The sequence below is a fragment of the Streptomyces sp. YKOK-I1 genome (assembly GCF_054660435.1).
Map to the genome: position 1 here is coordinate 285,319 of NZ_BAAGDR010000001.1, position 114,093 is coordinate 399,411.

A 114,093-nucleotide genomic window follows, 5' to 3' on the forward strand; every position below is an offset into this window, starting at 1 on the left:
ACCGTGATCGAAGGGCGTTACTGGCTGGCCCGTTGGTCCCCATGGCCGAGGTCGTGTGGCGTCGATGTGGGTCGCGGGGATGGGAAAGCGACGGGGGCTCCGTCACAGTGGGCGTGGATGGTCGCGGGGGAGGCCAACGGCGGGGAGGAAGACCGATGACGGAGCCGGACCTGTTCGAGTGGTCGGCCGTCGTGGTCCGACAGCCGCAGCGTTCGTGGTGGCGCCTGTACAAAGGCCCCGTGCTGGCCGTGTCCACCGTGGAGGGGACACCGCTCGCCGAGGTGATCAGCGCCGACGACACGGACTTCCTGCTGGCCGACAGGTCAGGCGAGTTCATCGTCCGCATCGAGAGGCAGGCCGGGTTCGGCCCCTGGAGCCCGGTGGATTTCCGGTTCACCGACGCGGAGGGCCGGGAAGTCGGCTGCGCCCGTGCCTCCGGGCCGGCCAAGACGCGGCAGCTGAGCTTCCGGACGGAAGGGTGCCGCCCGCTCTTCCTCACGCGCCTGGCCCACCTCGCGATCGAATGGCGGCTCACGGAGACCGATCCGCTGCGGGCCGGGGCCCCGGAGCCGGAGAGCCTCGGTCGTGTCACGGTGAGCACCGTCGACTTGTGGCGGGGGTGGCAGCAGTACGTCGTCGAGACGACCCCACGCCTGGACACCTCCGAGCGGCAGACCTTCATCGCCCTGGTCGTCTGTCTGCATGTGCTCCGTCGGCCCCCGGGCGACAGCTCCGCTCCCGGATGAGAGGCCCCTGCCCACGTGCGGTTGTTCCGTTGAGCGGACCCTTGAGCGACAGCCGCGTGACACAGCCGACGCGTGGCTACCTGGTCGCGGGCCTGCGGAGGCGAGCAGCCCGTGTGGCGGGTTCGCCCAGGGCAGTGGTGCCGGTCGTGGCGGCACCGGTGGCCGCCACTTTCGCCGTGCCGCCCGCCTACGCGGACGATCCCGGGCCGCGTACAGCAGGAACCTGGCCTCCGTCTCGGCGGCGCGGGCACCGTACTGCTCCCGGGATCGCCCGTCTCGATCACCCTCGGAACGAAGCCCACGCCGCCTGCCCAGTGCAGGTGATCCCCCGGCCGGATCCGCTTTGAGCAACGCCTGCTCATGTTCCGTCGCGCGGCCCGAGGCATCCTCGCAGGGATGTGTCGGATGTGTCGGATGCGCCGGGGGGACGGTGACGGGCTGAACGGACGGGCGGAGTGTGGTGGAGGGCGCCTTCAGGCTGCTGGAAGTGGTGGAGCGCCAGGAGGAGGCCGGTCTGAGCACGCCGGCCTCGGAGTGCGGACTTCCGAGGACGACCGCGTATCTGGTTGCTGGATCAGTTTGTGGGCCCGCGCGCGGTCGAGCGGCACGGGCGGGCGCGGCTACCGGTTGGGGCCGCGCCTGTTCCGTCTCGGGCAGGGTTGGCAGCCCCTCTGCGACGACGCGGTGTGGCCGTGGTGCACCGCGGCGGACAAGGTTGCCTCGTGGCGGGCCGAAGCGGCGGTGATCCGGGAGGTGAGCTGGGCGGCCTCGCCCGAGGACGACGTCGAGCGCTGCACGGCCTGGACCGGTGCCCGCCAGGCCGACGGCACGGTCAAGTGGCTCGGCTCCGCCTCCTGCCGGGAGGGCACCAGCGATCCGCTCGCCGTCCTGTGCGGCGACCTGCCGGACGGCGAGACGTATGTGAACGCGGTCGTCGCCAGGGACCGCTGGGGCAACGCCCTGCACCCGAGCGACCCGAAGGTCACGCTCGTCGAGGCCACCGAGCTGGACGTCCGGCCCGAGGTGACGGTCACCCGGGACTGGGAGCTCGGCAGCATGGGGTACGGCACCGTGATCGGCGGGCCCGAGGAGGACGGGCCGTCCATCAGCTGGCGGTGCGACAGGACCACCGAGTGCGACGGCGTCACGGGCTACCGGGTCAGCCGGCGGAACGCGGTCACGAAGGCGTACGAACCGCTGCACGCGGGACTGCTGCCGGCCGCGACCCGTGCCTGCACGGACACCACCGCCGCGCGGGGACCACGCACTTCTACACGCTTGAGGCGGTGCGCGCCGACGGCGGTGTCGCGGGCACCCATGTGTGGAACTGCGTCTTCCAGGACCGCAGCGTGAGAACAGCCCGACCGAGCCCGCTCGGTGCGCGGGCGTTAACCTGTTCGCCGCCTTTTGGGCCATTCCTCCACCATCGCCGTGCGCACCTGGCTGACCTGTGCACATGCCCGCCCGACGGCGGCCCGTACGCCTGCCTGGGCGATACTCCGGCCGACCCTCCGGTTGCGGATCTGACGCACCGTCGGTTGCCTCGTCAGTGGCGTGCGCACAGGCGCCGCACAGACAGGCCGGAAGCTGAGCAGTTGGAGGGTTCTCGTGGGCATCACACGCATTGGTATCGGTATCGGCCTGACGGCCGGTGCCCTGGCTCTACAGATTCCGGTCGCCGCCGCTGCCGATGACTCCGGTCTCGACATCCGGCAGGGCGCCCACGGCTCCACCGTCACCGTCACCGTCAGCACCACCGCCTGCGGTACGGAGACCTACGGCAAGGGCGAGTCGGAGCTGGCCGGGTCGTTCCATCTCTTCCCGGGCGCGAGCAAGGGGGTGCTCACCGGCGAGTTCACCCTGCCGGAGGGAACGTCGGCCGACACCGACACCGTCACCGTCAAGTGCCCGCCACGGATCAAGATCACGGACTCGTACGAGCTCGCCGCACGCGAGCCCGACGGTGCCGTCGAGGCCGGCTTCGGGCCGGCCGGGAACACGGCCCCGCAGCTCGCCCTCGGCGCGGCGCTGGTCGCCGCGGCCGCGGCCGGGGGGCTGGTGAGGATGCGTCACCGCTCCGGCGCCCACCGGAACTGACCGCCCGTGTTCCCGCCGGCTCCCGGAGCTCCTTTCCCCGTTCCGGGAGCCGGCGGGAATCCGATCGCCCCGTCCTCTCCCCCGCCCCCGCACTCCCCCACTCCCCCACTCCCCCACTTCAGGCAAAGACCCGACCGCGATGGCCTCAAGGCGCACCACCCGTTCTTCCTCCTCCTCGTTCGTCCCGTCAGCCGGACTTCTCCTCTGGACCCTTGTGGCAGGGGCCGTGCTGGTGACCGGCGCGCTGCACTTCGAGCAGCCGCCCCAGCCTTCGGCGGGCCAGGGATTCGCACCGCTGCCCGGCCCCGCCGCCCACCGCACCGTCCCCCCGGCAGACCCCGCGATCCCCGACGTCCCCGCGCTGCCGCCCGCGGAACCGCTCCGGCTCCGGATCCCCGCCATCAACGTGAACGTCCCCCTCGCCAGGTTGCACCTCGACCCGACGGGGGCGCTCAGGCCGCCGCCCGCCGACGATCCCCACCTCGCCGGCTGGTACAGCGAGGGCACGGCTCCCGGATCCGTGGGGACAGCCGTCACCGCGGGACACGTGGACGTGCGCACCGGCAAACCGGGCGTCTTCTTCGGACTGGGCGCCCTGGCCAAGGGCAACATCATCGAGATCGACCGGGTGGACCAGCGCACGGCGGTATTCACCGTCGAGGCCGTCGAGGTCTACGACAAGGAGCACTTCCCGAGCAGGATGGTGTATGGCAGCTCCGGGCGGGCCGACCTACGGGTGATCACCTGCGGTGGTGCCTACTCCAAGCGGACGGGATACCAGGGCAATGTCGTCGTGTACGCGACACTGACTGCGGTCGGTTGAGTCCTTCGTACGCCCTGACGCGGGCGCGCGCACCTCGCCGTCAGGCGCCCGTGAAGAAGCACGGGGCCCAGCAGAGCGGGTGCTGGAGGTCCGGGAGGGTGTCGATGACCTCCCCGGGGAGCGGTTCGCCCGTGACGTCGCAGACCCATTGGGCGATGTCGGCCGGGTCCGCCGTGGCGAACCAGACCTGGGCCGCCGTCAGGGCGGCCGCCGGGTCGGCCGGGCGACGGGACCACTCCTCGAAGAAGCGGGGGATCAGAACGCGGCTGACACCGTCTTCGACGGGCCACAGCGTGCTCACCACCCCGGCCGTGCCGAGGCGGAGGAAACCCGAGGCGAGGGACATGAACTCATTGGCGTTGTCCGCGCTCGGGGTGCCGCTCTCGCAGGCGGAGAGGACCGTGAGCCGGACCTCCCCGAGCCCGATGCGCAGGAGGTCACGGAGGCGCAGCAGTCCGTCGTCGCCCGCCTGTCCAGGGGCGAGCGCGAAGGAACTGTCCAAGGGGTCCTCGTTGTTCACCGCGGCATGGCTGGCGATGTGGACGACGGCCGGTGCCGGGTCCTCGGCCATGGTGCGGGTCAGCGCCCGTTCGACCGCGGCGGGCGTCGCCGCGTCGCCCAGCAGCGTCTCCGTGTCACCGAAGTGCCGTACGACGGCCTTCATCTCGCTCTGCACGCCGTCCTGGATCTCGTCGTCCCAGGCGGCGACCCCCAGGTAGCGCCGGGGAAGCGCGTGCGGCGCGGTCGAGGAGAGGGCGGTCGCCCTCGCCCGGCACTCGCCGAGGAGGCCGGCTGTGGGGGCGTAGGACACGACGGTCTCGTGCACCAGCGAGCGGCGTGCGGAGCCGTCCCGCCCGTGCACCGACGCGGCGTGCAGCGGCAGCAGACCGAGATGTCCGTCGGGCAGCAGGACCAGCCGGGCCGGCCATCCCGCGCTCCTCATGACGGGCTCCATCACGGCCGTGCCGATCTCCTCCAGCACCCGCCACGCGTCTTCCTCGCCCTCCTCGTCCGTCGCGAACGTCGCTTCGTGCCATCGCCGGCACCAGTCGACGACCGCGGAGCCGCGCAGCCCCGGCAGGAGGATCACCTCCGCGTCGACCCCGCCCGCGCCGTCCGACCGGACGACCACCGCGCATCCGGGGAGGTCGGGTCCGTAGCCGTCCTCCGGAGGGGCCGGATGGGAGAGGTAGCACAGCGGCCCCTCGCCGACCGCGTTCGCCAAGGGATCCCCGGCGGCGGGTTCCGCGTCGCCGATCGCGGCGATCCGCGCGCGCAGCGCCCGCAGATCCGCCCGGGCGCGCAGCAGGCGGTCCCGGAAGAGGTCCTGACCACCGATCCGGTACGAGCGGATGTTCACCGGTGACGGCGACGGCGATGTCGGGTCGGCCGGCGTCCACGGGCCGTCGTCGCGCACGGCGAGCTGGAAGTCCTCCAGCTCTGCCAGTCGCTGGGCCAACTCGGCGACATCGGCGGAGAGTTCATGGTGCCCGGTGGCCTTCAAGGCCCTCGCCTGTTCCTCCATGTGGGACAGGCCGAGCGCCTCCCGGAGCAGAACCGCGCGTCCCCAGTCGAACAGCCCCGCCAGATAGCGGCCGGCTCCCGGTTCGTGTGCGGCTCCCCGGGCGACGGCGAGGGCAACCCTGTCGTGCAGGCCCTGCCAGGCCCACAGGGCCTCCTCCCGGTCGGAGCGGAAGAGGGTGCCGTCGTAGACGGCTCGCGAGGCGTCCAGAGCGCGGCGTCCCAGGTCGAACGCCGTGGCCCAGTCGTCCCGTTCGAGCGCCACGTCGGCGCAGTGGCCAGCCGCCACGATCGCCAGCGTCAGGGCCATCGGCATCGGCTCGATCGAGGAGCGGTGCCGAAGGCTCTCGGCGGCGAAGGAGGCACGGACGAGGTCCACCGCGGCGGCGTGGTCGTCGGATGCCGTTCCCCGCGGAAGGCCTTCGCCGTCGGCGGTGCGGTGGCGCAGGGCCAGGGCGTGGGCCAGGGTGGCGCGGCTGCGATCGGCGAGCGCGCCGGGCCTGAAGAGGGTGAGGGCCAGCTCCAGAGCCCGGATGGCCTCGGCGAGGTGGGCGAGGCGTCTCTCGACGGCCTGCCGGTGCTCCTCCTCGACGGAGCCCGGGCCGGTGTCGGCCGACAGGTGCGGACCGAGGAACAGGTGGTAGTGGGCGAGACCGTCACAGGCCTCCGCCCTCAGCCGGTCGGGCAAGGACTCCGTGCCGGCCAGCCGTTCCAGCCGCCGGACCTCCGTCGTCGCCTCCTCGGCTCGCGTCCTGAACAGCTCCACGTCCCCCTCTCGTCGGCGCCGCAGCCCGAGGGCTCGGGCCAACACCAGGGTCGCCAGCTCCAGTTCGGTGAGCGCAACCTCGAACTCCGAGAGCAGGTCACCCCCTTCACGCAGCAGACCGCGGTGCAGGGTGATCGCGTAGTCGAGGTCCTCGACACGCGACTCCGCGATGCCGCGGCGCCGGTGCGCCTCGGTGAGGTCGTGGAAGAGGGCGATGTCGTCCGACAGCGGGACGCTGTCCGGTCCCCGTACGTCCTCGGGTCCGCGTGCCTCGACGAACAGCCCCACCGCCTCGTGGAGATCGGCCAGTGTGCCTCCGTCACGCCGGTCGAACCGGAGGAGGAGGGTGTGCCCGAGAGATCGCCGCACCGCCCGGCGCCGCCGTGCGCTCAGCAGGTGTCCGTGGTCCAGGAGCCGTCGCATGGCTGCGGCCCGGCGGTCGAGCCAGGCCCGTGTCTCCTGGGCCGTTCCGTCGGGTACGGGGAAGCGGAGGCTCACGACGATGCGGTTGCCCTGCTCCACGGTCCAGAAGAGCAGCACGGGCATCGACGCCGTCAGCACCGGACGCTCGGCCGGGAACGTCCACAGGAGTGAGGGCCAGGGATACAGCCGCAGCCCGAGGTGGACCATCAGCTCGGCCGGTACGCACAGCACGGCCACCGCGATCCATCTGCGCGGGCCCAGACACGGCAGGCCGCTCCTGTAGAACAGCGCCAGGGCAGCGCCGAGGGCGATTCCGGGGAGCCCCAGTGACAGCAGGACATAGGTGCCCACGGCCTCGGCCCGGCCGGTCCCGAACAGGGCGAGCGGGCCGCCCCCGATGACCGCCAGGACGGGGAACGTCAGCGCGCGGCCCAGGAGCTCGCCGAGCTTCTCGCCCTCCAGCGGCGGCATCAGCCAGCCGAGCAGGGGCTCCCGCTCATCCGCCATCGGAGTGGCTCTCGCCCGATGGGGCTGCCGGGTCGGTGACTGCGGTGGCCGGTGATTCCGGTGCCTCCGGTGATTCCGGTAGTCCCGCGCCGGGTGGCGTGGGCGTGGCGCCGGGCCCGGTGACGGAGGCCGGTGGGGGCGGCAGTCGGTCCGCGGTGGGACCGGTCGGCCGGTAGCCGCCGCGGAATCGGCGGCCCTTCCGGGTCCGCGCTGCTCCCCGGTTCTCCGGGCCCCGCTCCGCGGACGCTGCCTCGTTTGCCTCGTTCGGTTCGTCGGTGGAGTCCGTGGCGCTCATGGTCGTATCACCTCGATGTAACGGATCTCGTCCCACCTGATCAGCACGCCCACTCCTCGTAGCACCGGCCGCCCGTCGGTGCCGAGGACGAAGTGGCCGGTCTCCGGGTCTGCTTCGGCCGTGTCGGCGAGATAGAGGTCCTCGCCGTGTCCGTATCCGGCGGCGTACGAGCCGACGCCGTCCCGGGCGGGGGCGTAGGCGCCCAGCAGCCAGCATCCCTCGCCCTCTGTGTCGGACTCCTTGAGCCGGATCCGCAGCCAGGCGCTCTCGGGGCGGCTGAAGACATGGTCCCAGGCGCGCGGCTGGGGCGCCGGTCCCGTCACGAAGCGGGCCCAGCGCCGCCCCCGGCCTGTCGCGACACCGACGGCGACCCCGGTGCCCAGCGGAAGCAGCACATAGGCGAGTGCAGCCGACCAGACCAGCCACCAGGAGGGCTGCCCCGGGGCCCGCCACACGGTGCCGAACTGCCGGTAGACCCACAGGTCCACGGGAGCGGCGAGGGCATGGAAGAGGGCCGAGCTGCCGGTGAAGCGCAGCACACGGTCCGCCATGCCGCTGCCCCAGGAGCCGACCTCGCGTTCGAAGCCCCAGGTGTAGAGGGCGCCGGGCAGCACGGCCGCGACCAGGACGGCGAGGGCCTGGACCGAGTCCATCACGGGCTACTGCTCGAACTTCGGCTCGTGGCCGAGCAGGAACTTCCTCAAGGACGGGGCTTCGCAGACCGACGGGTCCCAGGCCTGCGTCCAGGGATTCGGCTCGGCTCGCCCGAAGAAGACCTGGAGGCCTTCTGTCGGTGCTTCCGTCTGGAACCATCCCGCACAGGCGATCACCTCGTCGGTCTCGCCCTGGACGAACACCTCCACCTTGTCGGATCTGATGAAGGGGCTGATGGTGCACAGGGTTCTGCCGTCGGCCTCGACGGCGATGTGCCGGGTCGCCGCCTCGTGCGTCGTCTCCGCCATCAGCAGCACGGTCCGCTCCGGCCGTTCCCCCTGGATCGCCGTCGCCAGTTCCTCGAGAGTGATCAGCCTCCGCTTGGCTCGGTCCTCGGGGAAGGGGACGACCACGCGCACCGTCAGCTCGGCCGGTTCGCCCGCCGTCGCCTGTTCCGGGGGCAACGCGCCCGCGGGCTCCTGCGGCGGCGGTTGCACGGGCTGCGGCACCACCATGAACACCCGTTGTCTCACATAGATCTTGCCGTCGGCCGCGTAGCCGGGCATCGTCACGAAGGCCGCGACTCCCTCTCCGTCGCGGCCGCCGTGTGGTTGCTGGCGTTCCGGGTCCAGCGGTGTGCCGGGGTCGAGGGTGAAGTCCCAGTCGATCGTGTGGCCGGTCGCGTCGGCGGCAGCGCGGATCTCGCCGGCCAGTTCGCAGGCCCGGCCCAGTTGGTCGGCACCGATCGTCAGCCCCGACGCCTGGAGTTGCCGGGCCAGGGTGCCCGCGTCGGGGACCGGGCCCCGCGCGGGGAAGAGCAGCTGCGCCATGCGGCCGATGACCTCGGCCTCCTGCTGTGCGCCCTGGCTGCCCGAGTTGACGGCCACGTTCACGAGTACCTGGTCGGCGAGGTTGTCCAGCCGTCCGCGGATGTCCTGGTGAGCGAGGTACGACGCCGACGGCAGCCCCCGTTCCTGGGTCTTGGCCTGGCTCAGGACGTTCAGACGGACGTCCAGTTCGTCGAACCTGCGGTCCTGCGCCGCGAACCGTTCCTCGATGTACCCACGGAGCAGCCGGTTCTCCTCGGCCAGCTCCTGGACCCGCTCCCAGACGGGTCCGACCACGATCTTCCTCACGGAGGACAACTCTTCCTCGGCCCGTGCCCGATCCGTCCGGGACTGCCGGGCCGCCTTTCGTCCGTCGTCGCTCTGATGCGCCGTCATGTCCTGTGTCCCGCCCCCTAGTAGCTGCTGTCGAACCGCAGCGTCGTGTCGAGTTCCGCTCCGGTGTGGGTGTTCACCGCGCGGGCGCTGATCTCCGATCCGCCGAAGCCCAGCCGTACTTCCACCAGGCGTTGGGCGACCGGGAGCGACATCGCCGTTCCCAACTCCACGTTCAGGGTGCCGATCTGCTCGCAGCCCTCGTCGTCGATGTACCGCGGGTCGTCGGCGAGGGTGCGGAAGAACCTGAACGTGACGCTGTCCTGGGTGGGTTGGAGCGGGATGAACGGTGAGGGCCCGCTCGTGCCACCGGTGTCGACGGTGTCACCGATCCGCACGAAGCGGTGGAACCTGTCGGTGCACAGCGTCCGGCCCTGGCCCTCGACCCGTTTGGCCACCGGGTCGCGGCCCGGCTCGAACGGAAGGGCCACGTTGCAGCCGTAGGTGTAGCGACTGCGCCGGGAGATGATGAGTTCGGGGTCGTAGCCGAGCAGGACCGCGCCGCGCAGGACCGCTCCCACCGGATTGGTGGTCCGGACGAGGGTCACCGTGTCACCGAAGTGGGACAGCAGGCGCTGGCGCAGATACTGGGCTCCCGAGAGTCCGCCGACCAGCAGGACCTGTTCGGGGCCGTCCGGCGCCCCGTCGCGCTGCCGCATCGCGGCGAGTTGCACGTCGACGAGTTCGACGAGGTCGCGCAGCACATTGTCGAAGAGCCTGCGGACCTCCTCGGTGGTGACGACGATGCGTGACTCGGAGCCGCCGGGCCGGGCGGCGAGGGACGTGCGGATGTCGTCGGTGAGGAGTTCGTCCAGGTCGCGGGGCAGGGTCACGTACACCGGCTGGTCGATGGCGAGTTCGTCGTCGGGGCCCCGGGTGGCGCTCACGGAGAGTTTTCCGCTCTCCCAGATCTGCATGATCTCCAGGAGGGCGTCGGGGCGTTCACGGCGGATGCGCTCCACGACCTGCCGGCCGCCGAGCCGATCGGTGAGGATGTCGTCGACGAAGGCCTGGTTGATGTACTCGGACCCGAGTTTGCCGCCGGAGACCTTGCCGATCTCGACCAGTCGGCGGCGGTCCGCGTGCGCGGTGGCCACCACCCGGTACGCGGTGATGTCCACGGTGCCGCCGCCGCAGTCGACCACCATGAAGCGGCTGCCGGCCCGGGTCACCTCGGCGGTGGTGGATTCGCCCCGGGCGGCGATGACCCGGGCCAGATGGATCTGGCAGTACAGCGCCGCGGCCTCGGGTTCCCTGGCGAGGATCAGCCGGTCGTGGTCGGCGGGCATGCCGGCCTCCACGGCCGCGTCCCGCATGAGCTGCTTCTCGGCCTCGTCCCAGATGGCGGGGATGGTGACGCACCACCGGATCTGGCGCTCCAGATAACCGCTGCCCTCGACCTCCTCGCGCACGATCTCGTACATGCGGCGCAGTGATCCGACGACGAGGGGATAGGCCTTGGCCGGGGTGTCGATGGTGGTGCCGGCGATGCCGAGGACTGGTGCTCCCGCGGTGCCGCCGGGCTTCAGCGCCATCTTGAAGCCGTGGACGTAGGTGTGGTTCGCGTGCCGTCCGGCGCGTGCCAGGGCCGTCCATTCCAGCATGGCCCGGTGGCCCCAGGCCGTGGGTTCGCCGGTGGGGCCGAGGAGCACCGTGCTGAGGTCCTTGACGTAGTAGTCGCTCCTGCTGCCGTCCCACTGCTCGCGGATCTGTGTGTTGCGGTCCAGACCCCGTGGGCCGGGGCCGCTTTCGTCTCCCACTTCGGCCCAGGCGTAGCCCGTGCCGTGGGTCCCGAAGTCGATGGCAGCCACGATCGGATACGGACTGATCATCGTCTCCCCCCTCCGGTGTTCCGATGGTGCGATGGTCGAGATGCGGTGCCCGGGCGGGGCAGGTCGTGTCGGCCTAGGGCTGTGGGGTCACCACGGCCACGGTGCGGTCCTCGGGCAGTTCCAGCCGGAAGCGGCCGGTGCGGCGGCCGGTGGCCACCACGCAGTCGATGAGCGGGGCCCGCACCGAGCGGTCGAGGATGTTGCGGATCTCCCGGCCGCCGAGCGCCAGCGACCGGGGATCGCGCATGGCCTGTGCCACCCCGGCGGTGATGGACTCCTGCTCCAGGTCCAGTTCGATGCCGGCGCGTGCCGCGGAGGCGGTGATCTGGCGGAGGAACTTCGCCGTGATGGCGGGGATGTTCTCCGGTCTGAGGATGTCGAAGGCGAGGACGCCGTTGCCGATCCGCCCGAGCAGTTCGGGGCGTTTGAGCGTGGTGGCGAAGTGCTCCGACACCTCGTGCTGGAACAGCTCGGACACCTCGTCGTAGGAGGGGAGTTCGCCCTTCTGGAGCAGGGCGTACAGCGGTGTGGCCCCGAGGTTGGAGGTGAAGATGATCAGCGACTGGGAGAAGTACGCCGTTCTGCCGAGGCCGTCGGTGAGCCGCCCGTCCTCGAGGATCTGCAGGAACTTGTCGAAGACGCTCCCGTGGCTCTTCTCGATCTCGTCGAAGAGCAGCACGCTGAAGGGTTTGCTCATGACCCGGTTGGTGAGTTCGCCACCACGTTCGTGTCCGACATAGCCCGGGGGTGCCCCGGTGAAGCGTTCGGCGGCATGCTCCATGGCGAACGTGGACATGTCGAAGCGGGTGAGTGCCGTCTCGTCGTCGAAGATCATGTCGGAGAGGGAGCGGGCGAGTTCGGTCTTGCCGACGCCGGTGGGGCCGGCGAAGAAGAACACGCCCTTGGGCCGGGCCTCGACGCTGTGCGGATCGGAGACGAAGTCGACGTTGAGGGTGCCCGCTGCGAGTGCCCGGCTGACCGCGCGGACGGCGACGGGCTGACCGATCACCCGTTCGCCCAACTGCTGTTCGGCCCGGGGAATCCGGTCGACGAGTCGTACCCAGGGGTCGTCCTGCTGACCGAACAGGGCGCGTTTGACGAGTTCCCTGGGTTCGGAGAGGGGCACCTTCTCCACCCGGCTGGTCTGGGCGAGTCCGTCGAGTTCGGCCAGGGCCATGCCGTCGGTGAGGTTGGCCAGGGTACGGATGGCCGCGGCGGTGTCGTCCTGCTGTTCCGGGGACCGGCCGTGGAAGCGGCCGGCGATGGTGCCGAGGTAACCGAGGCGTTCCCGGTAGGAGGGCTGCGGTACCTCGACGGCTCGTACGAAGGGTTCGTCGCGGTGCAGCCAGGGCGGTACGGACGCCAGGTCCGGTACGACGATGACGAGCAGGTTGTGCACCTGGGCCCCGGCCGCGTGCCCCGACTCCAGCATCATCTTCTTGGTGAGCAGCAGCAGGTCCCGGTCCTGCCGGTCGTGGTGGTCGGGGTCGAGGAGGAGGAGTTCGGCGAAGTCGAGGATGAAGGCGACCGGCCGTGACTGCTGGGCCAGTCCCCGGCGCACCGCGGCGAGGGCCTCGCTGGGCTGGCGGTACCGGGGGGCCTCGGCGGCTCCCTCCCGGATGCTGCTGCGCATTCTGCGGTGCAGTTCCTCGGCGCGTGCGCTGCGGGAGGCGCCCGCGGTCCCGGGGGCCCGCTCGTGTTCGCGCTGCTCGTCCCGCTCCTGGGGCAGCGGCCGGGAGCGGTCGTCCGGGGTGCTCGACCGGCTGCGGTCCTGCGCGTCGCCGTCTCCTTCCCCGGTGCCGGTCGCGGCGGGCGGGCGGGCCTCGATCAGCCGGGCGAACCTGCGGTGTCCGTCCTCGCCGTCGAAGACCAGGCCGTCGATCTGGTCGTAGCGTCCGACCAGGTCGTAGGAGAGGGTGTCGAGGACGGCGCCGAGCGCCCGGCCGAGCGGTACGAAGCCGCCCTGCCAGCGGACCACGTCATGGATGTTGCCGTGCAGGATGACATGGCGGCTGCGGGCGATCTCCGCGACGAACTGCCGCACCCAGGGGGAGACGGTCCGCCGTGCCCCGGGCCGGTTGTCGCCGGGAGGGGTGCTCATCAACGCTCCCGGGAGCGGTCGCCGGGCAGCCGCTTGGCCTCGAAGGCCGGCGGGCGTCCGGGTGTGCCCTTCCCTTTCCAGGTCAGCTCACCGGCCCGGACCCCTTCGGGTTCGAGTGCCTCCTGGAAGCGTTCGAGGACCTCGGCGGTCAGATCGCAGCTCTGCTCCTCACCGTTGGCCGTCAGCCGGGTGACGAAGTCATGGCCCTCGGCCTCGTAGACGAGCTGGGCGCCGCCGTCGCCGTCCGGGACGACGGCCATCACGATGCGGTCGCCCGAGGCGCGGTGTGCGGTGAGCATACTGCTGGTGCCGTCGGACCGCACACTGTCCGGGTCCAGCCGCAGCCCGGCGGCCGGCAGGGCGCGGCGTACGGCGTCCAGGACGATCCGGGTGCAGGCCAGTTCGTCGAGCCAGGCGTCGAAGTCGGCGGCGAGCGCGGCGAGTTGCTCTTGTGTCTGCCGGGTCAGCCGGGTGATCTCGGAGGTGTCCCCGCGGTCCGAGGCCGCGGTGAGCCTGCGCAGCAGGCCCGGCACCGTGTCGAGGCCGTCGAGGCCGGCGCCCGCCTGTTCCGCCTCGGCGACGAGCAGGGTGAGTTCCTGATGTGCCTGTTCGGCCTGACGCCGGACCCTGGCGAGTTCCTCGCGCCGCTCGTGAGCCCGGCGCAGATGCCGTTCCGCGGTGTTCGCGGCGGTGGCCCGGGCCGCCGGGAAGCGGTCGGGAGAGCCGACCTGGCGTCGGGCGTCGTCGAGTGCGGTGGTGACGTCCTGTGCTCCCTGGGGGTCGAGTTCGGCCCGGTCGGGGAAGGCGGCGAGCCCCGTCTCCAGGGCCGCGAGCGCGGCCGACCTCTCCTGGCGGGCCAGCGCGGCGCTCACGGCGACGTCCAGGGCGGTGGCGTTCTGTTCGGCGGTCGCCAGGGCGGACCGGGCGGCTTCGAGGGACGGCTCGTCGGAGACGGCGGCGATGGCTCCCGCCAACGAGGTCAGTGTCGTGGTGAGGTGGGTGTGGCGGGCGCCCTCGCCTGCCGCGTGGGCGCCGTCGCGCTGTCCGGCGATCCTCGCGGACAGGGCCGAGTGGCGGGCGGACAGCTTCTCGCGCTCGCTCCGCACACGGCGGGCCAGCTCCCGCAGCCGCTTCTGCCGCTCCTTCTCCTCACGCCTGCGGCGCTCTTCGGCCAGCTGCTGCTGCCTCATACGGTCGAGTTCGGCGTGGGAGTACTTGGGGCTACCGGACATCGGTCCTCCGGGGGATGGTCAGATGGATTCCGTCACGGTCCAGGGCACGTTCGAAGTTCTCGCGGAAGCCGGGCACCGGGGGGACGCCGTTCCAGACGAGGCTCCCGGAGGCGATCTCGACCTCCAGACCCGCGCTGTCGTCGTGTCCGGGCGGTTCATGACGGTCGGTCAGACAGTGGATGCGCTGGTTGTCGGAACCGCGCCACAGCAGCGGACGCTGGCGCTCGGCCAGGAACGGGCCGTCCACGAGGATGTCCAGCCGGGCGAGCAACTCCCGCCGGTCCGCGTCCCCACGGCGCAGCCGCTCCAGGGTGAAGCCGGAGTACGACATCACCGACCAGTCGCGTGCGGCGCGCAGACGGTCCACCAGCGCGGCCAACGCCGCCGCCTGCGCCATCGGTTCCCCTCCGGAGAAGGTCACTCCGGTCACCTCCGCGGGCAGCGCGTGGAGCCGGGCGGCCAGCGCGTCGACCGCCCAGGGCTCGCCTCCCTCGAAGGGCAGGCCCTCCGGTGAGAGACAGCCGGGGCAGCGCAGCGGGCAGCCCTGCACCCACACCACGGCCCGGGTGCCGGGGCCGAGCACCCGGACCCTCTCGGAGATCCGGCCGACGAGGAGCACGGGAGGTCCGCCGGACGCGGGCATGTCCTCGGGAGGGCGGTCGGGAGGGTTCATGGCGTGGTGCCTTTCGGGCGAGCGGGCGGCGCGGGGAGGCGGTGGACGTCAGCTGAGGGGGAAGGGGTCGTGCCCGGTGCGGGCCAGGAGTTCGCACCACGGGCAGTCGGCCGCGTCGGCAAGGTGGACGTGCAGTCGGCCGGTGGTGCAGGGGCGGATCCCGTACTGGGCCTCGGTGAGCGCGTCGATCCACTCCTGCGGGCGGGGGCGGGCCTCCGGGTCGTCGTAGCCCTCGCGCAGGCACCGTCGCAGCAGGTGTCCCAGCCGGCCCGCCAGGGCCAGGTCGGCGCGGGGCGCACGGGGTGGCAGCCGCAGCCGGGCGCCGAGGACCACCGTGCGCCGGGCCTCGACGTTGGCCCGTACGTCATGGGGCGGCGGCACGCCCGGCGGGATGCCCGCGAAGGGGTGGGTGCCCAGCCGGAGGATGGCCGCGACGAGCACGGACAGGGCCCACCAGTCGGCGGAGAACCGGCGCTCCGTGCGGGAGGCCGGGTCCGCCAGGTGTTCCGGCGGGGTGTACTCGTCCCGGGAGAACGGTGAGGGCAGCGGCGTACGGCCGCGGGGGTCATGGATCTGCCAGCCGTCGACGTCCACGAAGGCGACCGTGGCGGCGGCCGTGGCGAAGAGGTTCTCCGGTGACAGGTCGGCCACCACGTGGCCGGCGTGATGGACGGCCCGCACGGTGCGGGCCAGGTCCAGGGCGAGTTCCAGGTACCAGCGCCAGGTGGCCTGCGCCGGCACGAGGGTGCCGCGGCCGCCGAACGCCTGGTCGAGGGAGGCGAACTCCGGCCGCAACAGGGCGGGTTGGACATAGCCGAGCAGGCGTCCGCCCCGGGCGTCGCGGACCCGGCCGAGCGGCCAGGCCACTCTGATGATGCCGTCCCGCGCCGTCAGGTGCTCCGGACGCGAACGGAGCATCACCTCGAGCTTCTCCGGGAACCGGTCGGCATCGGGTCTGCGCTCCAGCTTGACCACGAGCCGCGGCCACTCCACGACGCGCCACACTCCGCCCTGGGACCCCGGTGGCCCGGCCCTCTCCCCGAGCGTCACCCGCCGCCTCCTGCCGTCCGCGGTCTCGAGCACGACCTCCTTCGGCGGCCGCGTCATACCCGTTCCACCGCCACGACGAGGGTCTTGTCGTCGTGCGTGCGCGCGGCCATCCGTTCGCCCGCCAGCAGCCGTGCGAGATAGGTGTCGTCCTCGGCGGCGTTGTCGGCGTGGGCGAAGAGGGGGGTGAAGAACCGTCCGTGGGGCCGCACCGCCTGAGCCCGCTCGTGGACGAGCCCGACCTCGCGCAGTCCGTCGCTGGCGACCACCACCCCGGTGAGGTCGGGCAGTCTCGCGACCACGCGGCGGGCCCGGACCTCGGCGCCGCGGGAGGTCACGAACAGCGTGCGCCCCGGTTCGTCGAACCGGCTCGCCAGCCGCTGTGCCGTACGCGACACCGGTCCGGGTCGGTGGGCCGGTGTCGCGTACGGGGCCAGCAGCAGGTCGAACTGTTCGGCTCCGCAGCGGGTCACCACGAAGCCGTCACCGATCGCGACGACCCCGAGCCAGGGGCGGCGCACCACGACGAGAGTGAGGGTGGTGCCCCACTCCGCCGGTCCCCAGCCGTGCCGGTCGGGCAGGGAGGAGGCCATCGCCGCCGCGGCGGCCCGGAATCCGCGCACCACGTCCCCGGTGACCCGGTCGAGGTGGCGCGCCCAGTGCTCGGCGACCTCCGCGACACGGGCCCGGTCATGGCCGTCACGGACGTCCGGCGGCATCCGCCGGGCCTCGTCGGCCGCACGGTTCACCGTCAGGGTGACGGCGAGCGAGGAGGCGGTGCGGGCCAGCCGGGCCCGGCTGCCGCCGTCGGCGCAGGCGAGGACGAGTGTGTCGGCGTCCTGGTGGGTGGCGAAGCTGTCCTGGCAGTCGGTGACGGACCGGGCGTGCCTGCTGCCCATCACGGACGCGGCCGAGACCAGCCAGGGCGTCGGTCTCATGGCCTGCTCCCCCACGGCTCTCCGCCGTCCCGCTCGGCGAGGCTCCCTTGGGTGTCCTCGTCGGCGTCCTCCCCGGCGTCCCAGTCGGCCTGTTCCCATACGGCGGTGTAGGGGTCGTCCGCCGAGGTCGCCACCAGCACCAGGTCGAGCAGGGCGGCGAAGTCCAGGTCGGTCAGGGGGATGTAGCCCCGGTCGGTGGCGAGGGTGCGCAGGATCTCCTCGTCGGCACCGGGGGCGCCGAAGGCGAGGAAGAGCAGACGGCGCTGGCGGCGACGGGTGGCGATCAGATCCGCGACGGAGCGCCAGGCGTCGGCGGGGAGTTCGTCGTTCGGCGCCCCGTCGCTGAAGAGGATGAGGCGCACCTGTCCGGTCTGCAGCCCGTGCCGGTCGGCGAGATGCTCGACCCTGCGGTCGCCCAGTCGCAGGGCGAACTCCAGGGCCTCGACCATCGGTGTGGTGCCGGACGCGGTCAGATCGGCGAGATCCAGCTCGGCCGCGGGCACGAACACGCCCCCGTCCGCGGCGAGTTCGGCCTCCGGACGGCCGGCGTCGCCGGTCACCGCGCGGACGCCGTCGCCGCCGAACGTCACCACCGCGAACTCGACGGCCCGCAAGGGGCCTTCGCCCTGCCGGCGGATGTCCGGCAGCCAGGCGCGCAGACTGCGGTTGAGTTCGTCGATGGGGCGGGTGCCCTTCTCGGCGAACCGCATCGATCCGGACACGTCGATCAGCAGGATCACGACCCGCCGGTGATAGGTGCCCGAGTGAAGGTCGATGTCGTCGGTCGGGTCCGCGGAGCCGTCGAACATCTCGTCGAAGTCGTCGAAGACGCTCATGCCGCCCCGTCTCCGTCCCGGGCGTCGCGGGGCGGTCCGGCGTCCCACATCGCGGTGTGCCGTCCCCTGGTGAGCCGAACGACGCCGCCCCGTCCGGGGGGTTCGCCCGGGCCCAGCCACCGCGCCGGCTCGACGAGTCCGTCCACCGTCACCAGTCCGCGCGGGCCGAGGAGTGCGTGGACGGTTCCGTGGATGTCCCCCGGCAGGGCGGGGGCGGGGTTCACGGTTTCCCGGCGCCCGCACCGCCGTAACAGCAGGGCCACCGCGCCCAGAACCGCCGCGGCGACCGACCACGCGCCGATGCGCGGCTTCCGGACGATAACGCCACAAGCACTCCTCATCCTGCTTCCCCCGAGTATTGTGTGGCATATCCATCAACAGTAGGTAAATGAGCTTACCTACCTATGATTCACTCTAATCCCGTTTCACTGCGGGAAGTTGAGGAACTTATTTCCCTGTCTGAACCGCTTTGCGAAGCGATCCGGTATGACAGACTGACCCGTTCGTCACCGCCCGGTGTGCACGAAGGCCGCCCAGGACGTGAGGTCGGACTCGTCCCGCGTACGGAAGTGCTCGCGCAGCCTCTTCGGCATCTCCGCGGGCGGCCTGCGCCGGCCCACCATGCACAGCTGCGCCGCCCGCAGGGCGTCCACCGGAGGCAGGCCCTCCTCCCGCAGGAAGTGGTGGAACATGAACATCAGGACGGAGGTCGCCGCGTCGGGCACACTCCAGTTGGCACTCACCACCGAGCGCACCCGTCCCGCCAGCAGCGTGGTGCTCAGACTGAACGCCTCGTCGAGCCCGCGGCCGGAGCGGCCGGAGCTGCACGCCGCGAGGACGGCGAGCGCGATCCCCCGGTCCTCGCCCTCGCCCAGCACCCTCACCAGCCGTTCCGCCGCGAGATGCGCTCCCCCGTCGAGCAGCAGATAGGCGCTGTCTCCGGCGGCGGTGGACTCCTCGACGATGCCGTGGCAGGCCAGATGGAGCACCGGACCGCCGTCGGGGTCCGCGAGCCAGCGCAGCACCTCCTCGCGGGTCCCGGCGCCCTCCGGGCTCGGCTCGCCGTCGGGCATCCGGCCGACGTAGCGGGCGTCCGGGTAGAAGCAGTCCTTGACGGCCAGCGCCTCGAGCCGGGCGGCGGGCAGGTCCCGTGCCGCACCGGCCGGGTCGGGGTCCCCGACGACCAGTCCGCCACCGGTGAGCGCGACCGGGCCGCGCCACGCCGACTCGCACAGCAGACGGGCGGAGGGCGCGTACGAGAAGACGGCGTCCTCCATCGCGTACCGCCAGGCGCCGTCCGGGGAGCGGGTGCGCGCGGCGTGCCACGGCACGCGCGCCAGCTCCCGCACGGGGATGAGCACCAGCCGCGCGGGACGGCCCGCGGGCAGCGCCAGATGGCGTTCCAGCAGGGGTCCGACGGCCGCGTCCCAGGCCCACTCGCAGATCCCGTCCAGCGCTCCCGGCGCTTCCATCCGGGCGTCGCGCAAACCGCTGTCGCGGGCCGGTGCGTCGCGGCCCACGGCGCCCTGGGCGGCGTCCGAGAGAAAGGTCTCGAAGTCGGCGATTCCCGCGTCGTTGAGCCGGGGCAGCAGCGTCCAGCTCGCGGGGGCGTCGGCCGGGACCACCACGGCGGCCCCGTTGCGTTCGTCGCCGGGCACCAGGTAGATCAACGCGTCGGCGCCGAGCGCGCGCAGCGCGGCACGGGTCTCCGCGAGTTGCGGCGGGTCGAGCAACCGGGTGCCGCCCTCGCCCGGCGCGGCCGCCGGTGAGCCGTCCTCCGCCAGGGGCACGCCCGCGAGCGCGCCGACGACCCGTCGCCGGAGTTCACCGGGTTCCTCACCGGCGGCGTGGTTCCGCCGGGCCTGCTGCCACTCCCGGGCGAGGGCGGCCTCGCCCGAGGCGGTGAGGCGGGCCGCGATGTCCCGGGTCTCGGTGGTGGCGTAGAGGATGAGCCCGCGTCCGGCGTCCAGGGCGGTGGCGGCGCCCTCCGGGTCGTTGTCCGTCAGGCACCAGCGGGCGGTGTCCAGGGCGTCGCCGGCCGCGTACCGGGCGGTGGCCTGCATCTCGTCGGGGGAGGACTCGAGCAGGACGTTCCACGCGTGGCCGCGCAGTCCGCGCAGCGCCGTCGCACGGCCCAGTTCCCGGCGGTCGGCCAGCCGGTAGGCGTGGGCGAGCGGCATGGCGACGGTGGTCCACAGTCCGTGCGTGGTGGAGGCCGCCGACGTCTGTGCCTGTTCCAGCAGTTCGGTGGCGGTCCTCAGACCGCGTCGGCCGCCCGACATCTCCACCCGGCGCAGCCGGGCGGTGCCGGCGTGGAGCAGATAGTAGGGGCGTCGCGGATCGTGCTCGGGGGCGAGGGCGAGCACCTCGGTCATATGGGCGACCGCGTCGTCCACCGACTGCGGGGTGTCCACGGCGAGTTCCGCCAGGGCGAGCTGGGTCAGTCGCAGGGCGCGTTCGGTGTCCGGGAGCCCGGGCTGGTTCACCATCTTCTCGAAAACGCCGAACTGGGCCTCGGTGGGCTGCTGTACGTACTCCGCCCGGCGCTGCCTCGCGCCCCCTGTGCCGGGACGGAGCATCTCCAGCAGCGGAGCGGTCGATTCCATCGCCTGCTCGAGGCTCTCGCGCAGCGGGTCGCCCGGGGGCATCAGGTGCGCGATGTCGCGGAGCCGGCCGAGGATCTCCATGGCGCCTTCGATGTCGTGCCGCATGACCTTGGTGCTGAGTTCCTGCATGAGGGCGAGGACCGTGCCCTGGTCGAGCAAGGGCGATCCGGGGCCGAGGTCGTCGAGCAGTTCGTGGGCCTCGTCCGTCACCTTCTCGTTCTCTCGGACGTTGCGGGTGTCCGCGGCGACCAGATGCCGCAGTCCGAGCCGGGCCGAGCGGACCATGGTGGCCTGGGGCTGGGTGTCCCCGACGATCTCCGCGTACCGTTCCAGGTCTTTGAGCGCGGTGCGCGCGGAGAACCCGGGACGGCTCTCCTGCCAGGCCACGAGCAGGTCGTTCGCGCGGAGCGCCGCGGAGGTCGCCGGCCAGTCCGGCAGCGGGGAGGGGTCGGTGTCCGCGGCGTCGGTGAGGGCCATCGCCCTGGCCAGGCGCGGGGAGCCGAGCAGCGTCCTGGATCTGACCAGGGAGGTCACCAGGACAGACGCGAGCTTGGCACGGCCGGGGAAGTCCTGGGGCAGCGCGTCGAAGTCCGCGAGGGCGCTGTCGATGTCGGCCGGGTCCCGGCCCGAGGCCTCGTAACGGCAGGCCCGCATCCAGCAGCGTGCGAACAGCCAGGGTGCGCTGTCGTCCGCGCCAACCACGTGGATGGCCTGTCCGGTACGGGAGATGACGGTGTTCAGTTCGTCCATGGAGGTCGTGTCGGTCATGGCGGTGGTCCTTGTCGCTGGGAGCAGCAGTCCTCGCCGCCGGGGCAAGGGAGGACGGGGCGGCGGGGGGCGGAGCGGGCGGGAGGCCGGATCGGGGCGGGAGGTGGAGTCGGTGTCAGCCGCCGGTGGCGGCCGCGGGCCGTACGGCGCGGATCCAGGCCACGCCGGTGAAGTTCTTGGCGGCGATCTCGATCTCGACGCGCCGGAAGCCGTCGGCCGCGAGGCCGTCGTAGCCGACGCCCACGATGTCCCGGTAGAGCGGGTCGGAGAAGGCGACCACGAGCGGGGCGTCGGGAGACTCGTCCAGGGCCCGGTGCACGGGGCCGGAGTCGAGTACGCGGAACAGGTCGACCACGGCCGAGCCCGCGTAGCCGCTGTCCGCGTCGTGCACGATGCCCTGGTGGAGGCCGGCCCGCATCCGGATGGTCCGTGTGTCGCGTGGCGCCGGGTGGCCGTCGGCCGCCGCCAGGCCTTCGGCCAGTCCGTCCAGGAGACGGGGTACGGCCCTGGTCTCGTCGGTGCCGGGCTCCAGGACGAGCAGATATCCGTCGCCCTGTGCCTGGCGTCCGCAGCGGTCCCAGACGACGTCCGCCCGCTCGCACGCGCGGCGCAGGGTGCGCAGCAGCACCCGCTGGAGACGGACCATACCGGCGTTGTCACGCGTGCTGTACTTCTCGATGTCGACGGCCAGGCACAGCCTTCTCAGCCCTGGCGGCAACCGCTCGCCGCCCAGGTCGTCGGTGCCGGCCTTGTGGTCCTCGTACGCGGGCAGGGCCCAGGCTCCGGGCAGGGCCGCCAGGTCCGTCCGGGGTGCCGGCGTCGCCGCGGTCGGCCACGCCTCGGCGACCGGGATACGGAAGTCCGTGTCGTGCGGGGTCTCGGCATGACGGCGTCGGAGGGTTCCGCCGAGCACCCGCTGTACGGTCGTGGCCCTCAGGCTCACCTGCCCGCGCACCTCGGTCCCGTCGGCCGGTGTCCGCACCACCGCCTGCGCCCAGTGCCCGTCCGGGCGCAGACCGCCGCGTCGCCCGTCGGCCCGGAAGGCCCAGCGCAGCCGCGATCCCCCGAGCCCGAAGGCCGCGATCCGGGTGCCGTCGTCGGTGGTCGTGCCGGGGGACGGATCGAGACTCAGGGCGTACAGGTCGTCGTCGAGCCGGACGGTGAGGGTGACCTCCTCGTAGCGGCGCCCGCCGGGCAGTTCCTCCAGATCGAACGGGAAACACACGAGGAGGGCGCGCTCCTGGCCGTCCTTCAGCAAGTACAGGAGCGGCCGGCCGAGAAGGGCTCCGCCGATCCGCTCGGAGACGGCTTCCCCGTCTCCTCTGGTGACCGCGCCGTCGAGGGCGAGGAGGTCCGGGGCGGCCAGCACATCGTCCGGCTCCGCGGCGTGGTCGTGGTGTTCGGTCCGCATCCGTTCCCGTTCCTGTTCCCGTTTCCGTGGTGCGTGCATGGTGCGTGCGTGGTGCGTGCGTGCTTGGTGCGTGCGTGCCGGCGTGGTCGCCGCGCCGGGTCTGCCCGATTGCGCAGGTGACGTGCCGTGCGGGGTCCGGTCAGCCGCCGGTCGGCCGGGCGGCCTCGCGCAACCGGTCCGGAGCGAGCACCGTCGTACGGCCGTACCCCACCTGGATCAGTCCTTCCGCGGCGAGTTCCCCGAGTACGTGGTGCACCCGGCGTTCCTTGGCACCGACCAGGCCGGCCAGTTCGGACTGGGTGAGCCGGGGCCCTGTCGACACGCCGCCCGCACACGGCTCGCCGTAGTCCTCCATCAGGTCGACGAGGACCCTGGCCACCCGGGTGGCCACCGGGCTGCCGCTGAAGTCGATGCGGCGCCGTACCGACCAGCGGTTCTTGCGCACCAGCATCCGGCTGACCGCGAGCGCGACGGCGGGGGTGGAGTCGAGGCAGTCGAGGAAGTCGCGCCGGCCGATGCGGCGGGCGGTCACCGGTCCGGCGGCGGTCACCGTGGCCGACCTGGGCCGGTTGTCGAAGGCCGCGAACTCCCCCACCAGATCCTGGCCGAGGCGGATGGCCAGCAGGGCGGTGCCCCCGTCCTCCGCGGTCGCGGTGACCTTGGTGACGCCGCTGAGCAGCAGCAGGACGAAGGTCTCCCGAAGTCCCTCGATCAGCAGATGCTCCCCTGCCTCGTACGTGCGTGCCGTACCGAGGGAGAGCAAGGCCCTGACGGCGTCCGGGAAGTCGCGCAGTTCGGCCAGGAGCGTGCCCTTCGCCGGGCGGTCGGGTCCGGCGTCCTCGCTGTGCACCCCCGACATCATGCCTCCCTCGCACATGTCGACCTTCTCCGGTATCAGAGACTTGTGGCATTCTATCCACTGTGCGGTGCCCAAGTTCCTTTATTTGCACATAAGTTGTGCGGTGACGGTCCTGGCGGAGGGCCGCTAGGGAAGCACGGCGGCGGAGCGGTCGGCCGACGGCTCCCGGGTTCATCCGCCGGCTGCCTCCGCAGACCCCGACCCTGCGGGGGACCCGATCACTTCGGCGTGGGGCAGGGCCTCGGCGTCCATGGTCCACACGCGGTAGCGGAACTCGTTCCCCGCGCTCATCCGTGCGTCCCGCACCCCGTCCCGGACTTCCCGCAACAGCTGGGCGAGCACGGGTACGGACCGCGCCTCGGTGGGGGTGCGGGTCCCGCGCGAGGTCAGACCGCCGAGGTCCATCGCACGGTCCCCCACGATCACCAGCACGGTCTCGGCCCGGGACCCGCCCTCCCGCGGAACGTCCGACGGCCAGTAGAGCGAGATCGGCTGGGTGGTGCCGTCGCCGTACGGTTCGACCGGGCAACCGCTGGGCTGATGGTTCGTCACCAGTGTCGTACGGCCGCTCAGTCCGACCCCGACGACCCAGAAGTACACCCTTGCCCCGCCGGAGTTGGTGACCCGGACCCGGTAGCGGTCACCGTCGTACAACCGCTCCCCCACCGGCCGCAGCGGGCGCCATACGGGCGGCCGTCCGGCGGCGGGCGGTTCGGGCGCCTCGATCCGTACGTCGACGGCCGCGTCGAGCCGGGCCGCTCCCTCCGGATCGCCCATCCGACGCAGTCGGTCCCCGCGGGCGAGCTCCTCCAGGAGTTCTGCCACCCGGGCGGCGTCGGCGAGGGACGGGGCTCCGGGCCTGCGCAGCACCTGCCCGCCGGGGCCGAGCACCTCCGGTGCGCCGGCCCGCACACGTACGACGGCGAAGGCGTCGACCGCCGTGGTGGTCTCGGTGAGCCGGGGTGAGCGGACGAGTTCCCCGCGCAGGTCGTCCGCGAACGGCCCGTGAGCCGCGATGAGCACATGACGGCGGTCGTGCACCTCGACCGCGAGCGCATGCGAGCCCGGCGGCAGCGAAGCGGTCCTCAACTCCTCGGCCAGGGCGGCCGAGTCACCGGAATCGGTGACCCGCAGCAGAGCGTCTCCGCCTCTCATCTCCGTCACGGTCGCCGGCAGTGAGATCTCCCCGCCCTCCCCTTCGGGAGCATCCACGGGGAACACCAGGGCGACGGTGTCCGGGGGGTGGAGCCCGAACAGGGCGCCGCCCGGGACGCGGAACCGGCCCTGGGAGCGCAGCAGCGGCAGCCGATCGGGTTCGGCGGGCTCCTCCAGCGAGAACGGCAGGCGGCCCGAGGGCCCGCCGGCGTCCGGCCGTTGCCTCATCCGTTGCTGTGCGATGCGGTCCCGGGCTCGCGCCACCAGCACCGACCACGGGACACGACAGCCCGCGGTGGCGTCCAGCAGGTCGGCCAGCGCTGCCGTGAACACCCCCTGCAGACCGGCTCCGGGCTCGGGTTCCCACTCCCACGCCGCACCGTGCTGCGCGCACGCCGCGAGCCGTACGACGTGCGGCACCAGCGGTTCGTCACGGCGGGTGAGCGCCTCCGCACGGGCCAGCGCGGCATCCAGGGGGACCCGCGGCAGCAGCACGGACTTCAGTGTCCAGCGCCCCGCTGTGCACGCCGCCTCGCGCACCGCTCCCCCGGAATGGCAACAGTCCAGGACGCAGGTGACATTGGGCGTGCGCTCGACCAACGCCGAGAGTTCGGCGGTGAGTTCTTCGGCGAGGTAGCCACGGAAGTCGGCGGCGGTGCCCTCGGCCATGTCGAAGGGCACCAGATACTGGAGGTCGTCGGTGAGCCCGCCGTGCCCCGAAAAGTGGACGACGACACCGTCGCCGGACACGGTCCGGGCCCGGAGCCGGGCGAAGCCCTCCTTGATCCCCTCGTAGGAGGCGTCCGGTCCGGTGCGGATGTCCAGGTCGGTGAAACCGCGGCCGGTCAGGACCTGCCGCATCCGCTCGACGTCGGCGTGCACTCCCTGCAGGCCGAAGGTCTGCGCACCGATCAACAGGGCTCTCAAGGTCATCTCATACCCCCACATGGATGAAGGGCGCCCAGTGGTACGGGTGCCGGTCGTCGAGGACGGGTCCGGGCCGGGCCGGGGAGCTGTCGCGCGGGCTCGCCGCCCATGACCGGCGTCCGTCGGCCGTCCCGGTTCCCGCACTGGTGCGGTGGGCGAGGGAGGCGTACTCCGCCGCGCGGGCCGCATGGCCCAGGGCCCGGACCTCCTGCTGGGCGAGGTGCAGCGCGGTCCCGACGTCCACGGTCCCGTCCTCGGTGAGCCGCCCGTCACCGGTGAGCCGACGGTACATACGGGCCATCACCAGGGCGCCGAGACCGTCGTCCACCGGCCACAGCGAGACGACCGCGTTCCGGGCGCCGGTGACGAGGGCGGCCCGGGTCAGTCCGAGCACGTCCCCGCCCGAGGTGGCCCGGCCGCGTCCGGTGTCGCAGGCGGAGAGGACGAGCAGGCGTGGCGCGTGGGCGGCGGTCAGCAGATCGGCCAGGTCGAGCGCGTCGTCTCCCGCCAGCGGCAACCGGCTCCGGTTCGGGGCGAGTTCGTCGATCACTCCGTGCGTGGCGAGGTGCAGTACCTCGTGGCGGGGGGCGGTCTGGAGTACCTCGGCACGGGTGGCACGGGCGCCGGTCAGCACGGTGGTGCGGGGCAGCAGCCGGGCGATCTCGGTGATCTCGGCCGCCGTGCCGGGCAGTTCGGGCAGTCGGTGGCGTGGATGGGTCGCGGGCGCGCCGACGAGCAGGGCGTGGAGATCCCTCCACGGCCTTGGATCCTCTCGATCCCGGAGCCTCGGCAGCAGTCCCACTGCGGGCAGATACGACACGGGACGGCGGGCGCCCAGGACGTCGCCGTCCCAGGGCAGGGCGTGGAACGGCAGCGGGGCGAGGGCCGCGGGCGGCACCACGACCAGGCGCCGTGCGGTGTCCAGCACGTCGGCGAAGGGTTCCAGCAGGCAGGTGGCGAGCAGGGTCGCGTCGCCCTGCCCGTGACCGTCGTGGAGGGGGTCGGCGCACCCGTCCCGGAAGCGCCGGGCGGCGCCCACGATCTGGTAGGTGAGCGTGCGCCCTCCCGGTCGGCCCCGCAGCGGTTCGCAGCGCAGCGTGTCACGCGTCATGGCCCAGCCGACGAGGGCGTCGTCGAAGAGGTGGTACGCGAGCAGCACGGTGCCGACGGGCAGGGCGGCGGCCACGGCTGCCGCATCCGGCACGACATCCCCCTGTGCTGCGGCGAGCGCCCCGGGCGCACGGCACTGCACGACCGCCTCCGCCTCACCCAGCCGACGCGCGGCCACGTCGACCCGCCGACGGCGAAGGACCGTTGCGGCGAACGGGATCGGGGCCGGAGTCGGGATCGGGGCCGGAGCCGGAGCCGCAGTCGGGACCGGAGCCGGGGCCGCGGTCGGAGTCGGGACCGGAGCCGGGGCCGCAGTCGGAGCCGGGGCCGCAGTCGGAGTCGCAGTCGGAGCCGGAGTCGGAGTCGGAGTCGGAGTCGCTGAAGGGTTCCAGGGCCAGGACGAGGAAGGGCGCGGATCCGAGGCGGCGGCAGCGGCACGCGAGGTCGGCACGACGGTGACGGCACTCGTGTCGAGGGCGGCCGTGGCGGCATCCGCGTCCGGAACGACGGTGGCGGTACCCGGGTCCGTGGCAGCAGTGACGGCGCCCGCGTCCGGAACGACGGTGGCGACACCCGGGGCCGTGGCGGCCGTGACGGCCGTGGTGGCGCGCGGGTCCGGCAAGGCCGTGGCGGCACCCAGGTCCGGCACGGCGGCAGGACCCAGGTCCGTGGCAGGAGTGACAGCGCGCGGCTCCGGCACGGCGCCCGCACCCGGACCTGTGCCAGCAGTGAAGGCACGCTGATCGGGTACGGCCGTGGCGGCACACCGTTCCGCGGCGGCCATGGCGGCCGGCGGGGTGCCCTCGGGCTCGGCGCGCAACGCGGCGACATGGTCCTCGAACTCCGCTGCCCAGCGGACCTCGGTGGCCAGCCAGTGCCGGACCGCCGCGCGGGCCTCCGGGTCGGTGCCCGCGGCGTCCAGGGCCCGTACGGCGCCGAGCAGGCCGGTGCGGACACGGTCGGCCTGGCCGAACGCGAGGGCCGGCGCGTCCTCTTCCCCGGAGGCCAGCCGGGCGAGCACGGCGACATGGTGCAGCCGGGCCGCCACCGGATCGTCGGCGAACGAGGCACGCAAGGTGTCCCGGGCGAGCCTCCTCCGGTGCTCCTCATAGACGGTGAGCCCGCGCAAGGCGTACTCACCGGCCTCCCGCGTGTGCGCCCCTTCGCCGTCGGCCCATGCCACCTCTGCCCGCAGCGAGAGGAACTGCCAGGAGTTCTCGACTGCGTCATCGACACGCGGCAGACAGCGCCGCGCACGCTCGGGATCGCCGAGCCGCACCCACAGCGCGGCGGCCTGGAGGGCGGGCAACCGGGACTCCATCCGGTCCGCCTCGGCGCGGGCCCGCGCCCTCTCCCCCAGGTCGGCGAGAGCGGTGCAGCGCACATGGCAGCGCAGCGCGTCGTCCGGGATCGAACGAGCTCTGTCGAGGGCCTGGTGCGCCAGCCGGTCGGCCTCGTCCCCGAGCCCCGCCTCACGCGCCTTGCGGGAGCGGAACAGTGACTCCTGGGCGGGGCACGCGGCGAGGTCCGACCTGAGTCCGGCCAGGGCCTCCCGCATCGGACCGGCGATCCAGTCCTCGGTCTCCCGTACGACGATTTCGCCCACGTGGACGGCGAGTTGGAGCCGTACGCGCGCCGCGGCCGCCACGTCCGGGTCCCCCAGTTCGGTGGCCTGGGTGTGGAAGGCCTGGGCGGCCTGGACGACGCCGAGGCAACGGGTGAGGTCGAGTGCGCTCCGCGGGTCGTCGTCGTGCCGGATGCGGGCGAGATGTTCGCGCTGTTCCAGGTCGAGGAGGACGAGGGCGGCCAAGTGGTGCCGGGCATGGACGGCGGTGTCCGTGGTGGGCACCGCCACCGCGCGCTCACCGCCGCCCGCTCCGAGGCCTTCGGAGGATCGCGCCCGGCCTTCCGAGAGGAGACGGGCGAGCGCCTCGGCCCGGTCCCCGCGCCGGGCGTGGCCGCGGGTGTGCCAGCAGGCCGCGCGGTTGCGGACGAGCCAGGACAGCCCCTGCACCCAGGAGGCGCTGCCGACGGTCCGCCCCCATGCGGCCACGGTCTTCGCGACCTCGGCCTCCGCCCCTTCCCCCGAGTCGGCGTCGATCAGGTCCAGGACCTGATGGACCTTCAACAGCGCGACGTACGCCCCGTCGTTCGCCTCGTACGCCGCGTCGAGCGCCGCCGCCAGCCGTGCACGGCATGAGTCGCCCCGGCCCTGGATCCGGTGCACATGGGCCAGTCTCAGCAGCGCCGCGGCCCGTCCGTGGGGTGAGCGCGCCGTGGTGCAGGCGGCGAGGGCCGACTCGTACCGCCTCTCGGCCGCCCTCAGGTTTCCGCCGGAACCGGTGCCCCCCGGAGCAGCGGGGTCGAGGACGCACTCCTCCGCCGTCCCGGGCGGCCCCAGCTCCCGGTCCCCTTGCAGGAGTTCGTACAGTGCCGCCGATCCCGTCCGAGTGTGCCGGGGTTCCCCCGGCGCCGTCGGCAGGGTGGCGACGGCGAGGCCTCCGGCCTTGAACCGCAGATCCGCGGCGAGCAGAAGATGACAGGCGGCGGCATCCGTGTGCCCGGACTCGGCGATCGCCGCGTGCAGTTGGTCGAACCATCGCAGTGCCTCGTCGACGTCCTCCCGAAGATCCTGGTCCCGTTCGCCCGCGACGCCGCCGTCCGACGGGTGAGGAGCCGCACGCTCCCTGGCGTCGCGGGCCCGGACCGCGTGTCCCACGATCATCCGCGCGGAGAGCAGGACCGGGACGACCTGGCCGGCCAGGTGCGCGGCGAGCCGAAGACGTCCCTCGGGCAGATCGCCCGCCCTCTGGGCCATCGCCTGCGCCAGGCCCTCGACCGGGGCGAGGCAGGCTCCGGGCTGCCAGTTGGCGTCCATGTGCAGCGCGGCGGTCCGTAACGCCCGTGGGAAAGGGCGTTGTTGATCCGCCGGCAAGGCATCCAGGGCGGCAAGTGCCCTTCTGGGCTCACCCGCGGCGAGGGCCGCCGCAGCCGCCTCGCAGTCGGTGCCCCGCGACTCGGCCGACACCAACGCGGTCAGCGTTCCCACGTCCACCCCGTCCCCCCGTCCCCGGTTGTTCCCGGGCCACCCCGACGTAAAAACGCTAACGGCCGCCAGGGACATGAACCACGGTTCTTTTCGCAGAGACAAAAACAGTCTCCGAGCAAGTCAAAACAAGTCGGCCGCGAACAGATCCGTAAGAGAAACAACGCAACAAACAAATACATCCGGATCTCTCCGCCACCGCCGGGCCTCCCCGCATGAAATCACGGGCTCCGCTCACCCATTCCGCACCAGAACTGGTTTCCGAAAAAGCTGAATAATGACCATAATCATGACCTTAAAGCGACTGTTCCGTTTTGCGCCCTATCCGCCAAACTCGCCATCGGGGCCGCCGTCGGCGGCGCGAAGAATGGGGGAATCACGCATGGAAATCGCAGAGGCCAAGCAGGCGGTCAACGACCTGGCCACAGCACAGCCGTCGTTCACCGGGCCGGACAGGGCGCGAGCCGAGACGCTCCTCGGCAACCCGGACGCCGTCAACCAGTACCAGTACGGCACCTGCGGCATGGCCGCCGTGCTCCGCAGCTTCCTCCAGCACGACCGGGCCCGGTTCGTGGAACTCCTGCGTGCCGTCTACGCGGGCACGGACTTCAACGGAATCGCCACCGGGCCTGACGTACTCCTCAAGCGGCGTCTGGATCAGCGTGACGCCAAAGCGGCCCACACGACCCAGGCGTACGAGCCTCTGTTCGACCTGGACTTCGTGCTGGCGCGGAGCCTGGGCAAACTGCTGAAGCTCCGCTCACCGGAGATGTACGAGGCCCAGACGCTGTTCTCGCAGGAGATCGCCGCACTGTTCAACGCGAAGGACCCCTTCCTGGACGCCTTCACGCTCGACCCCGAGCACATCGCCACCCTGAACGCGGGCGTGCTCGACGCCGAGCTGAGCTTCGACCTGAGGATCAAGGGCTGGCGGCTGGGCTCGGTCGCCGGTTTCACCATCGACCTGCCCACCGCGAAGATCGAGACCAAGGTGCCGGGCGACCACTGGGAACTGAGCTTCAAGGCCGCGGGCGGTGACCGGCGCCTGCGCATCCTCCGTACCGCCGCGGGCCCCCTCCAGGTGGCCGTCGACGTGCACGCCAGCGAATCGTCCCTCCGCGACCAGGGCGACCTCGGACTCGATTCCGACGGGCTGCGCGCGCTCCTGCTGAACGTCGCCGGGGCGCCCACCGCCACCATCACGCCGATCGCCGCCTCCGCTCCGCAGCGGGCGGTCGACGTCGCGAACGCGCAACTGGCCGGTACCAAGCCGTACGTCTACGCGCTCATCCGCAGCTTCGGCGACTGGGCCAAGGCCTACGGTAGCGCGTCGGAGCGCACCTTCTCCGCCCCGCCGACCGCGCCCGCCCCGCTCTGGGGCCGCCCGGAACCCGAAGGCGAGCACATCGTCGCCGTCAACGGCGCCATCAGGAAGGAGGGGGACCACTACGTCGTGCCGGTGTGGACCTGGAAGAGCACCTTCGAGGTACGCATCCCCAGCGCCCGGCTCGGCGGCTACGTTCCGGTCCTCGTCCACGGCCGGATCAGCGCCTGAGACGCCTCCTCGCCAGGACGCGAGAAGCCTCGTCCCTCCGCCGCGCCCAAGCCCGCACGGCGTGGAAATTGCCGTCGGGGGCCCCACGACCTTCCCGATGCGGTACGTCCAGCGCCGGCTGCCGGTACGGGCGTTCACGACGTACAGGGTGCCGTCGGGACTGCCGGCGTGGACGACGCCGTCGGCGGCGGCCGAGTTCGACGCAGGTCGCGACCGCCCGGTCCGACGCCGGCATCGCCGACACACCGTTGTCCACACCTCTCAGTGCCTGCGCCACGCGCGCGCGTGGACGTCTGCGGCCCGGGCCCGCATCCCAGAGTGCCTCGACGGCCTGTTCCGGCTCACGGCGGCGAGGACGACCGGGCTGCGGCCGGTGTCGCGGGCGATGGACCAACCCCTCGCGCATCGCCGCCCGTCGGGCGCACACCCTGCCCTAAGGTGACGCCATGAGCGACAACCCCGAAGCACCTGTCACGCCCGTCGAGGCTTTCGAACCCCCTTACTACGTGGCCGTGTTCACCACGGTGCGTACCCAGGAACAGGGCGGCTACCCCGAGACCAACGCACGTATGGAGGACCTCGTGAAGGAGGTTCCCGGGTTCCTGGGGATGGACCACGCCCAGACTCCCGGCGGGCTGGGCATCACCGTCGGGTACTTCCGAGACGCCGACGCCCTCACGGAGTGGCGGAGCAACGCCGAGCACCGCGCGGCGCAGAAGCGCGGGCGAGCCGAGTGGTACGAGAGCTACACCCTGCATGTGGCGAAGGTGGAGCGGAGCCACGGGTTCACCCGCGCCGCAGCCCCGCAGAACCCGTGACCCACTTTTGATGTACCGCCCGGTCGGGGAGCGTCCGTCCTGCCGATGCCCCGGTGGGACTGACGTGAATACGGCGCGCGACGGGATACGGCCGTACCGTCTCCGCCACATGATCGAGTGACCCTGCGCACAGCCGCCCCAGGGGCCGTGGTCCGGCGTGTTAGCGTCCGGCCCGTGAATTCCCCGGCTCTGGACAGCAGCGCAGTCGGCGGCGCGATCGCCTGGGCCGACCCGGGGTCCCGCCGCGGGGCGACCGGCCCCGGTGACCCGCTCGGTCTGCTCGACCTGTTCGGCGACGGGTTCGTCCGGGACCCGTACCCCTGGCTGGACGCCCTGCGTTCCGAGTCCCCCGTGCACCACGACCCGGCCACCGGGTTGTGGCTGGTCAGCCGCTACGACGACATCCGCCGGGTGCTGCTCGACCCGGCCGGGTTCCACCCGGACAACGCCCTCCACGCGGTCACCCCGCTACCGGTCGGGGCGCTGCGCGCACTCGCCCGGGCCGGCTTCGCGCTCCCGCCCGCGCTCGCCAACAACGGCGGTCCGAGCCATACGGGACTACGACGCCTGGTGACCCGGTTCTTCCACGCGGAACGCGTCGCCGCGGCCGTCCCGACCATCGAGCGCCTCGCCGACGAACTGCTGGACTCCGCACGGTCCGAACTCGACGCCACCGGCGGCTGCGACCTGTTCACCTCCTTCGCGCAGGTTCTGCCCTGCCGGGTGCTCATGGAGCTCCTCGGCATCCAGGGGATCGCCCCGGCGACGCTGATCCGCTGGAGCGACGCCTCGCTGGAACTGTTCTGGGGCCGTCCCACGCCCGAGCGGCAGCGCGAACTGGCTGAGCTCGTCGGCGAGTTCCACCGGTGGCTGAGCGCCACGGTGGGCGACGGCGGTCATCCGCCCGACTCGCTCGTCGGGGCGCTGGCCCGCCACCGCCTGCCCGACGGCGAGCCACTGGACGCCCGTACCGCCGTGGCCGCGTGCTTCTTCGTGTTCATCGCGGGCCAGTCCACGACCGGCCAGCTCATCGCCACGGTGCTGCGGAGGGGGCTCACCGAGGCAGGCCTCTGGCGGCTCCTGCCCCACGAGACGGGGCTGGCCGAGGCGTGGACGGAGGAGGTGCTGCGCCGTGAACCGCCCGTCACCACCTGGCGCCGGGTCACCGCCCGACCGGTCGAACTGGGCGGAGTGAGCCTCCCCGAGGGAGCGCAACTCCTGCTGATGCTCCTGGGCAGCGGATCCGACCCGGAGGTCTTCGCCGACCCGGCGCGGATGTGCCCACACCGGCCGAACATCCGTCACCATCTCGCGTTCGGCGCCGGCCGCCATCGCTGCCCTGGGGCGTCCCTGGCCCGCACGGAGGCGGCCATCGCCCTGCGTGTGGCGGCCCGTCGACTCCCCGAAGCGGGGCGGCACGAAGGGCAAGGAGGGACGAGAGAGGCCGGAAGCACCGGCGAGGCAGGAACCGACGAGCCCCCGATGCTCGACCTGCTGTCCTTCCGGGCGCCCCTGCGCGTCACCGTACGGCGATGACACGGGCGGAGCCTCGCGGGGCGCCGCCACCTGGAAGTCCGCTCCACGGTCACATGAACGAAGACCAAGGGCGCGGCCCCGTCGGTCTCGGCCTCCACGGCAGACCGACCGAGTCGATGTCGTCCTGATCCAGGAAAGGCACTCCGGCCCTCAGATCGGTGTCGTCCGCAAACGCAGGTACAAGCCCCGTCCGCTCCCCTCATCGCCGCCCCCCCGCCCCCCTGCACCACCAGATCGCGCGCGGTGTGCGCCACGGCGCGGGAGGGACGAACATGCCGATCCTGCTACGACTCCTGCCCTCCCGCATCACGACCTCTCCCTGCGGCCGAACCACTGCTCGGCGCCGTACTCCTCGAACCGTTCGGCCTCCGTGAACCCCAGCTTCGCCGCAAGGCGCATCGCGCGGGCGTTGGCGGTCTGGGTGCAGAGCACCACCGGCTCGCCGGGAAGAACGTCGGCGAACCAGTCGAGTATCCGGGCGCACGCCTCGGCGGCGTACCCGCGTCCCCACGCTTCCGGCAGGAACAGGTAGCCGAGTTCGGCCTCCCCGCCCTCCGGACGGACGTGCCCCGGACGCTCCGCACCGCGCCGATCGAGCGTGACCATCCCGACCATCGCCCCGTCGAGATCGATCACAAAACACCCAGGGCGCCGCCCGGGCACCCCGGGCATCGCGCGTTCGAGTTCGTCACGAGGCCGGGGGCCGCCGACGTAGGTGCCCACCTCCGGAGAAGCGAAGAGCTCGATGAACGCCGTACGGTCGCGAGCCTCGGACGCACGGAGCACAAGCCGTTCGGTCCGCATCGGGGCAGGTGGCCAGTCGACGGGTCCCAGTCCGATCACGGCGGGCAACCTACCGCACGCCCGATCCGCTGCATGTACGGCAGGAAGTGTGATGCACTGGTCGCGCTCGGTGATTTGTCCGCGGGTTCGAACTGCCGGCGCCCCGCGCCACGTTCCGTCTCATCGGGAGAGACTGTGGATGTGCCCACGCTGATCCTGCTCGGTGCGGCAGGAGGCGCACTCCGTACGCTTCTCGATGTCTACGCCCGGTTTCTGGACTGGCAGGCCGCCCGCCGTGGCCACCGGCAGACACCGAACGGCAACACGGCCGAACTGCCGGTCTTCCGGGACTACTTCGACCCCGTCGCCGACCCTGTCGCCGCGGTCGTCCACAGCGCGATGGGCGCCGGCGCAGCGGTGTTGTTCGGCACTACGGGCCAGGTCAGCGGCGCCTACGCGGCGGTCGTCGTCGGTATCTCCGCCCCCGTCATCCTGACGCAACTCGGACGCGTCCAGTCGGTGAGCGACGCGGTCACCGGCGGTCCTGGCGGTTCTCAGCCCGGACCGGGACCGGCCGCAGCCACCGCCGACATTCCTGCGCACCTCGGGGTGCCGACGCAGGTGACCACCTCGACAGGCCCCGAGCCACCGGCGAACGGCCGGCCGGTGGACCCCTCACGCGAGCGGGGCAGCGGGTTCGGCAGCAGTCACCGGGCACGCCGGCAACCGCAGGGGCCCGCTGTCGGCGAGGAGGGCATGACATGATGCGCCCCTCCATGAGTCGACGGATCGCCGCCGCCGTCCTCGGCGCCGGCCGTCGAACCGAGTCCGTCGAGCGGGCTTCGGCCATCGCGCGCCAGCGTCACCTTCCCCTCGGGCGTCGTCTGCTGACCTCGATCCTCGGTGTCCGAGCGGCCCCGGCGGCCTACCCGCAGGGCGACGAGGACGCCGCGGCCCCCTCATCCCCGAGGCCGGATCTCGCAGGATCGCCCGAGGCCACCCTTCCCCCGCCGCGCACAGCGTTCCCGCCTGCTCGGGGTGAGAAGCCGGGCCCCCGCGCCCGCGGAGACAGCACCCACGAGGACGGCTCCGCACACGGGTCGCGCTCGACCGTCACGGTTGCGCGGCACCTGCTCGGCGAGGACCGCCAGGAGTACGAGCGGATCCTCGACGAGGCGCTGCGCTCCGCCGCCCACCGCTCCGAGTCCGCCCCCGTGGGGCAGCGACTCGATCCGGAACAGCTGCGCACCATGGCGCTCCACGCCTCCGCACTCATCACGGCGGCCGCGGCCACCGAGTACCAGCACTATGTACGGGTCCGCAAGGAACCGCGCCGCCCCGCGCCGGTCGCCACCACGGCACCGAGCGGCTCCGCCTCGGGGGAGCCGGGCGCGGGCGGGGTGGGGCTGGCCACGGCCACCCAGGATGCCGCCGAAGCCACCGGAGCGGGCGCCATGGCCGTCGCTGCCGTGCTCACCCCCGTCCTCGCGGGCACCGCCTCGGTGATCTTCCTGCTGACCGGCTACCTCCTGCGGGCGGCCGAGCCCGGCCATGCCGCGGCCCGTGCCCTCGTCTCGGCCGGATGGCTGTTCGCGGGCGTCGCCGCAGCCGCGGTCCTCGTCTCCGCCGTCGGGCTGCTGCTCACCGCCCTGCGCAACCGGCCCGGACCTGAGGCAGGACCGTCCGTCGAACCGGGGGACGAGGTCGACCGCGCGCGGGACGCCTGGCGGGAAGCCTTGCTGGAGCGGGGCATCCTGCCGTTCTTGCGGGAAGCCCAGGCCGACCCCGACATCGCGGTCACGCCGAACCCGAAATCGCCCCCGCCGACACCCCACAGCCGCCTCCCGGACCACCAACCGGAATAGGTTCGGCTTCACTTGTCGGATCAGATCGCCCGGGGACACCTGAGAAAATCGGTTCGCTTTCTCGCCGTCAAGCAGTTGCCGGCCTCCGTCGGGGAGGACGCGGACTTCACCACGCCGCTGCTCGCCGACGACCGCACCGCCCGGCCACCGCGGCTGCCCACGGCCTACGTGCCCGCCCACGCCGCCTGCGGCCGACCGCCCTTCGGTGACGAGGCGGGCCACGGTGTGCTCTACCGCATCGTCCACGAGGCGCCCGACCCGCAGCCGTTGCGGGAGCTGGAGCCGGACCTCGCCGAGGGCGTCGCGGCCTGTCTCGACAGGGATCCGCAGGCGCGTCCCAGCGCCGCCGAACTCGTCGGACTCGCCGCGGGGCACAGGCCGTTCGGCAGCGCCGAGTGACCTCCCGCCGTCAGCGGGCGGCTGGTGGAACGGGCTGCCTTCGCGGCAGCGGCGTACGCCACGCGTCCTGCTCGCCGCCCTCCCCCTGGCCGTCCTGGTGGGCGGGGCCGTCCTCGCCCTGCAGAACGTGCCGGACGGGTCCGGATCCGGGTCCGCTCCCGAGGGTGCACCGTCCGGAGCGCGTCGGACGGGACCTTCCGGCTCGTCAACCGGCAGAGCGGGCAGTGCCTGCACTCCTGCGGCCTCGGTCTCCACGTCTCCGTCGGCGACTGCGCGCAGGACATCGGCCGCCGGTGGAGTACGGGACCGGGTGGCAGCCTGCGCGGCGCACACGGCTGTCTCGATCCGGGCACGGCAAGAGCAGCGGTGCGCGGCCTCGCCGTGTCACGCGGAAGGGGTGAGCTGTTCGCGTACCCACGCGGGATCGGGGTTGGTGTGGGGGCGGCCCGCGACGACGACGGTCGGTACGGTCTCGTTCCCGTCGTTGGCCGCCCGCACCTCCGCCGCTCCGGCCGGGTCGCGCCAGATGTCGACCCAGTGCAACCGGCGGGCCCTGCGGCCCAGTCGGAGGCGCAGGCGCAGGCAGTACGGGCAGCCCGGCCGCCAGTAGACGACGGGACGGTGGTCGACGGCGCTGCGCTGCCGCGCCTCCGCCGCACCGATCGATCGGGGAAAGACCAGCGGCGAGTTCAGGCCGGCGAACAGCGCGAACACCAGCAGGAAGACCGCGGCAGGGACGGGACTCCCGCCGAGGAGCAGTCCGGTCGCACCGGCTGAGCCGCAGGCCATCAGCAGGATCGGCAGGATCCAGGCGCGCATCATGACCACGCAGGCTACCGGTGGGGCGCCCTGGCCTGCCCGAGCGGGCTGCCCGGAGCGCCGGTTGGGCGGGCGGGCGGTGGCTTCCTACGCTGGCTGGACGGGGTATTCACGCGTGTCATGTCGTTCCGGGGGGAGCCGTGGTGCGGTATCGGGTCGGACGTTGGCCGTTGGTGGGGCGCGAGCGGGAGCTGGCGGAGTTCGCCGCGGCGTCGCAGGACAGGAAGTGCCGGGGCTTCCTCGTGTACGGCGCGGCGGGGGTCGGGAAGTCGCGGCTGGCCGAGGAGTGTCTGGAGCGGGCCGCGGGCGACGGGTCCCGGGTGGGCCGGGCCACCGCGACCGCCGCGGCCGGTGCCGTGCCGCTGGGGGCGATCGCGCATCTGCTGCCCGCCGGGGTGGATCTGGGCGACCCGGTCGCGGGGTTCGCCGCGGTCGCCGCTCAGCTCGCCACGGGCCGGGGGCAGCCGCAGCGGGTGCTGCTCGTCGACGACCTGCATCTGCTGGACCCGGCCTCGGCGGTGCTGCTGCGGCAGCTGATGGACGCCGGTGCGGTCCGGTTGATCGGCACGGTCCGCACCGGTGAGCCGTACGGCGAGGCCGTCGCGGCGCTCACCGGCGGGGACGCGGTGCGCCGGGTCGATCTGGCCGTGCTGGACCCCCGGCGGGTCGGCGCACTGCTGGCGGCCGCGCTCGGCAGGCCCGTCGCCCGGCACACGGTGCACGAGCTGTCGGCCGCCAGCGGCGGCAATGTGCTGTATCTGCGCGAACTCGTCCTCGGCGCGCTGGCCGCCGGGGAGCTCTCCGAGGACGGGGAGATCTGGCAGCTGCGCGAGGGCCGGCTGCCCGGCACCCCACGGCCGGCCGAGTCGACCGGCACCCCACGGCCGCCCCAGGTGATCGGCACCGCCCGACTGGCCGAGGTGATCGGCGCGCGGCTGGCGGGCGCCGGCCCCGCCGGGCGGCCCGTCCTGGAGCTGCTGGCGCTGTGCGAGCCGCTGCCGCTCGCCGATGCCGAGGCCGTCGCCGCGCCGCACGCGGTGGCGGCCCTGGAACGGGCCGGGCTGATCCGTGTCGCGCAGGAGCGCAGGCGCACCTCCGTGTCCCTGGCCCACCCGCTGTACGGCGAGGTCCTGCGCGCGGAACTGCCGGTGCTGCGCCGTCGGGCCCTGCTGCTGGAGCAGGCGGCCCGTACCGAGGCCCGGGGCGCGCGGCGCCGCGGCGACCCCTTGCGGATCGCCACCTGGCGGCTGGCCGCCACCGGCACCGCCGATCCCGCCCTGCTCACCCAGGCCGCGGTGCTCGCCCGCCACGCCCACGACTACGCCCGGGCGGTGGCGCTCCTTCAGGCCGTGCCCGAGGACCGCCACACCACCGCCACCCGCTCGATGCTCGGCGACGCGTTCTTCGAGATGGGCCGCTGGGCGGAGGCCGAGGCCGTGCTCGCCCGCGCGGACCGGCTCGCCGAGGGCGAGCGGGAGACGCTGGCGGTCGCCCTGGTCCGTACGACGAACCTGTTGTGGAGCAACGCCCCCGTGGCGGAGGCGCTCGCGGCCAACGACGCCGCGCTGGCGCGGATCACGCGTCCCGTGGACCGCCGCAAACTCAAGATCAACGAGGGGTTCATCCGGATCGCCGCCGGGCTGCCCGCGCAGGGGCTGGCCCTGCTGGAGGACCTGGAGACGGACGTGGCCGACGCCTCCGACATCGACGCCTGGCTGCGCGGCGCCTGGATGAAGCCCGCCGGGCTGGCCCTGGTGGGCCGCACCCATGAGGCCGTGGTCTGGGCGGAGCGCGCCCACGCCGGGCACCGCCGGGTCGACGAGCGCGCCCTGGCCTCGCATCCCGCCTTCCAGCGCATCCCGCTCGTCTTGGCGCTCACCGAGGCGGGCCGCCCGGCCGAGGCGCGCCGGGCGGGTGAATCGGCGTACGCCGAACTCGTCGCCGCCGACTCGGTGGTGCGGGTGTGGCTGGCGGTCCTGCTCGGCCGTACGGAGTGGCTGGCGGGCCGGCCGGCGACCGCGCGCCGCTGGTGGGCCGAGGCGGCGGCGCTGGCCCGCACCTTCGACCACGCCATGGCCCTGCGCCTGGTCCTGGCCGGTGTCGCCGCCTGCGCGGCCGTACAGGGCGAGCCCGAGGCGGCGAAGGCGGCGCTGGCGGAGCACCGTGCGCTGCCGACGCCCGAGCCGGGCCTGCTGTCGGCCGGCGAGGAGTGCCTCGGCAAGGCATGGCTGCTGGCGGCCGCGGGACGGCTGGGCGAGGCCCGTTCGGTGCTCCTCGCCGCCGCCCGCACCGCGCGGTCCACCGGCCATGTGACCGGGGAGGCGCTGCTGCTGACGGATGTGGCCCGGCTCGGCGGCGCTCGCCGGGTCGCGGACCGGCTCGGTGAGCTGGCGCGCGTCTGCGACGGGGAACTCGCACCCGCCCGGGCGCAGTTGGCCCAGGCGCTCGTGGCCGACCGGCCCGAACGGCTGCTGGGGGCCGCCGACGCGTGCGAGGCCGTCGGCTCCGATCTGCTCGCCGCCGAGGCGGCCACCGCCGCCGCTGCCGCCTGGCACCGGGCCGGTGAGCCCCGCCGGGCCGCGGCGGCCGCGCGCCGGGCCGCCACGGCAGGGGCGCGCTGCGAAGGCGCGCGTACCCCGCTGCTGACCACCGCCGGTGCCGCCGCGCCGCTCACCGCCCGGGAGCGGGAGGTGGCCCTGCTGGCGGCCGTCGGCAACGCGAGCGTCGACATCGCCCGCGCCCTCACTCTCTCGGTGCGCACGGTCGACAACCACCTCCACCGCGCCTACGCCAAGCTCGGCGTCACGACCCGCCGTGAACTGGCCAGGACGCTGGGGTCGGAGCCGCTGACCGCCCGTCCGCAGGGCTGAGTAACGGTTACTCAAGCCGTGCGCCGACGGGACCGGCACGCTCGTTCGTGACCGCAAGGACCACGACCACGGGAGACACGGGGATGGAAGAGTCAAGGATGGACGAGACGGGGACGCAAGAGACGGGGACGAGGGGGCCGCGACGGGGGAACCGCGGGCGCAGACTCCTGCGCGGTGCCGCCCTGACGTCGGCGCTGGCCGCCACCGCGCTGCTGGCCCCGGCCGGCCTCGCCGAGGCCGCGCCCGCCGCCGCGCCGACGATCGTGTCCCAGCGCGTCGTCACCATCACCCAGGCGGACACGAACCGGTTCCTGGACGCGCACGAGATCGAGAGCCTGGACTTCCGGGTCGTCACCCGGCCGTTCCAGAACAACAGCACCCAGCACTGGATCCTGACCGACCTGAGCAACGGTCTGTCGACGATCCAGCAGCAGAGCAACGGCCGCTACCTCGACGCGTACCAGGGGTCCGGCGACGACTTCCGGGTCGTCACGCGCACCGCCGAGAACGACGCGACCCAGGCCTGGATCATCCTGCCGTCCACCAACGGCACCTACACGATCCAGGAGGCCAGCAACAGCCGGTTCCTCGACGCCTACGAGCTGCCTTCGCAGGACTACCAGGTCGTCACCCGGCAGTGGAAGAACGCGGACGAGGAGCGGTGGCGGATCGTCGACGTCTGACGGACGCGGACGCAAGGTAGGCGCCTACCGTTTCAGCGCCACCGCGATGCGGTCCAGCACCGGGTACGGGAGCAGCCCGTAGTGGTAGAAGTCCACGGCGTCGGCGCGGCCCGGGCCGGTGGCCGCCGTGGTCCGCTCTCTCAGGTGCTCGGCGGTGACGGTGTCGGGCGCGCCCGGGCGCAGCACCGCGCGCAGGGTGCACGGCTGCGGCAGTACGGCCCGGTAGGCGGCGGTGTCGGCGGCGACCCGCTCGGCGTCGCGGGCGTAGGCGAGGAGCGCGTACCCGGGGACCACCTTGCCGACGGCCGCCGGGTCGACGCCGATGCGCCAGGCCTCGTCGGCGGCGAGCGGGCCCGTCGGCAGGCCGTCCGCGTAGCCCTTCACCGCGCCCATGAGGTCGAGGAACACCAGGTGGGAGCCCTCGGCGGCGACCGCCTCGGCCACCTCGGCCGCCAGGGAGGTGACCACATCGGTCCGGGTGCGGGCGTAGGCCGCCACGGAGTCCGGTAGCTCTCCGGGCTCCGGCCGGCCGCCGTCCAGGACCCGGGCCACCAGCCGGGCCGCCTCCTCGCGTGCCGCGTCCGCGTGCGCGCCCGCCCCGGTGGCGTGCCGCCCGCAGTGCTCGCAGAAACACAGCCCCAGCAGGAACTCCTCCAGCGGCTCCAGCGGCACGAAGCTGCGCTCGTGGTGGTAGCCGTGGCCGAAGGTGCCGTAGTGCAGGGACTCGGCGACCACCGCGTCCACGCCCAGCCGGGCCACCGAGCGGGCCAGGGCCACGGCGTAGGCGCGGACGTCGGGGTGGGCGGGGCAGAGGTCGGCGGGGGCGGCCCGGTCGCCGAAGCAGTTCTGCTGGGTGACGCCGGGGTGGGCGAGGCCCAGGGTGGTGTTGTGCAGGAAGACCGCCCAGCCGTGCAGCGCGGCGCCGCGTTCGGCCGTCAGCCGCCGGGCCTCGCGCAGCGGCTCGTCCTCGGCGCCGGTCTGCACGGGCGGGGTGAGGCGCAGCCCGTCGAAGAGTTCGGCGGGCGGGACGAAGTGGACACCGTCCCGGCGCAGCGTGACCCGGGCCGGACCGTGCGGGGTGACGTCGCGGGCGCGGTGGTAGGCGGCGGCGACGGTGAGGGTGTCGCAGCCGTAGGTGCCGAGGACGCGGTCGAGGACGTCGGCGGTGCCTTCCGCACGCAGGTCCTCCACGAAGGCGTACGTCGACGCCGTGGACGTTTCCATGCTCGTACTCCTGGATGTCGGTGTCAGTGGCCGTTTCCGTTGCCGTTGCCGTCCCGCACGCGCGGCGAGCCGAGGACGTGGGAGATGTCCAGGCCGGTCCGGACGACCATCGGGCCGACCTCGCGGACCCGCGCCGGGGTCATCCGGGTGGTGAGGCCGGAGACGCTGACGGCGCCGACCGCCGCGTCGGTGTGGTCGAAGACCGGCGCGGCGACGCACCGCACCTCCGGCTCGTTCTCGCGGTCGTCGATGGCGTAGCCCTGCCGCCGGACCCGGTCGAGTTCGGCGCGCAGCCGCTGCGGGTCGGTGGTGGTGTGCTGGGTGACCGGAGGCATCCCGGCGGCGACCACGGCCTGGACCTCCTCCTCGCCCAGCCAGGCGAGGATGGCCTTGCCGACGGCGGTGCGGTAGGCGGGGACCCGGCTGCCGACCCGGGAGGCCATCCGGACGTTGGTCTCGTTCTCCACCTTGTCGATGTAGACGACGTCCGGCGTGTCGTACACCACGAGGTGGCAGGTCTCCCCGACCGCGTGCTGGAGCAGCCGGAGCGGCTCGGTCGCCACGGTCCTCAGGTCCAGCGAGGAGAGGTAGGCCTGCCCGAGCCGGAGGGTGCCGTGGCCGAGGCGGAACCAGCCCGTCTCCCGGTCGCGCACCAGCAGGTCGGCCTCCATGAGCGGCGCGGCGAGCCGGAGCACGGTGCTCTTGTTGATGCCGAGTTCGTCGGCGAGCCGGGTGAGGGAGATGCCCCGGCCGCTGCCCGCGTGGTCGCGGATGTGTTCCAGGACGGTGAGGGCGCGGCGCAGCGAGGAGGACTGGTTGCGGCGGGCCGCCGGTGTGGTCGTCATGTCGTGCTCCTCGGCAGCAGTCCGCGGGCGACGGTGTCGCGGGCGGCGGCCAGATGGCGCCCGGCGCGGGCGAGTGAGATCTCGTGGTGGCCCGGGAACAGCGCGTCGACGTCGAGCGCGGCCAGGGTGGTCAGACTGGCCGCGTACTCGGGCACCCGGCTGTCGTGCAGATTCTGCAGGGAGATCCGGCCCCCGGTGAAGACGCAGTCGCCGGAGAACAGCGCTCGGTGGCCGGGGGTGCGCAGGTGGTAGCAGACATGGCCGTCGGCGTGGCCGGGGGTCGCGACCGCGCGCAGTACGACGCCGCCGCCCAGGTCGAACTCCTCGCCGTCGGTGACGGCTTCGGCCGACGGACAGGGCGCGAAGCTGTAGTCGTCGGGGTAGACCCCGGCGGCCCTGCCCCGGTCGACGCTGAGGCCGGCCTCGTCGCCTGCCGCGATCCATGGCACGGCCGCCGCCCCGGCCAGCACCCGCAGCGCCGGCCACGTGGCGGTGAGCGTGGCCGCTCCGCCCGCGTGGTCGGCGTGGCCGTGGGTGAGGAGGAGCAGGTCCGGTGGTGCGGGGAGGGCTAGCGGGGTGCGCCCGGCTCCCGCGTCGATCAGCGCGCTGCGCCGACCGCCCCGTACGAGGTAGGCATGGCAGTCCAGCGGATCGGTGAGGTCGAACCCGGCCGCACCGCTCGCGACGAGCGTGACGTGCTCGGTCAGCCGTACGCCGGCCCCTCCTGTCCGCGCCGTCCGCCCTGTCCGCGCGGTCACGACGGCCCTCCCGCCAGCGCGGTCACGACCACCCGCGCCGCCAGCGCCACCTCCGCGAGGTCCACCGACTCCGCGGCCGCGTGCGCGTCCGCGACCGAGCCGGGTCCGAAGACCACCGACGGGATCCCGGCGCGGGCGAGTTTGCTGGCGTCCGTCCCGAACGGCATGCCCCGCGCCCCGGCCGGGCGGCCGTGCCGGTCGAGGGCGTGGCACAGCGCGGTGACGACCTCCGCGTCGGCCGGGGTGTCCAGGGCCGGATCCACGGTGAACGGCGGGTCCACCTCCGCGCCGAGCGCGGCCAGTTCGGCCCGGTCGGCGCGCCATACGGTGTCCGGGTCCTCGCCGGGCAGGGTGCGCCGGTCGACGTCCGCCTCGCAGACTCCGGGAATGGTGTTGGGTCCGGTGCCGCCCCGGATCCGGGTGACCGACCGGGTGGCGGGGCCGAGCAGCGGATGCGGGGCGACGGCCGGCGCGGTCGCGGCGAGATGGGCGACGACCGGCGCCATCAGCGCGATGGCGTTCACGGTCTCCTCGGGCCGGGAACTGTGTCCGGCCCGGCCGGTGGTCCGTACGGTGTAGCGGACGACCCCCTTGTGCGCGATCGCCGGGACCAGTCCGGTCGGCTCGCCGACGACCGCGCCCACGACCGTTCGGTCCGCGAGTGTGTCCAGCAGGCCCAGCACGCCCCGGTAGGCGTGTTCCTCGTCGCACACCCCGGCGAGCACCACCGTGCGCGGTGGCGGCTCACCGGCGGCGAGTTCGGCGAGGGCGAGCAGGAACGCCGTCAGCGGTCCCTTGGCGTCGCACGCGCCCCGCCCGTACAGCCGTCCGTCCCGGATCCCGCCGGCGTGGGGTTCGACGGTCATTCCGTCCGTCTCGACCGTGTCCAGATGCGACACCAGGACGACGGCCTCGGGGCGCTGTCCCGGGACGACGGCCACGACGTTGTGCCGCCCGGGCAGCACCTCGTGCAGTCGCGCCTCGATGCCGTGCCGCCCCAGCCAGTGCCGTACGTACCGCGCGACGGCCGTCTCTCCCCCGTCGCCCGCCCCGCCGCGGGGGTTGACGGACGGGATCCGCACCAGGTCGCGGAGCAGTGCCACTCCCGTGCTCATGTACGGCGCTCCCTCGCGTAGACCAGCAGCAGACCGATGATCAGCACACCGAGCACGACCTGCCGTACGCCCTCCGAGAGGTTCCAGGAGGTCAGCAGGGCCGTCAGCAGGGTGAGCAGCAGGGCGCCGCCGACCGTGCCGAGGAGGTGGCCGCGTCCGCCGAGGATGGAGGTGCCGCCGAGCACGACCGAGGCGATGGACAGCAGCTGGTAGGGGTTGCCCATGGTGAGCGAGCTGGTGCCGGTGAAGCCGAGCAGCACCAGACCGGCCACCCCGGCCAGCAGCGCGCACACCGTGTAGGCGGTGAAGGCGGTGGAGACCAGCGGTACCCCGGAGGCCCGGGCGGCGTCCTCGCCGGCGCCGAGCGCGAAGGCGTACCGGCCGGTGCGGGAGAGGTGCAGCAGCCAGCACGCCGCGGCCGCGATCGCCAGCCACAGCACGAAGGCCCAGGGCACGCCCAGGACCCGGCCGCCTGCGAGCGAGTCCAGCAGCGGCACCCGGGCCGAGCTCGGGGAGCCGTCCGTGTAGACGAGCAGGGCGCCGGAGAGGATCGTGCCGGTGGCGAGGGTCATCACCATCGGCGGGACGCGCAGCCAGACCACGCCGGCCGCGTTGACGACACCGACCAGCGCGCTGAGCGCCAGCGCGGCGGCGATGCCGGTGGCCCCGCCCCCGCCGGAGGCGACCTTGGCGCACACCACCGCCGACAGCGCGACCACGCCCGACACCGACAGGTCGATGCCGCTCATCATCACGACCAGCGTCTGGCCGACCGCGACGATGCCCAGGAAGGACGCCGTCTGCACCAGGTAGCGGAAGCTGGAGACGGTGTCGAAGCCGTCCGCGAACAGCACCGCCGCGATCCAGGTCAGGGCCAGTACGCCGAACGCCCAGGCCGCACGGTTGGCGCGCAGCGCGGCCACCGGTACAGGGCTGCTCATACGGCGGCCTCCCTCGTGAGGTACGTCTTCAGGGTGAGCGCGACGACGAGGATCACGCCTTGCAGGATGAGCTGGTAGAACGGCGAGATCCCGGTGAACAGGAGCAGGTTGGTGAGCAGTCCGATGACGAGGGCGCCCAGGACCGTGCCGCGCATCCGGCCGACCCCGCCGAAGAAGCTGATGCCGCCGAGGACGGAGGCGGCGATGGAGTTGAGGGTGTAGGGGGCGCCGATGGTCGGGTCCGCCGAGCCGGTCTGGACCGCCAGGCCGATCCCGGCGAGTCCGGTGAACGCCCCGGCGAGGGCGTAGCCCGAGATCTTCACGCCCCGGGTGTGCAGTCCGCCGGCGTAGGCGCCGTGCTCGTTCCCGCCGACGGCGTAGAGCGCGAGTCCGCGCCGGGTGGTGCGCAGCAGCTTCCACCCGGCGAGGACGACCCCGAGGGCGACGGCCGGCAGGGCGATCCCGTACCAGCCGTTGTTGTACGCGTTCACCAGCCCGGCGGGTACTTCGCCGCCCGGCTGGGGCAGGACGACCAGGGTGACCCCGCCCCAGAGGAAGGAGGCGGCGAGGGTCACCACGATCGGGGGCAGTCCGGCGTACGCGACGAGTGTGCCGTTGGCTGCTCCGGCGGCGACGGCCACGGCCAGCGCGAGCAGTGCCGCCGCGATCACTCCGCCGGTGCCCCGGGCGTCGTGGGTGGCGAACACGGCCATGGCGAGCCCGAGCACGGCGCCCAGCGAGAGGTCGATCCCGCCGAGCAGCATCACGGTCGTCTGCCCGGCGGCGGCGAGGATCAGCGGCAGGAACTGCGCGGAGAGGATGGTGACGGAGGCGGGGGTGAACAGGCTGGAGTCGTAGTGCTGGTAGGCGGTGAGCAGGGCCAGCAGGAGGACGGCGAGGGCGAGGAGGTCGGTGTTGCCGCGCGCGGCGGCCAGGGCGCGGTCACGCACGGACCACGCTCCCGGTGCCCATGACCGACGCTCTGACCAGGCGTTCCTCGGTCAGCTCGGGGCCGCTCAGCCGGTCCACGACCGTCCCCTCGTACAGGACGGCGACCTCGTCGCACAGGCCGACCAGTTCCATGGTGTCTCCGGAGGTGACGAGTACCGCGAGTCCGTCGTCGGCCAGGCGGCGCAGCAGATGGTAGATCTCGCGTTTCGTCCCGATGTCGATGCCCCGGGTCGGCTCGGCCAGCAGCAGGACGCGCGGCCCGGTGGGCAGCCATTTCGCCAGCGCGACCTTCTGCTGGTTGCCGCCGGAGAGCCGGCGGGCCTCCTGGGCGGGTGAGGCGGCCTTGATGCGCAGCCGTCCGATCAGTTCCTCGACGAGCGCGCTCTCGGCGCTGCGGGAGACGGTGGTGAGGCGGCGGGCCGGGGCGAGCGCGCGCATGCCGGGCAGCGCGAGGTTGTCGCGCACACTGCGTACGGTGTGCACGCCTTCGAGCTTGCGGTCCTCGGGCACGTACGCGATCCGGTGCCGGATCGCGTCGCGCGGCGAGGAGAGCCGGACCGGGCGTCCGTCCAGGGTGAGGGCGCCGGTGTGCCGGGCGAGCCCGAACAGGGCCCGCAGCACCTCCCGCTGTCCCTGGCCCTGGAGGCCGCCGAGTCCGGTGATCCGTCCGGGGACCAGGTCGAGGTCGATGCCGGAGCAGGCGCGGGGGACGGTGAGACCGCGCGCCCGGAGCAGGGGTTCGCCGCTCGGGGAAGCCGCCTTGGCCGGGAAGAGGTCGGACAGCTCCCGACCGACCATCAGCCGCACGATGTCGTCGTGATCCGTCTCCTGCCGTTCCCGGGTCGCGGTGACCGCGCCGTCCTTCAGGACCGTCAGCCGGTCGGCGACGGCGAAGAGTTCGGCCATGCGATGGCTCACGAAGATCACCGAGCCGCCTTGTTCGCGCAGCGTGCGGATCACCCGGAAGACGGCGGCCACCTGGTCCTCGTCCAGCGCGGAGGTGGCCTCGTCCAGGATGAGCAGCCGGGGCTCGCCGGCCAGCGCCTTGGCCAGTTCGACGAGTTGCTGCCGGCCGAGCGGCAGCCGTCCGACCGGGGTGCGCGGGTCGATGTCGAGGCCGACCCGCGCGAGCAGCGGCTCGGCCCGGGCCGCGAGGTCGCGCTGCCGGACCAGTCCCCATCGGGAGGGCCAGGCCCCGAGGAAGACGTTCTCCGCGACGCTGCGGTGCGGATTCAGGCTCAGCTCCTGGTGCACGGAGCCGATCCCGGCGGCCCGGGCGCGGTGGGGAGACCACGCCCGGGCGACGGGTGCGCCGTCGAGGACGACGCTGCCTGTGTCGGGTGCCAGCAGCCCGGTGATCAGGGAGAGCACCGTGGACTTGCCCGCCCCGTTCTCCCCGACGAGGGCCAGCACCTCTCCGGGCCGTACCTCGAGGCTGACGTCCGTGAGCACCCGGTTGCCCGCGAACGACTTCGACACCTTCTCCACACTCAGCAGCGCCACGGTCGTCACCCGCTCACTTGCCGATGAGCTTGTCGACCTCGGCCTGGGAGATGTCGTTGATCGGGTAGGAGTCGTCCGGCTGGTCGGGCTTGGCGTACTGGGCGAGGTTGCTGTCGGTGATCTCGGGCAGCGGGACGTCGATGTCCTGGGGGACGGCGATGCCCTCGCGCTGGGCGACGGCCGCCTCCAGGGCGATCACGGAGAGGTAGTTGGGCTGGGCGGTGGCGATCGAGGAGAAACCTTCCTTCTGCTTGCTCTGCCACAGCTTCAGGAAGCCGTTGTAGTTCTCGCCGGTGATCGGGACGAGCTTCTTGTCCTGCTTGACCAGTGTCTGGAGCGCCGCCGCGGACAGCGCGCCGCCCTGCGAGAAGACGCCGTCGATGTCCGGGTGCGCGGAGTAGGCGGCGGCGAAGGCCTGTGCGGCCGGGGCCAGGTTGTACTCGCTGTGTACATTGGTGACGATCTTGATGCCCGGGTACTTCTTGAACACCGCCTCGGCCCCGGACCAGCGGTCCTCGCTGACGGCCACCCCGGCGGGTCCGTTCATGGCGATGACGCTGCCCTTGCCGTCCAGCTTCTTGGCCAGCCAGGTGGCCATCATCGAGCCCCAGGCCTTCTGGTCGGTCCCGACCCGGACGACCTTGGTACTGGTGGGCAGCGAGTCGAACGCGACGACGGTGATCCCGGCGGCGACGGCCTGCTCCAGCGCCGGATTGAGCGCGGTGGACGATCCGGCGTCGACGAGGATCACGTCGTACTTCTGCTGGATCATGGCGCGGATCTGTGCGATCTGCTGCGAGGTGTCGCCGTTGGCGTTGAAGGTCTTGAACGCGGACACCTTGCCGCTCGCCTTCAGCTTGTCGACGTCCGTCTGGAGCATCTTCAGCGTCTGCTGCATCCAGGACGGCGTGAGGTAGATGGTCGACCAGCCGACCTTGAGGTCCTTGGCCTGCGCGCCGGAGGCCCCGGCGCTGACGTCGGCACCGGCTGCGGTGTCGCTGCCGGACTGGACGTCGCACGCGGTGACCCCGGTCAGCGCACAGAGGGAGGCGGCGACCGCCACCGCACCACGGACGGAACGTGCGTTCATCGAAGTTCCTCGAATCCCTCGGAGGTGGGTTGGAGAGGGGTGTGGGGGAGGACCAGCACCGGTGAGGACCGGTCTGTTGAGAGGGGAACGTAGGAGGTGCACGCGGCCGCCCACCACGTCTGCAACACAAAATTTCGCATTGCACAACATGCGTGTTCGGGGGTCTACGACGACGCGCCCCCGGGTATCGCGGACCAGGGCCGGCACAGCCCGGGGGCGGGCGGGGTCAGCCGGCGTTGAAGTGGTACGAACCCGCGTAGGCCTGGTAGACCTTGTAGGCGGCACCGCCCGAGGTGTCGTCGCGGAGGAAGGTGACCCCCCGGGGCGCGATGACGGGCTGGTCCCGGGTCGGGACCCAGATCTCGGCCTCGGTGTTGCCGGGGACGGTCACTGTGAGCTCGATCCTGCGGTCCGCGCGGCGCCGCCACCGCGACGACACCGTGCCGCGCACGGTGTCGATCGTGGCGCCGACGTGGTCGAGGGTCGCGGGTGCGAGGTCGGTGTCCGAGGTGTCCTTCGGCACCCGGCTGTTGACGGCGACCGTGGGGATGTACGGGCGGATCCGCAGCGACGCGTAGGCGGTCGCGGTCGGCATGATGCCGGCCAGGCCCTGGTAGAACCAGGTGGCCACGTTGGAGCGGTAGTGGTGGTCGACCGAGAGCCGGTCGGTCCACTGCTCCCACAGCGAGGTCGCGCCCTTGGCGATCTGGTACACGTAGCCGGGCGTGCCGGTCTGGGTGACGGCCTGCAGCGCGAGGTCCGTGTAGCCGTAGCGGCTGAGGATGCTGAACTCGTAGCGCGAGCCGTACATGTCGTTCTGGAGGTGCCGGTCGGCGGCCGTGATGCGGTCGGCGAGCAGCTTCGCGAGTGCCTTCTCGTTCTCGGCGAGCGTCCGGCTGCCGGGCAGGTGGCGGGGGTCGTCGGGGAGCAGGTCCGAGCCGGGGACCAGGTCGAAGGCGAGGGCCAGGGTGTTCTCGCTGGAGATGCTGCCCTGGGTGAAGTGCCCCTGGGAGGCGTCCCAGTAGTTGACGATGAACGCCTTGCGCAGGGTGCGTGCCAGCCGGGCGTAGTGGGCGGCCCGTCCGGTGCGGCCGAGGAGACGGCCCACCTCGTCCATGTAGTCGCAGAAGTGGATGTAGAAGGCGAGGCTGATGACGGCGTTGCTGCCGGGGGCCTCGGCACCGGAGTAGGCGCCGAGGGAGGCCTCGAACGTGTAGTCGTTCGCGGCGGTGAACAGGGTCTCGTAGGACCGGAGCAGGGTGTCCTGGTGGTTGTACAGCTCCTCGAAGAGACTGCTGTTGCCGTAGTAGGCGTAGAGCTCCCTGGGGATGACGAAGTACGCCGAGTCCCAGGCGGGTACGGCCTTCCACGCGGCGTTCCAGCCGGGGGTGTGGTCGTAGCCGTAGCCGCCCTTGGCGATGGGGACGAACATCGGCAGCTGGCCGGTGGAGATCTGGGTGTCGGGGAAATGACGGAGGTAGGTGGTGAGCAGCGCGTTGACGTCCCAGGTGAGGGACTCCGACTCGGAGCTGGCCATGGCGTCCCCGGTCCAGCCGTTCTTCTCACGGGAGGGGGTGTCGGTGGGCTTCTGGACGAGGTTGTTCTGCTCCGCCCACTCCAGGTTGCGCTGAAGGCGGTTGAGCAGGGCGTTGTCGGTGGTGAAGGTGCCGGTGCGGGCGAAGCCGGAGCGGGCGACACCGACGGTCAGGACGGACGCGTCCCGCTTCAGGTCGGGGGCCCGTCCGAGGACGGCCTCGAGGTTCATGACCTCCAGATAGCGGAACCCGAAGTGGCTGAACTGCTGTTCCCAGGTCTGCGTCGGCCGTCCGCCCAGGGTGTAGTAGTGCGTCTGGAGGTTGGCGTCGTGCTGGAAGTTCTCCTCCTCCACGGAGAGCGGGGCGGCGCTGCTGCCGTCGCCGCCGGTCACACGGTTGCCGCCGCGAATGCGCAGGGTGAGCCCCGCCTTCCCGGGGCGCACACCGGTGAGGGAGAGCCGGACGAGGCCGGTCACGATCTGGCCGTAGTCCAGGACCCAGATGCCCGATCCGGGCGCCGTCTCGGTGAGCGCCACCGGGCGGAGGACCTGGTTGACCAGCACCGGCTCCGCCTCGTGCGCGCGCACGGCGGCGGGCCTGAACCCGTCGGGGACCGTCGTCGCGGGCAGCGCCCCATGGTGTTGCGGGGCGGGACCGGCACAACTGCCCGGCGGGATCAGCACGGTGGCCGGACGCCAGTCACGGCCGGGGCGGTGGCCGGCCGAGCGCCACTCCCCCAGTTCCTCGGCCCGGCGGGCGTCGTACTTCTCGCCCGAGTACACCGAGTCGAAGGTCGTCGGTCCGTCCGCGGTGAGCCATGCCTCGTCGGTGACGACGGTGGTGGCGGAGCCGTCGGTGTACGTCACGACGAGCTTGGCGCGCAGGCGCGGGGCGCCGCTGTAGGGGGCGAGCTGCCAGTACCACTCCTGCGGCGTCGTCACTCCGTACCAGCCCCGGCCGAGTTCGGCGGCGACCACGTTCTCGCGGCCGGCCCGCAGCAGGGCGGTGACGTCGAAGGTGTCGTAGAGGACCGTACGGTCGTAGGTGCTCTGGTCGGTCAGCAGGCGGGGCACGTTGGTGCGGTCGCGGTCTGCCGGCCCGCCGTCGACGGTGAGCGGGCCGCCGTTGACGGTGAGGGTGACGTTTCCGGCGGCGCTGAGGTAGAGCCGGGCCCCGGCGATGCGGCGGCCCCGGGGCAGGGTGAAGGCGCGGCGGAGCACGGGGGCCGGGTTGGCGAGGGGCAGGATCGCGTTCTTGGACGGGATGTAGGGGTTCTTCGGCGGGAAGGTCAGCCCGGCGAGGGTGCCGATGCCGGCCTCGAAGGGGTTGGCGCCGGTGGTGAGGTCGGCGGAGAAGTCGGGGGCGCCGGTGCCGGTCACCCTGACGGAGCGGATCGTGGCGTCGGTCCCGCCCGCGAAGCCGAAGCTGCCGTGGCGGCGGATCTGGTCGCCGGTGAGGGTGCGGCTGTCGACCTCGACGCCGTTGACGGTGGTGGTGACGGTCAGGCCCCGGGCGCTGACCTGGACCGTGTGGTCGCGGGTGGCCCAGGTGTCCTTGGTCAGGCCGGCCGCGGCGGGGAGTACGACCGTGGCGACGGGGACGCTGCGGGTGCCGGCGGTGGTGGGGTTGGTCTCGCTCTGGGGGTCGTAGTGGTTCACGCCCCAGTCGGGCTCGGAGGTGCCGTCGTCGACCCAGGTGTTGCCTGCGTAGTGGCTGGTCCTCATGACCAGCTGCATGGCGTCGCCGGACCGGCGGACGGTCCAGTTCAGGCCCTCGCCCCAGGTCTTGCCGATGGGTTCGGCGCGCAGCAGGAGGGACAGGCCGTTCGTGGCGTCCGCGCCGCCCCGGAAGACGACGGTCGCGGTCAGGTCCTCCCAGTCGTGGTCCTGCGGCTGCCTTCCGCCGATCCACCGCGCGCCCGACCAGTCCTTCTCGCCCTTCAGCAGACCGGTCTCCCAGACGGCGGACTCGCTCCAGGGGCCGGGGGCGCCCTTCTCGTCCCAGGTCCGCACCCGCCAGTGGTACGCCCGCCCCGACCGCAGCGCCCCGCCCCCGTACGGGACTTCGGTGCTGGCGGAGCCTGCCACCCGGCCGCTGCGCCAGACGTCCGCCCGGCCGGGGGCGGTGCCGACCTGGATCTCGTAGGCGGACTGGCGGGCGACCGGGGGCACCCAGGTGAAGGCCGGTGCGGTCTCGGTGCCCAGCGGTGCGGTACGGAGGTTGACCCGCAGGCGTGCGGGCGCGGCGGCACGTGCGCCGGACGCCCGGGCCTCCGATGCGGCGGAGAGCGGGAGGGCGGCTCCCGCTGCCGCCGCGGTGATGATGCCGAGCAGGTGCCGACGGCTCGGCCCGCTTCTGTAGTCCTCGTCCACGGGATCGTTCCTTTCGTGAGCGGAAGGGGGAGCTGAAACGCGCTGAGGCGCATGAGTTGCGCTGAAACGTTTCAATACCTTCCAAGTGGTTAGCTTACGAATCGGCCGGGCGGAGCACAATGGTTCGGTACGGGTCCTGCCGGGCTTGCCGTCCGCGAGCGGGGCCGTTTCGTCGAGGAGGGTGAGCGCAGCGTGGGCCAGGGCAGAGCGCGGGGACCGTACTCCAGGACACCGGCCCGCAGGGCGGAGATCGTCCGGGCGGCGCGCGACAGCTTCGCCGAGCACGGTTACGCCCAGGCCTCCCTGCGTGACATCGCGGAACGCGCCGGGATGACCCACGCGGGGCTCCTGCACCACTTCCGCAACAAGGACGAGCTCCTCGCCGAGGTGCTGGCCGAGCGGGACTCCGAGGAGTGGCGGCAGGGACTGGAGCAGGTCGGGGGTCCCGAACAGCTCGGGCCCTATCTCGCCGAGCTCGTCCGCCACCACCAGAAGGCCCCCGAGCTGATGCGCCTGTGGATCGAGCTGGCGGCCGCGGCCTCACGGCCGGACCATCCGGCGCACGCGTACTTCGTGGAGCGCTACGAGCGCAGCCGCGCCCAGTTCACCGACGGCTTCCCCGACGAGGAGTCCCGCGCCGGACTCCGCGAGGGCGTCAGCCCGGAGAGTGCCGCGCTCCTGTTCCACGCCGTGCTCAGCGGGCTCCAGTTGCAGTGGCTCCTCGACCAGGACCTGGACATCGTGGGGCCGCTCGGGGAATTCCTGCGGCTGCTGTTCGAGGGGCGGGCCGGCTAGGGCGTGTGGGCTCGACGTCGGTGGCGCTCTCGCGGAGGCGTGCTGCCGGCGGTTCGATGACCCATGCTGGCGTCGCGTTCGGACTCCGATGCGGACTCGACGGCCGGTCCTGCAATCCCGCATCACGGTGTAGCCGCCAGCGATTTACCCACAAGAGATGCCCAGCTCAGCGGCGACGTGGGCGATGGGACGTGTCCGGCACCGCTTCATGAGCCGACCGCGGCCCTCGACGCTCAGGGGCGGATTCGCGTGGGGAACACCCGTCGTCCTCTTGAAGTCGGGCGACGGCAGGCGCGACACCTGTCGTGCGCGCCTGCCGCATTGCGGCCTTCAGCCCCGCGGTGCGACGCGGATACGGTTCCCGTCAGGATCGGCTGCGAGGAAGGTCAGCCCGAACCCCGCATCATGAGGCTCGCGCAGGATCGTGATCCCCTTGGAATTCCACTGCTCAAAGGTCGCGTTGAGCTCGTCGGGTCCACCGTCGACGGCCAGGCACACCTCACTGGTGCGCGGGACGTCCGGTGACAGATCCTCGAACTGGCCGGACCACAGACCGAGGTCAGCGCCCGGCCCGAGGTCGAAGGTGACGTATCCCGAAGTCTCGAACGAGGGGCTCATGCCGAGGAGGTCGCCGTAGAAACGGGCTGCGGCGGGAGCGTCGTTCACGTAGACGATGGACACGACGGATGTGGTCATGGTTGTTCCTTCTCACAGGTCGTAGGTACGCATCCGCCAGCCTGACCGGGATATGCGCCGCATCGTGTCGCCATTCCTGAAAAAATTGGTGTGTGACCCCAGACCGCTTCTTCACCCTGATGCTGCTCCTCACCTCGAGGGATGCCGTGACCACACAGGAACTCGCATCAGCGCTCGGGGTGTCCCTTCGCACCATCACCCGAGACCTGAACTGGCTCCGCGACGCCGGTCTGCCGGTGACCGCACACCGGGGCCGCCTCGGAGGCGTGACCATGCTGCCCGGGGCCGGACTCGACCTCAGGCGACTCACACCAGGCGAGCTGGATCATCTGTCGCTCACCGGGCTGGATGAGAGGCAACGTGCGGAGCTCGACGCATCGGCCGAAAGCCGGCGCGCGCTCTCCAAGATCGCCGCTGCACAGCCACGTCGAGCTCGTGGGCTCCTGCCGCTCACCGACGTGGTGCACGTGGACAGCCGTCCCTGGCGTCAGGCACGAGCTTCCGGCACGACTGCGGCTTCGCTGATCGGCGTGGTGCGGCGAGGTCGCCGGCTACGGATCGAGTACGACAGCCCACGCGCGTCATGCCCACGCGACCTGGTCGTGGATCCCTACGGGCTGTTCGCCAAGGCCGGCATCTGGTACCTCGTCGCCGACCGCGCCCGAGTGCCTCGGATGTACCGACTCGAACGGATCACGACGTGGAAAGAAGTCGACCAGCCACGACGGATCCGCGAGAGCCAGACCCTGGCCACCGTCGCCGCAGCGCTCATGGAGCAGTGGGAGCACCACCACGCGATAGAGGTCAGCGCCACCATCGACCCGACCCAGATCGAGCGAGCGCAACGGATCTTCGGCCTACGACTCGTCCCGGACGACCATGAAGAATCCGCCACCGGCCGCAGGGTGACGATCCGCTTCCTGCATCTGGAGGACGTGCGGGCACTCCTGCCGTTCGGGAGCGCCGTCACCGTGCACGGCCCCACCGAAGCCAGGGCTCACCTGCGCGACCTCGCCACCTGTCTGGCCCACCACTATGCACCGTCACCAACGTCCTGACCCGCAACGGCTCTTCCCGCTGGGCGTGGTCGCATGATCAGCTGGTCGGCGACAACCGTGCCGGCCTCGGCCACCGGGCCGCGTCGTCATCGGTCCGAACGGCCGACGGCACTCGGTGCGCGGCCCGCGAGCCAGACCATGATCCGCTCCTGCAACGCGCGGTCGCGGGAGGGACTGTCCCGAAGCGCGAACGATTCCACGTACCGCAGGATGTTCTCCGAGCGGTCCGGGTGGCCGACCGCGAGCACATCGACACCGATCTCGCCCGTCGAGGCCGTGACGTACACACTGCCGTCGAGAGCCATCATGCCGAAGCCCGGGTGGCCGGCGTGTACGCCGAGGAACGCCGATGCCGCGCCCCGGCCCATGATGTCCCAGCGGTCCAGGAGCCGGACCCGGGTCCAGACCGTCGGTGCGGCACGGCGGCCACTGTGCAGGTTCTGCAGGAAGGCCCGGTGCGTGAGGGCGCCGCGGGGAAGCTGGACGAGGAACTCGCGCCGCTGGTCGAGAAGACCCGACGAGACCGCGAGGTCGTACCAGTCCTCGTTGAGACGCTCGACAAGCCGTGGGGTGTCGTACCGGTGGGAGAAGCCGCCGACGACGTCCTCGGCACGGTATCCGAAGACGAACGGCATCACGCTGTCCGGCACGGTGTTCGGGAGCACTTCGAGGCCGGCCCGCCGCAGCGGACGGTAGACCTTGCGCTCGCGCTCTCGGATACCCATCGGTCATGGTTCTACCAGGATCTGCGGGCCAGGAATCCCCGACCCGGCCCGGCCCCTCCCCGGTCCAGGCGCACGGTTCGTCACACGAGGGAGCGCGCGAGGCGGAACCCCACGTCGTCCACCTGGAAGGTCGGGTGGCTACGGCGACGTGCGGAGGCCCGGCAACTCCAGTGCTCGTCGTACCAACCCCCGCCGCGGAGCACCCGGTAGGTGCCGTAGACCTCGGCGTCGTAGACGTCCCAGCACCAGTCCCAGACGTTGCCGAGCATGTCGTGCAGACCCCAGGGGTTGGGGCGTTTGCCGCCCACGGCGTGGATGCGCTCCTGCGAATTTCCGCGGTACCAGGCGATCTCGTCGAGCGGCGCGTACCGCGGCCCGGTCGTCCCGGCACGGCAGGCGTGTTCCCACTCGGCTTCGGTCGGCAGCCGGTACCCGCCGGCGGACGCGTCCCACTCGACACCCTCGCCGTCCGCGCGGAAGTGGTAAGCGGGCGTCAGCCCTTCACGCCGGGACAGGGTGTTGCAGAACCGCGCCGCGTCCCACCAGGAGACGGACTCGACGGGCAGCCGGTCCCCGTGGACGGCGCTCGGCCTCCGGCCCGTGATCTGTGCGTACACCCCCTGGGTGACCGGGAAGGCCGCGAGCCGGTAGGACGCCAGCTCGACCGACCAGGTGCGCTGCGTCCGGCGGTCCGACAGCGTCACCCGCCCCGGCGGAATGGTGATCATCTCGTTCGCCGCAGTCACCTCCATGATCGGGACAGCTTAACGAGAGCGACCGGTACGGGACGCGGGATTCCTGACGGTACGAGGAGCGGCAGGGTGGTTCTCCCTTCGGGACGGCGGGGCGTGCGGGAACAGGGGTGTCCCATGGCCGGTGGAGCGGCACCGGCCATGGGACAGGGAGGGGGCACGGGGGACGGGGGACGGGGACCGGGTTCGAGGGTTCAGCGGGGCCGGGCGGCGGGCCCGGGGGGTGCGGTGCCCCGGGTCGACGGGTGGGTGTGTGCGGCTCGAAGGATCCTGGCGTCGCCTCGCAGCGCGGCGGTGTGCGGTGCGGGGACGGCCCGCAGGGGTGCGTGCAGGCCGGCGCCGAGGCGGCCGACGAGGTCGGGGCGCAGGGCGCCGCCGCCCGCCAGGAGGGGCCCACGGCCCAGGGCGTCGGCCGTGAGGGCGGTGCGGTCCTGCCGGAGCATCGAGGTGATCATGGAGGTGACGGCCTCGCCGAGGTCCGCCGGGACGTCGGCGCAGGTGAGGTCGGTGGTGCCCAGCTCGGTGCGGCGGGCGTCGCAGACCGCGCCGTCGACGAGGAGGACCACTTCGGTGAGATGGGCGCCGATGTCCACCACGAGCAGCGGACCGGTGAGGTCGGCGTCCGCGGCCAGGGCGACGGCGCGGGCGGTGGGCACGGTCAGCACCGCGCGCGGCCGCAGCACCTGTACGGCCGTACGGGCCCGGTCCCGGTAGGCGGGGCCGTCCAGGACCGGCGTGGTGACCACCACCAGCGGGCGCGGGTGCCGGGACAGGCGGTGACCGAGCAGCCGGTCGAGCATCCGGGCCGTTCCGGGAACGTCGATGATCGCGCCGCGCTGGATCGGGTGCGGCGCCCCGGCACCCGGGAAGGTGACCGTGGGTACGTCGAGGACCGTGGAGCGGCCGGCGATCCAGGCGCGGGTCCGGTCGCTGCCCATGTCGAGGGCGAGGCCGCTGCACCGCCGGCACAGCGGCCAGGGCCGGTGTCGGTCGCGGGAGCCGGTGCGGGGGCGACAGACGGCGGTCATCCTCCGGCCTCCCGCACCTGCTGGCAGCGCGCGCAGTAGCGGGCCTGCGGCACGATCATCAGGCGTTCACGGTCGACGGGCCTGCGGCACAGGTGGCAGGTGCCGTAGCGGCCCTCGTCGATGCGCCGCAGCGCCTCCTCGACGTCGTTGAGGACCATGCGCGCGGAGGCGGCGAGCTTGACCTGTACCTCGGTCTGTGCGGCGGAGCGGAGCCGGCGCGAGGTCCGGGTACGGGGCGCTGCCGCGATCTGCCGCAACTGTTCCCGGCGGAACAGGCGCTGTTCGTGCAGGTTCTCCTGCAACGCGGCGAGGTCCTCGGGCGACAGGTGTGCGGCGCGGTCGCCGACGGTCTGGTGGTTCACCACTCACTTCACCCCTTGTGTGCAGGACGGGAGGCGTGGGGTCGGGGCTGGGGTCGGGGCCGGGGCCGGGGCCGGGGCCGGGCCGGGTTCAGGCGGCGGCGCGGCGCTGGCAGGCGACGCAGTACCGGGTGTACGGAAGGATCTCCAGGCGCTCGGCGGGGACGGGCCTGGAACATCCTTGGCAGGTGCCGTAGGAGCTGTCGTCGACGCGGGCGAACGCCGCGTCGATCTCCTTGAGGACCTGCTGGATCGCTTCCGCCTGGGCGGACATCACATGGTCCTTCGCGATCCGGCCGGCCTCGTCGAGGGCCCTCAGCTGGGCCACCCGGCTGCTGCGCGCGTGTTCGAGGCGCCGACGGGCGTCCTGCGCGGCGGGCGGTAGCGGGCAGGAATCGGTCTGGGTGGTGTCGAGCGGCATGACGGGTCCTCTCTTCGGGCGCGGCGGGCGCGGCAGGGGCGGGCAGGGGCGACCAGGCGCGGCAGGCGCGACTGTGGCCGGCCGGTGCGCCGGGCCCGACGTCCGTACGACAGGGGCGCCGTACGACAGGGGCGCCGGACGGCATGGGGGCACCGGCCGTACCGGACGGCTCGGTCGGTCTCGACTCTGCTGTGTGCCGCGTCGGAATCCCATCGGGCGCGGACCCCATTCGTCCGGTACGGCGGTAACCACGCCCGGGGCGCGCGGAGTGTGCGGGGCGGCCGATGGGTGGTGCGCGGCTCGCGAAATGGGTGTCGGGCCCCATCGACCGCGACCACCGGGGCGGAGGAGGGTGGGGGGAGGGTCGGTCCCGTCCCGGTCCTGCGACCCGCGCCCGTGCGAGGGGTGTGCGAAGGGCCGGTCGAGGCCGGGTTCGAGGCCGGGTTCGAGGCCGGGTTCGAGGCCGGGTCCCTGAAGGAGGAGCTTTTCCGTGTCGCTGTTCTGGCGGATCTTCGGGCTCAACGCCCTGGTGCTGGGCGCCGCCACGGCGCTGCTGCTGTGGGCGCCGGTGACCGTCTCGGTGCCGGTGCTGCTGACCGAGGCGGTCATCCTGGTCGGCGGCCTGGCCGTCATGCTGGTCGCCACCGGCACCCTGCTGCGCTGGGGCCTGGCCCCGCTGGGTCGGCTGACCCGGCTGATGACCACCGTCGACCTGCTGCGGCCGGGGCAGCGGCTGCCCGTTCCCGGCGCCCGCGGTGGCGGCGAGGTGTCCGAGCTGATCCGGACCTTCAACGCCATGCTCGACCGGCTGGAGCACGAACGCGCCACGTCCAGCGCCCGGGCGCTGCTGGCCCAGGAGGCGGAACGCCGTCGTATCGCCCAGGAGCTGCACGACGAGGTCGGGCAGAGCATGACGGCGATCCTGCTGGTGCTCAAGCGGGCCGCGGACGACGCACCGGCTCCGCTGTGCGAGGACCTTCGGCAGGCCCAGGAGATCACCCGGGAGAGCCTGGACGAGGTCCGGCGCCTGGTGCGCCGTCTGCGGCCGGGCGTCCTGGAGGATCTGGGCCTGGTCAGCGCCCTGACCTCGCTCACACAGGACTTCGCGACCCACACCGGGCTGCGTGTCGTACGCCGCTTCGACGCCGATCTGCCCGCGCTGGGTGAGGAGAGCGAGCTGGTGCTGTACCGGGTGGCTCAGGAGAGTCTGACCAACGCGGCCCGCCACGCGGACGCGCGCCGGGTGGAGGTGAGCCTGCGTCGGGCCGACGGGGCGGTGGTGCTGGAGATCGCAGACGACGGCCGCGGCATCGAGGCACCTTGCGAGGGCGCCGGGATCCGCGGCATGCGGGAACGGGCCCTGCTCGCCGGGGCCACGCTGGACATCACGTCGGCACCCGCCACCGCCGCCGTCACTTCCGGCGCCTCCGGCACCAGCACCGCAACCGTCACCGTCACCGACACCGACACCGGTACCGGCACGCGGATCCGTCTGATCACCCCCGTCCCCAGGAAGCAGCTCTGACCATGTCCGACGACATCCCTCCCGAACGCGCCACGGCTTCGGCGGCGTCGAAGCCGATCCGGATCCTGCTCGCCGACGACCACGCCCTCGTGCGCCGCGGTGTACGCCTGATCCTCGACCGCGAGCCCGACCTGCGGGTCGTCGCGGAGGCCGGGGACGGGGCCGAGGCCGTCGAGCAGGCCCGGAAGGCGGAGGTCGACCTGGCCGTCCTCGACATCGCGATGCCGCGGCTGACCGGCCTGCAGGCCACCCGCGAACTCGCGGCGCTCAAGCCGGGCCTGCGGATCCTGATGCTGACCATGCACGACAACGAGCAGTACCTGTTCCAGGCGCTCAAGGCCGGGGCCTGCGGATATGTGCTGAAGTCGGTGGCCGACCGCGACCTGGTCGCCGCCTGCCGGTCCGCGATGCGGGGCGAGCCGTTCCTCTACCCCGGCGCGGTCACCGCCTTGATCCGCACCTACCTCGACCGTGTCCGGCACGGCGAGGAGAACGCCGATCACCTGCTCACACCGCGCGAGGAGGAGGTCCTCAAGCTGGTCGCCGAGGGGCACTCCTCCAAGGAGATCGCCGAGATCCTGTTCATCAGCGTCAAGACCGTGCACCGCCACCGGGCCAACCTCCTGCACAAACTCGGTCTGCACGACCGGCTGGAGCTGACCCGCTACGCCATCCGCGCCGGCCTCATCGAGGCCTGACGCCCACACCCGAATCACCAGGAAAGGGACGGTGCATGCGCCCGGCGTCCCGCACCGCCGCGACCGCCGCCGCTCACCGGCTCGCCACGGCGCTCACCGCGCTCACCGCGCTCACAGCCTTGACGGCGCTCCTCGCCGTCCTGCCGGTGATGCTCCCGGCCGCCGCCGCACTTGCACCCCGTGCGGCCGCCGTGGCCGCGGGCGCCGAGTGGCAGCCGGACACCGGTCCCCGCGCGGACGCCCCGTACGCCGACCCGTACGCGGCTCACGTCAGGTCCCCGTACGACCACCCTCCCGGCGAGCGCCCGCACGCACCGGACCACCACGCCGCCCCACCCCACGAGGTGAACCCCGCCCGGGCCACCGGCACGGGCACGTCCGCCCTGCCCGCGTGCACCCCCGTCTTCCATGACGGGTCCGCGTACGACCGCGGCCGGGCCCCTCCCCCGCCTCCAGGCATCTGAGACAACCCATCCCCTCTCTCCCGTCGCGGCCGCCGTCTGTGCCGCCGCCGCGGCATGCCTGCCGGAGGCCCGTGTTGACACGCCGGAAGAACCCGAAGAAGCAGAAGAACCGCAACAACTCCTCGCGCATCCGCGCGCTGCTCGCCCTCGCCGTGATCGCCGGATCACTGGCCATCGCCCTCACCACGCCGGTGCGCCTCGGGCTCGATCTGCGCGGTGGCACCCAGATCCTGCTGGAGACCCGCTCCACCGACACCGTCGACGCGGGCCCCGACGCCACCGACCGCACCGTCGAGGTGCTACGGGGCCGGATCGACGCGCTCGGCGTCACCGAGCCGACCCTCGTCCGCTCCGGCGACCACCGCATCCTCGTCGAACTGCCCGGCCTCCAGGATCCGGAGAAGGCCGCCGCCGTCCTGGGCCGCACCGCGCAGCTCACCGTCCACCCGGTCCTCGGCACCGCGAACACCCCGACACCGCCCGGCGAAGAGGAGCGCGTCCTGCCGGACGCGGCCGGACAACCCCTGCGGCTGAAGGCCGCCGCCCTGACGGGGCAGCACGTCGAAGCCGCGGACGCCCGCTTCGACCAGCAGAGCGGGACCGGATGGCACGTCACCGTCGACTTCACCGACACCGGCCGCACCCGGTGGACGCAGATCACGGCGGACGCCGCCTGCCACCCGCCCGGCGACCCGCAGCGCCGGGTGGCCATCGTCCTCGACGGCAAGATCGTCTCCTCGCCGCAGGTCGACCCGTCCGTGGCCTGCGGTGCGGGCATCCCGGGCGGGACCACGCAGATCACCGGCTCCTTCGACGACGCCGAGGCCCGCGAGCTGGCCCTGCTGATCTCCGGCGGCGCCCTGCCCGTACCGGTCGAGACGGTGGAGCAGCGCACCGTCGGCGCCACCCTGGGGGACGCGGCCATCGGGGCGGCGGCCCGGGCCGCGGTGATCGGCACCGCGCTCACCGCGCTGTTCATCATCGCCGTCTACCGGCTCATGGGCCTGCTCGCGACCGTGGCACTGGCCTGCTACGGCCTGATCTCGTACGCCGCCCTGGCCGCCGTCGGCGCCACCCTGACGCTGCCCGGCCTGGCCGGGTTCGTGCTGGCCATCGGCATGGCCGTGGACGCCAACGTCCTCGTCTTCGAACGGGCCCGCGAGGAGCACGCCGCCCGGAGCCGGACCAGCCCCCGTTCCGCGCTGACGGCCGGATTCCGCGGCGCGCTGGGGGCGATCGCCGACTCCAACATCACCACGCTGATCGCCGCCGGGCTCCTCTTCGTCCTCGCCTCCGGCCCCGTGCGCGGGTTCGGCATCACCCTCGGCATCGGCGTCCTCGCCTCCATGGTCAGCGCCCTGGTCGTCACCCGGGTGCTCGCCGAGTACGCGCTCGACCGGCGCGCGGCCTTCCGCCGACCGCGTCTCACCGGCATCACGGACACCGGGCGGGTCCGGGACGGGCTGCTGCGCCGCGGCCCGTTCCTGATGCGCCGTCCGCGCCGTTGGCTGGCCGCCTCCGCCGCGCTCCTCGCCCTCGCCGCCTCGGGCATCCTGGTGCGCGGTCTCGACTTCGGCATCGATTTCACCGGAGGCCGGCTCATCGAGTACTCCACGGCCGCTCCCGTCGACCCCGACCGGGCCCGGGAGGCCCTCGGCCGGGCCGGGTTCCCGCACGCGATCGTCCAGGCCTTCGGCGACGGCTCCCTCACGGTGCGCGCGGAGGAGCTGACCGACGCCCAGGAAGCCGCGGTGACCGCCACGGTGAGCGGTCTCGGCGGCGGGACGGAGAAGGTCCGCGACGAGCTGATCGGTCCCAGCCTGGGCGAGGAGCTGCGCCGCAACGCCCTCGTCGCGCTCGGACTCGCCCTGGCCGCCCAGTTGCTCTATCTCGCGGTGCGCTTCCGGTGGCGGTTCGCCACCGCGGCGGTCGGTGCGCTCGTCCACGACGTGGTGGTCCTCGTCGGTGTCTTCGCCTGGCTGGGCAAGCCGATCGACGGCCTCTTCCTCGCCGCGCTGCTGACCGTCATCGGGTACTCGGTCAACGACTCCGTCGTCCTGTTCGACCGCATCCGCGAACTGCTCGCCCGGGACCGCGTGATGCCGCTGCCGCGGCTGACGAACCTGGCGATCCTGCAGACCCTCCCCCGCACCGTCAGCACCGGCACGGGCGCGGCCCTCATCCTCACGGCCCTGGCCGTCCTGGCGGACGGCACCCTCACCGACTTCGCCCTCGCCCTGCTCATCGGCCTGGCGGTCGGCACGTACTCCTCCGTCTTCACCGCGGCTCCCCTCACCCTCGCCCGGCCCGCGAAGAAAATACGATGACCGCCACACAACCCCCGCTCGTTGCGCAACATGCACCACACAACACCACCGGTGACGCCAACGGAGGAGAGCAGCGTGCCCCGCCACCCGGGCCGAACTGCTCCAGGCGGGTGGACGTGCTGCGCGTGACGCTCAACGGGATCGCGCTGTCCGCGGTGGAACACCATGACGACTGGCCGCCCGAGCGGCAACTCGGCTTTCTGGAGCAGGTGTTGACCGCGTTCGACCTGCAGGCGGCGAGCGGGGCGTCCGGCACCGCTTGCGTCAACGCGTCGCGACTGCCGTGGAAGTGCGTCACCAAGGTGGTCGAGCCGCCGAGGTCCGCGGCGGTGCGCCGCAGGGTGGGGCCGGCCGGCCCCTCGGTCTGCGGGATGCGCAGCGCCGCCCTGGTGGTGTCCCGTTCCCGTTCGCCGCGGTCCACCGCGCGTGGCACGGGAGCGCGCCCGTCACCAGCCGGGCGGTCGCACGGTGCCCATCACGCGGGTCACGGTGATCTCGATGACCACGCGCTCGGGGTTGGGGCGGGGCTGCCGGTAGCGCTCGGCGTAACGCCGCTCGGCCTCGGCGACGGACTCCGGGTCGTTCTTGACCAGCGCGGTGCCTTCGAGCGTGCACCAGCGGCGCCCCTCGACCTGGCCCACCGCGACCGTCGCGCCGGGTCCGGCCGCCCGGACGTTGCGGACCTTCCTGCTGCCAGCGCTGCTGATCACGCGTGCGATCCCGGCCTCCGGATCGAAGGTGACACCCACGGGGACGAGATGCGGACTGCCGTCCGGCCGGTGCGTGGTCAGGAAACAGATCCGTCGTTCCTGCCAGAAACGGTCATCGTCCGTCTCGGGCGGAGTGGCGTCGCTTGTCATGGTGGTCCTTGGTAGAGCCGATGGCGCGCCCATTTTCCCCCAGCCGCCGGTGGGTCTGCCGGAAGGCACCCGGCGTGACGCCGGTGTGGCGGCCGAAGAACTTGCCGAAGTTGGTGGGTTCGGGGAAACCCAGGCGGCGGGCGATCGCCGCCACCGGCTCGTCGGTGTGGGCGAGCAGATCGTCGCGCGCGGCGACAGCCGGCTGCCCACCGGCCTGGTCGTCCCCGTCGCCGAGTTCACCCCGACCGTGGATCTGACCCCGGGCACCGAGGTCGTCGACGGCGTCCCGTTCGTGTTCGAGGCCGTCTCCGGCGGCGAGGCCGCCGACGAACTGCTCGTCAAGCTGCCCGAGCAGGGTGTCCTGGTCGCCCAGGACCTCGTGTACCACGGGGTCCACCTCTGCCTCGGCAACAATGACGTCACCGGCTGGGAGCGGGCGCTGGACCTGCTGGCCGCGCGGACCGGCTACGGCACGATCCTCGCCGGCCACGGCCTGCCCACCGGCCCGGAGATCTACGCGGACGTGCGTGGCTGCCTCGCCGACGCCCGCGCACTGCTCGGCGACGACGGGGAGGCGTACAAGAAGGCGATCGTGAAGCGCCACCCCTCACTGGCCGGCGCCTTCCTCATCGACATCGCCAACCGCTCCCTGTTCGGCGGCGGTCACTGATCGAGGAGGAGCACGGGCCTACTGTCCGCTCCTCAGGGCCTGGTGCCGGTACTCCTTGGGCGAGAGCCCGTACGCGGTGCGGAAGGCGCGGGTGAAGTCGGAGGCGCGCGAGATGCCCCAGCGGGCCGCGACGGCGTGGATCGGCAGGGTGCGCGCCGAGGGGTTCGCCAAGTCGCGGGCGGCGCCCTCCAGTCGCTGCCCCCGGATCCAGGCCGCGACGGTCTCGCCCTGGGTCTGCTGCGGGAAGATCCGGTGCAGATAGCTGAGGGAGATGTGGTGGGCGGCGGCGATCACCGGCGGCGCGAGGTCCGGGTCGTGCAGGTTCTGCCGGATGAACACCTGGATGTGTCGCGCCAGGGCCTGCTGGCGGGTCTCCGGCGCCAAGTCGGCCTCGGTGTCGAGCAGTTGGGCACACCAGGCCGAGAGCAGGTCCAGCACGACCCCGCCCAGGCGGGGGGCGTCCGAGGGCGGGAGGGTGTCGGCCCGCCGTTCCAGGCTGATGAGGAAGTCCGCCAGGAGGGCGCCGAAGCCCTCCCGCCCCGGCAGTCCTCGGCCCAGCAACTCCCGCACCCGGTGCGGCGGCAGGGGAAGGAGCGCCTTGGGAACGTCGACGCCCACGCCCTTCACGGCACTCGGCCCGGTGTCGTCGTCCGCCGACCGGCTGGCGTACGGGCGGAGGTCGTACGGCAGTGAGCTGTCGGTCAGATGCAGATCACGTGGGCCGAACAAGTCGGTCTGCCCCGCGTGCTCGAGGGCCAGGCCGCCGTCGGTCAGCAGCGTGAGGTGGTACAGCTCGGGATCGGACTGGCGCACCAGTTTGGGGGTGCGCCGGTAGCGCGTCGGCAGGAACGACGTCGGCCACACGGTCACGGCGCCCAGTTCCATCACCCTGCTCCGGGCCCAGAAGTCGGACGCGTGCGCACTGGTGATGTCACTGGGCGACCGCAGCCGGCCGACCGTGTCCCGCCAATGGTCGAACCTGTCCGAGGACGGTATGTCCTCAGTCCGGAACACCGTCCCGATCATCCCGCTCCCACTCCGCTTTCCGCGCCCGGCGCCCCCTTCGACATCCTCGCACGCGGAGATCGCCTGACGCGCCGGGCATCAGCCGTCGGACTCCGGGGAGGGGAGGTAGGCGCCGGGTACGTCGTTCGGCGCGTAGACCTTGGTGTCGCCGGGGTACGGCTTGGTCCAGTTGTGCGTCTGGTACCAGGTGTAGCAACGGGCCGGAAAGGACGACCCGTCCGGTGGCGAGGATGGTGACCTCGGTGCACAGGGCGGCGGGGTCGTCCATGCGGTGGGTGGAGAGCACCACGCTCGTGCCCTCGGCGGTGAGCCGGGTGAGGACACGGCGCACATGCCTGGTGAGCAACGCGGCGGCGAGCCGCAGCCGTTGGCGCATGCCGAGGGAGAGGCCGCGGGCCTTGCCGTCGGCGACATCGGTGAGCCCGACCTGGTCGAGCACGTCATCGATCCCGGCGGTCCGCGCGTCCAGGCCGCGCAGCCCGGCGAGCCGGTGAGGTTCTGCCGGGCGGTGAGCGAGAGGTAGAGACCGGGCCCGTCCGCGAAGCCCGCGACCCCGTCGGGACCGGCGAGCGCCCGCTCCTCCGGCGCGCCCAGGACCTCCAGGCGGCCGCTGTCGGGGAGGGCGAAGCCACCCGCCCTTCCGTCACGGGGCGTCGGGCTGCTGCACGGCGCGGTCGAGGTGCTTGATGACGGCCGGCACGTCGTCGCTCTCCGTTCGCCGGATCAGCTCCAGGGCCGGCCGGACGAGCCCGCCCGGGCGCGCTATCAGCCGGGCGAGCACGGCCGCCCTGACGTCGAGCCGCTCGATGGTGGCCTTCTGCTCCGCTTCGTTCTGACCGGCCAGCAGCACGGCGTTGTGCCAGGCCTCCTCGCGGGACCGGCGGACACTGAAGTCGAGGATCCGCTCGTCGGTGCGGGCCCCGACCTGGTCCAGCAGCGACAGGAACGGCGACAGGTCGCCGACGGAGTCCTGCACCGCGAGCACCACCCGTCCCAGGATGTCGTTGATCAGCAGGAAGTCGTGCCGCAGCGCGTGGATGTCCTCGCCCGGGGCGGTGCGCGCGGCCGCGACGGCCAGGTCGAGGTTGATGTGGGCGTTCACGCCGAGCAGCAGGTGCTGGACGATGACGGTGTCGGCGTCGGTGAGCAGGCCGAATGTCCGGCGCCAGCACCGCGGCCCGCTCCGGTCGCGGCGCCAGGCGTCGTACGCGTCGAAGTAGCGGTTGCCGAAGAGCGTGTCGAAACGGTCCATCCGGCCACCGTCCTCGAACAGTCCGGCGTGGATGCCCGTACGGACCTCGACGGTCACCTGCCGGTACAGCGCCGCGAAGTACCCGATGCGGTCCCCCGCGCGGCGGGCCTCCCGCACGATTCCGGCAAGCCCGTCCACGACCTCGTCGATGTTCTCGGCCCTCATGGCCAACTCCCCCTCGTGGTCAGTTCGTTCGAGTCCTGGTTCGAAGAGGCTGCGAAGAGCCCGGGGTGTCTAGGAGCCGAGGGCCACCTCCATCCGGGCGAAGCCGCGGGTCACCAGCTGGTCGCGGTGGGTGGGCGGGGCCGCGAGGGTCATCCGGGGGAAGCGGCGCAGGAGGACGGGTACGGCGGCCTCGACCTGCATCCTGGCGAAGGCGGCGCCCAGGCAGTAGTGCGGGCCGAGGCCGAAGGAGAGCGGCCGGTTGTCCTTGCGGGCGGTGTCGAAGGCCGTCGGGTCGGTGAACCGGCGGGGGTCGCGGTTGGCGGCGGCGAGGACCAGCAGTGCCCTGGATCCGGCGGCGACGTGGTGGCCGTGGAAGTCGATGTCCGTCGCGGCGGCGCGCGTCAGGACGTGGTTCGGCGGGTCGATCCGCAGGGTCTCGGTGATGAAGTCGGCCGCGTACGCGTCGTCGGCGGTCATCCTCCGGCCCTCGGCGGGGTGGTCCAGGGCGAGGCGGACCGTGTTGCCGATCAGGTCGCTGGGGCTCTGCACACCGGCGATGAGGAACATCACCAGGCTGGCGACGAGTTCCTCCTCGCTCAACGCTCCGGCCGCGTCCCGGTCTCGTACCATCGTGCTGATCAGGTCGTCCGCCGGACGGCGTCGGCGTTCCCGTACGAGGTCGGCGAGATAGTCCACCAGGACGTCCATCCCCGCGTCGGCGGGCACCAGTTCGTCGCGGTCGAAGACGGGCTCGAAGGCCGTCGTGGTCGCGGTGACGGCGCCGCGCAGCGGCATGCGGTCGGCCTCGGGGATGCCGAGCAGTTCGCCGGTGACGGTGATCGGGACGCGGGTGGCGAACGCCTCGACCAGGTCGACCGGTGCGCCGTCGCCGCCGTCGAGGGTGGCGAGGTGGGCGGTCCAGCGCTCCGCCGCCTGGACCGCGAGCCGGCGGCGTTCGGCGACCAGGCGCGGCGCGTAGGCCCAGCCGGCGAAGCGTCGCATGCGCTCGTGGTCGGGTGAGTTGCTGAACATCATGATCTTGGTGAAGCACTGCCACGAGGAGTGCTCGTTCATACCGGTCGTCCGGTGCACGGCGGCGTCGGTGACCAGGAAACGGGGGTCGCGCAGGGCGGTGCAGATCTCGTCGTAGCCGAGCACGAGCGTGCCGGCGGGGCCCAGGGGGATCACCGGTCCGAGTCCCCACAGGGCGTCGTAGAGGGGGTAGGGGTGGTGCTTTCCGGCCGGGGTGAACAGCGCGGAGAGGGCCTCGGCCGGGCCCATCACCGGCGGGGCCGGCTCGCGATCGGTTACTGGCATGGCCATGCCTCCATTGAGGTCACTCCGGCTGGTGTCCCGGCGCGTGCTTCGCCGCCTCGAAATCGGTGTAGAAGCCCGCTTCCGTGTCGTACAGGTGCAGGCTGCGCAGGATGCGCCACAGCCGGCCGAGCCCCAGCCGCTCCTCGCGGACCATGCCCGGATGGGCGCTCTTCAGGGCGAGCTGCGCCTTGGGGAGGTTGTAGAACGGGATCGCCGGGGCCACGTGGTGCGCGGTGTGGACGGAGATGTTGTGGGTCAGGAACGACAGCAGCCTCGGATACGCGTAGTCCGTGGTGAGCAGCAGCCGCGCCGCGTTGCGGGTCCAGTGCTGCGAGGTCAGGAAGGGGACGTCGGCCGCGCTGTGGTGCATGAGGGTCGTGGCGCTGAACCACAGATGGGTCATCAGCCAGGGCAGCACGAAGTAGCACAGGAGGCCTCGTACGCCGGTGAACACCACGAGCGAGGACAGGGCGACGACGGCGACGGGCGCGGTGAAGGCGATGGACCGCCACACCTCGCGGCGCATCGAGCGCTTGGGGAAGTAGCCGGGCCGGAAGCCCGACACGAACCAGTAGCGGACCGTCCCGCCCCAGAAGGCCCAGGTGCGGGTGCCCGCGTAGACGGCCTTGGCGAAGGGCGAGAGGCGCTGGTAGGCGTCCGGGGGCAACGGCCGCCAGTCGGTGTCGAGTTCGAGGTTGTTGGTGTACGAGTGATGCAGATTGTGCACATGGCGCCAGGAGTGGTACGGGTACACCAGCGGGAGCAGCGCGAAGCTGCCCACGGCGGTGTTGAGGCGTCGTGACCGGGAGAAGGAGCCGTGGCCGCAGTCGTGCGCGATGCAGTGCATGCCCCAGCCGCCGAGGCCGGCCACGAACCACAGCGGGACGTCGAGCAGCCAGGAGGGCGAGAGCACGACTCCGGTGATCGCGCCCGCGTAGAGGGCGAGGCTCACGGCGAGCCCGAGCAGTCCGCGGGCCGTGCGCGGGGTGAAGTACTCGCGTGGGATCGACTCCGTCAGGTGCCGCCCCTCCAGCGCCCGTGACTTGTCCAGGAACTCCTCGAACCGCCGGTCCGGTCGGGTCGGAATGCCGCTCGCCGCCATGACGTCCTCGCTCCCGCCGTCGCCCTCAGTGGCCGTGCTCCTCGACGAGCCGCCGGCCGAGATGGGCGGCGACGGCGTCGATGGAGGAGTGCTCGTACAACAGGGCGGGCGACAGGCGGAGTTCAACGAACTTCTCCAGCTTTCCGCACATCTGGATGCCGGCGCGGGAGTCGAGCCCGTAGTCCTCGAAGGCCCGGCTCGTGTCGACGGTGGAGGGGTCCACGGAGAGCTTCTCCACCAGGTAGTCGACCATCCAGGCGCGGATGGCCTCCTCGGTGACCGGGCCGTCGGAGGTGCGGGCGTTCTTGTCACGGTGAAACACGGTGGGGCTCCTGTCGTTTCTGGGCTATCCGTGCGGCTGAGGGCTCATGCAGGTTCCATACGATGCGCAGCCGGCCGAGGGCGGTCAGCACCCAGCCGCTGAGGTCGGGCTCCCACCACCGGGTGGCGTGGCGGTAGGACCCGGGAAACGCGTGGTGGTTGTTCTGCAGGCCCTCGCCGAAGGTGAGGACGGCGACCCACCAGTTGTTGGTGCTCCTGTCCCCGTTGTCGAACGGCCGGCTGCCGAAGGCGTGGCAGAGCGAACCGACGCACCACGCGGCCTGGTTGGCGACGAAGATCCGGGCCAGGCCGCCGAACACGAGCCCGGAGAGGGCGGACTGGGCCGTGTGCCCGACGGCGAGGCCGATCGCGGCGGGCAGGACGAGCCCCGCCGTCACCCATGTCGGGTAGAGGCGGTGGTGCAGGACCAGGCGTCGCTCCCGCAGGATGTCCGGCGCGTAGACGGACCACTTCGAGGACTCGTCGCTGAGCATCCACGGCATGTGTGCGTACCACAGGCCGCGCAGCCGGGCCTTGAGGCCGGTGCCGTGCAGGTTGGGCGAGTGCGGGTCGCCCTCGCGGTCGGCGTACTTGTGGTGCCGCCGGTGGGTCGCCACCCAGAACAGCAGCGGGCCCTGCGCGGCCATGGACCCGGCGGCCATCAGGACGTCCTGGAACCAGGGCGAGGTCCTGAACGCCTTGTGGGCGAGGTAGCGGTGCAGCCCGATGGTGACCCCGCCGAGGTGGACGCAGTAGAACACGCCGAACAGGATCAGATCGGTCGCCGTGAACCGCCCGGTGGCCAGCAGGTATCCGGCGGCGACGGTGCCGAGGAGCGGCAGGACCATGGTGGTCAGCGCGGAGAATCTCTTGATCCGCAGGCTTCTCGGGTCGAGCCGGACGATGCCCGCCGGGCCGCTGACAGCCGACATGGTTCCCTCTCCCTCTTCTACCGGTCTTCCCGGGCCGCGCTCGTGCGCGCGGGGTAGCGGACGTCCGACACCAGTCCCGCTCGGTCCAGCAGGCCGATGACCCCGCCGGTGAGGTCGAGCTGCCAGAACCGGTGCCGGTTGTGTGCCAGCGACGGCTGGGAGTGGTGGTTGTTGTGCCAGGATCCGCCGACCGAGACCGGCGCGAGCACGGCGAGGTTCTGGCTGGAGTCCCGGGTGGCGTACGGGCGGCGGCCCCAGGTGTGTCCCAGGGAGTTGACCGTCCACGTCACATGGTCGAGGACGAACATGCGGGCGAATCCGCCCCACAGAAGGCCGCCGAGCGCGTCCACGGGGCGGCCGGTCACCGCCCAGCCGACGCCGGCCGGCAGGGCCAGCCCCAGGGCGATCCAGCCGAGGTAGTAGCGGTCAATGGTGTGGACATGGCGGTTGCGCAGCAGGTCGGGGACGAATTTCGCCCAGCCCTCCCGCCGGACGGTGAACAGCCATCCGACATGGCCGTGCCACAGGCCGCGCAGCACGGCCAGCCGCCCCTCCCCCAGCGGGCGCGGCGAGTGCGGGTCGCCGTCCCGGTCGGCGAAGGCGTGGTGCTTGCGGTGCACCGACACCCAGAACAGGATCGGTCCCTGCGCCGCCATGCTGCCGGTGATGCCCCACAGGAAGGTCAGCACCGGGCCGGCGGAGAACGAGCGGTGCGAGAAGAACCGGTGCAGCCCGCCCTCGACACCGAGCGAGGTGACGAGGTACATGCCGGTGAACAGGCCGAAGTGCAGCCATGACCAGCCGTGGTGGACGGTGAAGAGGACCGCGGCCGCGAAACCGGCCGTGGATCCGCCGACCGTGGCCCAGGCGAGCGCCGACGCGCGGTGGTCCTTCGGCGGGGCTTCAGTGGTCATGGTGCGGCTCCCCGTCTCCGGAGGCGTCGTCGGTGGGTACGAGGACGCTGCCCAGGGTGCGCTCCGGATACGCCGCCCGTGCCTCCGCCCGGCGGATCTTGCCGCTGGTGGTCAGGGGAATGGTGCCGATCCGTACGAGGTGCACTCCGGCCGGCCGGACGCCGTGCTCGGCGGCCACCGCCGCCAGCAACCTGCCGTGCAGAGCGTCGAGTTCGGCCCGGGGCAGGCGGCTGTCGCGTACTTCGGCGACCACCACGACCTGTTCCTCGGACGTGCCCCGCACCGCGAAGACGACCGAGCGGTGGACGCAGGGGTCGGCGCGGTCGACCGTGCGCTCGATGTCCTGGGGGTAGAGGTTGCGTCCGGCGACCACGAGCAGTCCGCTGATCCGGCCGGTGACGAAGAGTTCACCGTCGCGCAGATAGCCGAGGTCGCCGGTCCGCAGATACGTCCTCGCCGTGTCGCCGTGCCGGTCCGCGCGGTCGGCGGGTGTCGCGCCGAACACCCTCGTGGTCGGCCCGGGTCTGCCGTGGTAGCCGACGGCCACGTGGGGCCCGTGGACCCAGATCTCCCCGACCGTGCCGTCGGCCGGCACCTGTCCGGAGTCGGGATCGACGACCAGGAGTTCATGGCCTTCCGCCGGGGCTCCGCACCCGACAACGGGCACCGTGTCGCCCTCCGCGTTCCCCTCGGCCCCGCATGCGCGCGGGTCCCGGGTGACCGCCCGGCCGCGCGACAGCGCCTCGCGGTCCACCCACTCGACGCTCAGGTCGGTCCCGGGCGCCTTGGCCGTCACGAGAAGCGTGGCCTCGGCGAGCCCGTAGCAGGGGATCAGCGTGCGCTCCCGGTAGCCCAGGGGTGCGAACCGCTTGCGGAAGGCGTCGAGCGTGTCGAGCGCGATCGGCTCGGAGCCGCAGAAGACCTGCCGGAGCGACGACAGGTCCACGCCGGCCAGGTCCTCGTCGTCCACGGTGTCCGCGCAGAGCTGGAAGGCGAAGTTCGGCGCGACGGTGATGGTCACCCGGTGCTCGGTGATCGCCCGGAGCCAGCGGGCCGGCTGCTGGACGAAGTGCTCCGGCGTCATCATCAGCAGCGGCCAGCCGCCATGCAGCGCCAGCATGATGGTCCCGATGAGTCCCATGTCGTGGTACGGCGGCAACCAGGTCAGTCCGACACGATCGTCCTCCACGCCGATGTGCCCGCCGAGGGAACGGCAGTTGCTCATCAGGTTGGCGTGCGTCAGCTCGACGCCCTTCGGGTCACCGGTCGAGCCGGACGAGTACTGGATGAGCGCCGTGCCGGCCGGCCGCACCGGGTCGTCGGAGGCCGTCGTGCCCTGCGCGGGAGGTAAGTCGTCCAGCGGGATCACGGGGGGCGGCATGTCCCCGCCGACCGTCACCCCGGCGAATCGGCGCTCGTGCCGGGAGTCGGCCAGAATCGCGCCCGGCGCACAGTCGGCCAGGATGGAGCGCAGCCGGGTCACAGCCCGCCGGTTGGTCGGAGGCGAGGCCGGGACGACCGTCGCACCGGCCTGGAGTACGCCCAACAGCCCCGCCACGAAGGGCAGTCCGGGCCGACCTGCCAGCACGACCCGGCCGCCGTCGTGTCCTGCGGCCCGTAACCGCGCCGCCACGGCGTCCGCCTGCCGCCGCAGATCCGCGTAGGTCCATGTCTCGACCCGGTCGCTCGTCCCCTCGGCCAGAAAGCGGAAGGCCGGGCGGTGAGGCGTCGATCGGGCCCGGGCCGCGAGGACGTCGGTGAGGGTCGCATCCGGCCGGGGCACGGTCTCCTGTTTCACCGAACCCCTTCCCAGAGCCGCCGGGTGGGGGCGCTCCCACTTCAGAGGACAGCAGTCGATCAAGTGAGGCCGACACTGTAACTTCTTCAACTACCGCTTGACTACACGTCGTCCCGGCGCCAGGTGCGGCCGCTGTCGCCGGAGATCCACAGCCCCTCGCCCTCGACCAGGTCGTACGTCGACGTCGTCGCGTCCACGATGCCGTAGAGGGTGGTGCCGGCGACGGTGAGCGAGGTGAACGCCTCCGGTGTGCTCAGTTGGCGGAAGGCGCTGTTGGTGCGGTCGTCGGCGAGCCAGTAGGGGCCGCCTTCCTCGCCGACGAGCAGCCGCCCGTCCGTGAGGGACTCCAGGACCAGCGATTCGGGGCCGTTCTTCAGGTCCTTCCAGGGGATGCCGGCGTCGAGGACCGTCCGCCAGTGCCCGCCGTCGTCCGTGGTGAGCAGCAGACCGCGCACCCGCTCGCCCCGGACGAGGGACACCGCCGCGGTGCCGCCGCCCGCCGCGAGGACGCCGGCTGTGTACGGCTTCGGGACGGCGGTGGTGCCGAGGGTGCGGCCCTCGCGCTGCCGTACGACGCGTCCCGGTGTGTCGGTCAGGGGCTGGTCCAGGCTCCAGACCGTGCCCCGCTCGTCGACGGCGAGGCCGACGGCGTCGTCCGGCACCGCGGCCGGGGGCGCCACGGTGCGCGTGGCCGGGCGGTAGACGAGGAACGGCTCCACGTCCTGGAGCAGGATGTCGTCGGCGCGGGTGGGCAACGAGGTCCCGGCGGCGACGATCCTGTGCCGCTCGCCGTCCGTGTCGAGGGCGTACGATCCCGCCGGATCCTCCCCCGGCGGCACCCGTACGAAGCCGTCGCCCGCCGCCTGGAACGAGGCCGGTGTGTCCTCCGCGTCCGTGTGTTCCGCGTGCTCGGCGACGGTACGGCCGTCGGGGTCCACGATCCGCCAGGCGAAGGCGGCCGGACCCTCGTCGTCCTCGACGTTTCCGGCGTCGTACGTCAGGAGCAGCGAGCCGTCGTCGGCGCGCACCACGCGCGCGGGCGCGCCGGCCGCCTCGATCACCTCGGCGGGGCGCGGGTGCGGCTCTTCGATCACCCGCCTGTACCGCGTCTCCCGGTCCTCCGAGCCCCCGCCGCCGCCGGCCGTGCCGCAGGCGGTCAGCGCCAACGCCGCGCTCCCCGCGGCCACCAGCCCGACCGACCGTCTCCCGTGCTCCCTCAGCCACCCCATCGACACATCCTGACATGAGCCGGCGGCAGCATTGACGGGTCGCCCCCGGGGCCGGTCATTCGATGCGGAAACCGCCGAAGGCGCGCGCGGAAGGCGGCGAAGTCCGCGACGTTCCGGGCGGCGAACCCGTGGTGCCGGTCGAGCGGTTCGACGGTCCCAGGGCTTGTCGAGTCCGTACGGCACGACCCGGCCGGAGACCACGGCGTGCGCGACGGCCTGTACTGAGCGGCGGGCGGGGACCTTCCCGAGATCGCCCCGGAATCGCGCCATCGCCCGCATCCACCGCCCACTTCGTCATAGCTTCGAGTCGGGCAGGAATCTCTCGGCCGTCCAACAGGCCGGAATCAGCAAGGAGTTGAGCGTGGAAGCACAGGACACCGCCAAGCGGCTGCGGGCGATCGGCGACGAGCTGGCGGACCGCTTCTACGAGCGGGCCGACGTCGTACGGACGCTGGTGGTCGCCCTCCTGGCCGGCCGGCACTCGCTGGTGCTCGGTCCGCCAGGAACCGCGAAGTCCGAGCTGGCAAGGGAGCTCACGGGCAGGATCGAGGGGGCGGCCTACTGGGAGATCCTCCTGTCGAAGTTCACCGCCCCGACACGGATGTTCGGCCCCATCGACGTCGCCGCCCTCGCCCGGGGCGAGTACCGCCAGGTCTACGAGGGCCGTGCCACCACCGCGCACGTCGCGTTCATCGACGAGATCTTCAAGTGCTCCACCGCGGCGCTGAACGAGACCCTGGGCTACCTCAACGAGCGGCTCTACCACCCCGAGAACGGCGGCGAGCCCATCCGCTGTCCCCTGATCGGCGCGATCACCGCGAGCAACGAACTGCCCGGCGAACAGGACGCGTCCGCCCTCTACGACCGCCTGCTGGTGCGGATCGAGGTCGGCTACCTCGAAGACCCCTCGAACTTCGCCGCACTGGTCCGCTCCGCCGTGAGCCGCCCGGTGTCACCGACCCGCACCACCGTGGACCTGGCCGCGCTCCAGCATGCCGTGACCGAGGCCGTCCCGGCCGTCGAGGTCCCCGACAGCATCGTGGACGCGGTGTGCACGCTGCGGGCCGCCCTGCGCCGCAGGGAACTCATCGCCTCCGACCGCCGCTGGCGCCAGGCGGTCGGCCTGCTCCAGGCGTCCGCCTACCTCGACGGCCGCGAGGCGGTCGGCGAGACCGATCTGCCCGTGCTCACCCACGTGTTGTGGGACACCCCAGCCCAACGCCCCACGGTCGAGCGCGAAGTGCTGCACCTGGTCAACCCCGACGCCAAGGAGGCACTCGACCTGGCCGACACCATCGACGAACTGGAGGCCCAACTCGACGCCATGGCGGGCCAGTCCCGGGAGGCCCTGAGCGAATGGGTCATCAAGAAGGCCCACAACAAGCTCGCCACGGCGGGAAAGCGGCTGGAGACCCTGCGCCAGGAGGCAGCCAGAGCGGGCCGTTCCACCACCGCCATCGACCGCGTCACCGGCCGTCAGCGCGCCGTCCGCGCCCGTGTCCTGACCGAGGCCCTCGGCGTGGACGCGAGCACGGTCCAGGCCCAGCTCTGACCCCACCGGAAACAGGACCATGAACACCGCTCCCACGCGTCACACCACTGCCGTGGTCGCCGACCGGTTCGACCGGATGACCTGGCGCGACACGTACGAACAGTCGGCCGCGCTGCGCGACCTGGCCCAGGAACTCCACACGCGCCACGAGCACGCCGTCGACCTCCTGACCGACACGTTCCTGGCCGCGTACAAGGCCGCCCCGCGGGTGCGCGAGCCCGCCGAGATGGACCCCGGCCGACTGGTCAACCACCAGATCGTCACCGCGCTGACCGAGGCGCCGCAGTTCACCGAGTTGCGCCGGGAGACGGCCGGCGACCCCTACGCCGCCGCCATGGCCGTCCTCGCCCAGGCGGCGGCGCTGCGCCGCATGCTGGAGCACTCCCGACCCGCACAGGAACAGGCCCAGCAGCCACATCAGGCTTCGCGGAGCGCCGACGGCACGGCAACGGCCCTGGACGTGGACCTACGGCCGACCGCCGAGCCGACCGACCGGCGGGCCGCGCAGGCCCTCGCCGCGGCGGCCCCCGGCATCCGTGCCGCCGCCCGCGCCGCGACCGCGCAGGCCGCCGAAGCCGTCCGCGGAGAGGCCACCCTGATGCGGGCCTGGGGCGTCGCCCCCGCCGCACTGCGACGGATCCCCTTCGGACAGCGGGCCCGGCTCGCCGAGCGGCTGCGCACCGGCCGCCTGGCCCGGTGGGCCGAACTGATCGGCCGCTTCCGCCTGATGGCCGACGGCGAACGCGCCCGCAAGGTGGAGAACACCACCGGGGAACTCGTCGGCGTCACCCTCGGCGACGACCTCTCCCGCGTCATCCCCTCCGAACTGGCCGGCCTCGGACTGCCCGAGCTGCGCGCGGTGTTCGCCGCGCGGTACGCCGCCGGGGAGCTGATGCTCTACGACAGCCAGGGCGAGCAGGTCACCGGGCGGGGCGCCGTCATCGTGTGCGTGGACACCTCGCACTCCATGTACGAGGAAGGGCCCGGCGGAGTCACCCGGGAGGCGTGGGCCAAGGCGTGCGCGCTGGCGCTGCTCGACCAGGCCCGTCACTCGGGGCGCGACTTCGCCGGCATCCTCTTCTCCGCGCCCGGCAAGCTCCGGGTCTTCCGCTTCCCGGCCGACGAGCCCGCCGCCACCGACCGGGTCCTCGACTTCGCGGAGACCTTCCTCGGCGGCGGAACCAGCTATGAGACACCGCTGACGGCGGCCGCCGACCTGCTGGAGACGGAGTTCGACGACACCGCCCGTACCCGCGGCGACATCGTGATGATCACCGACGTCGACTGCGGAGTCACCGAGGAGTGGACGCGGACCTGGAACGAGGCCAAACGACGGCTCGGCTTCCGGCTCTTCGGCGTGGCCGTCGGCACTCCGCGCACGGCCGAGGCCGACTCGGTGCTCGAAGCCCTGTGCGACAACCTCCGCTCCGTCGACGACTTCACCGACGTCCACGCCGCCGCCGACCTCTTCCGGGCGATCTAGGGCATGTCCGGGTCAGGGCGTGACGTCCACCAGGACCTTGCCGACCGTGCCGCTCTGCACGGCCCGGTGTGCGTCGGCGGTGCGGTCGAGCGGGAAGCGGACCAGGGGCAGACCATGGGCCTCGCCCACCGGCAGGGCGCCGTCCCGGACCGCCGCGGTCACGTCCTCGACGGCCGCCGCACGGGCCTGCGGTCCGGCCGTGTAGAGGACCACGAACTGGAGGCGCGCGTTCAGCGCCATGGTCCGCATCACGTCCAGCTCGACGGGCCGGCCGCCGTCGTTGGCGTACGTCGCGATCGTGCCGCGGGTCCGCAGCACCGCCAGGTCCAGTGCGAGGTTCGCGCCGAGAGCCACCTCGGCGACGATGTCGACACCGTCCGGGGCGATCGCGCGGATCTCGGCGGCCGGGTCGCCCGCGCGGTAGTCGACCACATGATGAGCGCCCGCCGCCGTCGCGAGCACGGCCTTCCCCGGGCCGCTGACGGTGCCGATCACGGTGGCGCCGGCCCATCGGGCGAGCTGGATCACCGCGTGCCCGACCGCCCCGGCGCCGCCCGCGGCGAGCACCACCCTGCCGTCGAGCGCCCCGGGCCGCAGTCGGCGCGGTCCGTCCTCGGCGACGGTGAGCGCACGGTGCGCGGTGAGCGCGGGGACGCCGAGTGCCGCGCCGACGTCGAAACCGGCCTGGTCGGGCAGCGTCACGGCGAGTTCGGCGGGCACGACCGTGAACTCGGCGGCGGTCCCGGTGGGGCGTCCCGCGGCGGCCAGGAACACCCAGACCCGCTGTCCGACCCGGCTCCGGTCCACCCCCTCCCCCACGGCGTCGATCGTGCCGGCGCCGTCGAGGTGCGGGGTGACCTCCGCGAACCCCGGGGGGAGGGGCTGGGAACGGGCCTTCCAGTCGGTGGGGTTGACCCCGGACACGGCGACCCGGACGCGTACCTCGCCGGGGCCGGGCACGGGCAGGTCGCGGTCGACGAGCCGGAGGACTTCGGGGCCGCCGTGGTCACGGTAGACAATCGCTTTCATGGTCCGTTCTGATCCGTTCTCATCCGGGTGCGAAGACTTGGGTGGGCGCAACACTTCGGGCGTCAGCCGATGGGGACCTCGGTGGAACGGGACTCGACGGCATCGAGGGCGGCCAGGGTCGCGCCGTCGAGGGTGATCCGGCCGGCCGCCATGTTGGCCTCGAGGTGGGCGGCGTCGGCGGTGCCGGGGATGAGCAGGACGTGCGGGGCGTGGTGCAGCAGCCAGGCCAGTCCGATCTGGGCGGGCGTGACGCCCAGGGCCTCGGCCGCGGTGTGCACGGCGGGCTCGTCGGTCGCCTTGGGCAGGCCGGGGAAGGCGCCGCCGAGCGGGAAGTACGGCACCCAGGCGATGCCCTCGGCCGCGCACAGCCGCAACAGGTCCTCGTCGTCGCGGGAGACGACACTGTAGGCGTTCTGGACACAGACGATGCCGGCCGGAAGGGCGCGGCGCAGGATGTCGGGGGGGACGCTGCTCAGGCCGATCGCTCCGATCTTGCCCTCGTCGCGCAGGGCGGTCATGACCGCGAGCTGGTCGTCGAGGTCGACCACCTGGTCGCCCTCGGGGCGCAGACCGGGGCCGGAGTCGAGGCGGCGGAGGTTGACGACCGGGAGCCGGTCGACGCCGAGGCCGCGCAGGTTGTCCTCGACACTGGCGCGGAGCTGCTCGGGGCGCTGGGCCGGCTTCAGCGGCAGGGGGCCGTCGGGGTCGGGGTCGGCGCCGACCTTGGTGACCACCAGGACGTCGTCCTCGGGGCGCAGCGCCTCGCGGATCACGCCGTTGACGAAACCGAAGCCGTAGAACGCCGCCGTGTCCACATGGTCGACGCCCAGGTCGACGGCGCGGCGCAGGAGGGCGACGGCGTCCTCGCGGCGGTCGTGCAGGCGCTCCAGCTGGAGGGCGCCGTAGCCGACGCGTAAGACGGTGCGGCCGGCGAACGCGGCGCTCGGGGTGGTCATGACGGTGTCTCCTCGGTCGGTGTCCGGAGGGCGGTGTACAGCAGTTCGGCCTGGTAGAGGGCCATGACCCGGTGGGCGATCGGGGCGGCGCGCTCCCGGGCCCCGGCGGGCTCGGCGTTTTCGACCTTGACCAGCCAGGCGGTGACGCAGTCGTGGAGCATCGCGCGCATCCGGTCGGTCATGTCGACGACGATGTCGCGGACGGCGGGGTTGGTGGTGGCCTCGCCCCAGGTCTGCACGCCGACCCGGGCGGCCGCGGGGTCGATCGCGGCGGTCAGCCGGGCGAGCAGTTCGCCGGGGTCGGGCGGGGTGTCGCTCGCGGCGTACGCGCCGAGGACCCTGGCGCGCTCGGCGAGCACCTCGCGGGCGGTGGCCTGGATCAGATCGGCCTTGTTGCGGTAGTGGGCGTAGATGGAGCCGGCCGAGAGCCCGGACTCGGCGGTGATGTCGGCGATCGAGGTCCGCTCCAGGCCGTTGCGGCCGAAGCAGCGCACGGCGGCCTCCGTGATCTGTGCGCGCCGGAGTTCCTTGCGCGCCTCGGTGAGCCGGGGCATCACGACCCTCCCTCAAAAAGAACGACGGTTCTGCTTGTAAGGCCTACAAGACCCTACAAGAAGAACCGTCGTCGCTATGTTTATGGCGGGCCGTCAGGCCGACGCCGCTGGTCGGCGATCTGTCAGTGGTGCGGGCTGTCGCCGAAGGCGGTCACGGTGAGGAAGCGGATCGGGAGTTCGACGAGGTGCTCGGGGCCGTGCGGGGCCTCGCCGTCGAACTGGAGGGCGTCGCCGGGGCGCAGGGTGTAGCGGGAGCTGCCGTGGCCGTAGACCATGGCGCCCTCCAGCATGTAGAGGATCTCGGTGCCCGCGTGCTGGAAGAGCGGGAAGACCTCGCTCCGCTCGGTCAGGGTGACCAGAAGGGCGTCCATCCGTTTGTGGGCGCCCCTGAGCGAGCCGAGCTGGGCGTACTCGTGACCGACACGGGTGCCGCGCCGCACGATGCGGGCCCCGTGGCCGGCGGGGACGAAGACCGCCTCGCGTTCGTCGTCCAGGCCTCGGAACAGGGCGGTGACCGGGACGTCGAGGCCGCGGGCGAGACGGGACAGGGTGGTGAGGCTGCATGCCGTCTGGGCGTTCTCGATCTTCGACAGCATGGCCTTGGAGATGCCGATGCGCTGGGCCATCTCCCCGACCGAGAGCCCGGTGGCCTGCCGGTATTCTCGGGTCCTGGTCGCGATGATCCGCTCCAGCGCCTTGTCGTCGGCGTCCGCCGGCCCCGCCGGCTGCTCGTCGTGCTCGGTCACCGGCGCATCCTAGCCGCCGCGTGCCAGGCGGAAGCGCGGGTGGGGCCCGGCCCGGCCGGTGGCCAGGTCCGCCGCCATCGCCCCGATCAGCGGGGCGAACTTCGCGCCGTGTCCCGAACAGGGGGACACCATCACCAGCGGGCCGTGCCGGTCCAGGACGAAGTCCTCGTCCGGGGTGGTGGTGTAGAGGCAGGTGGCCTCGGCGTGCGGGTGCGGGTCGAGGCCCGGCAGGCGGTCGCGGACGAAGCCGCTCACCCGGGTGCGCGAGCCGGGGTCGACGAGCCCGCTGCGGGCGCGGGCCGTGGTCGGGGTGCCGCGGTCGTGCTCGGCGACCTTCATCGCGGGCCCCGGACCGCCGTCGCTTCCGGAGGGCAGACCGAAGACCTGCATCCCGCCCCCCTTGGTGACCAGGACCGGCCAGGCCGCGCCGGGGTCGCGCTGGCGGAAGTGGAAGACCTGCTGCTGGGTCACGCGCAACGGGGGCAGCGCGCAGGGGAGTCCGAGGTCGGGCAGCCAGGCCCCGGCCGCGATCACCACCGTCTCGGCGGCGAACTCCCGGCCGTCGCCCGTGCGCAGCAGCACTCCCCCGTCGTCACGGTGCCCGATGCCCTCGACCCGCGTACCGGTCACGACGTGCGCACCGCGCCCGGCCGCCCCGCGCACACACGCGGCGACCGTCCCGTCGGCGTCCAGGACTCCCGCGCCGGGGTGGTACAGCGCCGGGCCGTCGAAGCGGATCTGCGGCCAGCGTTCGGCGGCGGCGCCGGCGGTGAGGAGTTCGTACGGCACTCCGCTCGCCGCGAGGACGGCGGCCAGCCCCGCCGGGTCGCGCCCCTCCCCCAGGTCGAGCCCACCGGTCGTCCGCAGCAGGGCGGTCGAGCTGTCCCGCTCCAGCTCACGCCACTCCTCGTACGCCCGTCCGGCCAGGCCCACGTAGAAGGGGTCGGCGTAGGCGTGCCGGAAGATGCGGGAGCTGCCGTGCGAACTGCCCAGCCGGTGGCCGATGTCGTACGCCTCGATCAGGGTGACCTCGTGGCCGCGCCGGGCGAGTTGCCACGCGGTGGCGGCGCCCATGAGTCCGGCGCCGACGACGGCGATCACCGGACCGCTCCGGGGATCCAGTCGGTGCCGGCGAGCGGGACGCGGGCCATGGCGGCGGACTCGACGGTGAGGGCGACCAGGTCCTCGGGTTCGAGGTGGAGCAGATGGGCCTTGCCGCAGGCGCGCGCCAGGGTCTGCGCCTCCATGGTCATCACCCGGAGGAAGTTGGCGAGGCGGCGACCGCCCTCGACGGGGTCGAGCCGGGCGGCCAGGCCGGGGTCCTGGGTGGAGATGCCCGCGGGGTCGCGGCCGTCCTGGTAGTCGTCGAAGTAGCCCGCGGCGGAGCCCAGTTCGCGGTACTCGGCGTCATGGCGGGGGTGGTTGTCACCGAGGGCGATCAGCGCCGCCGTGCCGATGGCCACCGCGTCCGCCCCGAGGGCGAGGGCCTTGGCCAGGTCGGCCCCGGAGCGGATGCCGCCGGAGACGATCAGCTGCACCTCGCGGTGGACGCCCAACTCCTGGAGCGCCCGCACCGCCTGGGGCAGCGCCGCGAGGGTGGGGATGCCGACGTGCTCGATGAAGACGTCCTGGGTGGCCGCCGTGCCGCCCTGCATGCCGTCGACCACGACGACGTCGGCGCCCGCGTGGACGGCCAGCTTCACGTCGTAGTAGGTCCGGGTCGCGCCGACCTTCACATAGACGGGCTTCTCCCAGTCGGTGATCTCGCGCAGTTCGAGGATCTTGATGGCGAGGTCGTCGGGGCCGGTCCAGTCGGGATGCCGGCAGGCGCTGCGCTGGTCGATGCCGACGGGCAGCGTCCGCATGCCGGCGACCCGTTCGGTGACCTTCTGCCCGAGCAGCATGCCTCCGCCGCCGGGCTTGGCGCCCTGGCCGAGGACGACCTCGATGGCGTCGGCGGCGCGCAGATCGTCGGGGTTCATGCCGTAGCGGGACGGCAGGTACTGGTACACGAGGTGCCGGGAGTGGCCGCGCTCCTCGGGGGTCATCCCGCCGTCCCCGGTGGTGGTGGAGGTGCCCACCTCGCTGGCGCCCCGGCCGAGCGCCTCCTTGGCCTGGGCGGACAGCGCGCCGAAGCTCATGCCGGCGATGGTGACCGGGGTGGCGAGCCGCAGCGGTTTCGTGGCGTGCCGGGTGCCGAGCACGACGTCGGTGTCGCAGCGCTCGCGGTAGCCCTCCAGCGGATAGCGGGACATGGAGGCGCCGAGCAGCAGCAGGTCGTCGAAGTGCGGGAGCCGGCGCTTGGCGCCCCAGCCGCGGATGTCGTAGATGCCGGTGTCGGCGGCACGCTGGATGGCGTGGATGGTGGCGCGGTCGAAGGTCGCCGACTCGCGCAGGCCGTGGGATGCGGGGTCCAAGGTTCACAACTCCAAACAGGGGGTCAGCTCATTCAGGGGCGCGGGGAACTGCGCGACCGGCCACATCCGGCCCGCAGTCGAAGAACGGCCTTCCGGCGGAGCTAGTACGCGGCCGCGTTGTCGACCTTGAAGTGGTACAGCGTCCGGGCGGAGCCGTACCGGCGGAAATCACCCGGCTCCTCGTCCCGCTCCGCCGCCTTCAGCAACTCGGTGAGCTCGCAGAGGTGTTCCGCGCGCATCTCCTTCTCCACGCAGTCCGCGCCGAGGGACCTGACCGTGCCGCGCACGTAGATCCGGGCCTCGTACAGGGAGTCCCCCAGCGCGTCGCCCGCGTCACCGCAGACGACCAGCCTCCCGGCCTGCCCCATGAACGCGCTCATGTGGCCGACGTTCCCGCCGACGACGATGTCCACGCCCTTCATCGAGATGCCGCAGCGGGCCGAGGCGTCGCCGTCGATCACCAGCAGGCCGCCGTGGGCGGTGGCGCCGGCCGACTGGGAGGCGTTGCCCCGGACCCGGACCGTGCCGGACATCATGTTCTCGGCGACCCCGGTGCCCGCGTTGCCGTGGACGGTGACCGTGGCGTGCTGGTTCATCCCGGCGCAGTAGTAGCCGACGTGCCCCTCCACGTCGACGCTGAGGTGCTCGCGGATGCCGCAGGCCACGGCGTGCGCCCCACGGGGGTGCAGGACGCGGTAGGCGGTCGCCTCCGGTGTGTGCAGGGCCCGGTTGAGCTCCCGCACGGGGCTCTCGGCCAGGTCGATCAGCGTCGCCACACGTACACCTCTTCCGGCTCGGGTTCGAAGATGCGGGCGTGCTCGATGCCCGGCAGGACGTCCAGCGCCCGGTACTCGGAGGCCATCGCCACCCAGGCGCCGGTCTCCGCGACCAGGGCCGGCTTGCACGCGATGGCGTCGCGGACGACCGCGAAGGAGTCACCGGTGGACACCAGCAGGGTGTAGAAGCCGTCGAAGCGCTCGCAGAGCAGCTTCAGCGCCTTCTCCAGGTCGGCGCCCTGCGCCAGGTGGTGGGCGATGAAGCGGGCGCCGACCTCGGAGTCGTTCTCGCTGTCGAACCGCACTCCCTGGGCGCGCAGTTCGCGGCGGATGGTGGCGTGGTTGGCGAAGGAGCCGTTGTGCACCAGGCACTGGCCGGGTCCCACGGAGAAGGGATGGGCGCCCTCGGGTGTGACCGCCGACTCGGTGGCCATCCGGGTGTGCCCGACGCCCTGCCTGCCGCTCATGCCCGCGAGGCCGAAGGACTCGGCCAGCGTGACGGGGTTGCCGGTGCCTTTGAGTACGGCACACCCCTCGCCGGAGCCGATCACCCTGGCGTGCGGCAGGGCGGCGGCGAGCCGCGCGGCCTCGGCGTGCACGACGGTCGTGGCGTCGGCGTCGAAGGCCACCGCGCCCGGCAGTGCCGCCTCGACCTCGGCCTTCGATGTGCCGAGCAGCGAGACGACGTTCGTGCCCGCCGGGGTCAGCCGGGGGTCGCCGTAGACGGCGACACCGGCCGAGTCCGGGCCCCGTTCGACGACCTGTCCCAGCATCGCGGCGAGCAGTTCGCCCAGCCGGGGTTCCAAGGAGGGCTCCCGTAGATGGAGCCCGACGATTCCGCACATCTCGAGTCCCTTCAGAAGGCGGTCAGATAACGGTCCAGCTCCCAGGCGCCGACGGTGGAGTGCCAGTCGAAGAACTCCTCGCGCTTGAGGTCGGCGAAGTACTGGCTCACCCCCGGCCCGGCCGCGTCCAGGGTGCCGCTGATGACGTCGTCGGCCCGCAGGGCCTCCACGGCGTGCAGCAGCGTGGGCGGGAGTTCGGGGCCCTTGCCCACGGCACCGGGCTCTCCCGGGTCGAGACCGCGCTCGATGCCGTCGAGCCCCGCGGCCAGCGTGGCCGCGGCGGCGAGGTAGGGATTGGCGGCGCCGTCCCCGCCGCGCAGTTCGACGCGGTTGCCGTCGGGGACGCGGACGAAGTGGGTGCGGTCATTGCCGCCGTAACCCGCCACGCGTGGCGACCAGGTGGCGCCCGAGCGGGTGGAGACGGCGCCGGTGCGTTTGTAGGAGTTGACGGTGGGCGCGATGACGGCCTGGAGGGCCCGTGCGTGCTCGACGATCCCGGCGACGAAGGAGTAGGCGAGCGGGGAGAGGCCGAGGCCCCGCGTGTCGGTCGGGTCCGGGAAGGCGGGCTCGTCGCCCCGCCACAGCGACAGGTGCAGATGCATACCGGTGCCGGTGCGGTCGGTGAACGGCTTCGGCATGAACGTGGCGGTCATGCCGCGCTGTTCGGCGAGCACCGAGACCAGATAGCGCAGGGTGATGACCCGGTCGGCGGTGGTGAGGGCGTCGGCGTGCCGGAAGTTCTGCTCGAACTGTCCGTTGCCGTCCTCGTGGTCGTTGGCGTAGTTGCCCCAGCCGAGGCTGTTCATCGCGCCGGAGACGGCGGTGAGGTGGTCGTACATCCGGGTCAGCCCACGGGCGTCGTAACAGGGCTGGGTGGCGGTGTCCCGGGGGTCGGCGACGCTGAGCGTGCCGTGCTCGTCCCGGTTGACCAGGAAGTACTCGACCTCGGCGCCGACGGCCAGCGAGAGTCCCCGCGCGGCGGCCCGCTCCAGCAGCGACCGCAGGATCACGCGCGGGGCGTAGGGCCAGGGCTCGCCGCGTACGTACGGGTCGCAGTGGACCAGGGCGAGGCCTGGCTTCACGAACGGGAGGGGGGTGTACGAGGTGACGTCGGGCCGGGCGACGACGTCGGGGTCGCTGGGCCGCTGGCCGAGCGCTCCGGCGGCGTATCCGGCGAAGCCGACGCCCTCGTCGCGCAGTTCTTCGACGGCCTGGGCGGGGACCAGCTTGGCGCACGGCTTGCCGGTGAGGTCGACGAAGACGGCGAGCACGAACCCGATGCCGTCGCGCCGGACCAGTTCGGCGAGGTCGGCCTGATCTGTCCGGTCGTGATCTGTCCGGTCTGTCTGGTCCGCCTGGTCGGTCGTCATGGGGGCCTCCCGAGAGATGTCCACTGACAGGAATCATCGTTGCACACCAGTAGACGCCCGGTTCGTTACGGCGTGATGTCCGCGCGGGAAGCTCCCGGTAAGCCGAAGGGCCGGCCACCACGCCCCGAAGGACATGGCGACCGGCCTTGACAAGCCGTCAGGAGAGTTCGGCGGACGCCTTGTCGACCGTGCGCACCGGCGCCTGACCCTCGCGGGTCCAGAGGGGCTTGAGGCGGTAGGTGAGAAGGTAGAAAACCGTGCCGCCTGCCGCGGCGACGAACATGCTCAGGTCGCCGGCGCCGGGGAAGGCGCGGGAGAAGGGGCCGGTGTAGAAGCTGGACTGCCAGAAGGGGACGGAGGCCGCGACGCCGCCGGCCCAGGCGACGAAGCCCCAGTCCAGGACCCGGCGGCGGTCGTAGAGCTCGTCGACGCGGGCCGCCTGGGAGCGGCCGCCGAGGTAGAAGTCGAGCAGGAGGACGGCGGCGAAGGGGGCGATGAAGTAGGCGGTGAGGTTGAGGAAGACCTTGAACTTGGCCTCGGTGCCGGACTCGCCCCACAGGCTGATGACGTAGGCGAGCAGGCAGATGACGGTGACGGCCTGGGAGCGGCTGACCGGGATCTTCAGTGTCTGGACCGAGATGGCGCCGCCGTAGACGTTGAGGAAGTTCTGCGCGAGGGCGGACAGGCCGACCGCCAGGAGCGCGGGGATCGCGAAGGGGCCGGCGAGTTCGTGCAGGGCGGTGATGGAGTCGGAGCTGGTGGCGCTGCCGCCGACGACGACGCCGAGGATGCCGAGCCAGCAGATGGTGACGAAGTTGCCCAGGCCGGTGTACCAGGCGGTGCGGGTGACGACGTGGGGGGTGTCGGGCAGGTAGCGGGAGTAGTCGGAGGCGAAGGGGGCCCAGGCAACAAGGAAGGAGAGGAACCAGCCGCCGAAGGTGATCCAGCCGCCGGTGGAGCCGATGTAGCCGGCCGCCTTCGGGTCGGCGTGGAAGAGGCTGCCGCCGCGGACCACGGCGACCACCGTGATCAGCAGGAAGAGCGGGGTCAGGACGTAGGTCAGCACCTTCTGCAGGTAGTTGATCATGTTGTAGCCGTAGATCGCGACGACCAGCTGGATCGCGGTCAGGGCCCCCGAGCAGAGCCAGTACGGCAGATGCGTCAGCTCCGCGAACGCCTTGCCGCCCAGGATCACCGTCACCGCCGCCCAGCCCACCCCGGCGAACACGTTGATGTACGCCACCGGCAGGAAGTTGCCGAAGAACCCCAGCGGCCCCCGCGCCTGGATCTGCTGCGGCACCCCCAGCCGCACCCCCATCCGCGACATCACCGCCATCAGCACCGACCCCAGCGCCGCCCCGATGACGATCGCCGCCACCGCCGCACCGAAACTCAGCCCGAACCACGCCGCACTGAACCCCAGCAGGATGATCGGGAAGTTCAGACCCGCCGCGAACCAGACGAAGAACTGCGAACTGGGCTTCCCGTGCCGCTCATGGTCGGGAATGTGATCGACACCGAACGGCTCGACCTTCGTGACCGCGCTGCCGTACACCGGCGCCGGCGTTCCTTCTGTCATACGGGTACTCCTGCTCCGTGTGCGAGATGCCGAGAGAAGCCGTAACAGGCCTGCCGGTCAGCTCTTGTATGGCAGAGGACGGTAAGGAGCGCACACAACCGTGTCAATACTCTCGTCGCAAAGAGGAGAGCACCGCAGGTGGGCGCCGGGAACAGACGGATCGAGGCACCTTCGGCAGAGCGGGCCGCCGCCGGATCCCCGTCACCCTCCCGACGCTTGCTTGCATGGCACAGGTCGGACAGGCCTGGTTGACGCCACACCCTCGACCGCACTACGTTCGCGTACCATGCAACAACCCAGTGGGCGGGCGCGGAAACCGCTGCAGCAGACCAGCATGCAGGCCCGGGTCGCCGAGGAGCTGCGCCAGATGATCATCACCGGTGAGCTGGCGCCGCGGTCGAGCCTGTCCGAGATGGCACTGTCGGAGACCTTCGGGGTCAGCCGTACGCCGATCCGCGAGGCCCTGAAGCAGTTGCAGATCGAGGGACTGGTGGAGGTGCGGCCGCGGGTGGGCACCTTCGTCGCGGTGCCCTCGCGGCGGGAGATCACCGAGCTGTTCCAGATGAAGGAGCTGCTGGAGGGTGCGGCCGCCCGGCTGCTGGCCCTGCGGGGTGCCGTGCCGGAGACGGTCCGGCTGCAGGACAACATGCGCGAGGCCGACGAGGCCGTGCGCGCGGGCGACACCGACCGGTACGCGCAGCTCGTCCATGAGTTCCACGACCTGATCGTCACGGGTGCCGACAACACCAAGCTGGAGGCGCACTACCGGACGCTCATGAACCAGCTCGCCTACTCCCGGCTGGTGCGCACCTCGCTCGCCCAGCCGGGCCGGCTCAGCGAGTCCGACCATGAGCACCACCGTGTCGTCGACCTCATCCTCGCCAAGGACGGCGACGGTGCCGAACGCGTCATGCGGGAGCACGTCCGCCGCAGCCATCAGGCGCTCATGGCCGGAATGGACGAGCGGGAGCTGGATCACCCGGGCTGAGCGGACGTTCGGCCGCAGGCCACCGGACTCGCCCCGCAGGCCGTCGAAAAGTCCGTTGAAGGGAAAGTTCTCATGCGTGTCCTCGTCGCCGGCGCGACCGGTGCCGTCGGCAGACTGCTCGTCCCGATGCTCGTCGCGGCCGGGCACGAGGTCACCGCGGTCTCACGCACCCCGGCCGGGGTCGAGCGGATCCGGGGCCTGGGGGCGAGCGGGGTGCGGGCGGACGCGCTGGACGCGGCGGGACTGCGCCAGGTGGTCGGCGCGGCCTCGCCGGACGTCGTGATGCACCAGCTCACCGACCTCTCCGGCGCGGACGGGACCGCCAACGGCCGGCTGCGCCGTGAGGGCACCCGGAACCTGGTGGAGGCGGCGAAGGCGGCCGGGGTCGGGCGGATCGTCGCGCAGTCGATCTCCTGGGCGTACGCGCCGGGCGAAGGCCCCGCCACGGAGTCGGTGCCGCTCGACGGCACGGCCGCCGAACCCCGGGCCCGGATGGTGGCCGCCGTCAGGGCCCTGGAGGAGACCGCGGCCGAGCTGGAGACGGCGGTCGTGCTGCGCTACGGCCTGCTGTACGGGCCCGGCACCTGGTACGCACCCGGCGGCGCGCTCGCCGCGGCGCTGGCCGGCGACCGGTCGGCGCGGTTCCTGGGGAGCACCGAGGCGGACGACGCGGTCGGGTCCTTCGTGCACGTCGCCGACGCGGCGGGCGCGGCGGTGGCCGCGCTCGACTGGCCGGGCGGAGCGGTCAACGTCGTGGACGACGAGCCCGCCCCCGCGCGCGCGTGGCTTCCGGTCCTGGCCCGAGCGCTCGGCGTGCCCGCGCCCGAGCCGGTGACGGGCCGTCAGGAATGGGCACGCGGCGCTCTCAACGCGCTGGCGCGCAGCCGGGGTTGGCAGCCGCGGTGGCCGACCTGGCGGACCGGATTCGGCGATCGGATCGACCGGCGGTGAACTGGGGCTCGCGGTGGAGTCGCCGTACCGTGTGAGCCATGAAGCCCGTCACCGTGTCGATCGACGTACCGCAGACGCCCGAGCAGGCCTACGGCTTCCTCGACGTCATGGCGCACCATGAGCGATTCACCGACCACTATCTGACCGGCTGGCGCTACGGCGGCCCGGACCGCGGTGTCGGATCGCGGGCCACCGTCACCGTCGCGCTGGGCGGCGTGCGCAGCGACGTGGACATCGAGGTCGTCGAGTCCGACCCGCCGCGGCGCATCGTCGAACGCAACGTCAGCGCGGCCGGCCGGCGTCTGGCTCACGGCACCTACACGATCGAGGCGCTGCCCGGCGGCGGCAGCCGTGTCGCGTTCACGTACGCCTGGGTGCGCGCCCCGCTGGCCGACCGGCTGCTGGCCCCGGTCGTACGGTCCACGATGCGGCGCGCCAACCGCACCGTGATGCGGCGCCTGGCCACCGAGCTGGCGCGTCATGTGTCCGCCGGCGGCGCCTGACGCCGGTGTCCGGGTGCGGTGACCGAAGCGCTCCTGGTCAGGCCTCCTCTGCCGGCTCCTCGGTCTTCGCGGTCTCCTCCTGAGCCATGCGCAGGAAGCGCCGGATCGCCTCGGACGCCATGTCGAGCCCCTCGGACGCGGACTTCTCGTCGCCGAACACCTGCACCGCCTCGGCGACCGCCACCGCCAGTTCGGACTCCGCCTTGCGGACCTTGGCCTCCGCCTTGTCCACCGTGTCGACCACCGAGAGCTGGCGGCGCTGCTTCTCCTGGAGCCTCTGCTTGCGGGAGAGCGTCTTGTCAGAATTCTGCACAGTCACGACCAAGATCATAAATGGGCGGGGTGCACCAGGGGAAATCAGCAACTGGCCTGCTGTGCAGGCGTGTTGTCGGACCGAGCCCCTCGCGTGGGTGAGAGGGCCAGCACGAGTGCCTGCGCCACCGCTCCCACCAGTCCGACCGTCAGGGCGAAGCGGTAGCCGATCCGGTCGGCGAGGATGCCGCCGAGGGGTGCGCCGACCGCGACCATGCCCCAGTTCATCGAGCGGATCGTGGCGTTCATCCGCCCGCGCAGCCGGTCGGGCGTCACCGACTGCCGGTAGCTCATCTCCACCGGGCTCTCGATGCCGATCGCCAGGGAGACGGTGAAGTAGGCGAGCGCGACGGAGACGAGGGCCCACGCTCCGCGCTGGGCCAGGACCAGGGGCAGCCAGCCGACGGCGGCGACCACCCGGAAGACGATCAGCGTGGCGCCGACCTCCAGCCCCCGCACGACCCGGCCGGAGAGCGCGCCGCCCAGCACGGCGCCCGCACCGGCGCAGGCGTAGGTGACCCCCAGACCGAAACTCCCGATCTTCAGCTCGTGCAGCGCGAAGACCACGAAGACCGTGCTCACCATGCTGTTGAACAGGAGCATCGCGTGCGAGGTCAGGGCGATGGACGCCAGCGTGCGATGCCGGTAGACCCAGGCGAGCCCCTCGCGCAGCTCGCTGCCCACACTCCGCCGCGCATCCCGTCCGGGAACCGGATCGGGTGCCTTCACCGAGGCGAGGAACAGCCCCGACATCAGATAGGTGAGGGCGTCCACCAGCACGGCGAGCGGCGCCCCCATGAGCTTGATCAGCGCCCCGGCGACGAGGGGGCCGGTCGAACCCGCCACCGCGCCGGCCTGTTCCACCCGGGCGTAGGCGGCGTTGAGCAGGTCCTCGGGGACCAGTCGCGGCACGTACGACTGGTTCGCCGCCTCGAACAGCAGGGACAGCACGCCGACGGCGAAGACGCACGCGCACACCGCCGGGATGGTGAGCCGGTCCAGCGCGTAGAGCAGGGGTATCGCACCGAGCAGGACCGCCCGTCCGAGATCCGTGCCGACCATCAGCGGCCCCCGCCGGCAGCGGTCCACCAGCACACCGGCCACGAGCCCGAAGAGCAGATACGGCAGCCAGCGGGCGGCGTTGACGATGCCCACCTCCGTGGCGGACGCGCCCAGCGCCACGACGGTGAGGACCTGCAGGGCCAGCCCCGTGATCTGGGAGCCGAAGGCGGATACGGCGGAGGCGGTCCAGAAGCGTACGTACCCGGGGACTTCCACGAGGCGCGGCATGATCGGACCGTATCAGTGCGGCTGTTCGGGGCCGTCAGCCAGCAACAGCCCTATATCCGAGGCAAGTTCAGCTCGCGCGGATTGCCTCCGCCGCTGCCGTGCGCAGGGCTCGGCGGGTCGGGAGCTCGAGGGGGAGGGCGGCGAGGAGGAGGCCGGACCGTGCACGGGCGCATCCGCGGCGTCTTCGCCAGGCTCGGCCTGGCCCTGACGGAGGAGGTGGACCGGCGGATGGCGGCGGTGCTGCAGTACCTGGCGGACGCACGGCAGCGGGGGCCGCGCACGCGAAAAGCGATTGCCCCTGCGGTGCCGGTCGTGGACGATCCCGGTCCGTGACGACGAACAGCGATCAGCACCGGGCCGCCCACGGCGCCGCCCGCCCGCTCGCCCTGGTCACCGGGGTGGGGCGGACCGTCGGCATCGGTGCGGGCATCGCGCGCAGGCTGGCCGCGTCGGGCTGGGACATCGGCTTCACCTACTGGGCCCCGTACGACGATCGCATGGAGTGGGGCAGGGAATCCGGCGCGGCCGGGACCATCGGCCGGACGCTGGCCGAGGCCGGTGCGCGCAGCGCGGCGATCGAGGCGGATCTCGCCGATCCGGGTGCTCCGTCGCGGGTCTTCGACGCGGCCGAGGAACAACTGGGGTGCCCTGTCACCGCGCTGGTGATGTGTCACTGCGAGTCGGTGGACTCCGGGCTGCTGGACACCACCGTCGAGAGCTTCGACCGGCACTTCGCGGTCAACGCGCGCGCCTCCTGGCTGCTGATCCGCGAGTTCGGACGCCGCTTCACCGCGGCACCGGGGACCGGGCGGATCATCAGCCTGACCAGTGATCACACCGTCGGCAACCTTCCCTACGGGGCGAGCAAGGGCGCCCTGGACCGCATCACCCTGGCCGCCGCCCGCGAACTCGCGCACCTCGGGGTGACCGCCAACGCGATCAACCCCGGGCCGGTCGACACCGGCTGGATGTCGGAGGAGATCAAGGAGCACTGCGTCCGCGGCACACCGCTCGGCCGCCTCGGGACCCCGCGGGACACCGCGCACCTCGTGGACTTCCTGTGCTCGGACGAGGGCGGGTGGATCAACGGCCAGTTGCTGATGAGCAACGGCGGTTTCGCCTGAGGCGGGGAGCGAGCGGGCAAGGCCGGTGGCCGCTTCCCGAGTTACGCCGTAAATGTCACGTAATGTGAGCCCATGCCCTCTCGTGGACCGGCCGTGCAGCCCGGGCGGCGGGCATGGGCGCCGCTGCTGGCGGTGTGCGCCGGATACTTCATGGTCATCCTGGACGTGACCGTCATCAACGTGGCGGTCCCGGTGATCGGCCGGGAGCTGTCGGCCTCGCTCACCGGCATCCAGTGGACCACCGACGGATACACCCTGGTCTTCGCCGGGTTCCTGCTGACGGGCGGTGCGCTGGGCGACCGGCTGGGGAACCGGCTGGTCTTCTGTCTGGGCGTGGGGGTGTTCACCGCCTCCTCGGCCGCCTGCGCCCTCGCCCCGAACGCCCTCTTCCTCGTCGTCGCCCGGCTGGTCGAGGGGCTCGGCGCGGCGTTGATCGTGCCGGGTTCGCTGGCCCTGCTCCAGCAGGCCTACCCGGCGCCCGCCGCCCGTGCGCGGGCCTTCGGGCTGTGGGGGTCGATGGCGGGCATCGCGGCGTCGGCCGGGCCGCTGCTCGGCGGGCTGCTCGTGTCCACGGTGGGCTGGCGGTGGGTGTTCCTCATCAACCTGCCCGTCGGCGCGGCCTGTCTGGCGCTGACGCTGCGGCATGTGGCGCGCTCGCCCCGGCACCCGGCCCGGGTGATGGACTGGCCGGCGCAGTGCGCCGTCGTGGCGGCCGTGGCCCTGCTGACCGCCGCGCTCAACGAGGCCGGACGGCGCGGCTGGTCCGATCCGGCCGTGCTCGCCGGGATCGGCCTGGCGGTGCTCGCCGCCCTGGCCTTCGCGGTGCGCGAGCGGCTGGCCCGCACCCCCGTCCTGCCTCTGGACCTGCTGCGCTCCCGGGCGCTGAGCGGCGGCGCCGTCATCGGCCTGCTGTTCAACTTCGCCTTCTACGGCATGGTGTTCACCGCCAGCCTCGACTTCCAGCAGCAGCGCGGCTACAGCGCCCTCGCCACCGGGCTGGCGCTGTTCCCGGCGGTGGCGATGACCACGTTCGCCTCCGTCCTGTCCGGACGGCTCACCCGCCGTACCGGTGACCGTCCGCTGGTGGTCGCCGGCATGCTCACCGCCGCCCTCGGACTGGCCGGCTGGGCGGCCTCCGGAGCGGACCCCGCCTACGCGCTCCTCGTCGCCCCCATGATGGCCGCCGGCTTCGGCACGTCCTTCGCCCTCACCGGGACGACGACCACGGTCATGTCCGCCGCTCCCCCGGGCTACGCGGGCACCGCCTCGGCGCTGTTCAACACCACGCGTCAGCTCGGCAGCGCCACCGCCGTGGCCCTCGGCGGCAGCCTCCTGGCCACGGCGGCGGACCCCGGCACCGGGCTGCGCGTCAGCATGGCCGTGGGCGCCTTCGCGTACGTCGTGGCCGCGGGCATCGCGTGGCTGTGCGTACCCCCCGAGCAGGTGTGACCCGAGGCCGCTACGGTGCGGCCATGCCTGATCACATGGAGCTTCCGCTGCTCTTCCTGGATGTCGACGGAACGGTCCTGCCGTACGGCGGCGCGCAGTTGCCCTCGAGCCCTCAGGGGTGGGACGCCTGGGAGGACGTGTCGAATCCTCAGCTGGCGAGGATCGACCTGGCGCATGGTCCTCGGCTGCTGGCGCTCCCCTGCGCCCTGATGTGGGCCACCGCCTGGATGGCCAAGGCCAACGACGTGATAGCGCCGCTGCTCGGGCTGCCCGCGCTGCCGGTGGCGGGGCTGCCGCAGGCACCCATGGAGGACGAGACGGGCGCGCTGCACTGGAAGACGCGTGCGCTGGTCCGGCTGGCGGCGGGGCGCCCGTTCGTCTGGGTCGACGACGAGATCACCGGTCTCGACCACGCCTGGGTGTCGAGGCACCATCGGGGGTGCGCCCTGCTCCACCGTGTCGACTCCGGGACCGGACTGACGGCGTCCGACTTCGCCGTGCTGGAGGCCTGGTTGCGCGGCGACCGCTGATTCTCGTGACAGAGAACAGCGCTTTCGAGCATGGGGGGCGGCGGACCTGTTCCACGTCGGACTGGTCGTCGACGACGTCGGTTCGGCCGCGGCCGAGCTGTCGGCGCCATGGGGACACACCTGGTGCGAGCAGCTCGCCGACCGCTCGCACGTGGTCCTGCCGGAGGGCGGGACGGACCTCGAACTCCGGTCGGTGTACTCGGTGACCACGCCCCGCGTCGAACTGGTCGTGCTCGGTGTCCCCCGGCATCATCGGCACGCCGCAGGGGCGGCAGGAAGCCGCCCGGCACCCGTCCATGAAGGCCATCGTCGAGCGCACCCCGCTGGGCCGCGAGGGCCGGCCGGAGGAGGTCGCCGCCGTGGTCGCGTTCCTTCTCTCCGACGAGGCGTCCTTCCTGACGGGCGTGGACGTCCGGGTCGACGGCGGGGCGATCTCCGCACTGCACGGGGGTGCGCGACTCGGTGAGGTTCCGTCATCGGTGCGGCGGGGGTACGCCCGCGGAGCGGAGTCTGGTCTCGGTGAGCGCGGTCAGCCGGGCCGCGACCGGCGCCCGGTCCTGGCGGTGGTTGTTGATCAGCTTGTACTGGGCCGAGGCCCTGGCCCATGCCTGAAGGCTGGCGTGATCCCCCAGCAGCGCGGGATTGGCGAGATAGCGGTCGGCCATGGCTGTCGCGAGCTCTTCGATCCTCGGGTCGTCCGGCTCCCAGGTCTCGGCCTCCCAGCCGCGCTTGGCCAGCTCGATGTACTCGGGGTCCTCCAGCCCGTGTTCGAGCTGGGCCAGGAACCCGCCGAAGACCTCCGGCACCAGCGCCCGGGCCAGTACCAGGGCCTCGCGTTGCGCCGCCACGTAGTCGGGGCCGAAGCCGAGGCCGGGCATCCGGTCCAGGACCGCACAGGCACGATCGGGCAGCAGGGCCCGGTCGCCGTCGGCGAGCCGGTGCAGCGTGTCGCGACGAGCGACCAGTTCGGCGATGCGTTCGGTGAGCTGCTGCTCGACGGCGGCGAGCGCGGCGCCGAACCGCGCGGCATCGGCGTCGAGCATGGGCCCGATCTCGGCCAGCGGCACGCCCGCGGCGGCCAACGTCCGCACCTGCACCAGCTGAAGCAGCTCGTCGGACCCGTACCGCCGATAGCCGGAGCTGTCCCGTTCCGGCTCCGCGACCAGGCCGAGCTTGTGGTAGTGCCGCACCGTCTTCACCGTGACGCCGACGAACGCCGCCGCCTGTCCGATCGTGACTCCGTTCCTCATCAGCCCAGCTTGCCGCAGAGCATCTCGTCGACGACACGCTGTTGGGCGATCCGGAATGCCGGTGCTATCGACAGACCGGCGTCGTCCACCCAGGTCAGCCCGGCGGTCAGGGTCTTGCCGCCGTCGAAGGTGCTGTACATCAGGGCCGCCGAGCCCATGGTGGCTCCGTTGTGGTGGAAGACGGTGCCGCCCTCCGTCTCCTGGGCGAACACCCCCAGGCCGTACCCGGCCGTCGCCTCCGGCCTGCGCATGTCGGCCAGCAGTTCCGCCGGCAGGAGCCTGCCACCCATGAGTGCGGAGAAATACGTGTGCAGGTCCCGGGTCGTCGAGATCATGTCACCGCCGGCTCCGACCCAGGACGGGTTCTGACGGGTGACATCGACCGTGCGCTCCTGCCCGGCGTCCTCGTAGCGGTAGTACCCGTGGTGGTGCGGCTCGGGAATCTCCGGTGAGGTGCCCGGCGCCACGGTGCCGGTCATCCCCAGCGGTCCCAGGATCAGCCGCCGCAACTCCTCGGCGAACGAACGGCCTGTGACCTTCTCGACCACCAGCCGGGCCAGCACGTAGTTGGTGTTCGCGTAGCTCCAGCCCGCGCCCGGAGCGAACCGCGCCGGCTGGGACAACGACAGCCGTACCAGCTCTTCGGGCCGATAGGTCTTGAACCGGTTGTCCACCCACTCCTTGCCCTGCCAGGGGACCCCCGGCACGACCGTCCCGTCCTCGCGCAGCTCGCCGGTGTGGTTGAAGATCCCGCTGGTGTGCTGCAGCAGCATCCGCACGGTGATCCGCCGGTCGAGAGCGAACTCGGGCAGGTAGTCGTCGGCCGGGGCATCCAGGCCGATCCTGCCCTCGGCCACCAGCAGCAGCACCGACGTGGCGACGAAGCTCTTGGTGCTGCTGCCGATCCGGAAGTGCCCGTCCGTCAGCGGCTCGGCACTCCGACCCAGCATCCGCACACCGGCGCTGCCGACCCATTCGCCCCGCTCGTCGTTCAGCCGGAGCTGGACCCCGACGAAACCGGACTCGACCAGCTCCTCGATCGCCTTCTGCAGCATCGGGCGCTCTTCCCCCTGACCGGAGAGGTAGGTGGACATGGTGCTCCTTCGCATCGGTCGCTCCCGGGTCGTCGTCGTGCCGTTGCGACGAGCCTCCACCCTGCCCCAAGGTCAACCTCAACTGTGACCTGTCCCACAACCGCCGAGCAGGCAATGAGGGCGAACAGTCGGTGACTGGACGTCAGATATCGAATCCTTATGGTGAGTTCAGGTGAGAGGCCTGGCGCGGGAGGGGGGTCGCGGTATGTCATGCCTCTGCCATCACACTGGAGTGCTGGAGTGGAAAGGAAACTCCTGTGCGTCTGCGCCCTCTGCGCTTTCTCTGCGGCTCCGCCGCGCTCGCCCTGGCCCTGCCGGTCCTGTCCCCCGGGCAGGCCACGGCGGCCGTCCCCGTCTCCTCGGTCTATCTGCAGAACTACGCCACCGGCCTGAACGCCGCCGACAGCGGTGGCACGGTCGCCGCGCACAACCCCAAGGGGAACGAGGACCATCAGCAGTGGACCCCGGTCGCGGTCGACGGCGGCTATCAGTTGCGGAACTCCGACGAGTCCGGGACCTGTCTCAGCCGCAGCGGCACCTCCGCGGTGACCGCCTCGTGCGGGACGACGGGCACCGTGTGGACGATCACCGCCGGCACGGACAGCACGTACACCGTGAGCGCCCCCGGCACCTCGCAGTACCTCACCGCCTCGTCCTCCGACTCCAGTGCCGTGGCGCTCGGTTCGGCCGGTGATCTCGCCCGCTGGTACCTCACCCCGGTGTCCTACGCGACCGCGTCGATGCCCTCCACCGACACCCGCACCCTGGACCAGGTCACCTTCCTGACCTCGCACAACGCCTTCGCCAACGGCGTCGACGGCAACTTCGCCTCGTTCCCGGTGAATCTCTTCCCCAACCAGAACTACGGCATCAGCCGCCAGCTCGGTGACGGCGTGCGCGGGTTCATGCTGGACGACTACACCGTCTCCGGGCAGGCCGTGCTCTGCCACAACAGCTGTGACGGGGTGAGCAGCCCCGTCCCGCTCGCCACCGACCTCCAGCGCATGGTCGACTTCCTGAAGGCCAACCCGGGTCAGTTCGTCACCGTGTTCCTGGAGGACTACGCCTCCTCCGACGTGCTGAAGGCCTCGCTGGCCGCCGTGAGCGGGCTCTCCGACGTGCTGTACCGGCCCGACCAGGAGGGGGTGGCGACCAAGGGCTGGCCGACCATGGCGGACCTCTCGGCGCGCGGCAAGCAGCTGCTGATCTTCAGCGACCGGACCCGGGCGAGCGACACCGCGAACGGCTGGGCCACCCGTGACACCTATGGTGTGATGTACCAGCGGGAGTGGACCGTCGAGAACTACTGGTCCATGGGCGGCGGGCTCGGCGACTCCGACTGGTCCTGCTACAGCCGCTGGGGCACCGGCAGGCCGCTGACCGTGGACTCGGCCGCCTTCCACCCGCTGTTCGTGATGAACCACTTCCGGGACTACACGATCAGCGGCACCGCCACGACGGACAACGGCAAGCTCCTCAACCGCGCGCAGAACTTCTGCACGCCCGCCGCGCGCAAGAAGCCCACCTACCTCGCCGTGGACCGCTACGACCTGGGCTCCCCGACCCCGCTCAGCCAGGTCGGCACCCTCAACACGTACATCCTCGCCCCGGGACAGTGAGCGACGGTCCGCAGGGCCCCGGCCGTCGCGGTCGGGACCTGCGGACCGCCGCGATGTCGAAGTGCCGGGTCACCTCCTCGCCGACGGGGCCCGCTGTGCCGTTCACGGTCCGCGGGCCTTTGTCGACTCCTTCCTAGGCTCCGGCATGCAGGCCCCGCCCCGGCCGCACCTCACGTACGCGCCGTGAGGTGGGCACATGAGCGAGATTCGGGGGAGGGACATGGCCACGGAGCAACCGGCGGGCGCCGTCGAGCCGGGACGGCGACGGCCCCGAACCGGAGCGGCGCCGACCTCGATACGGTTCGGCGCCGACCTCGAACGGGAGCGGGGACGGCACCGGACGTGCCGTCGTCCCGCCGCGGGCTTATGGTCCGTACATGGGGGCCGTTGCGTGTGCCCGGTCGGCGGCTCGTGAGTGCAGGGGCCGGTGGTCGGCGTGTGCGCCGACGGACCGGCCGGGGCCCGGTGCGGACGGGGGTACGGGAGGTCGCCAGAGTGCCGGGGGCTGACGCCGTCGACGTCGGGGCCGGTCCGGAGCTGCTGCGGGCCGCCGTGGTCGAGGCGGGGCGGGAGACGGGCGCCTCGGTGACGGCGGTGTATCTGCTGCCGCCGGACGAGCCCGTGCTGCGGCTGGCGGTGCTGGGCGGGGCGTCGTACGACATCTCCCGCCCCTGGGCGCGGGTGGCGCTGGAGACCGCGTCCCCGGTGTCGGACGCGGTCCGGGAGCGACGCCTGGTGTGGGTGGGCGGGCCGGAGGAGCTGGCGCGCCGCTATCCGCGTCTGGCGCTCGTGGTGCCGTACCGCTTCACGATGGCCGCCGCCCCCCTCACGACCGGCACGGACACCTGGGGCGGTCTCGTGCTCCAGTGGCCCGCCCGGCATCCGCCGCAGCTCAGCCCCGCGGAGCGCGACGCGGTCGGCGTGATCTGCCGGCGGCTGGGGGCGCTGCTGCGACTGGCCGCCGACGAGGGGCGTCCGGTACGGCCCGGCGCCGAGCCGCTGATGCTGTCCGCGCCGAGGGTGCGGACGGCCGACGCGGCCCAGGCGCAGGCCGCGGTCGACTTCGCCGAGCGGATCCCGGGCGGCTGTCTGTCCCTGGACGTGGACGGCCGGATCGCCTTCGTCACCACCAGGGGCGCCGAACTGCTCGGGGCCGGCATCCCCGAGCTGCTCGGCACCAAGCCCTGGGAGGCCCTGCCCTGGCTGGACGACCCGGTGGCCGAGGACAGCTACCGGGCGGCCGTGCTCAGCCGGGAACCCACCTCGTTCACCGCGCTGCGTCCGCCGGACCGGTGGCTGTCCTTCCGGCTGGACGCGGACGCCTCCGGGGTCAGCGTGCACATCACCCCCGCCCACTCCGCCCACGCCCTCGCCCCGGTCGTGGAGCCCGCGGGCTCCGCCCCGGCCTCCGGGGCCACGCCGGGGCGGGCCGTCACGCTGTACCACCTGATGCATCTGGCGGCCACGCTCACCGAGGCCGTCGGTGTCCGGGACGTGGTCGACCAGGTCGCCGACCAGGTGCTGCCCGCGTTCGGGGCGAGGGCGCTGGCGCTGATGACGGCGGAGGACGGCCGGCTGCGGATCATCGGATACCGCGGTTACCCGGCCGAGCTGATGGAGCGCTTCGACGCCGCCCCGCTCAGTTCGGACACACCGGCCGTGCGGGCCCTGACGACGGGTGTCCCGGCGTTCTTCGCGTCCTTCGCCGAACTCAAGCGGGCCTATCCGCCCGCCGAGCTCCAGGACGGCATGTCCTCGTGGACCTTCCTGCCGCTGATCACCTCCGGACGGCCGGTCGGCTCCCTGGTCCTGGCCTACGACACACCGCACCCCTTCGCCCCCGAGGAGCGTGCCGTCCTCACCTCCACCGCCGGGCTGATCGCCCAGGCCCTCGACCGGGCCCGGCTCTACGACGCCAAGCACCAGCTGGTCCACAACCTCCAGGCCGGTCTGCTGCCCCACACGCTGCCCGAGATCCCCGGTCTGGACGTGGCCGCCCGCTATCTGCCCGCCACCCGTGGCCTGGACATCGGCGGCGACTTCTACGACCTGATCCGCCTCGACGCCGACTCGGCGGCCGCGGCGATCGGTGACGTCCAGGGCCACAACGTCAACGCCGCCGCCCTGATGGGACAGGTCCGCACCGCCGTCCACGCCACCGCGGGCGTCTCCCCGGGCGAGGTCCTCACCCGCACCAACCGACTCCTCACCGACCTCGACCCCGGCCTGTTCACCAGCTGCCTCTACGCCCACATCGACCTGGCCGCCCACCGGGCCTGCCTGGCGACGGCCGGTCATCCGCCGCCGCTGCTGCGCCACCCCGACGGGCGCACCGAGATCCTGGGGTTGCCACCGGGTCTCCTCCTCGGCATCGATCCGGCCGCCGACTACCCGTCGACGGAGATCCCGCTGCCACCGGGCTCGGTGCTGGTCCTGTACACCGACGGCCTCGTCGAGGCCCCGGGGATCGACATCGGCGACGCACTCGACACCCTCGCCGAGCGAGTCGGCCGCAGCGGAGCCCGCACCATGAACGCCCTCGCCGACACCCTCGTCCGCCACGCCCGCCGCTCCGCACCCCGCAGCGACGACATCGCCCTGCTACTGATCCGCTCCCGCTGAGGCGGAGTTCATGACAGGGCAGGACAGGACCGGGTAGGACAGGACAGCCACCGGCCCGAAACATCACCCCACCCACGCCCCCTGGCACACCGATCGAAACGACCCGGCTTCCCGTTCTCGGCGGCCCCTGCCCGGATGAGGGCCGGACATCGGCGGCCCTGCACCGGGGTACGGCCGGGACAGCCGAGGGTTGAGGCCATCCCCACGGCACGACCGGGACCCAGGCGGGGTGTGCCGGGGGGCGCCTCCGGCGCGTGCGCTGGAGGATGCACTTCGGCGCGTGTCCCGCGGACTCCGGAGGGTGTGCTGAAGCATGCCCCCGCGCGCTGGGGGATGCCCCAGACGGATGGACCGGGGATGCCCCCCGCAGGTGTCCCCGCTGGTGTCCTCGACGAGTGTCCCGGGACGTAACGCCCGCGGATCCCCGGGTCCCTCGACGGATGTGCCTGTGCCCCAGACGGGTGTGCTGGAGCGTGTGCCCCCGCGGGTGTGCCGGAGAGTGCCCCGGACGGGTGTCCCCGAAGATGCACCCCGGCGGGTCCCGGGGCCCCGACGGGTGTGCCGAAGGATGCCCCCGCGGGTGGCGCAGGAGGTGCCCCCTACGGGTGTGCCGGGGTACGCGCCTCCGGTAGCGGCCCGGCCCCCTGCCGTCGGACCGGGCCGGGCCGGGCCGCTTCATGCCGGAGGTGTCACCCTGTCGCGGCCGTCACCCCGTCGTGGCCGTCGCGGCGACGCGGAAGCCGACCGTCGGGTAGCGGCCGGACGGGTCGCGGCCCTCGCCGCGGTAGACGGCGGTGCAGCTGTTGAGGTTGGCGTACCAGGAGCCGCCGCGGATGGCGTTGACCTGCTGTCCCATCTCGCCGCCGTGGGTGGCGGTGATGACGGAGGTGGTCCACTCCCAGCAGTTGCCGCACAGGTCCCAGACGCCGTCGGCGCTGACCCCGCCGGCGTAGGTGGTGACGGGCGTGGTGTAGCCGCCGGCCTCGGTGATCTCGTCGTAGACGTCGGTGTAGATGAAGCCCGTGCGGCTGGCGGTGACGTTCCAGCCGGCCACGGTGCCGGTGCTGCCGATGGACAGGATCTCGGAGATCGGGAAGCTCTGGCCGTAGAGGTCGGAGCCGGTGGCGGTGTAGGTGGCGAGGTCGGAGCCGTGTTCGGCGAGTTCGTAGGCCGCGCACACGGCCATGTAGTTGTAGTTGCTGGTGAGCACCAGGTCGGCGTAGGTGGTGCCGGCGGTGGCGCCCCAGGGGTAGCTGAGGCCGTCGGGACCGGAGGCGGCGTTCTCCCACTCGGCCTCGGTGGGCAGCCGGAAGGTCCAGCCGTCGTCGGACGCGCGGTCGGTGAGCCAGGAGCAGTAGTCGGTGGCCGAGTCGAGGGAGACGGTCAGGACGGGGTGGTCGGCCTTTCCGGTGGGGTAGGTGCCGTTGTCCCAGTAGGGGGGCGTCTCATGGCCGGTGTCGGTGACGAACTCCAGGTACTGGGCGTTGGTGACCTCGTACGCACCGAGCCAGTAGGCGGCCGTGATGGGCGAGGCCTCGCCCGCGCCGGCGGTTCCGGCGAGATCGGTTCCGAAGGTGAAGGACGGGTTGGCGGCGATCCCGGCCAGGTCCTGGCCGGCGACCGTGGTCGTTGTGGCGGTCGCAGTCGTGGTGGTGGTCGTGGTGGCGGTGGCGGTGCTCGTCGTGCCCTGCGCGGCGAAGGCGCGGGCCGGCCGTGCGAGGCCGGCGGCGCCCGTGACGGCGAGGAGGGCGAGGAGGGTCCTTCTGCTGATGCCGGGGGCGGTCGCGTTCATGACGGCTCCTGAGGGTCCTGAGGGTGAGGACGTCGCGCGTCCCTGCGCGCATGGCTGATGGTCCATCAAGTGGCGCAATCTGTCGACACTTTGACCGTAACAGTCGCTTGGGAGTGGGCTGTGAGGGCAAACGCGTCGACAGTACGCACGGAATGGTGTATTCAGGCGCATGGCCCGTCTCCCACTCCGTTACGGTCCGACCCCTTGACGCCCCGCCTATGACTGCGTAGACATGACAGCGCAGACATGACTACGCAGTCAGACGCGCTTCACCGCGTGGCGTCTGACATCATCAGTGCGCGAGTACGACCGTTCGGCCACACCGGGAGACACCATGACGCGAGCGACAGGGCGGGGCAGCAGTTCCGCGGCGGCGCGCAGTGTGGACGTCGCCCGGCTGGCCGGGGTCTCGCAGAAGACGGTGTCACGCGTCTTCAACGACGAGCCGTACGTCTCGGCCGACGTCCGCCGTCGGGTCCTGGAAGCGGCCGAGCAGCTCGGCTACCGGCGCAACAACGCCGCCCGCGCGCTGGCCTCCGGCCGCAGCCGCTCCATCGGCGTGGTCACCCTCGGCACGGCCCTGTACGGCCCCGCCTCGCTCCTGATGGGCGTCGAGCGGGTCGTCCGGGACACGGGCTACGCGCTCCGGGTCGTCAACACCGTGGAGGGCGACCCCGCCGGGGTGGCCGGTGCCGTGGACTCGCTGCTCGACCAGGGCGTGGACGGCATCGTCATCTCCGAGCCGATCGACGAGACCGGGCCCGGGGGAGAGATGGCCCTGCGGGTCGACGTGCCGGTCCTGGTCCTCGGCGCGCCCCCCGGGCTGACCGCGCCCACGGTGCTGACGGCCGGCGACGGCGCCGATGTCATGGCCCGTACGGCGACCGAGCACCTGCTGGCCCTCGGGCACCCGACGGTCCATCACCTCGCCGGTCCGCAGCGGTGGTACGCCGCCCGGGACCGGCTGGAGGGATGGCGGGCCACGCTGACCGCGCACGGCAGGCGGGTGCCACCGGTCGTCGAGGGCGACTGGTCGGCCGCCTCCGGATACCGGGCGGGTCTCCAGCTCGCGGCCGACGGCGATCTCACCGCCGTGTTCGTCGCCAACGACGACATGGCGATCGGACTGATCCGCGCGCTGACGGAGGCCGGACTGCGGGTGCCGCAGGACGTGAGCGTCGTCGGCTTCGACGACGTCCCGGTAGCCGCCTACATCACTCCCCCGCTGACCACGGTGCGCCAGCCCTTCGACACCGTGGCCGAGGAGGGACTCAAGCGTCTCGTGCACGCCATCGAGAACCCCGACGCCGCCCCCCTGCCGCCGAGCGACCCACCGGTCGACCTCGTCGTACGCGCCTCGACCGCGCCCCCCGCCGACCGGACGACCCCGGCCCACGCGCGGCACACCACTGCCCCCACCGCCTCCCGTCCCGACGGAGGCGCCCCCGCACCCCGGCCGACGAACGGAGGTCCGTCCAGTCGCCCCTGACCCGTCCACCGGCCCCTGAGCCCCCGGCACCGCGCGTGACCGACGGTCGAGCCGCCGTACCCGTCCCGCACGTGCCCTCCCCCATCACCCCCTTCACCTCGTCGCCCGCGCGCCCCCTGGGCCGCCCCTGACCGCAGCGGGCCCGCGACCCACCCTCACCCCCCATCGGCGTACCCGGCCCCGTCGGCGTACCCGCGCGGTGGACGCGTCGCGCTCTCCCTGATGCACCGCTCTTCCCCCCTGGCTCTTCCCTTCACCCCCGCACGCCCTCGCCCCGCGTGCCCCCTTCTTCGCCCCGGCGGGAGTCCACCATGCCCAGAAACACCTCCATGCCCTTCTCCGGCTCCGCCCCGATGAGCCGCCGACTCTTCCTCGCCACCACCGGAGCCCTGTCGCTCGGCGCCGCCCTGACCGCCTGCGGCGGCAGCGGCTCCGGTGGTTCCTCCGCCTCCTCCAAGCCGGTCAGCCAGGCCGACATCGACAAGGCGATGAAGACGCCGACCGAGCTGACGTTCTGGACGTGGGTCCCGAACATCGCCAAGGAGGTCGCCCTCTTCGAGAAGAAGTACCCGGCGATCAAGGTCAAGGTCGTCAACGCCGGTCAGGGCACCCCGCAGTACACCAAGCTGCGCACGGCCCTGAAGGCCGGCAGCGGCGCCCCGGACATGGTCCAGATCGAGTTCCAGGCCATCCCCACCTTCACCATCACCAACAGCCTGCTGGACCTGCGGCCGTACGGCGCCTCGGCCCTCAAGTCGCAGTTCGTGGACTGGACCTGGAGCCAGGTCAGCGGCAGCGACGGCGAGGTGTGGGCGATCCCGCAGGACACCGGCCCGATGGGCATGCTGTACCGGCAGGACATCTTCGACAAGCACGGCATCGACGTCCCCGGCACCTGGGACGAGTTCGCCGAGGCCGCCCGCAAGCTGCACAGGGCCGACCCGGACGTGTACCTCACCAACCTCGCGGCCAATCAGGTCGCCGCCTGGCACGGACTGCTGTGGCAGGCGGGCGCCAAGCCCTACGTCACCTCCGGCAAGAGCGACATCACCATCAGCGTCGACGACGCGGTGTCGAAGAAGCTCGGCGCCTACTGGGGCGGGCTGGCGAAGGAAGGCGTCATCGGGGTCGAGCCGGACTTCACCGACTCCTGGTACGCAGCCCTCAACAAGGGCAAGTACGCCACCTGGCTGACCGCGGCCTGGGGCCCGGTGTTCCTCTCCGGCTCCGCCAAGGCGACCTCCGGCAAGTGGCGGGCCGCCCCGCTGCCGCAGTGGGACGCCGCGAAGCCCAGCTCGGGCAACTGGGGCGGCTCCACCACCGCGGTCATCCGCTCCACCAAGAACCCCGTCGCGGCGGCGATGTTCGCGCAGTTCCTCAACAGCGACCCGGCCAGCGCCCGGATGTTCGCCACCGAGCAGTTCTTCTTCCCCGCGACCAAGGCGCTGCTGACGGACGCCGAGTTCACCGCCGACGCCCCCGCCTTCTACGGCGGCCAGAAGGTCAACCAGGTCTTCGCCGACATCAGCTCCACCGTCAACGCCTCCTTCCAGTGGCCGCCGTTCCTCGACCAGGCGGCCACCGACTGGACGGAGACCGTCGGCAAGTCGCTCGCCGACAAGTCCGACACGGTCGCCGCCCTCGGCACCTGGGAGTCACGGCTGACCACGTACGCCAAGGGCCAGGGCTTCACCGTCAAGGGGAGCTGACATGGCTGCCGCACGCCGTCGCCGCTCGGCCGGCCCCCTGTTCGTGGCGCCGTTCCTGACGCTGTTCCTGCTGCTGTTCCTCGCCCCGCTCGGCTACGCCGCCTACCTCAGTCTGTTCCAGGAGCGGCTGATCGGCGGCACGGTGTTCGTCGGGCTCGACAACTACGTGCAGGCGCTGGGCGACCCCCAGCTCCTGCACGGCGTCGGCCGGGTCGCGCTGTTCTTCGTGATCCAGGTCCCGGTGATGCTGCTGCTGGCGCTGCTGTTCGCGCTCGCGCTGGACAGCGGTCTGCTGCGGCTCGCCCGGGTGATCCGGCTGGGCATCTTCGTGCCGTACGCGGTACCGAGCGTGGTGGCCGCGCTCATGTGGGGCTATCTGTACGGGCCGGACTTCGGCCCGTTCGCCCAGCTCAGCCGGGAACTCGGCCTGCCCGCCCCGGACTTCCTCAGCGGCGGCTGGATGCTCGGGAGCCTGGCGAACATCGTGACCTGGGAGTTCGTCGGCTACAACATGATCATCCTGTACGCCGCCCTGCGGACGATCCCGCAGGAGCTGTACGAGGCGGCGGCGATGGACGGGGCGGGCGCCTGGCGCATCGCCTGGTCGGTCAAGCTGCCGGCCCTGCGGCCCGCCCTGCTGCTCACCCTGCTGTTCTCGGTCATCGGCAGCTTCCAGCTCTTCAACGAGCCGAACCTGCTGATGAAGATCGCCCCGGACGTGATCAGCAGCTCGTACACCGCCAACCTGTACGCCTACTCCCTCGCGTTCACCGGTCAGCAGGTCAACTACGCGGCGACGGTCTCCTTCCTCCTGGGCCTCGTCATCGTGGCCGCCTCCTACGGCGTCCTGCTCACCGCGAACCGCAGGAGGACCCCATGACGACCACCACTCCCCCGGCGACGGTCGCGCCGGACGCCGCGCGGCCGGCGCGCACCTCCCGGACGAGGGCGCGCCGGACCCGCCGCAGCACCCCCCTCACGATCGCCATGCTGGCCGCCCTGGCCTACTTCCTCCTCCCGCTGTTCTGGCTGCTCATCGCCTCCACCAAGAGCACCCAGGACCTGTTCAACAGCTTCGGGCTCTGGTTCTCCCACGCCCCGCAGCTACTGGCGAACATCCGGGCGACCTTCGCCCAGGACGACGGCGTGTTCCTGCACTGGCTGCTGAACACGGTCGTGTACGCCGTCGTCAGCGCGGTCGGGGCGGCGCTGCTGGCCGCCGCCGGAGGGTACGGGTTCGCGAAGTTCCGCTTCCGCGGCGACCGGCTCGCCTTCAACCTCGTCCTCGGCGCGGTCATGGTCCCGACCACGGCCCTCGCGATCCCGACCTATCTGCTGTTCGCGAAGGCGGGCCTGGTCAACACGCCCTGGGCGGTCATCCTGCCGTCGCTGGTGAACCCCTTCGGGCTCTACCTGATGCGGATCTACGCCGAGGACGCCGTACCGGACAGCCTGCTGGAGGCGGCCCGCATCGACGGCGCGGGCGAGGTGCGGATCTTCGCGCGGATCGCGCTGCGGCTGCTGGGCCCCGGCCTGGTCACCGTGCTGCTGTTCACGCTGGTGGCGACCTGGAACAACTACTTCCTGCCGCTGATCATGCTGAACGACCCGGATCTCTACCCGGTGACCGTCGGTCTGTCGTCCTGGGCCGCGCAGGCGCAGAACGGCGGCGCCGGCTCCAGCAGCGACATGCTGGCGCTCGTCGTGACCGGCTCCCTGCTCTCGATCGTCCCCCTCGTCGTGGCCTTCCTGATGCTCCAGCGCTACTGGCAGAGCGGTCTGGCCGCGGGCGGCGTCAAGCAATAGGCGCGTCAGGCAACACCCCCCTTCCCTGTCCTCCGGAGGTTTCTTCATGGCGGAACTGCCCGCCCGCGTCCTGTTCGGTGCCGCCTACTACCACGAGTACCACCCCGAGTACGCGCCCGAGGTGCCCTCGGACGAGCAGCTCAAGACCGACCTCGACCTGATGGCCGAGGCACGGTTCACCGTCATCCGGGTCGGCGAGTCCGTCTGGTCGACCTGGGAGCCGGAGAACGGCCGCTTCGACCTGGAGTGGCTCCAGCCCGTCCTCGACGGCGCCCATGAGCGCGGTATCTCCGTCGTCCTCGGCACCCCGACCTACGCCGTGCCGCCGTGGCTGGCCCGGCTGTACCCCGAGATCACCGGCGAGGACGCCACCGGCCGGCGCCTCGGCTGGGGTGCCCGCCAGGAGGTGGACATCACCCACCCGGCATTCCGGTTCCACGCCGAGCGGGTGATCCGGAAGATCGTCGCCCGGTACGCGGACCATCCGGCGGTCATCGGCTTCCAGGTCGACAACGAGCCGGGACTGCACCTGCTGCACAACCGGGGCGTCTTCCAGCGGTTCGTCGACCATCTGCGCGCCAGGTACGGCGACGTGGAGACCCTGAACCGCGCATGGGGCCTGGTGTACTGGTCGCACCGGCTGTCCGACTGGGCCGATCTGTGGACGCCGGACGGCAACGCACAGCCCCAGTACGACCTGGCGTGGCGGGAGTTCCAGGCCCGGCAGGTCACCGAGTTCATCGCCTGGCAGGCCGACATCGTACGCGAGTACGCCGGTCCGGAGCAGTTCGTCACCACCTGCATCTCGTACACCCGCCAGGGGGTGGAGGACGACGAGATGACGGACGCCCTCGACATCGCGGCGGGCAACCCGTACTACGACATGCAGGACGGCCTGCTGCTCCCGGACCCCACCCCCGAGGACCACGAGCAGCTCTGGAAGACCACCGGGGTGTGGTCGATGTACCAGACCGCGGACTGGATGTTCGCCTCCCGGCAGGCGCCGTTCCTGGTCACCGAGACCAACGCCAACTCCATCGGCATGGCGTGGGACAACCGCCCGGCCTTCGACGGCCAGTGGCGGCAGGCCGCCTGGGCGCTGGTGGCGCGCGGGGCCCGGATGATCGAGTACTGGCAGTGGCAGACGCTGCGCTTCGGGGCGGAGACGTACTGGGGCGGGGTCCTCCCGCACAGCGGCCGTCCGGGGCGGACGTACGCCGAGATCGCCCGGCTGGGCGCGGAGTTCGCGACGGCGGGCCCGCTGGTCGCGGGTCTGGAGCCGGACGCCGACGTCACGCTCGTGTACTCGCTGCCCAGCAAGTGGCTGATGCAGCAGCACCCGGCGCTGTCGAAGCCGGACGGCTCGCCGGACCCCGCCTCCTACCACCGCATCCTGGACCCGTTCTACCGCGGCGCCTTCGACGCCGGACGGCAGGTGCGGATGGTCCACGCCCGGCAGTTGCACGACCCGCGCGGCGAACGGCCCGGCCCGACCCCCGAGGAGGCGGTGGAGCGTCACCCGGTCCTCGTCGTGCCGGCGCTGTACGTGGTCGACGACGCGACGGTCGACTGGCTCGCGGCGTACGCGGCGGCGGGCGGCCATCTGGTGCTGGGCCCGCGCACCGCGTACGCCGACCACGAGGCCCGGGCCCGTCACGTGCAGGCGCCGCCCCGGCTGGTCGAGGCGGCGGGGCTGCACTACGACGAGTTCAGCAACCTGGCCCGGCCGGTGCCGGTGCGTGCGGTGCCCGGGGGCCCGCTGCCGCTGCCGGAGTCCGCGACGGCGACCCGCTGGGCCGACGCGCTGACGGTCACCGACGCCGAAGCGCTCGTGGAGTACGTCCATCCGCACTTCGGCCGCTGGCCCGCGGTCACCACCCGCCCGCACGGCGCGGGCCGGGTCACCTGCGTGGGCACGGTCCCCGGCCGTGAGCTGGCCCGTGCGCTCGCCGAGTGGCTGGCGCCACGGGCGCGGAGCGGCTGGCGGGACCTGCCGGCCTCCGTGACGGCGACGACCGGCACCTCCCCGGACGGACGCCGCGTCCATATCGTCCACAACTGGAGCTGGGAGCCCGCGCGCCCGACCGCTCCGGTGGACCTCACCGACGCCCTGGACGGCGGATCCGTCCCGGCGGGCACCGCGCTCGACCTCGGCCCGTGGGACGTGCGCGTCCTCGTGGCCGGCCCGGACGACCACTCCTGACCCCGTCCCCGAGGAGGGGCTGTGCACAGAAGAAGACTCGCCAGAGTGCTGGGGGGCCTCGGCGCGGTGTCGGCGCTGCTGGTGATCCCCCTGTCCAGCGCGCGGGCGTACGACCCGACGGGCGGGATCCTGTACCAGCTCGGCAGCGAGCCGTGTCTGAAGGGGCGCGGCAACTGCGCGATCTACCCGAAGTCGGCGCAGTTGCCGAGCGGACGGCTGGTCGCCGCGTTCGAGAGGTCCACGGTGGTGCCCGCGTCGGGCAGCGCCGACGGACAGACGCTCCCGGTGTACCGGAGCGACGACCACGGCACGACCTGGCAGCCGCTGTCGGAGGTCAAGGCCCCGGCCTATCTCTCCGGCGACCCCAAGTACGCGAAGTACACGAGCAACTGGACCAACCCGTACCTGTACGTCCTTCCGCAGGACGTCGGCGACCTGAAACAGGGCACGCTGCTGCTGGCGAGCGTGGTCTCGGGCGACGACGCCTACTACACGGAGCACAAGGCGGCCGACCCGAACTGGACGCCGTCCAACGACGGCGACCGCAGGGACCTGGCGATCGCCCTGTACTCCAGCACCGACGACGGCGCGAGCTGGAAGGTGCTCAACGTCGTCGCCACGGGTGGCTGGCAGGGCGGCAGCGCGGGCGCGGTCGGGCAGAACATCGCCGCCGCGAACACGAACCGGCAGGTCGATCCCCTCTGGGAGCCGTACCTGATGGTCTACAAGGGCAAGCTGGTCTGCTACTACTCCGACGAGAACGACTACACCGGCTTCGACGCGACGACCGGCGTCCCCACCCTGGACCCCGCCAACGACACGGCCACGGATTCGGGTGGCCAGATCCTGGTCCACCGGACCTGGGACGGCCGGGGCGCGGCGTGGAGCGCCCCGGTCGTCGACATCGCGGGCCTGACCCAGGACATGGGCGGCGGCAAGACCGAGATCGGCGGCGGCCGTCCCGGTATGACCAACGTGGTCCGGATGACGGACGGCAAGTGGATGATCACCTACGAGTACTGGGGCGGCGGAGCCAACACCCGCTACCAGATCGCCGACGACCCGCTGAAGTTCTTCCTCGGCTCTGCCACGGGCACGTCGGTCACCGGTCTGCCGCTCGACCCCGGATCCCACGCGCTCGCCACCGGAGGCAGCCCGGTCCTCGTCCGGCTTCCCGGCGGGCGTCTGGTCTACAACGCCGCCGGCAGCGGCAGCGTCTGGGTCAACGAGAACGGACGCGGCGACGGCGCGTGGAAGGAGTACCAGACGACCTCGCCCGGCGCCTACAGCCGCAACCTGCAGTACGTCGAGGGCACCGGCCGTCTCGCCCTGCTCAACAACCAGGGAACGTCGACACTCAAGTTCGCCGAGGTCGACCTCGGTCACTCGGACGGCGCCTACTACCAGGTGGTCAACCGGAAGACGGACCAGGTCATCGGCACCGGTGGCAAGACGAACGACGCGAACCTCGGCAACGGGGACGTGCCCGACGTCCGGCTGGAGGCCCCCGGCTCGGCGGCGAACCCGGACACCCAGTACTGGCATGTGACGACCGAGCCGCAGGGCGGCACGACCCTGCTCAACAAGGCGGGCGGACGCGCGGCGGCCGTCTGGACCGGGAACGCGACGGCCGGCCAGAAGATCGGCCAGTGGGTCGACAACAGCAAGACCGGCAGTTGGAACCTGATCAGGACGAGCGACGGCTTCTACCGACTGCAGTCGGTCAAGAACACGAGCCTGTACCTGACCGGTGCGACCGCCGGAGGACAGCTCACCCTGCAGACCGCCGCCACCGACGGTTCACAGGACTGGGAACTCGTCCAGTAGGCAGACCAGGTGACAGGGGGTCAGTTCGCCACGGCGAACTGGCTCCCCGTCTTCTGTCCGCTCTCCGTGCGGGCCGCGGCCACACAGCGGAAGACCCGCAGGCCCTTGTCCCACTCCGAGGCCGTGGGCGGGATGATGTCGGTCTGCCACTCCTTCGCGATCTTGCGCCCCTCGGGGAGCATGGTCGCTGTCATCACCGTCTGCGAACAGAGCGCCTTGACGTCCGGATGCTTGATCAGGTCCCGGGCGTTGTTCGTCATGCCGTCCTCGGGCAGCGGGGCGATCGCGAAGGTCTCCCACACGTGCTCGGCGGCGCAGTCCGCGCGGCTGACCGTGACGATGCCGGAGATGTCGACGATGCCGCTCCAGCACTCCGGGCTCGCGACACACCGGCCGCCCACGCCGTCGATGCCCGTCGCGGGGCAGTTCACGGTCGTGGTGGGCACGCCGAACCCGGAAGTGCCCTTGTCCTCGGCGGTGGCTCCGGAGGAGGGCGCCGCCGCCCCGGAGGCGCCGCCGTCGTCCGAGCCGAAGTACTG

General features: G+C 72.4%; 96 protein-coding genes and 3 pseudogenes (2 of these 99 cut by a window edge). 39 read left to right on the top strand and 60 right to left on the bottom strand.

The features are described 5' to 3' along the window. The 5 genes from ACYQ8Q_RS01365 to ACYQ8Q_RS01385 all read left to right on the top strand — a co-directional run. On the top strand, positions 1–159 hold the end of the coding sequence (locus tag ACYQ8Q_RS01365) for a hypothetical protein (protein ID WP_460060954.1). It extends 294 nt beyond the left edge of the window; only the last 159 of its 453 coding nucleotides appear in the window; the start codon falls outside the window, past its left edge; it ends in the stop codon at positions 157–159. Continuing rightward, a complete protein-coding gene (locus ACYQ8Q_RS01370) occupies positions 156–746 on the top strand; it encodes a hypothetical protein (protein WP_460060957.1) in 591 nt (196 codons plus the stop codon). Before ACYQ8Q_RS01365 ends, ACYQ8Q_RS01370 begins: the two co-directional genes overlap by 4 nt. 741 nt (positions 747–1,487) lie before the next feature. Continuing rightward, on the top strand, positions 1,488–2,099 hold the full coding sequence (locus ACYQ8Q_RS01375) for a hypothetical protein (RefSeq protein ID WP_460060960.1): 612 nt from the start codon (positions 1,488–1,490) through the stop codon (positions 2,097–2,099). 255 nt (positions 2,100–2,354) lie between these two features. Further along, positions 2,355–2,843 carry a sortase gene (locus ACYQ8Q_RS01380; RefSeq protein WP_460060963.1) on the top strand — a complete coding sequence of 163 codons (489 nt, stop codon included), beginning with the start codon at positions 2,355–2,357 and terminating at the stop codon, positions 2,841–2,843. 139 nt (positions 2,844–2,982) lie between these two features. Then, complete coding sequence (locus ACYQ8Q_RS01385) at positions 2,983–3,666, top strand: class F sortase (protein ID WP_460060965.1); 684 nt, start codon at positions 2,983–2,985, stop codon at positions 3,664–3,666. 40 nt (positions 3,667–3,706) lie between these two features. On the opposite strand, the gene ACYQ8Q_RS01390 is transcribed toward ACYQ8Q_RS01385, so the two are convergent. The 16 genes from ACYQ8Q_RS01390 to ACYQ8Q_RS01465 form a co-directional block, all read right to left on the bottom strand. After that, positions 3,707–6,883: a CHAT domain-containing protein gene (locus ACYQ8Q_RS01390; protein WP_460060967.1), complete on the bottom strand. Its 3,177-nt coding sequence runs from the start codon at positions 6,881–6,883 to the stop codon at positions 3,707–3,709. Positions 6,884–7,174: 291 nt separating this feature from the next. Continuing rightward, positions 7,175–7,831, bottom strand: a complete 657-nt coding sequence (locus ACYQ8Q_RS01395) for a DUF6338 family protein (protein WP_460060969.1) — start codon at positions 7,829–7,831, stop codon at positions 7,175–7,177. A gap of 6 nt (positions 7,832–7,837) precedes the next feature. Then, on the bottom strand, positions 7,838–8,968 hold the full coding sequence (locus ACYQ8Q_RS01400; RefSeq protein ID WP_460060971.1) for a hypothetical protein: 1,131 nt from the start codon (positions 8,966–8,968) through the stop codon (positions 7,838–7,840). Positions 8,969–9,072: 104 nt separating this feature from the next. After that, positions 9,073–10,884 (bottom strand): Hsp70 family protein, encoded by a 1,812-nt coding sequence (locus ACYQ8Q_RS01405; RefSeq protein WP_460060973.1) that lies wholly within the window; start codon positions 10,882–10,884, stop codon positions 9,073–9,075. A 73-nt stretch (positions 10,885–10,957) separates the two neighbouring features. Further along, positions 10,958–12,985 (bottom strand): AAA family ATPase, encoded by a 2,028-nt coding sequence (locus ACYQ8Q_RS01410; protein WP_460060975.1) that lies wholly within the window; start codon positions 12,983–12,985, stop codon positions 10,958–10,960. After that, a complete protein-coding gene (locus tag ACYQ8Q_RS01415; protein WP_460060978.1) occupies positions 12,985–14,217 on the bottom strand; it encodes a hypothetical protein in 1,233 nt (410 codons plus the stop codon). The genes ACYQ8Q_RS01410 and ACYQ8Q_RS01415 overlap by 1 nt, the downstream gene beginning before the upstream one ends. Continuing rightward, positions 14,207–14,890 carry a 4Fe-4S single cluster domain-containing protein gene (locus ACYQ8Q_RS01420; RefSeq protein WP_460060981.1) on the bottom strand — a complete coding sequence of 228 codons (684 nt, stop codon included), beginning with the start codon at positions 14,888–14,890 and terminating at the stop codon, positions 14,207–14,209. The genes ACYQ8Q_RS01415 and ACYQ8Q_RS01420 overlap by 11 nt, the downstream gene beginning before the upstream one ends. Positions 14,891–14,938: 48 nt before the next feature. Next, entirely contained in the window at positions 14,939–15,973 is a 1,035-nt protein-coding gene (locus ACYQ8Q_RS01425) for a hypothetical protein (RefSeq protein ID WP_460060983.1), read from the bottom strand. A 20-nt stretch (positions 15,974–15,993) separates the two neighbouring features. Next, complete coding sequence (locus ACYQ8Q_RS01430; RefSeq protein ID WP_460060985.1) at positions 15,994–16,875, bottom strand: protein phosphatase 2C domain-containing protein; 882 nt, start codon at positions 16,873–16,875, stop codon at positions 15,994–15,996. Then, positions 16,872–17,711 (bottom strand): vWA domain-containing protein, encoded by an 840-nt coding sequence (locus ACYQ8Q_RS01435; RefSeq protein WP_460060987.1) that lies wholly within the window; start codon positions 17,709–17,711, stop codon positions 16,872–16,874. The genes ACYQ8Q_RS01430 and ACYQ8Q_RS01435 overlap by 4 nt, the downstream gene beginning before the upstream one ends. Further along, positions 17,708–17,935, bottom strand: a complete 228-nt coding sequence (locus tag ACYQ8Q_RS01440; RefSeq protein WP_460060989.1) for a hypothetical protein — start codon at positions 17,933–17,935, stop codon at positions 17,708–17,710. The genes ACYQ8Q_RS01435 and ACYQ8Q_RS01440 overlap by 4 nt, the downstream gene beginning before the upstream one ends. A 282-nt stretch (positions 17,936–18,217) precedes the next feature. Further along, entirely contained in the window at positions 18,218–21,085 is a 2,868-nt protein-coding gene (locus tag ACYQ8Q_RS01445; RefSeq protein WP_460060991.1) for a CHAT domain-containing protein, read from the bottom strand. A 115-nt stretch (positions 21,086–21,200) separates the two neighbouring features. Then, a complete protein-coding gene (locus ACYQ8Q_RS01450) occupies positions 21,201–22,496 on the bottom strand; it encodes a hypothetical protein (RefSeq protein ID WP_460060994.1) in 1,296 nt (431 codons plus the stop codon). Between the two features lie 139 nt (positions 22,497–22,635). After that, a complete protein-coding gene (locus tag ACYQ8Q_RS01455; RefSeq protein WP_460060996.1) occupies positions 22,636–23,373 on the bottom strand; it encodes a Crp/Fnr family transcriptional regulator in 738 nt (245 codons plus the stop codon). 153 nt (positions 23,374–23,526) lie between these two features. Beyond that, complete coding sequence (locus ACYQ8Q_RS01460; RefSeq protein WP_460061000.1) at positions 23,527–25,443, bottom strand: caspase family protein; 1,917 nt, start codon at positions 25,441–25,443, stop codon at positions 23,527–23,529. 1 nt (position 25,444) lies between these two features. Next, positions 25,445–29,425 carry a CHAT domain-containing protein gene (locus ACYQ8Q_RS01465; RefSeq protein ID WP_460061002.1) on the bottom strand — a complete coding sequence of 1,327 codons (3,981 nt, stop codon included), beginning with the start codon at positions 29,423–29,425 and terminating at the stop codon, positions 25,445–25,447. A 550-nt stretch (positions 29,426–29,975) separates the two neighbouring features. Between ACYQ8Q_RS01465 and ACYQ8Q_RS01470 the strand changes: the two genes are divergently transcribed. The 3 genes from ACYQ8Q_RS01470 to ACYQ8Q_RS01480 all read left to right on the top strand — a co-directional run bounded on the left by ACYQ8Q_RS01470 (position 29,976) and on the right by ACYQ8Q_RS01480 (position 33,502). Next, complete coding sequence (locus tag ACYQ8Q_RS01470) at positions 29,976–31,148, top strand: hypothetical protein (RefSeq protein ID WP_460061005.1); 1,173 nt, start codon at positions 29,976–29,978, stop codon at positions 31,146–31,148. A gap of 446 nt (positions 31,149–31,594) precedes the next feature. Continuing rightward, the gene (locus ACYQ8Q_RS01475; protein ID WP_460061007.1) at positions 31,595–31,966 is read left to right on the top strand and encodes an antibiotic biosynthesis monooxygenase family protein; all 372 of its coding nucleotides are present in this window, start codon (positions 31,595–31,597) and stop codon (positions 31,964–31,966) included. A gap of 174 nt (positions 31,967–32,140) precedes the next feature. Further along, positions 32,141–33,502: a cytochrome P450 gene (locus ACYQ8Q_RS01480; protein ID WP_460061010.1), complete on the top strand. Its 1,362-nt coding sequence runs from the start codon at positions 32,141–32,143 to the stop codon at positions 33,500–33,502. Between the two features lie 306 nt (positions 33,503–33,808). Here the strand turns inward: ACYQ8Q_RS01480 and ACYQ8Q_RS01485 are convergent, their stop codons facing one another. After that, complete coding sequence (locus ACYQ8Q_RS01485) at positions 33,809–34,345, bottom strand: GNAT family N-acetyltransferase (protein ID WP_460061014.1); 537 nt, start codon at positions 34,343–34,345, stop codon at positions 33,809–33,811. 141 nt (positions 34,346–34,486) lie between these two features. Here ACYQ8Q_RS01485 and ACYQ8Q_RS01490 point away from each other — a divergent pair, with 141 nt between their 5' ends. The 3 genes from ACYQ8Q_RS01490 to ACYQ8Q_RS01500 are packed head-to-tail and all read left to right on the top strand — an operon-like array spanning position 34,487 to position 36,549. Then, positions 34,487–35,050 (top strand): hypothetical protein, encoded by a 564-nt coding sequence (locus ACYQ8Q_RS01490; protein WP_460061016.1) that lies wholly within the window; start codon positions 34,487–34,489, stop codon positions 35,048–35,050. Next, positions 35,047–36,150, top strand: coding sequence for a hypothetical protein (locus tag ACYQ8Q_RS01495; RefSeq protein ID WP_460061019.1), 1,104 nt, complete (start codon positions 35,047–35,049; stop codon positions 36,148–36,150). Before ACYQ8Q_RS01490 ends, ACYQ8Q_RS01495 begins: the two co-directional genes overlap by 4 nt. Positions 36,151–36,162: 12 nt before the next feature. Then, complete coding sequence (locus tag ACYQ8Q_RS01500; protein WP_460061020.1) at positions 36,163–36,549, top strand: hypothetical protein; 387 nt, start codon at positions 36,163–36,165, stop codon at positions 36,547–36,549. A gap of 384 nt (positions 36,550–36,933) precedes the next feature. Here the strand turns inward: ACYQ8Q_RS01500 and ACYQ8Q_RS01505 are convergent, their stop codons facing one another. After that, on the bottom strand, positions 36,934–37,371 hold the full coding sequence (locus ACYQ8Q_RS01505) for a glutaredoxin domain-containing protein (protein WP_460061022.1): 438 nt from the start codon (positions 37,369–37,371) through the stop codon (positions 36,934–36,936). A 170-nt stretch (positions 37,372–37,541) separates the two neighbouring features. Here ACYQ8Q_RS01505 and ACYQ8Q_RS01510 point away from each other — a divergent pair, with 170 nt between their 5' ends. Together ACYQ8Q_RS01510 and ACYQ8Q_RS01515 are read left to right on the top strand one after the other, a co-directional pair. Then, positions 37,542–40,238: a LuxR C-terminal-related transcriptional regulator gene (locus ACYQ8Q_RS01510; protein ID WP_460061025.1), complete on the top strand. Its 2,697-nt coding sequence runs from the start codon at positions 37,542–37,544 to the stop codon at positions 40,236–40,238. Positions 40,239–40,321: 83 nt separating this feature from the next. Then, positions 40,322–40,921 (top strand): RICIN domain-containing protein, encoded by a 600-nt coding sequence (locus ACYQ8Q_RS01515; RefSeq protein ID WP_460061027.1) that lies wholly within the window; start codon positions 40,322–40,324, stop codon positions 40,919–40,921. A gap of 24 nt (positions 40,922–40,945) precedes the next feature. On the opposite strand, the gene ACYQ8Q_RS01520 is transcribed toward ACYQ8Q_RS01515, so the two are convergent. The 9 genes from ACYQ8Q_RS01520 to ACYQ8Q_RS01560 form a co-directional block, all read right to left on the bottom strand. After that, positions 40,946–42,145 (bottom strand): hypothetical protein, encoded by a 1,200-nt coding sequence (locus ACYQ8Q_RS01520; RefSeq protein ID WP_460061029.1) that lies wholly within the window; start codon positions 42,143–42,145, stop codon positions 40,946–40,948. Between the two features lie 23 nt (positions 42,146–42,168). Beyond that, the gene (locus ACYQ8Q_RS01525) at positions 42,169–42,990 is read right to left on the bottom strand and encodes an IclR family transcriptional regulator (RefSeq protein ID WP_460061032.1); all 822 of its coding nucleotides are present in this window, start codon (positions 42,988–42,990) and stop codon (positions 42,169–42,171) included. Further along, positions 42,987–43,748 (bottom strand): MBL fold metallo-hydrolase, encoded by a 762-nt coding sequence (locus ACYQ8Q_RS01530; RefSeq protein ID WP_460061034.1) that lies wholly within the window; start codon positions 43,746–43,748, stop codon positions 42,987–42,989. The genes ACYQ8Q_RS01525 and ACYQ8Q_RS01530 overlap by 4 nt, the downstream gene beginning before the upstream one ends. Continuing rightward, positions 43,745–44,863, bottom strand: a complete 1,119-nt coding sequence (locus ACYQ8Q_RS01535) for a M20/M25/M40 family metallo-hydrolase (protein WP_460061036.1) — start codon at positions 44,861–44,863, stop codon at positions 43,745–43,747. Before ACYQ8Q_RS01535 ends, ACYQ8Q_RS01530 begins: the two co-directional genes overlap by 4 nt. Further along, a complete protein-coding gene (locus tag ACYQ8Q_RS01540; protein ID WP_460061038.1) occupies positions 44,860–45,804 on the bottom strand; it encodes an ABC transporter permease in 945 nt (314 codons plus the stop codon). Before ACYQ8Q_RS01540 ends, ACYQ8Q_RS01535 begins: the two co-directional genes overlap by 4 nt. Beyond that, positions 45,801–46,754, bottom strand: a complete 954-nt coding sequence (locus ACYQ8Q_RS01545) for an ABC transporter permease (RefSeq protein ID WP_460061041.1) — start codon at positions 46,752–46,754, stop codon at positions 45,801–45,803. Before ACYQ8Q_RS01545 ends, ACYQ8Q_RS01540 begins: the two co-directional genes overlap by 4 nt. Next, the gene (locus tag ACYQ8Q_RS01550; RefSeq protein ID WP_460061043.1) at positions 46,747–48,258 is read right to left on the bottom strand and encodes a sugar ABC transporter ATP-binding protein; all 1,512 of its coding nucleotides are present in this window, start codon (positions 48,256–48,258) and stop codon (positions 46,747–46,749) included. Before ACYQ8Q_RS01550 ends, ACYQ8Q_RS01545 begins: the two co-directional genes overlap by 8 nt. A gap of 13 nt (positions 48,259–48,271) precedes the next feature. Further along, positions 48,272–49,348, bottom strand: coding sequence for a substrate-binding domain-containing protein (locus tag ACYQ8Q_RS01555; protein ID WP_460061045.1), 1,077 nt, complete (start codon positions 49,346–49,348; stop codon positions 48,272–48,274). Between the two features lie 226 nt (positions 49,349–49,574). After that, entirely contained in the window at positions 49,575–53,255 is a 3,681-nt protein-coding gene (locus ACYQ8Q_RS01560; RefSeq protein ID WP_460061048.1) for a family 78 glycoside hydrolase catalytic domain, read from the bottom strand. Between the two features lie 192 nt (positions 53,256–53,447). On the opposite strand from ACYQ8Q_RS01560, the gene ACYQ8Q_RS01565 reads away from it, so the two are divergent. Then, a complete protein-coding gene (locus ACYQ8Q_RS01565) occupies positions 53,448–54,050 on the top strand; it encodes a TetR/AcrR family transcriptional regulator (RefSeq protein WP_460061050.1) in 603 nt (200 codons plus the stop codon). A 330-nt stretch (positions 54,051–54,380) separates the two neighbouring features. Here ACYQ8Q_RS01565 and ACYQ8Q_RS01570 read toward each other — a convergent pair whose 3' ends face one another. Beyond that, complete coding sequence (locus ACYQ8Q_RS01570) at positions 54,381–54,746, bottom strand: VOC family protein (RefSeq protein ID WP_460061052.1); 366 nt, start codon at positions 54,744–54,746, stop codon at positions 54,381–54,383. A 92-nt stretch (positions 54,747–54,838) separates the two neighbouring features. On the opposite strand from ACYQ8Q_RS01570, the gene ACYQ8Q_RS01575 reads away from it, so the two are divergent. After that, a complete protein-coding gene (locus tag ACYQ8Q_RS01575; protein ID WP_460061054.1) occupies positions 54,839–55,804 on the top strand; it encodes a helix-turn-helix transcriptional regulator in 966 nt (321 codons plus the stop codon). A gap of 86 nt (positions 55,805–55,890) precedes the next feature. Here ACYQ8Q_RS01575 and ACYQ8Q_RS01580 read toward each other — a convergent pair whose 3' ends face one another. The 5 genes from ACYQ8Q_RS01580 to ACYQ8Q_RS01600 form a co-directional block, all read right to left on the bottom strand. Next, positions 55,891–56,529 (bottom strand): hypothetical protein, encoded by a 639-nt coding sequence (locus ACYQ8Q_RS01580; RefSeq protein ID WP_460061055.1) that lies wholly within the window; start codon positions 56,527–56,529, stop codon positions 55,891–55,893. 80 nt (positions 56,530–56,609) lie between these two features. Further along, a complete protein-coding gene (locus ACYQ8Q_RS01585; RefSeq protein WP_460061057.1) occupies positions 56,610–57,281 on the bottom strand; it encodes a formylglycine-generating enzyme family protein in 672 nt (223 codons plus the stop codon). A gap of 194 nt (positions 57,282–57,475) precedes the next feature. Beyond that, positions 57,476–58,309: a hypothetical protein gene (locus ACYQ8Q_RS01590; RefSeq protein WP_460061060.1), complete on the bottom strand. Its 834-nt coding sequence runs from the start codon at positions 58,307–58,309 to the stop codon at positions 57,476–57,478. Further along, complete coding sequence (locus ACYQ8Q_RS01595; protein WP_460061062.1) at positions 58,306–58,674, bottom strand: TraR/DksA family transcriptional regulator; 369 nt, start codon at positions 58,672–58,674, stop codon at positions 58,306–58,308. Before ACYQ8Q_RS01595 ends, ACYQ8Q_RS01590 begins: the two co-directional genes overlap by 4 nt. Positions 58,675–58,759: 85 nt before the next feature. Further along, positions 58,760–59,089: a TraR/DksA family transcriptional regulator gene (locus tag ACYQ8Q_RS01600; protein WP_460061065.1), complete on the bottom strand. Its 330-nt coding sequence runs from the start codon at positions 59,087–59,089 to the stop codon at positions 58,760–58,762. Between the two features lie 490 nt (positions 59,090–59,579). Here ACYQ8Q_RS01600 and ACYQ8Q_RS01605 point away from each other — a divergent pair, with 490 nt between their 5' ends. The 4 genes from ACYQ8Q_RS01605 to secD all read left to right on the top strand — a co-directional run bounded on the left by ACYQ8Q_RS01605 (position 59,580) and on the right by secD (position 64,103). Then, positions 59,580–60,614, top strand: coding sequence for a HAMP domain-containing sensor histidine kinase (locus ACYQ8Q_RS01605; protein ID WP_460061067.1), 1,035 nt, complete (start codon positions 59,580–59,582; stop codon positions 60,612–60,614). A gap of 2 nt (positions 60,615–60,616) precedes the next feature. Further along, positions 60,617–61,312 (top strand): response regulator, encoded by a 696-nt coding sequence (locus tag ACYQ8Q_RS01610; RefSeq protein ID WP_460061070.1) that lies wholly within the window; start codon positions 60,617–60,619, stop codon positions 61,310–61,312. A 35-nt stretch (positions 61,313–61,347) separates the two neighbouring features. Then, positions 61,348–61,776: a hypothetical protein gene (locus tag ACYQ8Q_RS01615; RefSeq protein WP_460061072.1), complete on the top strand. Its 429-nt coding sequence runs from the start codon at positions 61,348–61,350 to the stop codon at positions 61,774–61,776. Between the two features lie 74 nt (positions 61,777–61,850). Next, positions 61,851–64,103 (top strand): protein translocase subunit SecD, encoded by a 2,253-nt coding sequence (secD, locus tag ACYQ8Q_RS01620; protein WP_460061073.1) that lies wholly within the window; start codon positions 61,851–61,853, stop codon positions 64,101–64,103. A 446-nt stretch (positions 64,104–64,549) separates the two neighbouring features. Here secD and ACYQ8Q_RS01625 read toward each other — a convergent pair whose 3' ends face one another. Together ACYQ8Q_RS01625 and ACYQ8Q_RS01630 are read right to left on the bottom strand one after the other, a co-directional pair. Beyond that, positions 64,550–64,963, bottom strand: coding sequence for a pyridoxamine 5'-phosphate oxidase family protein (locus ACYQ8Q_RS01625; protein ID WP_460061075.1), 414 nt, complete (start codon positions 64,961–64,963; stop codon positions 64,550–64,552). Continuing rightward, a pseudogene (locus ACYQ8Q_RS01630) lies at positions 64,926–65,141 on the bottom strand (helix-turn-helix domain-containing protein); the annotation flags it as partial. The pseudogene ACYQ8Q_RS01630 and the gene ACYQ8Q_RS01625, both read right to left, overlap by 38 nt. On the opposite strand from ACYQ8Q_RS01630, the pseudogene ACYQ8Q_RS01635 reads away from it, so the two are divergent. Then, positions 65,115–65,633: pseudogene (locus ACYQ8Q_RS01635) on the top strand (MBL fold metallo-hydrolase); the annotation flags it as partial. The pseudogenes ACYQ8Q_RS01630 and ACYQ8Q_RS01635 sit on opposite strands and share 27 nt — an antisense overlap. A gap of 18 nt (positions 65,634–65,651) precedes the next feature. Here ACYQ8Q_RS01635 and ACYQ8Q_RS01640 read toward each other — a convergent pair. After that, positions 65,652–66,659, bottom strand: a complete 1,008-nt coding sequence (locus ACYQ8Q_RS01640) for a helix-turn-helix domain-containing protein (RefSeq protein ID WP_460061077.1) — start codon at positions 66,657–66,659, stop codon at positions 65,652–65,654. A gap of 331 nt (positions 66,660–66,990) precedes the next feature. Here ACYQ8Q_RS01640 and ACYQ8Q_RS01645 point away from each other — a divergent pair, with 331 nt between their 5' ends. After that, positions 66,991–67,182, top strand: coding sequence for a hypothetical protein (locus tag ACYQ8Q_RS01645; protein ID WP_460061079.1), 192 nt, complete (start codon positions 66,991–66,993; stop codon positions 67,180–67,182). Between the two features lie 120 nt (positions 67,183–67,302). On the opposite strand, the gene ACYQ8Q_RS01650 is transcribed toward ACYQ8Q_RS01645, so the two are convergent. The 8 genes from ACYQ8Q_RS01650 to ACYQ8Q_RS01685 all read right to left on the bottom strand — a co-directional run bounded on the left by ACYQ8Q_RS01650 (position 67,303) and on the right by ACYQ8Q_RS01685 (position 75,689). Next, a complete protein-coding gene (locus ACYQ8Q_RS01650) occupies positions 67,303–68,076 on the bottom strand; it encodes a DUF5995 family protein (protein WP_460061081.1) in 774 nt (257 codons plus the stop codon). 69 nt (positions 68,077–68,145) lie between these two features. Then, positions 68,146–69,393, bottom strand: a complete 1,248-nt coding sequence (locus tag ACYQ8Q_RS01655) for a cytochrome P450 (protein WP_460061083.1) — start codon at positions 69,391–69,393, stop codon at positions 68,146–68,148. A gap of 19 nt (positions 69,394–69,412) precedes the next feature. Further along, positions 69,413–70,495: a fatty acid desaturase gene (locus tag ACYQ8Q_RS01660; RefSeq protein ID WP_460061085.1), complete on the bottom strand. Its 1,083-nt coding sequence runs from the start codon at positions 70,493–70,495 to the stop codon at positions 69,413–69,415. Between the two features lie 25 nt (positions 70,496–70,520). Further along, complete coding sequence (locus ACYQ8Q_RS01665) at positions 70,521–70,817, bottom strand: acyl carrier protein (protein WP_460061087.1); 297 nt, start codon at positions 70,815–70,817, stop codon at positions 70,521–70,523. Then, positions 70,804–71,748, bottom strand: coding sequence for an acyl-CoA desaturase (locus ACYQ8Q_RS01670; RefSeq protein WP_460061089.1), 945 nt, complete (start codon positions 71,746–71,748; stop codon positions 70,804–70,806). The genes ACYQ8Q_RS01665 and ACYQ8Q_RS01670 overlap by 14 nt, the downstream gene beginning before the upstream one ends. A gap of 17 nt (positions 71,749–71,765) precedes the next feature. Beyond that, the gene (locus ACYQ8Q_RS01675) at positions 71,766–72,662 is read right to left on the bottom strand and encodes an acyl-CoA desaturase (protein WP_460061092.1); all 897 of its coding nucleotides are present in this window, start codon (positions 72,660–72,662) and stop codon (positions 71,766–71,768) included. Next, complete coding sequence (locus ACYQ8Q_RS01680; protein WP_460061095.1) at positions 72,652–74,460, bottom strand: fatty acyl-AMP ligase; 1,809 nt, start codon at positions 74,458–74,460, stop codon at positions 72,652–72,654. Before ACYQ8Q_RS01680 ends, ACYQ8Q_RS01675 begins: the two co-directional genes overlap by 11 nt. A 101-nt stretch (positions 74,461–74,561) precedes the next feature. Next, complete coding sequence (locus ACYQ8Q_RS01685; protein WP_460061097.1) at positions 74,562–75,689, bottom strand: hypothetical protein; 1,128 nt, start codon at positions 75,687–75,689, stop codon at positions 74,562–74,564. A gap of 355 nt (positions 75,690–76,044) precedes the next feature. Here ACYQ8Q_RS01685 and ACYQ8Q_RS01690 point away from each other — a divergent pair, with 355 nt between their 5' ends. Together ACYQ8Q_RS01690 and ACYQ8Q_RS01695 are read left to right on the top strand one after the other, a co-directional pair. Further along, positions 76,045–77,241 (top strand): AAA family ATPase, encoded by a 1,197-nt coding sequence (locus tag ACYQ8Q_RS01690; RefSeq protein WP_460061101.1) that lies wholly within the window; start codon positions 76,045–76,047, stop codon positions 77,239–77,241. A 19-nt stretch (positions 77,242–77,260) separates the two neighbouring features. Beyond that, complete coding sequence (locus ACYQ8Q_RS01695; protein WP_460061103.1) at positions 77,261–78,724, top strand: vWA domain-containing protein; 1,464 nt, start codon at positions 77,261–77,263, stop codon at positions 78,722–78,724. A gap of 12 nt (positions 78,725–78,736) precedes the next feature. Here ACYQ8Q_RS01695 and ACYQ8Q_RS01700 read toward each other — a convergent pair whose 3' ends face one another. From ACYQ8Q_RS01700 to ACYQ8Q_RS01745, 10 genes are all read right to left on the bottom strand, one after another. Then, the gene (locus tag ACYQ8Q_RS01700; protein WP_460061105.1) at positions 78,737–79,753 is read right to left on the bottom strand and encodes an NADPH:quinone reductase; all 1,017 of its coding nucleotides are present in this window, start codon (positions 79,751–79,753) and stop codon (positions 78,737–78,739) included. 62 nt (positions 79,754–79,815) lie between these two features. Then, the gene (locus ACYQ8Q_RS01705) at positions 79,816–80,709 is read right to left on the bottom strand and encodes an aldo/keto reductase (RefSeq protein WP_460061107.1); all 894 of its coding nucleotides are present in this window, start codon (positions 80,707–80,709) and stop codon (positions 79,816–79,818) included. Then, positions 80,706–81,263, bottom strand: a complete 558-nt coding sequence (locus ACYQ8Q_RS01710) for a TetR/AcrR family transcriptional regulator (protein WP_460061109.1) — start codon at positions 81,261–81,263, stop codon at positions 80,706–80,708. The genes ACYQ8Q_RS01705 and ACYQ8Q_RS01710 overlap by 4 nt, the downstream gene beginning before the upstream one ends. Before the next feature lie 122 nt (positions 81,264–81,385). Then, on the bottom strand, positions 81,386–82,009 hold the full coding sequence (locus tag ACYQ8Q_RS01715; protein ID WP_460061111.1) for a helix-turn-helix domain-containing protein: 624 nt from the start codon (positions 82,007–82,009) through the stop codon (positions 81,386–81,388). Between the two features lie 9 nt (positions 82,010–82,018). Further along, on the bottom strand, positions 82,019–83,110 hold the full coding sequence (locus tag ACYQ8Q_RS01720) for an FAD-dependent oxidoreductase (protein ID WP_460061113.1): 1,092 nt from the start codon (positions 83,108–83,110) through the stop codon (positions 82,019–82,021). Next, entirely contained in the window at positions 83,107–84,426 is a 1,320-nt protein-coding gene (locus tag ACYQ8Q_RS01725) for an FMN-binding glutamate synthase family protein (protein ID WP_460061115.1), read from the bottom strand. The genes ACYQ8Q_RS01720 and ACYQ8Q_RS01725 overlap by 4 nt, the downstream gene beginning before the upstream one ends. Before the next feature lie 101 nt (positions 84,427–84,527). Further along, the gene (locus ACYQ8Q_RS01730; protein WP_460061116.1) at positions 84,528–85,202 is read right to left on the bottom strand and encodes a GltB/FmdC/FwdC-like GXGXG domain-containing protein; all 675 of its coding nucleotides are present in this window, start codon (positions 85,200–85,202) and stop codon (positions 84,528–84,530) included. Further along, entirely contained in the window at positions 85,190–86,008 is an 819-nt protein-coding gene (locus ACYQ8Q_RS01735; RefSeq protein WP_460061119.1) for a class II glutamine amidotransferase domain-containing protein, read from the bottom strand. Before ACYQ8Q_RS01735 ends, ACYQ8Q_RS01730 begins: the two co-directional genes overlap by 13 nt. A 50-nt stretch (positions 86,009–86,058) precedes the next feature. After that, on the bottom strand, positions 86,059–87,417 hold the full coding sequence (gene glnT, locus ACYQ8Q_RS01740; RefSeq protein ID WP_460061121.1) for a type III glutamate--ammonia ligase: 1,359 nt from the start codon (positions 87,415–87,417) through the stop codon (positions 86,059–86,061). Between the two features lie 157 nt (positions 87,418–87,574). Next, positions 87,575–88,996: a purine-cytosine permease family protein gene (locus tag ACYQ8Q_RS01745; protein ID WP_460061122.1), complete on the bottom strand. Its 1,422-nt coding sequence runs from the start codon at positions 88,994–88,996 to the stop codon at positions 87,575–87,577. A gap of 286 nt (positions 88,997–89,282) precedes the next feature. Here ACYQ8Q_RS01745 and ACYQ8Q_RS01750 point away from each other — a divergent pair, with 286 nt between their 5' ends. From ACYQ8Q_RS01750 to ACYQ8Q_RS01760, 3 genes are all read left to right on the top strand, one after another. Continuing rightward, positions 89,283–89,984 (top strand): GntR family transcriptional regulator, encoded by a 702-nt coding sequence (locus ACYQ8Q_RS01750; protein WP_460061125.1) that lies wholly within the window; start codon positions 89,283–89,285, stop codon positions 89,982–89,984. Positions 89,985–90,056: 72 nt separating this feature from the next. Further along, the gene (locus tag ACYQ8Q_RS01755; RefSeq protein ID WP_460061127.1) at positions 90,057–90,935 is read left to right on the top strand and encodes an NAD-dependent epimerase/dehydratase family protein; all 879 of its coding nucleotides are present in this window, start codon (positions 90,057–90,059) and stop codon (positions 90,933–90,935) included. Between the two features lie 38 nt (positions 90,936–90,973). Further along, the gene (locus ACYQ8Q_RS01760; RefSeq protein WP_460061129.1) at positions 90,974–91,438 is read left to right on the top strand and encodes an SRPBCC family protein; all 465 of its coding nucleotides are present in this window, start codon (positions 90,974–90,976) and stop codon (positions 91,436–91,438) included. Between the two features lie 37 nt (positions 91,439–91,475). On the opposite strand, the gene ACYQ8Q_RS01765 is transcribed toward ACYQ8Q_RS01760, so the two are convergent. Both ACYQ8Q_RS01765 and ACYQ8Q_RS01770 read right to left on the bottom strand, forming a co-directional pair. After that, the gene (locus tag ACYQ8Q_RS01765; RefSeq protein ID WP_460061131.1) at positions 91,476–91,757 is read right to left on the bottom strand and encodes a hypothetical protein; all 282 of its coding nucleotides are present in this window, start codon (positions 91,755–91,757) and stop codon (positions 91,476–91,478) included. A 38-nt stretch (positions 91,758–91,795) separates the two neighbouring features. After that, positions 91,796–93,040, bottom strand: coding sequence for an MFS transporter (locus ACYQ8Q_RS01770; RefSeq protein ID WP_460061132.1), 1,245 nt, complete (start codon positions 93,038–93,040; stop codon positions 91,796–91,798). Between the two features lie 159 nt (positions 93,041–93,199). Here ACYQ8Q_RS01770 and ACYQ8Q_RS01775 point away from each other — a divergent pair, with 159 nt between their 5' ends. From ACYQ8Q_RS01775 to ACYQ8Q_RS01795, 5 genes and pseudogenes are all read left to right on the top strand, one after another. After that, entirely contained in the window at positions 93,200–93,373 is a 174-nt protein-coding gene (locus tag ACYQ8Q_RS01775) for a hypothetical protein (RefSeq protein WP_460061134.1), read from the top strand. Then, positions 93,370–94,164, top strand: a complete 795-nt coding sequence (locus tag ACYQ8Q_RS01780) for an SDR family oxidoreductase (RefSeq protein ID WP_460061136.1) — start codon at positions 93,370–93,372, stop codon at positions 94,162–94,164. Before ACYQ8Q_RS01775 ends, ACYQ8Q_RS01780 begins: the two co-directional genes overlap by 4 nt. Before the next feature lie 72 nt (positions 94,165–94,236). Beyond that, positions 94,237–95,613 (top strand): MFS transporter, encoded by a 1,377-nt coding sequence (locus ACYQ8Q_RS01785; RefSeq protein WP_460061137.1) that lies wholly within the window; start codon positions 94,237–94,239, stop codon positions 95,611–95,613. A 23-nt stretch (positions 95,614–95,636) separates the two neighbouring features. Further along, a complete protein-coding gene (locus tag ACYQ8Q_RS01790; RefSeq protein ID WP_460061139.1) occupies positions 95,637–96,143 on the top strand; it encodes an HAD domain-containing protein in 507 nt (168 codons plus the stop codon). A gap of 236 nt (positions 96,144–96,379) precedes the next feature. After that, positions 96,380–96,559, top strand: a pseudogene (locus tag ACYQ8Q_RS01795) (SDR family oxidoreductase); the annotation flags it as partial. Positions 96,560–96,616: 57 nt separating this feature from the next. On the opposite strand, the gene ACYQ8Q_RS01800 reads toward ACYQ8Q_RS01795, so the two are convergent. Both ACYQ8Q_RS01800 and ACYQ8Q_RS01805 read right to left on the bottom strand, forming a co-directional pair. Then, entirely contained in the window at positions 96,617–97,393 is a 777-nt protein-coding gene (locus tag ACYQ8Q_RS01800; RefSeq protein ID WP_460061141.1) for a MerR family transcriptional regulator, read from the bottom strand. Then, on the bottom strand, positions 97,393–98,487 hold the full coding sequence (locus ACYQ8Q_RS01805; RefSeq protein ID WP_460061142.1) for a serine hydrolase domain-containing protein: 1,095 nt from the start codon (positions 98,485–98,487) through the stop codon (positions 97,393–97,395). Before ACYQ8Q_RS01805 ends, ACYQ8Q_RS01800 begins: the two co-directional genes overlap by 1 nt. Before the next feature lie 257 nt (positions 98,488–98,744). On the opposite strand from ACYQ8Q_RS01805, the gene ACYQ8Q_RS01810 reads away from it, so the two are divergent. Together ACYQ8Q_RS01810 and ACYQ8Q_RS01815 are read left to right on the top strand one after the other, a co-directional pair. Beyond that, positions 98,745–100,106, top strand: coding sequence for an RICIN domain-containing protein (locus ACYQ8Q_RS01810; RefSeq protein WP_460061143.1), 1,362 nt, complete (start codon positions 98,745–98,747; stop codon positions 100,104–100,106). Between the two features lie 366 nt (positions 100,107–100,472). Beyond that, complete coding sequence (locus ACYQ8Q_RS01815) at positions 100,473–102,728, top strand: SpoIIE family protein phosphatase (protein WP_460061145.1); 2,256 nt, start codon at positions 100,473–100,475, stop codon at positions 102,726–102,728. 706 nt (positions 102,729–103,434) lie between these two features. Here ACYQ8Q_RS01815 and ACYQ8Q_RS01820 read toward each other — a convergent pair. Further along, positions 103,435–104,520 carry a formylglycine-generating enzyme family protein gene (locus ACYQ8Q_RS01820; RefSeq protein WP_460061148.1) on the bottom strand — a complete coding sequence of 362 codons (1,086 nt, stop codon included), beginning with the start codon at positions 104,518–104,520 and terminating at the stop codon, positions 103,435–103,437. A 334-nt stretch (positions 104,521–104,854) separates the two neighbouring features. On the opposite strand from ACYQ8Q_RS01820, the gene ACYQ8Q_RS01825 reads away from it, so the two are divergent. The 6 genes from ACYQ8Q_RS01825 (at position 104,855) to ACYQ8Q_RS01850 (ending at position 113,554) form a co-directional block, all read left to right on the top strand. After that, positions 104,855–106,009 (top strand): LacI family DNA-binding transcriptional regulator, encoded by a 1,155-nt coding sequence (locus ACYQ8Q_RS01825; RefSeq protein ID WP_460061150.1) that lies wholly within the window; start codon positions 104,855–104,857, stop codon positions 106,007–106,009. Positions 106,010–106,320: 311 nt separating this feature from the next. Continuing rightward, a complete protein-coding gene (locus ACYQ8Q_RS01830) occupies positions 106,321–107,718 on the top strand; it encodes an ABC transporter substrate-binding protein (protein ID WP_460061152.1) in 1,398 nt (465 codons plus the stop codon). 1 nt (position 107,719) lies between these two features. After that, positions 107,720–108,598 (top strand): carbohydrate ABC transporter permease, encoded by an 879-nt coding sequence (locus ACYQ8Q_RS01835; protein WP_460061153.1) that lies wholly within the window; start codon positions 107,720–107,722, stop codon positions 108,596–108,598. Continuing rightward, complete coding sequence (locus ACYQ8Q_RS01840; RefSeq protein ID WP_460061154.1) at positions 108,595–109,524, top strand: carbohydrate ABC transporter permease; 930 nt, start codon at positions 108,595–108,597, stop codon at positions 109,522–109,524. The genes ACYQ8Q_RS01835 and ACYQ8Q_RS01840 overlap by 4 nt, the downstream gene beginning before the upstream one ends. Positions 109,525–109,570: 46 nt before the next feature. Beyond that, on the top strand, positions 109,571–111,727 hold the full coding sequence (locus ACYQ8Q_RS01845; protein WP_460061156.1) for a beta-galactosidase: 2,157 nt from the start codon (positions 109,571–109,573) through the stop codon (positions 111,725–111,727). Between the two features lie 21 nt (positions 111,728–111,748). Then, positions 111,749–113,554 carry an RICIN domain-containing protein gene (locus ACYQ8Q_RS01850; protein WP_460061158.1) on the top strand — a complete coding sequence of 602 codons (1,806 nt, stop codon included), beginning with the start codon at positions 111,749–111,751 and terminating at the stop codon, positions 113,552–113,554. Between the two features lie 20 nt (positions 113,555–113,574). On the opposite strand, the gene ACYQ8Q_RS01855 is transcribed toward ACYQ8Q_RS01850, so the two are convergent. Continuing rightward, positions 113,575–114,093, bottom strand: the 3' portion of a protein-coding gene (locus ACYQ8Q_RS01855; protein WP_460061160.1) for a serine/threonine-protein kinase. It continues 1,098 nt past the right edge of the window; only the last 519 of its 1,617 coding nucleotides appear in the window; its start codon lies off the right edge, out of view; its stop codon occupies positions 113,575–113,577.

Bases quoted from the DNA above. Each gene is read 5' to 3' on its own strand.
- ACYQ8Q_RS01370 (WP_460060957.1), top strand. From the start codon at position 156: ATGACGGAGCCGGACCTGTTCGAGTGGTCGGCCGTCGTGGTCCGACAG.
- ACYQ8Q_RS01385 (WP_460060965.1), top strand. From the start codon at position 2,983: ATGGCCTCAAGGCGCACCACCCGTTCTTCCTCCTCCTCGTTCGTCCCG.
- ACYQ8Q_RS01390 (WP_460060967.1), bottom strand. From the start codon at position 6,883: ATGGCGGATGAGCGGGAGCCCCTGCTCGGCTGGCTGATGCCGCCGCTG.
- ACYQ8Q_RS01395 (WP_460060969.1), bottom strand. From the start codon at position 7,831: ATGGACTCGGTCCAGGCCCTCGCCGTCCTGGTCGCGGCCGTGCTGCCC.
- ACYQ8Q_RS01405 (WP_460060973.1), bottom strand. From the start codon at position 10,884: ATGATCAGTCCGTATCCGATCGTGGCTGCCATCGACTTCGGGACCCAC.
- ACYQ8Q_RS01410 (WP_460060975.1), bottom strand. From the start codon at position 12,985: ATGAGCACCCCTCCCGGCGACAACCGGCCCGGGGCACGGCGGACCGTC.
- ACYQ8Q_RS01415 (WP_460060978.1), bottom strand. From the start codon at position 14,217: ATGTCCGGTAGCCCCAAGTACTCCCACGCCGAACTCGACCGTATGAGG.
- ACYQ8Q_RS01420 (WP_460060981.1), bottom strand. From the start codon at position 14,890: ATGAACCCTCCCGACCGCCCTCCCGAGGACATGCCCGCGTCCGGCGGA.
- ACYQ8Q_RS01430 (WP_460060985.1), bottom strand. From the start codon at position 16,875: ATGAGACCGACGCCCTGGCTGGTCTCGGCCGCGTCCGTGATGGGCAGC.
- ACYQ8Q_RS01435 (WP_460060987.1), bottom strand. From the start codon at position 17,711: ATGAGCGTCTTCGACGACTTCGACGAGATGTTCGACGGCTCCGCGGAC.
- ACYQ8Q_RS01445 (WP_460060991.1), bottom strand. From the start codon at position 21,085: ATGACCGACACGACCTCCATGGACGAACTGAACACCGTCATCTCCCGT.
- ACYQ8Q_RS01450 (WP_460060994.1), bottom strand. From the start codon at position 22,496: ATGCGGACCGAACACCACGACCACGCCGCGGAGCCGGACGATGTGCTG.
- ACYQ8Q_RS01455 (WP_460060996.1), bottom strand. From the start codon at position 23,373: ATGTGCGAGGGAGGCATGATGTCGGGGGTGCACAGCGAGGACGCCGGA.
- ACYQ8Q_RS01460 (WP_460061000.1), bottom strand. From the start codon at position 25,443: ATGACCTTGAGAGCCCTGTTGATCGGTGCGCAGACCTTCGGCCTGCAG.
- ACYQ8Q_RS01465 (WP_460061002.1), bottom strand. From the start codon at position 29,425: ATGGACGCCAACTGGCAGCCCGGAGCCTGCCTCGCCCCGGTCGAGGGC.
- ACYQ8Q_RS01470 (WP_460061005.1), top strand. From the start codon at position 29,976: ATGGAAATCGCAGAGGCCAAGCAGGCGGTCAACGACCTGGCCACAGCA.
- ACYQ8Q_RS01475 (WP_460061007.1), top strand. From the start codon at position 31,595: ATGAGCGACAACCCCGAAGCACCTGTCACGCCCGTCGAGGCTTTCGAA.
- ACYQ8Q_RS01495 (WP_460061019.1), top strand. From the start codon at position 35,047: ATGATGCGCCCCTCCATGAGTCGACGGATCGCCGCCGCCGTCCTCGGC.
- ACYQ8Q_RS01505 (WP_460061022.1), bottom strand. From the start codon at position 37,371: ATGATGCGCGCCTGGATCCTGCCGATCCTGCTGATGGCCTGCGGCTCA.
- ACYQ8Q_RS01515 (WP_460061027.1), top strand. From the start codon at position 40,322: ATGGAAGAGTCAAGGATGGACGAGACGGGGACGCAAGAGACGGGGACG.
- ACYQ8Q_RS01520 (WP_460061029.1), bottom strand. From the start codon at position 42,145: ATGGAAACGTCCACGGCGTCGACGTACGCCTTCGTGGAGGACCTGCGT.
- ACYQ8Q_RS01525 (WP_460061032.1), bottom strand. From the start codon at position 42,990: ATGACGACCACACCGGCGGCCCGCCGCAACCAGTCCTCCTCGCTGCGC.
- ACYQ8Q_RS01535 (WP_460061036.1), bottom strand. From the start codon at position 44,863: ATGAGCACGGGAGTGGCACTGCTCCGCGACCTGGTGCGGATCCCGTCC.
- ACYQ8Q_RS01540 (WP_460061038.1), bottom strand. From the start codon at position 45,804: ATGAGCAGCCCTGTACCGGTGGCCGCGCTGCGCGCCAACCGTGCGGCC.
- ACYQ8Q_RS01555 (WP_460061045.1), bottom strand. From the start codon at position 49,348: ATGAACGCACGTTCCGTCCGTGGTGCGGTGGCGGTCGCCGCCTCCCTC.
- ACYQ8Q_RS01570 (WP_460061052.1), bottom strand. From the start codon at position 54,746: ATGACCACATCCGTCGTGTCCATCGTCTACGTGAACGACGCTCCCGCC.
- ACYQ8Q_RS01580 (WP_460061055.1), bottom strand. From the start codon at position 56,529: ATGGGTATCCGAGAGCGCGAGCGCAAGGTCTACCGTCCGCTGCGGCGG.
- ACYQ8Q_RS01585 (WP_460061057.1), bottom strand. From the start codon at position 57,281: ATGGAGGTGACTGCGGCGAACGAGATGATCACCATTCCGCCGGGGCGG.
- ACYQ8Q_RS01590 (WP_460061060.1), bottom strand. From the start codon at position 58,309: ATGACCGCCGTCTGTCGCCCCCGCACCGGCTCCCGCGACCGACACCGG.
- ACYQ8Q_RS01600 (WP_460061065.1), bottom strand. From the start codon at position 59,089: ATGCCGCTCGACACCACCCAGACCGATTCCTGCCCGCTACCGCCCGCC.
- ACYQ8Q_RS01610 (WP_460061070.1), top strand. From the start codon at position 60,617: ATGTCCGACGACATCCCTCCCGAACGCGCCACGGCTTCGGCGGCGTCG.
- ACYQ8Q_RS01615 (WP_460061072.1), top strand. From the start codon at position 61,348: ATGCGCCCGGCGTCCCGCACCGCCGCGACCGCCGCCGCTCACCGGCTC.
- ACYQ8Q_RS01625 (WP_460061075.1), bottom strand. From the start codon at position 64,963: ATGACAAGCGACGCCACTCCGCCCGAGACGGACGATGACCGTTTCTGG.
- ACYQ8Q_RS01640 (WP_460061077.1), bottom strand. From the start codon at position 66,659: ATGATCGGGACGGTGTTCCGGACTGAGGACATACCGTCCTCGGACAGG.
- ACYQ8Q_RS01645 (WP_460061079.1), top strand. From the start codon at position 66,991: ATGCCTGGTGAGCAACGCGGCGGCGAGCCGCAGCCGTTGGCGCATGCC.
- ACYQ8Q_RS01650 (WP_460061081.1), bottom strand. From the start codon at position 68,076: ATGAGGGCCGAGAACATCGACGAGGTCGTGGACGGGCTTGCCGGAATC.
- ACYQ8Q_RS01655 (WP_460061083.1), bottom strand. From the start codon at position 69,393: ATGCCAGTAACCGATCGCGAGCCGGCCCCGCCGGTGATGGGCCCGGCC.
- ACYQ8Q_RS01660 (WP_460061085.1), bottom strand. From the start codon at position 70,495: ATGGCGGCGAGCGGCATTCCGACCCGACCGGACCGGCGGTTCGAGGAG.
- ACYQ8Q_RS01670 (WP_460061089.1), bottom strand. From the start codon at position 71,748: ATGTCGGCTGTCAGCGGCCCGGCGGGCATCGTCCGGCTCGACCCGAGA.
- ACYQ8Q_RS01675 (WP_460061092.1), bottom strand. From the start codon at position 72,662: ATGACCACTGAAGCCCCGCCGAAGGACCACCGCGCGTCGGCGCTCGCC.
- ACYQ8Q_RS01685 (WP_460061097.1), bottom strand. From the start codon at position 75,689: ATGGGGTGGCTGAGGGAGCACGGGAGACGGTCGGTCGGGCTGGTGGCC.
- ACYQ8Q_RS01695 (WP_460061103.1), top strand. From the start codon at position 77,261: ATGAACACCGCTCCCACGCGTCACACCACTGCCGTGGTCGCCGACCGG.
- ACYQ8Q_RS01700 (WP_460061105.1), bottom strand. From the start codon at position 79,753: ATGAAAGCGATTGTCTACCGTGACCACGGCGGCCCCGAAGTCCTCCGG.
- ACYQ8Q_RS01705 (WP_460061107.1), bottom strand. From the start codon at position 80,709: ATGACCACCCCGAGCGCCGCGTTCGCCGGCCGCACCGTCTTACGCGTC.
- ACYQ8Q_RS01710 (WP_460061109.1), bottom strand. From the start codon at position 81,263: ATGCCCCGGCTCACCGAGGCGCGCAAGGAACTCCGGCGCGCACAGATC.
- glnT (WP_460061121.1), bottom strand. From the start codon at position 87,417: ATGACGACCGACCAGGCGGACCAGACAGACCGGACAGATCACGACCGG.
- ACYQ8Q_RS01745 (WP_460061122.1), bottom strand. From the start codon at position 88,996: ATGACAGAAGGAACGCCGGCGCCGGTGTACGGCAGCGCGGTCACGAAG.
- ACYQ8Q_RS01750 (WP_460061125.1), top strand. From the start codon at position 89,283: ATGCAACAACCCAGTGGGCGGGCGCGGAAACCGCTGCAGCAGACCAGC.
- ACYQ8Q_RS01755 (WP_460061127.1), top strand. From the start codon at position 90,057: ATGCGTGTCCTCGTCGCCGGCGCGACCGGTGCCGTCGGCAGACTGCTC.
- ACYQ8Q_RS01760 (WP_460061129.1), top strand. From the start codon at position 90,974: ATGAAGCCCGTCACCGTGTCGATCGACGTACCGCAGACGCCCGAGCAG.
- ACYQ8Q_RS01770 (WP_460061132.1), bottom strand. From the start codon at position 93,040: ATGCCGCGCCTCGTGGAAGTCCCCGGGTACGTACGCTTCTGGACCGCC.
- ACYQ8Q_RS01785 (WP_460061137.1), top strand. From the start codon at position 94,237: ATGCCCTCTCGTGGACCGGCCGTGCAGCCCGGGCGGCGGGCATGGGCG.
- ACYQ8Q_RS01790 (WP_460061139.1), top strand. From the start codon at position 95,637: ATGCCTGATCACATGGAGCTTCCGCTGCTCTTCCTGGATGTCGACGGA.
- ACYQ8Q_RS01800 (WP_460061141.1), bottom strand. From the start codon at position 97,393: ATGAGGAACGGAGTCACGATCGGACAGGCGGCGGCGTTCGTCGGCGTC.
- ACYQ8Q_RS01805 (WP_460061142.1), bottom strand. From the start codon at position 98,487: ATGTCCACCTACCTCTCCGGTCAGGGGGAAGAGCGCCCGATGCTGCAG.
- ACYQ8Q_RS01815 (WP_460061145.1), top strand. From the start codon at position 100,473: ATGGTCCGTACATGGGGGCCGTTGCGTGTGCCCGGTCGGCGGCTCGTG.
- ACYQ8Q_RS01820 (WP_460061148.1), bottom strand. From the start codon at position 104,520: ATGAACGCGACCGCCCCCGGCATCAGCAGAAGGACCCTCCTCGCCCTC.
- ACYQ8Q_RS01825 (WP_460061150.1), top strand. From the start codon at position 104,855: ATGACGCGAGCGACAGGGCGGGGCAGCAGTTCCGCGGCGGCGCGCAGT.
- ACYQ8Q_RS01830 (WP_460061152.1), top strand. From the start codon at position 106,321: ATGCCCAGAAACACCTCCATGCCCTTCTCCGGCTCCGCCCCGATGAGC.
- ACYQ8Q_RS01835 (WP_460061153.1), top strand. From the start codon at position 107,720: ATGGCTGCCGCACGCCGTCGCCGCTCGGCCGGCCCCCTGTTCGTGGCG.
- ACYQ8Q_RS01840 (WP_460061154.1), top strand. From the start codon at position 108,595: ATGACGACCACCACTCCCCCGGCGACGGTCGCGCCGGACGCCGCGCGG.
- ACYQ8Q_RS01845 (WP_460061156.1), top strand. From the start codon at position 109,571: ATGGCGGAACTGCCCGCCCGCGTCCTGTTCGGTGCCGCCTACTACCAC.